The following is a 113,753-nucleotide window of genomic DNA, read 5'->3' on the forward strand; positions in this document are numbered from 1 at the left end:
CGCCATGGCCCAGGCGGCGGGAACGGCGATGATCAGACCGAGGATCGTCGAACCGAAGGAGATGATGACCGAGTTGGCGAAGTGGAGGAAATAGTTCGAGCGCGACTGCACCTCGAAATAATTCTCCAGCGTCCAGTGGAAGAAGAGGAACTGCGGCGGCGAGGCAATCGCATCGCCTTCCGACTTGAAGCTGGTGAGGATCGTCCAGAGAATCGGGAAGAAGATCAGGAGCGCGACGGCCCAAGCCGCCACCGATACGACCACCTTGCGCCGTGTAGAGACATTGCGTGCCATCTCAGGCCTCCAGGTTCTTGCCAACCGCGCGCATCACGAAGATGGCGACGATATTGGCGAGGATGACGGCGATGATGCCGCCCGCCGATGCGCCGCCGACATCCTGCGACAGAACGATCTGCGAATAGACGAGATAGGTAAGGTTGGTCGTCGCCGTGCCGGGACCGCCATTGGTGGTGACCAGGATCTCGGCGAAGGCGGAGAGCAGGAAGATCGTCTCGATGAGGATGACGACCGTGATCGCGCGGGCCAGGTGCGGCAGGGTGATGTAGATGAACTTCGACACCGCGCCGGCGCCGTCCATTTCGGCGGCTTCCTTCTGTTCCTCATCCAGAGACTGCAATGCCGTCAAAAGAATAAGCGTTGCGAAGGGCAGCCACTGCCAGGCGACGATGATGACGATCGAAAACAGCGGCACGGTCTCCAGCCAGGTCAGCGGATCGAGCCCGAAAAACTTGAACAGATGCGCCAGGAGCCCGTTCACCGGGTTCATGAACATGTGTTTCCAGATGAGGGCGGCGACCGTCGGCATGACGAAGAATGGCGCAAGCACCAGCATGCGGACGATGCCTTGGCCGAAGATCGGCTGATCGAGAAGGAGCGCGAGAGCGATGCCGCCGACCACGGTGATGATGAGCGCGCCGCCAACCAGCAGCAGCGTCACGATCAGGGAGTTCAGGAAGGCGGGGTCGGTGACGAAGTATTCGTAATTGAGCAGCCCGATGAAATCATGCGCGCCGGGCGACAGGAGATTGTAGTTCAGCGTCGAGAAGTAGATCGTCATCGCCAGCGGGACGATCATCCACGCGAAGAGCAGCAAAACCGACGGCGTCATCATGACGCGAGCGGCAGAACGGGTATGTAATGTTGCCATGATAGAAACGGTCTTTGCTGAAGCTAGCTACGGCTGTAGGAACACTGCGGAAAAAGAGGCCGCCGAAGCGGTTCGGCGGCCTAAGGGGGGTGGGTTTTGTTTGCGGGCCCACCCGTCTTGGGAGGTTGATTATTTCGGATAACCAGCCTTGGTCATTTCGCGTGTGGTCAGCTGTTGCGCGGCCTTGAGGGCGGCATCGACGGTGATCTGGCCGGCAAGGGCAGCGGAGAACTGCTGGCCGACGGCGGTGCCGATGCCCTGGAACTCAGGGATGGCCACGAACTGGACGCCGACATACGGGACCGGCTTGACGGTCGGGTGGGTCGGATCGGCCGAGTTGATCGAGTCGAGCGTCATCTTGGCGAAGGGAGCCGCCTTCTGGTAATCCGCATTCGCATAGAGCGAAGAACGGGTGCCGGGAGGTGCGTTCAGCCAGCCTTCCTTCTCGGCGACAAGGTTGGTGTAGTCCTTGCCGGTTGCCCAGGCGATGAACTTCTCGGCAGCTTCGGTCTTCTTCGAGGAAGCCGGGATGGCGAGGTTCCATGCCCAGAGCCAGTTGCCGCGCTTGCCGAGGCCGTTGTCCGGAGCCAGAGCGAAGCCGACCTTGTCGGCGACCTTCGATTCCTTCGGATCGGACACGAACGAGGCAGCAACCGTCGCGTCGATCCACATGCCGCACTTGCCGGTCTGGAACAGCGAGAGGTTCTCGTTGAAGCCGTTGGACGAAGCACCCGGAGGGCCGGCATCCTTCATCAGCTTGACGTAGAAGTCGAGCGTGCTCTTCCATTCCGGCTGATCGAACTGCGGCTTCCACTTCTCATCGAACCAGCGGGCGCCGAAGGAGTTCGCCGTCGCCGTCAGGAACGCCATGTTCTCGCCCCAGCCGGCCTTGCCACGAAGGCAGATGCCGTAGACTTCATGGCTCTTGTCGGTGATCTTGCGGGCAGCATCAGCAATAAAGGTCCAGGTCGGCGCGTCCGGCATCTTCAGGCCGGCCTTTTCGAACAGGTCCTTGCGGTACATCACCATCGAGCTTTCGCCATAGAACGGCGCGGCATAAAGCTTGCCATCGGTGGTCAGGCCGCTGCGGATGGCCGGGAGAAGATCGTCGACGTCGTAGGTCTTGTCGGCGGTGAGCTTGTCGAGCGGCGCCAGCCAGCCGAGCTTGCTCCAGATCGGCACTTCATAGGTGCCGATGGTCAGCACATCGTATTGGCCGCCCTTGGTGGCAATGTCGGTCGTGACCTTCTGGCGCAACACGTTTTCTTCGAGCGTAACCCACTGAAGGTCAATGTCAGGGTTCTTCGCTTTGAAAGCATCCGTAAGCTTCTGCATACGGATCATGTCGCCGTTGTTAACCGTCGCTATCGTCAGCGTTTCGGCGAGAGCCGTCGAGCTGATTGCAACGGAAATAAAGGCGCCGAGCGCGCCGGCCAAATAATGTCTCACTAGATCCTCCCAGGACAAGCCCAAACCGGAAATGCCTACCATTCCTCCAAGAGTGGGCGTGAGGCAAAGATAGATCTCCCTCAACAATGCGCTAGCGCGGGATTCACCAAAGACTGATACTATTATGCATTGCGGCATACATAAGTGGATCCTTTAGTTGGTGATAAATACCACTGATGGGATGCTGCGCTATGAGCGGTTCGTCACGTCTTCAAAGCACCCGCCCCAAGGCGCACATTATGTGAAGCAAGATAGTATTATAATTTAGCGTTCGGGGCTGTAGAGCCGCTGCCATGAGAGGCCTACCATATAGTAGGCAGCCAATGGGTTTGAGGAGAACTAGGCTGCTAGCCGCTTTGAAAGCCAATAGGATCGGCGGAATTCATCTCCTGCCTGCTATCTCGACCGCATACCCCAGAGAGAAAATGAGCAGAAAGGACTGGGAGCTTAAGGGCTTCATTCTAGAGGGGGACTGGACTTTCGTCACAATTAATTCGGTTGATTTCCGTGGTCCTCGATCAAATCCTGGCTCGTCTGGTGAATATGCCGGCGTTGTACTCCATGCAGGCCTGATCTGTTTCAACGTCCCGGATGGAATTCGTCGAGACGCGCAGCTTGAAATGCTCGACGCCGCAATCCAGCTCATAGAAGAGTACAGCGGCGAGATCATCAACATGCTCATCAAAATCACGCTTGAAGATGATTGTATCGAAGCACAAATCTTCTTCTTGCCCTCGCAGGAGTTGGACTGAGCGGTCGGATCACAGGCGCCCCGCGCATCGCGTTCAAGGCGTCGGTAAAAGAGCGCTTTTCAGCGAGCGAGCGGATCTACTTGGATGTGATCAAGGACACTCCCGGAGGGTAAGTCTTTTGGTCGAAAACGGACTTTCGTCCTTACGGAACGATTGTGGAGCATGTGATAGATGACACCCTTTGAGACCACCACTTCCAATCGCGAAAAGCCATTCCCGGATCTCACGTTTCGGGTGGCAACCTCGGTGGACTATTCAATGCTTGCGCAGATGAATCTTGAGCTGATTCAGGACGAAGGTCACCGGAGCAACCTCGGACTTCCAGAACTCGAGAAGCGCTTCGAGCATTTCCAGTCGAAAGAAGATTGGATTGTCGAGGTGGTTGAACTTTCAGGTGAATCGGTTGGCTTTGTCACATATCGCTTCGAGAGGGATGACACATTGTCTGCAGGCAGTCGTGCTTACCTCCGACAATTCTTCATTGCGCGCAAGAGCAGGGGGGCCGGGCTTGGCCGCGCTGCGATTGAACTGTTACTAGCTGAGCGTTTCAAGGAGCCGATGGTCGTTCGACTCGAAGTGCTGGATTCCAATCCGAGAGGGTTTGGGTTTTGGACGGCGGTTGGCTTCCAAGGATACTCGAGAAATCTGGAACGTACGTCAGGACCTGGCACGACGTGAGGCCGACGCGGCTATCTGGGAGGCGTGGAAGCCGATCCGGATGTCTACAACAGCAATTTCACGCGCTTCGTACGCTATTGGCTAATGTGCCCATCTTGACAATGCTTCGCGTAGTGCGCGCCGCCTCAACTTTCGCCTACACCACGACCGCTAAACGATCCGTGCACCAACGCTGTGGATGGTAGTCCCGATCCTCTCGATGGCAACGTTGTCACCGTCACCGACCAAGGCAAACGCTCGAAAAGCGCTTTCACCTTGGTCGCAATTGCCCGCGCCTACAGCGCGAAAACCAGCCTATCGTTCTTCTCAGAACTTGTAGCTGGCACCGAACAAAACTTTTTGCTGGGTGGCGCTGAAATCTCCAATATCCGAACCAAAATCCTTCTTACCGAAATCGGAATAACGATATTCGCCGCGGACGAGGATGTTGTCGGTGATGGCGTGTTCTACGCCGGCACCGGCTGTCCAACCGATCAGGATATCATCCTTCTTTCCAATTGCCGGAGCATCGACCTTACCGCCTGCTGCTGCAACACCGCCCGTTGCGAAGACTAGCGTTCGATCCAAGGCATAGCCGACGCGGGCGCGACCTGAAGCGTCCCATTGAAGATCAGCCTTGTCGCCCTTTTCGAAGTTGTAGTTGAAATCGTTCTCGATACCGTAGACGATATTTCCGGTTTGGAAGTTATAGCCGACATGCGCACCGGCTGAACCGCTATTGAGGCTCTGATCGGTGCCGAAATATTTTGCCTTGTTCCAGGAATACCCACCCTGGGCACCGAGATAAAAGCCCGACCAGTTGTAAGTCGAATAAGCTGACTGTTCCGGCTGCGGCGGCGACTGTTCCGTCGTCATGTCGGCGGCCTTCGCGGCCACCGCTGAGGAAAGAGCCAAGGCGGCAAGAACGAATACCTTGATATGCATAAGGAAACCCTATCTTTGTTTAAAGCGGAGAGGGCGCTGGCGAATTGCGACAGCCCGACTCGTGATGATGCACTATGGATCAGGCGCTTGTTGCGGTGTGTCATTTCACATTGAGTTATGTTGCGAAGGGCTCAGGCGCCTTGTCGGCAAACAGGCTCATCACGGAATTCATCCGGCCGGTCTGAACGCATAGCATTTTCTTGTCCTGTTGGGACGGGGAGGTCGGTAAGCCGCCTCCCGACATGGACAGATTGCACAACTACACCCGCGAGCGCTGAAACCTGGTCAGCGGGCGCGGGCGCGGCAATCCTCCTAGATGCCGTAATGGGCCGGCGCTCCGGAGAATGTAGCGAGCTTGGTGCCACATCTATTCTAAGGGTTCCTTCGACTGACCCCTTTGGAAAGAAATTACATAATAGAAATATGATGTTAGCACTGATGGAAATATCAGGGGTCGTCGGTTCGTACCCGTCAAGGCGACGGAATTAATTTAGCCTGCCTGCACACGGAAACAGGCTAAATACTCGGCCAATTCTCTAGCCGATGCGCTCAGAGTACGCTGACGTTTTCGGCTTTCGACTTTCCGGTCTTGCGATCCTGACCCAGCTCGTAGCTGACCTTCTCACCTTCTCTGAGCGAACCGCCCCGCTGCAGAGCGGAAACGTGCACGAACACATCCGTTCCACCATTCTCGGGAGTAATGAAGCCAAATCCCTTGTCTTCATTGAAAAATTTAACAGTACCAGTCGGCATGATATTTCCTCTTCAATTGTGCGGCGAGCTTGACTCGCTCATCGAACCTACAGCTCGAATCCATGGCTATCAATGGCCTGCCATTTTAGCGAACATTCCAATTCGCCGAAAATTTCGGCCGCTGAGCCAGATTGGCAAATCGTATGTTCGACCTCCTGTGAAGAGACTCGGTTCGACCTGTCCGAATGGACTGAATTGAGGGCCTTCGCCCTCGCGTCAAGAACTCGATCCACTTGCCGTTAGATTTCACAGTTTTATTTGCGTTGAAGCGGAAACGCTCAGGAACAGCGGTAACTTTCAGCCCTGAGTGGTTCCTTTCCCACCAGGACTGGCCGTTGCGGATAGATGCAGAGCGGAAATGTCCGCAAGTCGCCCGCCCTGTTGTTCGAAACTTTATATCGGCCCGGTGCTTGGCTTTTCTCAACCCAGCTTGTCAGAAGGGCATAAAGCTCATCATGCTGGGGAAGCGGTGGTGCGGCATCGGGATTGGCTGTCCCGTTAAGTATCGCGTGCGCCATGCCGGGAATGAGATAAAGCCGATAGAAGGACTGCACTGCATCCAGTCCTCCCATCTGCTCGACGACACGGTTATAGTAGTTCATGGAGCCCTGCGGCGGGATTAGGAAGTCTGATAGTCCGTGATACATCAGGATCTTGCCACCTCGCGCCCGAAACGCCGAAAGGTCGGCGCTGTCTGTATTAATGTTCGCGAAAGTATGCTGAAGTGCGACACCATCGTCTTGCGCCGTCTTGAGTCGGGCAAAGCTTATATCCTCCCATCTGTCTGAGCCATTGCCTCTGGCATTGATAAAGGCCGGGGTAGCCAAGGTCGGATCGCCCAGTTCCATGGCAACCAGATCGCTGGACACCGCGAATGGCGTTGGCCCTGCTAAGAGATTTAGATTGGTTCCGCGGGCTAGCCCGAACCATTGCTGTTGTCCGGACAGCTGGGAGCCGAAGCCGTTATCGAGTGCGGGAAGAGGAGCCGTGCCGTCCGGGGTCTGACCGTACCAGATCTTGTTGAACGCCATCGCTTCGGGCCGGGTCACGCATTTTCCCGGCACACCCTGGCCACCTTCCGACGCGCACAGGACCGATCGGTCCGTCGTGGGATCGTAGCGGCACTCTGCTGGGTCGAGGATATAGCCGAGATGTACCGAGCCAACTTTGTCGCACGATCTGATCGCCGCGATGGAGACGGCATCCAGTTCGGCCTTACTGAGCTTCGCTCCGCCGAGATCCCGCTGCATGATCACTTGAGGATTGAGGTCCGACGTGATGAAACGCGTCCAGTTGATTGCCGGCGCGCCAACGAGGATACCGTCGAAGTCCTGCGGGTTGATCTGCGCTTCCTTCAATCCCTGACGGCCGCCGGTCGAGAAGCCATCCCAATAGGAATAGCGCGCATCTTGTCCATAGAATGCGAGGGTAAGGGCCTTGGTCTTAATCGCCATCTCGTGGATGGCCCGCTCGGAAAAGTCGTGCCAAAGGACGGTATTAATGCGGCCGTCCGGCAGCATGCCGAATGATCCATTTCCACCCGTGGGGTTTTCCACGCCTTTCAGAGCGAAGGAATGCCCGGTATCGGTTGTGGCGGTCACTGCGCCCTCGACCCCCGCCGCCTCAGCCGGCGAACCTGGGACGCCCGCCGAATCCAGCGCCAGTTCGGTCAACGATGCCTGGGTCCGGCCGGCCCAACCACCTCCACCCATGACGTGAATGCGGCCATTCCAGTTGGTGCTGGTCGGAAGCCAGATTTCGATGCCGATCCCCGACGATGTGGAAGGGGCGCCTTGAGGTCCAGGATTGCCTGGCCCGATGTTCAATTTGACCAGGCACAGATCATTAGCAGCTTTGGGAGTCCTTTCGGCTGGAGAACCGGACAAGAGCAGAGGGTCGCCTTTGTAGAAAGCCTTCACCAGCAGAACGGTCGTCAGCGCATCGGGGCGAAAACTTGTTTTCAGACCGTCGTCACAAGCAAGGCCGTCAGTCGTGCGGGCAACAGCCAGCCGCGTTTCCGACCTGGCGGTTACGGTCCCGACAGTACTTGCTAGTCCGATGAGCAATATCCCAACGACCCATATTGGCAGGCGGTGATAGTTGGATTTGAAGAACATTTTCATCTCCGGATCAGGTATCTAGCTTCAGGATAATTGACGGCAAATGGATTGTATCCGCACACACACAGGCAGGTTGTTCGACCAGTACAAATCTCATCAGTGTCCGGACGGCAGGGGCATAAACGATGACATCGTCGCCTCGAAATTCCACGAAAAGGCGGCGAACTCCTCGCCCTGCACCATGTGGCCCAACTTGAGATTGGGCCCGCCTAGTTTCCGTCGTATCGTAACACTGCACACTCGAAACATTTTCGGCGAATTCGCTGAGTAGCTGACGTCGAGGTCTAAACCCGCATCGTGCAAACCACTCCAAACGCCGATGAGCGTCCAACTCCTTGATCCTGCCGCAGAGACAGAAGCTGTCCCCAGTGCTCTCGACAACGGGTTCTTCCCGGTCGACACTTCTCGTGCAAGCGCTTACGAGGTGCACAATCCCGTCACCAAGAGAAACGCGAGACTATGGGCGCTCGGTCGTTCGTGCGACCTCGCTCACCGGACGCAGCAAAAGCATGTGCCGATCCAATGGGTGGCATTTCTTTACCAGGGAAACCGACACTATCAGTGACATGGCTGCTCACTCGCAAACTATGTGCAACGCAGCTCGCCTCATTCGGCAGCACCGAAATCACTCTTGGTACGAAGGTACCGAACTCTGACACGTAGGCACGCAGAAACTCATCGGTCGATGCTATGCTAACTTTGCCATCATCGCTAATCAGGCCGGGTTTGAACTGGATATAAGCTTCAAGTACGTTCAACTGGGGTGAATTGCAGAAACTCAGCGCGCTGCGCAGGCCATGCTGGGCGATGGCGGTGCCGATCAAAGCGGACCGCTTGTGCGTGAAGGAATTGGTGCCCTGGGGCCGGCTCGCCCAGTCGATAGCGTTCTTCAACCCACCAGAGATCGATCGATTATACTCGGATGTGACGAATAATAGCGCGTCCACCGCCTTGATCGAATCCTTGAAGGTCCGCGCGAAGGGTGGAAAATCAGCGTCATAATCGTAGCTGTAGAGGGGGCAGGTCCCGGAAAGAAATCTCGGTGAAGCTGAGATTGCCCGGTGCGAGACGGATAAGTGCCCCGGCGAGTTTGTGGTTGATCGATTCGCGCTCAAGACTTCCGATGAAATAGCCGACCTTATATTGCTCCATGGCATTGCCCTTCGTTTTGCGAAAAAAGGGGAAACGGCGGCGAATCCGCAGAGGGATCGCGCGGCCGCTTGCCGGTGACCAGTCAGCGTTCACCTATCCCTCGACCGGCTGCGAAGCAGCCACACTGCGTACCTTTTCCTCTATACGGCGCCCGATATCGGCGTCGATGCTCTTCCAGTAATCGAACGCGCGGCTCAGCACCGGTTCACGAACACCGCCGATCAGGCTGCCTGCAACCTGGTCGGCTAGCTTCGCACGCTGATCGTCATTAAATACATCCCGCACCAAGGTCCCGGCCTGGCCGAAATCGCCGTCCTCGGCGTGGAGCGTATAGGCGCTACGCACCATCGAGCCATCGGCTTGCCAGCCATCCGCTGCCTGGCCAGTCTCGTCCGCCCAACTCCGCCCACCGCTATTGGGGACGTAGACGGGCGCATTGCCGCTATGCTCGAAAGCCATTTGTCCATCGAACATATAGGTGTTGACCGGTATCTTCGGGCGGTTGACGGGAAGCTGGTGGAAATTCGTACCGATGCGATTACGTTGCGCGTCGGCATAGGCGAACGCACGACCGAGCAGCATCCTGTCGGGCGATAGACCTATCCCTGGAACCGTGTTGCCAGGCGAGAAGGCGGCCTGCTCGATCTGCGCGAAGAAATTCTCCGGATTTCGGTTAAGTGTCATAGTGCCAAGCGGGATGAGCGGATAATCCGCGTGCGACCAGGTTTTGGTTAGGTCGAACGGGTTGAAGCGATAGTTCTTTGCGTCCGCATAGGGCATGATCTGAACGGAGAGTTTCCAACTCGGATACTCCCCGCGAGCGATAGCCTCGAACAGGTCGCGGCGATGATGGTCAGCATCGGCACCGGCCATCGCCGCGGCCTCCGCATTGTCGAAGAACCGCATGCCCTGAGCGGTGTGGAAGTGATATTTTACCCAGAATCTCTCGCCGGCGGCATTGATCCACATATAGGTGTGCGAGCCGTAGCCATTCATATGACGCCAGGATCGCGGCAGGCCGCGGTCACCCATCAGATAGGTCACCTGATGGGCGGTTTCCGGATTGCTGGTCCAGAAATCCCACTGCATATGGTTGTCACGCAGCCCCGAATCCGGCAACCGCTTCTGGCTCCGGATGAAGTGCGGGAACTTGATCGGGTCGCGCACAAAAAAGACCGGCGTGTTGTTGCCGACTAGATCATAATTGCCATTATCGGTGTAGAATTTGAGGGAGAAACCGCGAACGTCGCGCCAAGTATCGGGGCTCCCCGACTCACCGGCCACAGTCGAGAAGCGAGCCAGCATGTCGGTTTTCGCCCCCTTCTGAAACAGGGTGGCCTTCGTATAGGCCGATAGGTCCTCGCTGATCTCGAGGACACCAAACGCGCCTGACCCCTTGGCATGAGGCTGCCGTTCGGGCACTTTCTCACGATTGAAGTGCGCCATCTGTTCGAGGAAATGGACGTCGTGGAGGAGGATTGGCCCATCGGCCCCAATCGTCAGTGAATTCCGATCACTTGGCGCAGGAGCGCCCGAACCTGTAGTTGAACCCTTTATCTCAAAATCATTGTCTGCCATCAGCTTAATCCTTCCGACCATGGAGTAATAGCAAGAACATATAGCGCGGCCTGAACCTTCAGCCTGCGATCAGGCCTGCAAATCACATTTGGAAAGCCTTCGCCACGTCGGCGCATCGGGACGAAAGCTTGCTGTTAGACCGTCATCACAAGCGAGGCTATCCGTCGAACGGGCAATCGTCGGTCGCGTTTCGGTCTTGGCGACCACGGTCGCGACAATGTGCGTCAGTCCGATGAACAACATTTCAGCCGCATATAGTGTGAAGAGGCGATAGCTGGATTTGAAAAACATTTTCATCACCTGACTAAGCAACCGTATTAGTGGATGTGGGCTAAGCTTTGTTATGCTGAAGCATGGCGTTGGCGCCGACGATCACGATCTTGGGATGTTTGCCCCTGAGCGCAGTCATTTCTAGAGAGAACGGTTGGGCCTCAAGCACGGCTGACCTCGAACAGGAACCAGACGCGCTTCTCAGCGTCGTCGATCCAGTTCTCGATCAGGCTCGCGGTAGCCAGGTCGCCGTGCTCATCGCACAGGTCGTGGACCTGACGCAGGCGTTGGGTGAAGTCCTTGTTGTCATCGCGCAGCTCGGCCAGCATGTCTTGCGGCGAAACGAACTCGGCGTCATTGTCGGCGACACGCTGCAGGCGCGAGATGTGGCCGATGGAGCGAAGCGTGGTGCCGCCGATCTTACGCACGCGCTCGGCGATGTCGTCCGTGATAGCAAAGATCTGTTGAGCCTGCTCATCAAGCATCTCGTGGTAGTCGCGGAAGTGCGGTCCCGAGACGTGCCAGTGGAAGTTCTTGGTCTTCACATAGAGCGCGAATGTGTCGGCCAATAGGGCGTTGAGGGCTCCTGACAGGTCGCTGGTGGCGTTCGAACTCAGGTTGGTGGGCGTATCGAGCGCAGCTTTGCGCCGCGCCGGGGCTTCCTTCGCATTCATTGCAGGTTTTTCCTTCGATTTGATCGGATGGCGTGGGGAAATTCAGAATCTGGGCCACTCCGGCTTCCGGGCGAGCCTCTATCGTGACGTTGTGCAGCTCGATGTGCTTGATCACTGGGCAAAAGTTTCGTTGTCGGCCCAATGCAAGCAACGCCCGTCAATGAACGTTCTGCCCCGGAACCTGTCGAACAGGAGCCGGGAAAAGTGTGCCGGCAGGACATCCGCCCGATTTAGCTTAGCGCCACGCTGCGCGCCGCCTCGTCGATCAAGGCCGCGACATCGGTCGGCCGTGACGCGAGCGAGGCGTGGCTCGCGTCGAGCGTGACGATCTTTTTTGCTTTCATGCGTCCCGACATCATCTTCTGGTTTTCAGGATCGATCATGCGATCCTGGCTGGAGATTTGGTACCAGCTGGGCCTCTGCCTCCAAGCGGGTGCGGTGATCGTATCGCCGAAGGTTGTGCCGAGAGGCGCCTTTTGCGTGATCGCCATGACAAGTGCCTCCTCCTCCGTTAGATCCTGGCAGAAGCTGTTGCGATAGTCGCCAGGCTTGACCCAAAGATAGCCGTCGCTGTCGGGTACGACGTTAGCGATGGCCGCGGGTGGGTGTGCCTGGGTGATGCCACCAGGGCTCTCGCCAGCATCAGGCGCGAATGCTGCGATGTAAACGAGCCCCACCACATTCGGCATGTTTCCTGCCTCAGTGATCACGGCGCCACCATAGGAGTGACCAACCAGCAGCACATTGCCTTGTTGCTGCGCAATCATCTTCCTCAGTCGCTCCACGTCATCGGCTAGTGAGGTGAGTGGCATTTCGACCGCATGCAGGTCCGAATAGCCTTGCTTCGCCAGTTCCAGGATCACTTTGGTCCAATGCGCCGCGCCGCCCCAGAATCCGTGAACGAGAATAATTGCTGGCTTTGTCATGGAAATCGCTCCTCATGGGTATTTTCCTCACCCTACGCCTTCTGCTCGTTGACGATAATGGCCCGATGGGCAAATATTGATCGAATCAGGCCATTCTTTGGATCATCGACATGACCGTACCGAAAGAGGCAGAAACCTTTGTGGGTGGGCCGGACAAGCCAGTCACCATGGCAGTCGTGGCGTATGGCGGCGTTCGCCCCTTTCAGCTTTCGGTGCCGTGCGAGATCTTTGGCGAGAAGCATTGCGACGGAGTCGAGACCGAGCTTTGGGTCTGTGCTATCGAAGCCGGCCCGTTGCGCACCAGCGCCGGCTTCATCATCGATACCGCCCATGGGCTGGAGGATATTCCCAGTGCCAATGTAGTTTTCATTCCGAGCTGGCATTTTCCCTACAAACCTCCGCCCCGGGACCTTGTCGATGCTCTCATGGCGGCGCACGCTAACGGCGCAATCATTGTCGGTCTATGTCTCGGGGCGTACGTCCTCGCCGAGTTGGGATTGCTGGATGGCAAGCGCGCCACCACTCATTGGGCGTTTTCAGACGACTTTCGCCGACGCTTTCCTGCCGTTGAACTCGACGAGAAGGTTCTCTATGTGGATGAAGGCACAGTTCTGACCTCTGCCGGTGTCACAGCCGGTGTAGACTGCTGCCTGCATCTTGCGAGACGGCTGTTCGGGGCGCGTCGGGCCAACTGGATCGCGCGCAACGTCCTAGCGCTCCCACACAGAGCGGGCGGACAGATACAATTCATTGACCGACCACTGGCGGAGAACCTACGTGATATCCGGCTCAGGGACATGATCGAGGACATCGTCCAGCACCTCGGACGCAAATACACCATCGACTCGATGGCCGCCAGATTGGGCATGAGTCGCCGCAGCTTCACTAGGCACTTTCAGCAGACTATGGGGATGAGCTTCAGCGTATGGCTCGGTAATGAGCGGCTGACGTTGGCCCAACGTAACCTGGAGGCGACGGACGACTCCGTCGAACAGATCGCGCTCGACGCCGGGTTCGGCAGCCCTCTCACCTTCCGGGTGCAATTCCAGAAGCGGCTGGGCGTGAGCCCCAGGCAATGGAGACGGTCGTTCCGAGGTGCGGGCGAGCACGCGGCACGCCGTTCGGCAACGGAAGATAAGGCTCAATCTGGCGCATCTGCGCCTCCGATGGAAGCAGTGAGTACCATAGTTCTTCCGGTCGAGAGCGTGCGCCAGGAGCTGCTGAATCCGGTTCAGCCTTTAGGCTCTCGCCCGGTCAACATCTCCAGATAAAGCCGTAGGGCATTCTCAGCGGCGACCTCTGGCGATTGTGTGACGTGCCATTCCGGAAAGTGACCATCCGTCGCCATGCGGGCCAGGCCATAAGCGAACGCCCGCGCATTCAGGACGAAGTCTTCTGCAGGGACGTCGCGTCTGATGAGACCCTGCATCTGGGCTGCCGATACAAGCTCGAGCATCAGCAGACGGATGGCGTTGTTCTGCTGGACCAGCGCGTCCGATTCTTCGAAACGAATTAGGGTCCGCGAGCTGATGATTTGAAAGTGCGTCGGGTTGCCGAGCGCCCACTTCAGATACCCGCGCCCGATGGCCGTCAGTCTGGCTATCGGGTCAGGGCGACTGCATGTCGCCAGAGCATCCTGAACCGAGGCCGTTAAACGTGCCATCGATTGCTCCGCGACGGCTGTAAGAAGATCCGCCTTGGTTCGGAAATGCCGGAACGGTGCGCCGGGCGAGACACCGACGCGCTTCGCGACATCGCGGATTGACAGTTTCTCCAAGCCTTCGGCCTCGATAAGCTCAATGGCTGCAGCAAGGAGTGCCTCGACCAAATTGCCGTGATGGTACGGCTTCGCGCCGATAGGGCTGGCGATCTCCGCGAGGGTGATGGAACTGTTCGACATATGTGGACCATATCACGAATCATTGAAGTAATCAGTGATTATTTCATTTGATTTGTTCGCGCCTCGAATGTAATCATTGATTACAATTTACTCCGACCTCGCGAGGATCAGGACATGGATTCGCTGCAGCGCTCACTCAAGCCAAGCGGCCGTGCCTAGCTGCCCGTTGTGATCTTTCTCGTCATCTCCATGGTATGCGGTCTGGATTATTGGCATGGTGCCGGTCAGGTGGAAACGATCCGCTTCATCATAAGATTCACGGCAAGAACGTCGCTCTGTTTGTTTCTTTTGGCTTTCACCGCATCCTCGGCTGCCAGTTTGTTTCCCGGCCGTGGGACACGCTGGCTATTGGATAATAGCCGCAACTTCGGCATAAGTTTCATATTGTCCCATGCCGTCCACCTTGTTGCCGTCGCCGAATTTTATCGCCAAGCGCCGGATCTTTTTGCGTCAATAAGTCCAACTTTGCTTATTGTCCTTCGCGGCATCGGGGTCAGTTTCATCGTTTTCATGAGCCTGTCGTTCTTTAACGCAGATGTGCTCGAAGATCGCCGCCTGCGGTTTGTCGCCGTGTTGGGAGGCTACTACATCTGGGGAGCGTTCCTGACCGGTTTCGGGAAACGAATCCCGGAGAGCCCGATCTACTCCATTCTCGTAATCTTACTCATTGTGTCGTTGCTCATGCGGGCCGCTGCGATCTGGAAGGAGCGCAGGCCGTCGTCGAGCCATGGGGTACTATGACGATGCTGCAAAATTTGGAGTGGTTTGCGGGGCTCATTCGCCCGTCACTCAGGCATCAAACCAGGGTTCTGTCGCAAACTTTTGGAAAGGTTGCGGAAACAGCTATCGCTGAGCATAGTTATGCTGCGAGTGCGGAGAATTGCTGAAATCCGGATTGGCCACTTGTTGGAAATTGCCGCTTGCGGATCATATACGCCACTTCGATGCCATCCAGTGTCGCTGACGCAGACTGAAAGGATTTGAGGCCTTTCATCGGTCGGGTCAGCTTCTTAATAAACCGGTGGTCTTGCTCGATCATGTTGTTGAGGTACTTGACCTGCAGGATCTCGATCAGCCAGAACCATCCCTGCAACAGCGGCAGCTAGTTAATGTTTTGTAATCCTGCCAGGTTCGCACCGCTCTTGTCGACGACGACCTTTTCGGGCCAACCATTGTTCTCGATCGTGCGGGCGAAGAAGGCGCTGGCGGCAGCTTCATCGCGATGCTCAGACAACATGAAATCGAGGGTTTTGCCGAATTTATCAACAGCGCGGTAGTAATAGGCCCACTTGCCTTTGACCTGTATATAGGTCTCGTCCATTCGCCAGGAACTGCTGGTGGCGGATTTGCGGCACCGAGCCTTGCAAGCGATAAGCGGCGAATATTTCACGACCCATCTGTTCAGCGTCGCATGGTCAACGGCAACGCCGCGCTCGGCCATAATCTCTTCCAGATCGCGATAGGAGACCGCATATCTCACGTAGAAAAACACCGCGTATAAAATCACGTCTTTCGGGCAATGAGTGCCTTTGAAATCGACCATGATCGAGAACTCAACAATGCCTGCTCATCTTCGGCCCAGATCTACGGCATGACCATACAGGTTGCAAATCCGGTGAAAAGTTCGCGACAGAACCCGCGAATGTCACGCATGCCGCAGCAAGGTTGAAATCATTCAATCGGCGCTTTTCAAGGAAACTGGCAGCGAGGCCATAGAGGAATAGCGCCGATCGAAACCAGCCAGCCCGTCAACGTGACCTGGGTGAAGCCCGCGACTTGACGTGCCATCTCACGAATAAATATGGGTAATCTAAAGCCGCGCCGCCGCTGTCGATCACAAGCAGCGGCGCAGGGAAAACTGGTGTCCCTGAATGACCGTCGGAGGGCATGCGCGATGCCCTTCAAAATAGAGCCTTCACTTGCCAGAAAGCACCTTGTCGACGTTTTCGGACGTGACCGCGAGCCATGGAACATAATAATGTTGTTCTTTGCCGCCATTCCAAGCAAGCGTGCCGCCGTTTGCGTCCCAAACCGCTGCGCGGGGCTTGTAACCTTGGCCAACCAGCTTATTAAGCGCAAGATCAATGGCCCCTTGAGCCTGGCCTTTCGCATCCTGCAGAATTGACATGGCTTGGTCGCCACGCTTTACGGCGTCCAACGCGTCCTTGATGCCGTCAACGCCTGCGACAGGGATTTTCTTCGGGTCAAGTCCATGAGAACGAATTCCTTCGACTGCACCGACTGCCATTTCATCATTCTCGGCCAAGACGCCCTGAATAGCGTCTCCATGCGATGTGAGAAAGTTCTCCATCAACGTGATGGCCTCGGCTCGCGACCAATTGGCTGTGTTCTGTGCCAGCAGCATCACGCCCGGATTCGCTTTCAGAACATTCTGAATACCTTGCAGTCTTTGAACCTGGGCCGACTGGCCGAGCATACCTTCAAGTAGGACCAGTTTGGCGTCCTTTCCTGCCTTGTCGATCACAGCTTTGGCAAGAAGTTCTCCCGCTTCGACATCGTTGGAATTTATATAAGAGTCGTAGAGTTCGACCTGCGATACAACGGTGTTGGAGCCAAAGACAGGGATGCCCGCTTGCTTCGCACGTTGAATGGGATCGTTGCCGGCATCAATATCAACCGGAATAAAGATGATCGCGTCATACTTTTCGGTGATCGCGGTATCGAAAAGATTGGACTGCGTGAGAACATCTTGGCGGCCATCGAGGATGGTCAAGGTAGCTGTGCCATCCGCCAGGGCTGGGTGAGCCTTTGCCGCGTCAGCCCATAACACGTTATATTCTGTGTTCAGGCTTTGAACGATTGCCGCGATCTTTAGCGGTTTCGCGTTTGCAGGTCCCCCGAAGGCTAGCGACGCGATCATTGTAACGCTGGCAGCAGCTGCCATAAGCACTCGTCTGGTTAGTTTCATGCACCTTCCTCCACTAGACGATGGCGTCGTGCCATCGCTGAATTTTCAGTCAACCCTTGAACGCGACCGATCGATAAGAACTGCAAGTACAATGATCGAGCCCTTGATGATTTGCTGGTAGTAGGAAGAGACTCCCATCAGATCGAGGCCATTGCTGATCATGCCAATAATGAGGACACCCACCAGCGTGTATCCAATCCGGCCGACGCCGCCGGTAAGGCTGGTGCCACCGATGACAACCGCCGCGATTGCATCAAGCTCGTAGCCAAGGCCAGCCTGAGGCAACGCGGAAGTAGTGCGAGCCGTCAACATCACGCCTGCGATCCCCGCCAAAGCCCCCATGATCACATAGACGGAGAAAATGGTCGCACTGACGTCGATGCCGCTGGTCTTTGCGCTGCGGGGATTGCCACCAACCGCATAGATGCGTCGACCGTAAACGGCGTATCGGAGCACAACCGCCGCGACGGCGAAAACGATCGCAAAGATAATGACGGGCACGGGGATACCGACAACTGAGCCTTGGCCTAGCCAGCGAAAACCAGCACTAAGATTGGGGATTGGACGCCCGCCGGAATAGAGAAGGGTTGCGCCACGTGCGACGCTCAGCATGCCGAGCGTGGTGACAAACGCGGGCACCCTGAAATAGGCAATGAAAAAGCCATTAATTGCGCCACAGATTGAGCCTGCGAGTAGGCCAACGATAAAGGCGACGGCAGGGTTGAAAGCGTCTGGACCTGTAACAAAACTGGCGCTTGCAGCGCCCGCAAGTGCGAGGATTGAACCAATCGACAGGTCAATCCCGGCGGTCAGAATGACGAAGGTCATTCCAACCGCAAGAACACCGTTGATCGATACCTGCCGGAGAACATTGATAAGGTTGTTGGTCGACAGAAAATTTGGTGAAGCAACGGAAAGCACGACAAACAAAAGGACAAACGAGATGACGATACCGTAACGAGCAATGGTGCTCGCCATCGAGGTCTCGCCAACTTTCGAGGACAGGGCATTCATAGCAAAAATCTCCACAGACTTTGGGCGCGGCTAAGAGGCCAGATGGATCAGAGTTTCCTGATCAGCGTTTGGGCCTGACACTGTTCCGGCGATCTTGCCGCGACGAAACACAACGATTCTGTCCGCGTTGCCCAGGATTTCGGGTATCTCCGAAGAGACCATTAGAACCGCATTTCCGGCTGCAACGAACTCCGCCAGGAAAGCGTAAATCTCCCTCTTGGCCCCTTCATCGACCCCTCGGGTCGGCTCGTCACAAATGATGACGCGCGGATTGGTATCCACGCAGCGGGAAAACACGACCTTCTGTTGATTTCCGCCGCTTAACTTTTGAACTTCGAGGTCTGGAGACGCGGTCTTGATCGAAAACCGTTTGATACGCTCTCGAACACTACGACCTTCAGCAGCGGAATTCATGAACCCGACCGACGAATAGCTTGAGAGGTTCGCTATCGTTATGTTGTGAGCGACAGAGGCGGATAGTGAAAGCCCCGTTTGCTTTCGGTCCTCCGTCACAAGAGATATACCAGCTGCAATGGAATCGGCAGGTGTTTTCAGAGAAACCGGCGATCCGTCGATGAGAACTTCCCCGGTGTCCCTGGGTTCAATCCCGTAAAGCGCGTTAACGAATTCGCTGCGGCCCGAACCCAGCAGGCCATAGAGACCCACGATCTCACCCGCATGCAACGTGACGTCGATTCCTTCAAACTTGGTTCCCGACGAAAATCCACGTGCTTCCAGCAAAGGCTTTGCATTTTCGAAGGCCTTGCTTTCGCGGCGGTGCTCAAGCAAGTCACGGCCGACGATGGACCGAATTAGACCCTGCCGATCCGTATTGGTTATCGCGCCTGCTTCCACGAAGCGGCCGTCACGAAATACAGTGTAGTCGTCTGCAATCTCGAAAATTTCGGTCAACCGATGGGAAACGTAGACGATGCCCACGCCCTGCGAAGTCAGCGTCCTGATTGCATCAAAAAGCATAACGGTTTCGCGCTCACCAATGGCCGAAGTCGGCTCATCCATGATCAAAATTTCACTTCGGCGACTTATTGCCTTTGTAATCTCGACGAGCTGTGCTTGTGCGATAGAGAGGTCCCGAAGCCGCGCCCGGGGCGAGATCGGAAACTTCAAACGACCGAGGATTTCTTCCGCGTCCAGCTCCATTTGGCGATCATCAACAAAAAAACGGCCGCGACGCTGCTCGCGCCCAAGATAAAGATTTTCGGCCACGGTCATATCTAGGAAGGGACTGAGTTCCTGGGTAATGATCGCGATTCCCCCATCGAGCGCCGCAGACGGCGTTGAGAAACTAACTGCTTTTCCTTTTATTGAGATCGTGCCGCTATCGCGCTGCAACAGGCCCATCAATATTCCGAGGAAGGTTGACTTTCCCGCACCGTTTCCGCCGCACAGCGCATTGACGGTTCCAGAGCGCAACTGAATTCGACCATCAGTCAGCGCTGGAACTTTATTGAAGGTCTTGGCGACATCGGATGCCGACAGAAGTAGCGGTGATGCCGCTGCTTCCACACGTTGCGAATTCGTATCGTTGTTCATCTGCCTCCCCGTCTCCCTAAGAGCGAAGAGACCTTCCCTCTTGATCGCGTCTTAGCGGCAACACAGCATGCTGCCTCGCTTGTATAATTCGTATGTTGTCAAAACAAATTGAAAATTGCAATGCGAGTAACATGAATCCGAGAAAAATATTATTAAAAAACATATACTTAATTTAATGCGACGACGCAGCCGAATGCGTCCTGCAAACAACTCGTTGCAGCGATTTCGAACAGACAGTGTCGCTTTTTGAGCTAGCGCCTTACCAGCACGTGAAGCCGCCGTCCGCGTTTACTATCGCACCCGTCATAAGACTTGATGCGCGTGAAGCCAGAAAGAGCACGACGCTCGCGACCTCTTCCGGGGTCCCCATTCGACCCATTGGCGTATCTGCGAGCCATACCGGAATACGATCGCGGTTTGCCTCCACGGCAACAACCATCGGCGTCTCTATATAAGTTGGAGCAACGGAGTTCACCCTGATCCCGTGAGATGCCCATTCTGCCGCCATTGACCTGGTCATATGATGGACAGCTGCCTTGGACACATTGTACGGGGTTTGAGGTTGAGGTCGATTACAGATACTTCCGGACATTGAGCCGAGGTTGACGATAGTGCCTCGACCCATCTCTATCATGTGTCGACCGAATGAACGAGAGCACCAAAAGACGCCATTAACGTTGACATCCATCATTCTCAACCAGTCTGCGTCGGTGACACATTCGGAAGCTACTCCACTTTGCCCGATTCCCGCGTTGTTGACGAGGATCGTGGCTGGCCGCCCCTCCGCGGCCAGTTGATTGGTAATCTCATCAATGCGGCTTGAGTTCGCGACATCTCCGATGAAAAGGTCAATGTCGTATCCTTTCTGGCGCAGTGCGAGCGCTTCGGCAGCGTCGCTTTCGTTGCGTTCGATTATGGCGACCTTTGCACCAGCCTCAGCCAATGCTTCTACACAACACAGTCCGATTGCTCGACCGCCGCCTGTAACCACTGCCTGCTCGCCATCAAGACGAAATCGCTCCTGATATGTCATCTACCGATCCTCAGATGTCGAATGCGCTGGGCAGAATGACTACGTCCCGGATCGTCACTGTGCGGGGGCGGGTGAGCATGAAAATAACCGCTTCTGCGACATCTTTAGGTTCGATCAGTCCGCCGGACTCTTTCGCTTTGCGTAGATTTTCTTCCGGCCAGTCAGCGAGCAATGCACTGATGACTGGTCCAGGGGATACCGAGCCTACCCGGATGCCATTCTTCAACAACTGGCGACGCATCGTTTGAACGAACGAGGTCATCGCCCACTTTGACGCGGAATAGACGGGTTCCCACGGCACAGCGGTGTGGCCAGCAACGGAACTGGTGATTATGATATCGCCGGTGCCGCGTTCGATCATGTGGGGGATAACGGACCGGACGTTTTTCATCACCACGTTGATGTTGAGGCTCAGCATCCGGTCAATCGCATCGAGGTTTGCCTCCGCAAGATCGCCGCCAATGTATGTTCCTGCGTTGGCGTGGAGAATGTCCAATTGGCCTGCTTTGGTCAGCACCCCGTCCAACAGCGTCGCACAATGTTCCGGGTTCAAAAGGTCTATTACCAAGGGAAGGGCACGATCTCCGATACGCTCACAAACCGCCTGCAACGCGTTCACATCGCGATCAACGAAAACTACCGTGGCACCCGCAGCGACCATAGCCTCCGCTGAAGCCAGACCAATGCCCGATGCCGCGCCCGTGACAGCAGCTACTTTACCTTGAAGTTCGTTCATGTCTTCCTCCTCTTGGGTATTCGTTTGAAGCTAAACAGTTGGTGACCATTGCTGCAATCCGCAGGCATTCTGGTAGGCCGATAGGGTTCGGGTGACCCGCCAAATCAGAACGGCTTCCGGGTCGAGGGGTGTGTCAGCGAACTGTCCGGCAGAAGGCAGATGCTGCCAAAACAGGGGAAGCGGCAGACGCTGTCCTCTGAGCACGGCAAAAAGCCGCTCCACCGCAGTCTGTGCCTCGGGCGTGGACCAGTAATACCGAATGCGATCGGACAGGGAATAATGCCGAAGCACACGTAGTTCGTCATCATTGCCGTGATAGTGCCGGTTCCAATTCGCCGGTTGATCCGACATAAGAGCTTCCATGGCGGCAAACAGGGGTCTGTCGCCGTAGGTCACTGAGAAATCTGACGCGATCGCGTCTAGAGCGTAAAGCGCTTCGCGAAGTACAAACGTTAGCTCCGGTCCGACCTTGAGAATTGGGAAGCCGTCATTGACCAATTGGCTGAGCGCCGCAGTGCCCTGATAATCGGTGGAATGAGCCTCGAATACAAACTGCGGTTCACTGATCAAAATCTGAGAAAGTGATCCGACTTTGCTCGGGTCGTAGAATATTATGTTGCTGTTGCCAAACTCCACACCGGGTTGAACCACTAAGCCGATTGCCCGCGAAAAAGCATCGGACAGTCCAGCTTCTGCAAAGACCTTACGGTGAATATCGATGGTTTGTCGGGCTGCATCAGCACCGGTAGGCTCTATAGTCGTCAAGACATGGTCCGCTCCCCCGGGAGGCGGAACTTCTGTACCGATAACATATACCGGCAGTTGTCCACCCACCTTTCGCACGGCCGCTTCGGCAGCAGCCGCGAGACGTGCGGCACGGTGAGCCGTTGTGGTGTCGTCGAGCGCGGCTGGCTCATTCAAGCAACCCATCGATGCATCAAGATGTATTTTTCGGAACCCCGCTTCAACGTAGGCCGCGACCATGGTCTCGGCTTCCTCCATCGCTGCTTCCGGCGACATATGACGCCAAGGATTAGGGCCGAGATGATCTCCGCCCAAAGCCACTTGCTCATGAGAACATTTCTCTTCGTCTGCCAGTCGGTAAACCATCGCGGCGAAGTCCGCGGGCTTCATCCCGGTATAGCCACCTTGGTGATTGACCTGATTGCAAGTGGCTTCGATGAGAACTGTGGTTGATGTCGCCCTCCCGTATCTAAGTGCCGCCCGGAGGACCACCGGGTGCGCAGAACACACGGATGTAATACCCATCGGCGTTCCATTGCGCCTCAGCGAGCCCATCTCGCCCAAATTGATCTGCATCAGCCACGCCTCCCGATCGAAGAGATGAATAACTCGAGTTCCTCGCGCGAACCGGCACCTTCCATCGGACCGCGCATAGTCACATTTCGTGCGCCTGCCGCCGCGCCATATGTCAAAGCTTGCTCTGGAGGCATTCCAAGGCGTCGGCACGCAAGGTAGGCACCGCCGAAGCAGTCACCAGCTCCAGTCGGATCAACTTCTTGGACGTCGAACGCTGGGACATCGATCCGTTCACGCTCATGGCTGAAGTAGGATGCTCCGTCAGCGCCACGTTTCAGGACGATCTCCTTCACGCCAAGTTCGAAAAGTCGCCGAATTGCGGCCTCTTCGCCCTCAACGCCAGCTGCACGTTCCAACTCTTCGCCGGAAGGCAGGAGTAAGTCTGCCATCGAAATGAGGTTCGCGAACCGGCGTTCGGTCGCCCCGTCGAGCTTCAATTCTTTCCGGATATTTGGATCGACCGAGACGGTCCCACCGCGCGATTTGATGATGCCAACTGCCCGATCAATTACTTCAACAGCACTTGGCATCGAAAGTGCCGAACCCATGATGTGCAAATGGCCGCTGCGCTCTATCAATTTTTTGACGGCATCGGTCCAACTGATCCGGGCTGCCGCTGACTTTGCTATGTTGAAAACGAAGTCTCGTGAGCCATCTGGGCGATAGCGCACAAAGGCACTGCCGGTTGGGTATTCGGGGTCTATGGATATCGCCGATATATCAACGCCATCCCGCAGAAGGCGGTCAACATTTACACGGCCGAAATCATCGTTTCCTACCGCGCCGATCATCGCCGCGCTGCCGCCAATTCGCCCACACTGGTCGATGAAGATCGCCGGTGCTCCGCTGGGATAGGGACCAACTAGAGGCTGGGCGTCCAAAAATCCGGTTCCAACATCTGTTGCGACTATCTCGACCAAAATTTCACCGATGCAGACGGTCGGCCCATGGTTATCGGGTGCGAGGGGATTGGTTTCCATTCCGTTCAACTTCCGTCATGCCGAGGGAGGGTCTTCGCCGTCGGCTGTTCCTATCTGGGTTAAATCCTCACTGCTGAAAGCCTCGCTTCCAGGCGACATGAACTTTTGATGAAGGAGGCAGGCTGCGCCGAATGCGGAGCCAAACTCAGCTTCTTCATCAACCACAATCTTCGGAGCTGGGAACGCAATCTCTTGCCCTTCGGCCATATAAACCGCGACCCGCGCGGAGACCATTGGATAGAGTGCTGCGACAGACCCCCCCAGGACAATCCTCTCTGGGTCGAGCAAGCGGCACGCCTGCACGAGCGCGTAGGCTAGATGGCGCGACCAGTCTTCTGCGATCGTGACAGCGGAAGGCACTCGATCTCTTACGTCGCTCAGGAAATCTTCGAGATCGGCGTCTTTACGCTCTGTCGCCGCTCGGTAATGCGACACAAGCGCTTCTCGTCCTATCAGCTGTTCGAATTTTCGCCCGCCGCTGCCAGGAACCAAGGTGTGACCAATCTCGCCTGCCAGTCCGTGGGCCCCGCGAAACAGCTTCCCATCGATCAGAACTCCACCGCCAACGCCGGTCTCCATCAGCAGAAACAAGGTAACTCCGGACGAGCCATGTTTGTAGCTGTCACCAATTGCGAAAGCGTTCGCGTCGTTCTCGATGATGATCGGCGCGTCGAATGGAAGCGCCGCTTTGGCAATTTGCGCCAACGGCACGTTACGCCATCCGATAATCGGGGCTAGGCTAACGAAACCACGTGCGTCAACGTGGGCAGGCGCAGAGAGGCCGACCCCGCGACAACGCTTCAGCACGGAGTTATCCATACCTTCCAGACTGAGGCCAACGGCATGACTTACGGCTTCCTCAACGCTTTTGACCTGAGCATCAAAGGCCTGAGTCCGGAAAGATTGAACTTTTCCAGATAGGTCGATCATAACAGTGGTGATGTGTTCGACGCCTATCTCGATCCCGATGAAAAATGCCGCATCAGGAACTAGTTCGAGGAGGATTCCGGGGCGTCCCGCCCTCGATTGTTCGCGACGCCGTTCAGTTGATTCCTCTACCTCATGAACGAAGCCGCTTTCGGTCAATTCACCGACGATCTGTCCAGAAGAAGACCGATTCAATCCAAGGCTTCTGGCAAGATCAGCTCTGCTCATCTTTCCGAACGTGTATAGGCTTCGAAGCGCCGCGGCGACATTGTTTTGCCTGATACGGCGAGGCGAGCTTCCTGGTGAGATGATGTCGTTCACTTTTTCGGTCCATGAGATGTTGATCTGTCCCGATTTTATACTCTCAGGACAGATCGTCTAAAGGATTATGAGGACCGGGCGTTCGTGGCGCGGCGGCGCTTCGCTTCATCCATTTTCAGCTCGATGAAACGTTTTGCGTGCGCTGCCAACGGATCGCTGTCCGCCCAAGTGTCACGCCAAATCGCGCAGGCAAGCGACAGCCCTTCATCGACCACAGCTGTCGAGAAACTTTCGAATACGATGTCGCGCTGGTAATCGACGTCGAGCAAAGCATCGAAAATCAAATCAAAGTTTATCGTGCCGTCGCCGAGATAACCGCGATTGCTTTCCCCGATATGAAAATAGCCGATCTTATCGCCCGCAAGACGGATCGCTGCAGCCGGATTGGCCTCTTCCATATTCATGTGAAAGGTATCCAAGTGCAGGCGTACGTGATCAGACCCAGTTTCTTCGATGAACCGAAGTCCCTGGGCGGTCGTGTTCAGCAGGTTGGTCTCGAAACGGTTTACAAGTTCCAACACGAGATCAACGCCGGAATCTTTAGCGACCTCCGCAGTTGCAGCGATTGCTGCCACGCTGTTGTCCCAGCCACGCTTTGTTGGTTGGCGATTGTATTTGGTGTGCGCCGAGTAAAGGATTCCGCCCAGCTTATTTCCGCCGATATCACGCACTGCCCGGACCGCGTCCGCCAATACGGCCTTGCCGGCAGAAACCTCTTCCGCCTTCTCGCTCGAAACGTCTGTGCTGAAGTTCAGGCCCATCGTGACGCCGATTTCAACATCCAGAGACTGCGCCAATTTGGCGAGCTGATCGAGATTGAACTTCTCGGGTCGCAGATAAGCGAACTCGATGGCCCGATACCCGTGTTCGGCCGTCTTCCTGAGTGCCATCTCGAGACCTTCTTGAGTTTCGCCGCTTGTCCATACAAACGAGTGCATTCCTAAGCGTTTCATAGCTTTTACCTCCGATGTCTAACCGATTTCGTCACTTCTAAGATATCTTAGTATGGTAACGCAACTAAATATTTTTAGGAAAATGCGTTATTTTTCAGCGGAGTTTTCGCTATTTTGCACACGCGAGTAGCCTATGAGATAGATTTTGCTTGAAAATTCGGACCTGCGGACGATTGGGCGCCACTGCCTTGTGCGTTGCACAATCTATATTTGCACAGTTGAACAACAAATTATTGCGTTGTGGCGCTTTGCGGGCTATTAAGTCGCCAAAGCCAGGACTGAGATTTCGGAGGAGGAAGTCATTTGTCGATCGTTATCGATTCCAATTCGTATCGCGGTGAACGAGGCGATACCCAGAACTTGCTGTCCGCGAGAAGGGTTAAGAAAACCTACGGTCTTATTGCTGCCCTTACCGATGGCCGGCTTGACCTTCGTCCAGGGTCGGTACACGCCCTGTGTGGAGGAAACGGTGCTGGGAAGTCGACCTTTTTGAGTATCCTCATGGGCCTGACAAGACCCGACGAAGGTGAGGTAGAATTTAACGGCGTTCCCGTTCACTTCACGTCTCCGCGCGACGCGCTGGACGCTGGAATAGCAATCATTACGCAGGAATTAAGCCCGGTTGTCGAAGCAACTGTTGCTGAGAACATTTATCTTGGTCGGGAGCCCACCAGGTTCGGCATCGTTGACTATCCCGCTCTCTTCAAAACCGCGCAGGAGCTCCTAGATCGCCTGAAGTTCCCGATCAACGCCAAGACTCGCGTAGGCGACCTATCGATCGCAAAAATTCAGCTGGTTGAGATTGCCAAGGCAATTAGCCAAAACAGCAAAGTCCTCATCATGGACGAGCCGACCTCCGCAATTGGAGAAGCCGAGACCGACATCCTTTTTGAGGCAATTCGGTCGCTGACACAGCAAGGTGTTGGCATCATCTATGTCTCACATAGGTTGAGCGAGCTGTTCCGAATTGCTGAGGACTACACCGTTTTTCGGGATGGCGCGTTCGTTCAAACGGGAAAGCTGGCCGACATAGATCGGGAAGAGCTGGTGCGCCTCATAGTTGGGCGCGTCGTGAAACCGCTCTCTGCCGATCATAGGGAGCCGGGTTCGACCATCCTCGAGGTAAAGGACTACACCAAGGGGGACCAGTTTCAGAACATCAGCTTTCAGCTCAAGGAGCGAGAGATTCTCGGTATCTTTGGTCTCATGGGAGCGGGTCGTAGCGCGTTTCTGGACTCCTTGTTCGGCATTACGAAGCATGATGATGGCGAGCTTCAGATCGATGGAAAGCGGGTGGCGATTACCTCCCCGCGCGAGGCGATCACCAAACGGATAGCGTTGGCGACAGAGGATCGGAAAGAAACCGGTCTAATTCTCTGCAGGCCCATCAGGGAGAACATATCTCTTTCCGCGTTACCCGAATATTCGATATTCGGCTTCGTAAAACGTCGCCGAGAAAAGAAAGTCGTGGCCGAGATGGCCCAAGCTTTTTCCCTTCGTATGGGATCGGCGGAAGACGACGTCCAAAACCTCTCCGGTGGCAATCAGCAAAAAGTCGTACTCTCCCGGTGCCTCGTAACCGACCCGCGCATCTTGCTTTGCGATGAACCGACGCGAGGGATCGATGAAGGGGCCAAGCAGGCGATTTATGCCTTTTTGAGAAACTTCGTTGCTCAGGGCAAAACCGCTTTAGTCGTTTCGTCAGAGTTGGACGAAATCCTCCAAGTTGCTGACCGCATCCTCGTTTTTCGTCGCGGCAAGATTGTTGGCGAAGTCTCAGCCTCTGAAGCCACTCACGAACAACTTCTCCACCTTGCATCCTGAGGGACGATAATCATGTCCAAGATCAACCACGCGCACTTTATCGACCTGGCTTCCCGATTTGGGATCGCAGCCGGGTTTATCGCGCTCTGTATATTTTTGTCTTTCGCCAGCCCGTATTTCGCAAGTTGGGATAACATCGGAAACATCCTCGCGCAGGTGTCCATCAACGGCATAATGGCAGTCGGTTTGACTTTTGTAATTCTGGCTGCAGGTATCGATCTTTCCGTTGGATCGGTTTTGGCGTTGGCAGGCATCGTTTCTGCAAGCGTTGTGACAGCTTCGGGGCTTAATCTCGGAGTGACGGCCGCAGTGTTGATCGGCATCGCGGTCGGGGCTGCCACGGGCGCGGCGAATGGGGCGATAATCGCAGCGTCGAGAAGTATCCCTCCGTTTATCGTAACGCTGGGCATGCTCAGTGCCGCCCGCGGATTGACCCAGATATACAATCACGGTTCACAGATATCCGACCTTACTGATGACTTCATGATCATCGGAAACGGCCAGCTCTGGGGTATCCAAATCTCAGTTTACATTTTCGCGCTTGTCTCCGCGCTATCATTTCTGGTTCTGAAATACACTCGGTTTGGGCGCTACGTGTACGCTGTAGGTGGCAACGAGCGGGGAGCGCGAACTGCTGGTGTCAATATTGGATTTATCAAGTTCTCGGTTTACTTGATCAGCGGCGTATGTGCGGCCCTGTCCGGCGTCATCTTCACATCCCGCGCGACCTCCGCTTCCCTACAGGCTGGCCTGGGATATGAGCTCGATGCCATTGCCGCAGTAGTCATCGGCGGAACGAGTCTTGCAGGCGGGCGGGGTGGCGTCGTCGGCACGATCCTCGGCGCACTCTTGATTGGCGTCATAAACAACGGACTTGACTTGCTTTCCGTGGACTCTGGCAACAAGCAGATCATCAAGGGCGCAGTCATAGTCTTCGCCGTCTTCCTCGACACTGTTCGGGCCCGAGCGCGATAGCCGCCGCGCGCGACAACAATTTCTGTTCTGCTTTGAAGATACGGCCGGGAGGCATCGTCCTCTCAGCCCCAAGTTCGGGACATGTGCACCCGTGTCATTGCACATAGATGGAGGAAATAATGATCACTCGGCGAAATACACTCACTCTGATGGCGGCCGCGGGACTTCTGCCTCTTGCCGGCAAAGCAGCGTTAGCTGCCGGTTCGAAGCCGGTTAAGGTCGGTGCAGCTGTCTATGGTCTTAAAAATGAATACGCTCAGATTTGGGCTAGTGAGATCAAAAAACACCCCGCTTTCTCGAATGGAATTGCTGAGTTGACAGTGTTCGACGGCAATTATGATCAAGCAACGCAGGCATCGCAGTTCGATCTGATGGTGACCCAGAAGTATGATGTCGCCATCTACATCCCCATCGACAGCTATGCCGCGAAGGGCGTTATCCACAAGGCATTGACGCGCGGCTTACCGACGGTCGGTTCCAACGGTCCTGCCAAGAGCGATGAACTTGTCTCGTTCGTCGGGTCTGACGACGTTGCCGCCGGACAGTATGAAGCTGAGGTTCTCTTCAAAGCAATGGGTGGCAAGGGCAATATCGTGGTTCTCATTGGCCCAGAAGGCAACCTTGGGCAGGAGTTCCGCACGCAGGGCAACAAGAAGGCCCTCGATGCGAACAGCGATATCAAGGTATTGGAACGCAAGACCGCCAATTGGTCTCGTTCCGAAGCCATGGTTTTGATGCAAAACTGGCTCACCTCACACAAGGGTCAAATCCAGGGCGTTCTGGCTCAGAATGACGAGATGGGATTGGGCGCGATTGCGGCGATGAAAGCGGCGGGTATTGATCCCAAAACCATTCCCGTTGTCGGCATCGATGGCGTGACGGACGCGATCAGGGCTGTGAAAAACGGCGAAATGATCCTTTCGATCCGCCAGGACGCACACACTCAAGCACAAGGCGCGGTGGATGTCGCTCTCCGGAAGGTAATCGGCGACTCCTACAAGCCTCTATCGGATTGCTGGGCGGAATACCCGCAGATGCCGTGGGGCGACGGCACTACTAAGCTTTATCCGGTCCCGTGGACCTACGTCACAGCAGAAAATGCGGACAAGTTTTTGAACGCGAAGTAAGATCATCAGCGAGGTGCCTTGTGCTTGCCGCATTGGCACCTCTAACGGTTTTGTCGCCAGCTGGAAGCAGCATTGACGAGCGCGGTCGTCAAGACAGCGGATAACCGTGCGCGGGACTTATGATGGTCTGGCGGGCGTTGCTCGCGCGAGCTTTAATCTTGATCGACGAGGCAGTAAACCACGTCGCGCTGACGGGCCCTGATCGCCACAGCTGTCTCATCGATCCTGATTGGGACCGGGGACTTCTTGATAGAAGCTGGCGGCGTGCGGAACATAGGGGGCTTCGAGTGCTGACATCTCCTCATCGTCAAGCTGCAGGTCGAGCGCGCCCAGGGCATCGTCAAGATGAGTGAGCTTGCCTGCGCCGACGATCGGCGCCGTCACGCCTGGCTGCGCCAGCAGCCATGCGAGCGAAACCTGCGCTCGCGAAACGTCGCGCTTTTGAGCGATCTCACCCACCGCTTCGACGACGCGCCGGTCCGCTGCTGCGGTCTGGGCATAGAGCAGTTCTGCGGTGCGATCATGGCGCGTGCGGTCCGAGGTTGATTCCGCCGCCCAGGGCCGTGCGAGTCGCCCACGCGCCAAAGGGCTCCACGGAATGACACCGATGCCCTCGGATCGGCACATCGGCAGCATCTCACGCTCTTCCTCGCGGTTGAGAAGATTGTAGTGCGGCTGTACGGAAATGAAACGGCTAAAGCCGTTGGCCGCCGCAACGCTCTGGGCCTTGAGCAACTGCCAGGCGAACATTGAAGAGGCGCCGAGGTAGCGGACCTTTCCGGCGCGAACGACGTCGTTCAGCGCGTCCATTGTTTCCTCGATCGGGGTTTCCTCGTCCCAACGATGGATCTGGTATAGATCGACATAGTCGGTTCCGAGCCGCGTCAGGCTGGCGTCGATCGCGGTGAACACCGCTTTGCGTGACAGGCCGTGCCCGTTCGGGCCTGGGCGCACCGGATAGAAAAGCTTGGTCGCGATCACCACCTCGTCGCGTCGGGCGACATTGGCAAGAGTGCGGCCCAGCACGATCTCGCTCTCTCCGGCGCCATACATATCGGCGGTGTCGAAGAAGGTTATACCCTTCTCGAGCGCATGCTGGATGACGGGACGGCTTGCAGCAGCGTCGAGCCGCCAAGCCCTGGGCTCGACACCGAAACTCATGCAGCCCAACCCGATCCGGGAAATCTTGAGGCCTGAGCCGCCCAGATTCGCATATTTCATGGTGCTTCCTTCTTCGGTCGATGAACCGCCACGCCGGCGATGACGAGAGCGATGCCGACGAGTTCGGTAATCGCGGGCGTCTGGCGCAGCACCATAAAGCCGATCGCCGTCGCGGTGGCTGGCAGCAGCGACAACATCAGCGCGAATGTCCCGCGCGACAGCCGCGCCATTGCGAGTTGGTCGGTGACATAGGGAATGACCGATGACGATATGCCGACGCCGATCGCAGCCAGCAGCAGGGTCGGATTTCCGAACGCCGGGACGGCGTCGGCAAAGCCTATCGGGGCGGCCACGACCACTGCGACCAGCATCGCCGCGCTAAGTCGGTCAATCCCTTCACCGCCGCCCTCTTCCGCCAGGCGATGGCCGAGCATGATATAGAGCACGAACAGGCCGCAATTGGTGAAGGCGAACAGATAGCCGAGTTGCGCTCCCGAGAACCGGATTTCCGTCAGGAGGACAACGCCGCCAATCGCGAGCAACAGGGCAGCGATGTTGCGTGGGCCGCGTACCGCGATGGCGGCGAGCCCGATCGGCCCCAGAAATTCGATCGCACCGACCGTCGCGAGCGGCAGTCGCGAAATGGCCAGATAGAAGCTCGCGTTCATCGCACCCAGCACGATCCCTAGCGCGACGACGGTCCAGCGCGTGGATGAATCGAGTCGGGCGAACACCTTCCAGGGTCGCCGCCACGCGCCGAAGATCGTGGCCGCAGTCAGGATCCGCAGCCAGGCGATGCCGAGCGGCGGCACGGACGCAAAGAGCAGGACCGCGAAGGCCGGCCCGAGATAGTGAAAGACGGCGCTGACGATGAAGAAAAGATGCGGTGGCAGCCTCGCGGCGACGTCGACAACGCCGGCATGACCGTTCGGTTTGTGAGACAGGAGGCGGTTCGGCGACATTGTAACCTTATCGACTTTCACGACAACACCGTGAAGGTCAAGACGAAAGCAATTCGTTGACAATTCCTTCGAAATGACGGGATGTGTGCGAATGTTTCTACCGAAGGCATCAAAACTGCTGCGCGATCCGGTCAATCTGGAAATTCTCCAAGCGCTGGTCGAACAGCCACGTCTGTCCACGTCGGAGCTCTCACGGCGGGTCGGCATGTCCGCGCCCGCTGTCCGCGAGCGAGTGCAACGCCTTGAGGAGGCCAGCATCATCCGCGGATACCAGACCGAGCTCGATCCGCGCGCGCTCGGGTACGAAATCACCGTGTTCGTTCGCGTGAAGCCGATGCCGGGAAAAGTGCAGCAGATCGCCAAGCTTGCCCGCGAAATCCCCAACGTCGTTGAGTGCCATCGGATAACCGGCGACGATTGCTTCATTCTCAAGGCCCATCTGCCCAGCCTTGATGACCTCGACGGATTGCTCGATCGCTTCCTCGTGCATGGGCAGACGACGACATCGATCGCCCAATCGTCGCCTGTCCCGTTGCGCCAACTTCCGCTGCAAGGCGATTGGCTACCCGATCCAGATCGACTTCGAATATCCGACGGACTTAAGCACAATAGCGCCCACCGGCAACATCCGACGAAATAGCCTCGAAGGGCTTGACCGTATTGGGGTGCATCCAATTGCCCCAATGGTACATAGGGCGGAAATTGGCATCATGAGACCTATCATGACTGCACCGTTCGCCTATCCACGATCGAACTGACGCCTGCCGTACTTGAAGGCGCGACCATTTATGGCGCCGACGACCACAAGGTCGGCAAACTGGATCACATTCACGGCTCCGGCGCAAGCGGCACCGCGATCATCGACGTTGGCGGCTTCCTTGGTATGAGAGCGGCGATGAAGATTCGAAACTGATCCAACGTGAAGGCGTCCATCTTCATCGAATTACATGATGGTCTCTATCGAAACAATGCCAATTTTTTATCTGGTAATTGTCTGTCATCTAATTCGCATCGTTTAAGCCTCTGGAGACTTCGATGTCGAACTTCCGCGCACCAGATCTTTCTCAACCGACGCTTTCGGCGGGCAAGCCGCTGCGCATCGGCATCTGGCTGGCCCAAGTTGTCGCGGCCGCGCTGTTCTGCATGTCCGGGATAATGAAGCTCACCACGCCAATTCCGGAGCTTTCGGCCATGATGCCCTGGACGGGCGAACTGTCGCCCACCTTCGTGCGGTTGATCGGCCTCATCGATCTCGCAGGCGGTCTCGGTCTGATCCTGCCGTCGCTGACATGTATTTTGCCGCAACTGACTGTCCTGGCGGCTCTGTGCTGCGTCGTGCTTCAGGCTCTAGCAGCAGGTTTTCACAGCTTCCGCGGTGAATTTGAGATTCTCCCTTTGAATGCTTTGCTGCTTGGCCTTGCGATCTTCATCTTCTGGGGGCGTTCAAAGAAAGCCCCGATTGCGCCGTGCAGTTGAGCGCCATCCTCGTATCTTTGGAGCTTTCCATGATTTCGACCGAAAACTCGAAAATGTCCGAGCCGATACGCGATGATATCGCGGCATGTGCGCCAATCAGGATAGGCGGCGTCACCCTCGTGGTTCGCGATTTGGATCGCGCGACACGCTTTTATCGGGACGTCTTGGGTCTTCAGCCAATCAGTCAGGAGGGAGCCACGCTTCACCTAGGTGCCGACGGTTGTGTCCTCATCTCCCTACTTCACGACCCGGACGCATTGCCCAATTCGCCGCGTAGCGTCGGGCTTTACCATATCGCTTTCTTGCTCCCCTCCCGCAACGATCTCGGCGCTTGGGTCCAACACGCGACCAGTCTGGGAACGCGCTTTACCGGTGCGTCCGATCATTTTGTCAGCGAGGCAGTCTATCTTAAAGACCCCGAAGGGAACGGCATTGAGGTTTATGCCGACCGGCCGAGCTCGGCATGGACACGGATCCAGGAGGTCATCCAGATGGGCACCGGTCCTCTAGATCTGGGCGAGCTCTCACGATCGACGACGCTTTGCTGGATTGGGATGCCGGCGGGTAGCACTGTTGGCCATGTTCACCTGCAAGTCGGCGATGTCGACTCTGCGGATTCGTTCTACGGCACGCTGCTTGGCTTCAAGATCAACGCCGCGGCACCGACGGTCAGTTTCTACAGTACCGGTGGCTATCATCACCAGATTGCTGGCAACACCTGGCAGAGCGCCGGCGCCGGCGCGCGCCCTGCGGGTACGACGGGACTCGGAGAGGTGCAACTACTCCTGCGCGATTCAGAGACTCTGGCAGCAATCACCTCACGGCTGACGGTTGCCGGCAAGCCGCCGCGGGACGAGGAGGGGCGCCTGGTCATTGTCGATCCGTGGAACATCCAGTTGCGCCTGACTTTTTTGCCTGCGGCACGGGGAGCGCAATGAACGAGTGGGCTTCCTGGTGATGATTTCGCCCCTTCTGCCGTTCGTTCGGACGTTTGGCCGGCCTGACCCATGTGGATCTTCCTCAAAACGTACGGCCGCAGACTTCTGTCCCTCTTTCAATCTCACCAAAGGATAAAACCGATGAACATTCTTCACCTCGATTCCAGCATATTGGGCGCTTTCTCGGCCAGTCGCGACTTGTCCGCTGCGATCCTCGATCGTCTTGTCGCATTGAATCCCGACGCCAAGGTCACCTATCGCGATCTCGATGCGCAACCGCCACTGCATCTGTCGAGCGCTCATATAGCCGTCTTTCAAGGGGCGCCTGTGGACGATCCTGCACTTGGAGCCGATCTTGGCACGGGCGGTGCTTATATTGAGGAACTGTTTGCCGCCGACATCATCGTCATCGGCGCGCCAATGTACAACTTTACGATTTCGACCCAGCTCAAATCCTGGATTGACCGCGTCGTCGTTTCCGGCAAGACCTTCCAGTATGGCGCTAACGGTCCCGAAAGCCTGCTTCCGTCCGGCAAGAAGGTTTTTCTGGCGTCCACCCGTGGCGGAGCCTATGGTGAGGGTAGCCCCGCCGCCTCTCTAGAGCATCACGAGTCCTACCTCCGCGGCGTGCTCGGGTTTATTGGACTCACCGATGTCACCGTTGTGCGGGCTGAAGGGCTGGCGATGGGCGATGATGCCAAAGCAGCGTCGATCGCCCAAGCGAAAGATCAGATCGCGGTCCTCGCCTGACACAGGATCTGCCTTGTTCTCGCGCAAGATGCTCGGCAATGCGATCTCCAGAACTAAGCCGGTGTCGCTGGCGAGTGCTTGCCCTGGTTTGCTTTAATAAACGCTCCAACTTCCACTCGCGGCATGACTGCGATGACGGCCCTTGGATCGAGAAGGCGGCCCCATATTACCTACTGTCAAGCCGTCTACTCTGTTGTCTCGAACGACAGCCCATGCCCGTAGGGCGCCGCGATCAGCGTCACGAGCTCCGGTGTTCCAAGCTTTGCACGGGGGACGGTGCTGCTGATCGTGGTCGCTTCGATCCTGGTTCACGGCGTCGCCCTTACGCCGACAATGAAGTGGATCGACGACCAGCAAATGTCAACGAATCCTTCCGTCCGTTTATTGAGCGGAAGCCACAAGTCTAGCTGCCACGCAGGATGAATCCGCTCAATTCATCGGTAGAACTATCTCCGGCCCGATCTAAACTAATCAGATTGAACCTCAACAGTTGCAGTCTCGCCCGCCACCAGCGCCTCTTGGTGCGGTCCAAGTTCTATCCGAACCGGGATCCGCTGTGCGAGGCGTACCCAGGTAAAGGTTGGGTTGACATTGGCGAGCGCGCCTTTGGTATCGGAACGCTCACGATCCTCAATTCCCCCTGCGATACCTGAGACATGACCATGGAGTGGTTCAGATGATCCGACGAGAAAAACCTCAACCGAATCACCGAGGGCAATACGTTTCACCTTACCTTCCTCGAAGTAGCCCGTGACGTAATAGGAGTCTTGATCCACAAGCGCTGTGACGGTTGAACCCGCGTTGACGTAGTTGCCGGGCCTCAGCGAAAAATTGCTGAGCTTACCATTAACCGGCGCACGGACTGCTGTGCGATCCAGATCGAGCCGCGCCGTGTCACGCTTGACTAGCGCCTGCTTTAACAACGCCTGAGCCTGTGCCACCTCTGACCTGCTTTCCTGAATTTTCTGTTGTGTCGCCGCCCCGTCGCCCAGCTTTGCATAGAGGGCGAAGTTGTATTCAGCCTGATCTAATGTCGCCTGAGCTCCTTCGACCTCGGACTGTGCCTGCAGAACAGCCAGTTCGAAGCGCGCAGTATCGATCTTGAAGATTACATCGCCCTTGCTGACCACTTGGTTGTCCTTGACTTCGACCGAGCTGACGAGACCCGAGACATCGGGAGCCAAGTCGACAACGTCAGCATGCACTTTTCCATCCCGGGTCCATGGCTCTGTCATATAGTAGGACCATGTATGCCAGCCTAGAAAAACGGCGAGGGCCACGAACGTTGCCGTTACGCAGTAGCGGGTCAGGTTTGAGCTTAGAGCGGTCATGCGGGTACTCACTTGAAGGCAAGCGCCATGAGGCTGAATAGGCACACATACATGGCAGTGTCGAAGAGACTTCGGTTGGCGATGAAGCGGTAGACTCCCCCATGCACCAGCAGCTTGCGAACCAAGCTTCCGACGAAGAGTGCCGCGATCGCAACCGGAAGGTATGAAGGGACGTAAACCCCAAACACGTCGAGCTCATTCCTCATTCTGCTGCTTCCTTGAATACCGGTCCCGGTAACTTGGGTGACGGTCCGTCGGGAAACAGCGTGTAGCGGATCGATGCCAGTACCTCGCGTGTCTCTGCTTGCGTAGTTTCTGCCAGCTGGCTATCGATCACACGTAGTAGCTCGGCCCGCGCTTGACCGTCGTCACTGGACCCATTGTTATGGAGTTCCGCAATGACGCGCCTGAAGACCTCCTCCAGATTGAGGCCGGCCGCCCTCGCACGCAACACGACCACTCGGTAGTCGCGGAGTATATCGATCCCCTGCTGGTCCGGGGGAAGGGCATTCCAACGCGGCGACAGTGCGGAAAGACGATTAACGTTGCGGTGGAGCAGGTCATGGCTTGCTCGCAGGTTGACCACGCCCCTGCCTATATCCTCACGGGCTGTTCGAAGAATGCTGCTGGCCGCCGTGGCAGGGGTCATCGACCTGACTATACCGACCACGGCCGCTGCGGCGACGAGGCCCACCGTGGTCGCGATTGCAGAGTTCAAGAACGAGGCCAAATCAAGCGAAAGCCTGTCCTGCAGACCCAGCAGTGTCGGAATATTCACGCCGAAGCCAAGGCCGTAGGCGAAGGTTGCGGGCCTGGTCATCAGAAGCCCGGTCAATATCAGCACGGGAGCGATCACCATTACCAGAAGGACGTATCCGTCAATCGCGGGAAAGATGCCGAATTGGATAACGAAGGCGATGGCTGCCGAAAAGACGGTTGCCGATATGGTTTTTTTAATCAGCGGGACGGGGTCGTCGAAGGTAGAAAACAGGCAGCAGATCACGGCTCCCATCATGGCGGCGACATTGGTCTGTGGCCAGTGAGACGCGATCCCCACCACTTCGACGACTCCAATTGTTCCGAGCACGGATAGTCCCGAGAGAACGGCCTTTGCGACGTCTTTGTGCGCTCCACGTATCCTGGGACGAGATAATGGAAGTGGGCGCGCGCCGCGGTCTATCGCATTCAGTCTAGTGTTGCGGGCCCCCACCTCATCATGAAGGGTGACAAGGCTGCAGATACGGTCCGCCAAGATATGATTGATCTGACGGTTCCATGCGTCCGTTCCAGTTGTCCGAATCTCCTCCAAGCCTGAGGTTATCGTGGCGCGATCTGCGGCATCGAAGGGCTCCATTTGGGCGAGCCGTGCAGCGAGGAAGCGAAGAAAATCGGCTATTGAGGGGATGTTAGCCAAATATCCATCGCAATCCTGCCTCCGGATATCCGCGATTTCACCGGCGAGAGGGAGAAATTCCACGAGCTTGTCCAGCGCTGCATTCACAATGGGCGCACCTTCCCGAAGCTTGCTTGTGTCATAGCTCAGATGAACGGAAAGTGTTCGCATCTCCGCGATATCAGCGGCAAGCCGGCGGATAATGTCGTTTTCGTTACGGTGCTCATTTCTCAGAATGTTGGCAATAAGGCCCATCGCTTCCAAGAACCATTTATCCAGCCGCTTTCTGACTATTGGTGCAATGGGCCTGGGGCGTACAATTCGTGTAAGCACGACCACGCATAGCGCCCCGAGAAGGATTTCTTCGACGCGCGAAACCGAATTGGTAAAAGCGGTGGCCGGAGTGTCGAGGATGGGAAAACCGGTCAATGCGGCGGAGTAACCTCCTAGCATGAAGGCGTAGCTTCGGGGTGTACCATCCAATATGCTCCACCCGAGACAAATGGCGATCCAGAGGCCAAGCGCTGCTAAAAGCAGTTCCGGTTCATTCACAAGGTTAGGTACGATCACCACGGTAGCGATCCCACCGACAATCGTCCCAACCGTGCGATAAACGGCCTTTGAGGTTGCAGATCCGGCTAGTGGATTCGCCACGATGAAAACCGTGGCGACTGCCCAGTAGGGATTACTCAATCCCGCCGCAAGGGCGATATAAAGTGCGAGGGCCGCTGCTGCGAACGTCCGCATCGCAAACACTATATCGTCCTGGGTGTAGCCGAGCATCAGTCTGCCCGAGCGGTTGATGCTAGCTTTGTGCGCATCGCTTTGACTTCATCGGTAGAAATCGCCGGAGAAACATTGCCCCATGCATTGCGGATGTAATTCGCAAGGTCTGCCGCTTCGTGATCGTTGAGCTTCCAGGCGAATGAAGGCATAGCGAACCCGGTGGGATGCGTTGCTGTCTTTGCGCTATAGCCGCCTGACAGAATCATTCTCATGGTTGTACTGGCTCCGCCCGATCCGAGAATGGCTGTGTTGCCGCGCAGCGCTGGTCCCAAATCCTTTGCGCCGGTTCCTTCAGGGCTATGGCAGGTGGCGCACAAGCTGTCATAGGTGAGCTTTGTGGTATGGGATGGTGGCGACATCGTCGCCAAAGCTGGCATTGAGGTGGGCTCGCTTGTTTCGAGGCTTTTCAAGTACGTTGCGACCGCGTGAAGATCCGACATCTCCATATGCTGGGTCGAGTTCTGGATTGCCTCGGCCATAGGACCGCTCGCGATGGCATGCCGGTTGACCCCGGTTTTCAGGTACTCGGCAATATCTTCTTCCGACCAATCGGCAACTTGTGGCCACCCATTTCCATTGATGTTCGGTGCGTGCCAGTCCTGTAAGACTGCCCCAGAAAGGTAAGCACCATCTCCACCAAAAATGTTCTTAGGGGAATGGCATGTCGTACAGTGGCCGAGACCGTCAACAATGTATCTGCCGCGGTTCCATTCGGCAGATTTCGTCGCATCGTGTTCAAACTGGTCCGTATCAAGAAAAAGCATGTTCCACCCGATCATCAGAGGCCTGATGTTGAATGGAAACTTCATCTGGTTGGAATCGACAGCTTTGGTCACGGGAGACAGCGTGTCGAGATAGTATTTGATGTCGATGATGTCGTCGTCGGAGACGTGTGCGTACGTGTTGTACGGCATGGCAGGATAGAGGCGCTTACCGTCCTCGCCCTGGCCATGCCGCATTGCAAGGAAGAACTGCTTCATCGACCAACCACCTATGCCGGTATCTTTGTCTGGCGTGATGTTGCTCGAAAGAACGACACCAAACCCGGTGTCGAGCGGGAGTCCGCCTGAGAATGGCTTGCCGCCGGAAGCGGTGTGGCAAGCAACGCAGTCTCCGACACGCGCCAGATACTCGCCGTGCGCGATACGCTCGGATGTGGGAGCGGGAAGGTTTTCCATCTCCGAACTTGTCTGGAAATGGTAAATGACATTCGCCACACCATAGCCGGCGACAACACCTACGCAACCCAGCGCAACCACGGCCGCGACACCGCCTGCGAGCCACTTCATCTTCGTTTTCGGTAAGGAAGTCATTGATTGATCCTCATCAATGGTCGCCGACCGGGGGCGCGATCCCTCTAGCGAGGTAAGTAGCGATTGCATCGAGATCGGTGTCGTTGATTTCCGCCTTCCTGAAGAACGGCATCACAGAGGCCCCCGTCCTCACGTAATATTTTGTAAGGTTCGGCGGGATGTCCTTTCGGAGCAGCAAAGCCCCCGGCTTCTCGTCACCATATCGTTTATTCAGTGCGAGCGTCGCCGGGTGATCATGGCCTACGCCGTGGCAGGAGCTGCAGTAGTAGTCAAAAAGATGCTGCCCCTTTTCAAGCCTCGTTGTGGCGTGATCAATGTCATCGAGACTTGAGTAAGGGGCGATCTGGAATGGCCCCTCTGCCTTTGCCGCACTTTCCTGAGCTGGTGCGCTATTTGCAAAGGCAAGACCTGATAGCAAGGCTACCCCAACGATCTGGAGATGAATTCTAATGTTCATGGAAATCTCCGGGCGTCATGTCAACGACATGGAATTCTGCGCGGCCGCCGTGGGTCGCAGGACCCATGCGACGAGAGCTTGTCCGTCAGTGAGATGATGACGCGACTGCGCAAGCATGGATCGCTGGTTTCTTCCCATGAAGGCACTCTCGATAGCTGCTACGTCGTGTCTCGACGGGCTATTGAAATCGGTTCGCAAATCCAGGGTCATACGGTACCGAGAGACCAACTGCTCAAGGCAGAACAAGCTGGCTGGAGTGGTCACCCCGCCAATGAGGACTTTGCCCTTTGCGAGGGAGGTGCGTATGGAGCTGTTCCAGACGTCGGTGACATCACCTTGGATTGCTCGCGTTTCTCCGACCCGATCGGTCATGCGGGCCGCAAACAGCCGTGCCGCGGGAAATCGTGAGTCAAAAACAAGAAGTTTCGCGGAGCTGCCTGCAGTTGGACGGCCGGTCGCCTGGGATGCAATCCCATCGCCAGCCATTGCCACGGCGACACCTGTAAGAGCTGCGCGGATAAAGCCACGCCGATGCATAAGGGCAAACTTTTCCATGTAATTACGTCCTGTCACACGCGGCGCATGCCGCGAGGCCAAACGCCCCCACGACCCGGCGCAATGATGCCGTTCGGATCTGCTGCGTCCTTCAACAGCTCCTGGAAACGAAGAAGCGCGTTATCGTTGAACGAGTATGTGCGGGCAACCTGGTCCTGGAACGGTGGTGCCGTGCGATATTCGTTCCAACCGTGCTCGGCCGCGATGTCGATGAGTTTCCGAAAGGTCTCCACGACTTTCTTGTTGGCCTCCGGGTCGGTTCGGTAAACCGAAAAGCTCATGACAAAGACAAACGCCCGATAGATCCATGTGCGCGGCGTCGTGAATGGGCCAATAGGAGAGGGGATGCCCATCTTCTTAAACGCTTCGCCGAAGACTTGATGCGCATGAATGATACCTTCGCCAGATCGAGGAATGACCGGCGAAAACCAGATGTGTCCATCAGAGGGCTTTGGCATGAGGTCGGAGCGGGTGCCGAGTGCAAAGCGCTCCATCGTCGGGATTCCAAGTGAGACGACCCACTTGGCCTTTTCCTTGTCCTCGGCGCTCAGCGGAAATTGGAAGGATTCGGTGATTTTCAGCTTTGCGCCAGTGATCCTGGCAAACCGCTCTCTCGCGAATTCGAAGTTGGCTTCGACGCCTGCCTTCGAGCCATAGAAAAACATCGTGAGGTTCCAGTAGTCCAAACCACGATCGCTGACGTATTTCTGATAGTCACTGGCCTCCCCTCCGCCGGGCATTGCATGAAGGCGCAACAGTTCCGGGTCGATGCCATTGGGCTCCGGCTGCAGCGGGCTTCCGTATCTGGGGTGCCCGATAATGCCTAGATCTTCTAGATAGTTTGCCTCGTCAACGAGAGGGATGATGTCTTCGTATCGGGGTACGCTGACGATGGCCGAACCGAAATGCTGGGGTTGAGGCATCATCCAGAAGCCCATCTTCGTCACGATGCCAAAATTGCCCTGAGCGAAAAGGCCGTCGACAATAGGGCCGAATCCATACCGATACTCACCCCAGGTCTCTGTACCTTTGGCGGCGCCCATGCCGGTACGCATGATCTCCCCGTTCGGCAGAACCACTTCCATGAAACAGTGTGCGTTCCAATGGTCGCGATACGTCGGCATCATGTAGCCGACACCATGGTCAAGTGCATTGCCCACAACGCTGCCCCAACCAGGGTCGGGCACATCGACGATGACTTTCTTGTCGTTTGCCATTGTGTAGTTATAGAGGTCGAAATAGGTGACGCCTGGCTCGACGATACAATAGTTTCTCCTGTCATCGACCTCGATGACCTTGTTCATCCGCACCATGTCTATGATCACACTGCCGGATAGATTTGGTGCTGAGCCGCCATATCCCAGGTTTTTCCCAGTCGAGATAGGATAGAGTGGGATCTTGTGCTCGTTCGCCACGAGGACGATTGCCTGAACTTCTTCAACCGTGATGGGAGCAAGCGCCGCGGAGGCAACCAGTTCATCGGCCTCTCCCCACAGTGGCGAATACGCATCGCGATAAAGCGCCACATCTTCGTCGCTGACGTAGACGCGATCAGAACCAATGATATTGCGGAACTTGTGGATAGCGGACGAGAATTCAGCAGCGGAAACGTTTGGAGGCAGCTTCATGTGAATCGAACCTTGGCAGAAAGGCCGTCAACCCGATCGCCGCGACTCCTCAGACCTTGTGAGAATGTCAACGACTGTCCAAGTTCGGCAGCAGGATACAATAACGGGACCTGTGTCCCATAAATATTTTGATACGCCTGTACCGTAATTATGTCCAGCTAATTTTTGTCGGCCCCAATTGGATGAAATGGCGGGTGCGACGTTGGCCCACAGGTCCCAGTGATCTGTTGACCCGTGCGTTACGATCGACGAATAATCTGCCTATTGCTGAAAATCCCTAATCAGAATCGACGAATGACCACACAGAGAAGTGCAGGCAGACCCCGTAACGAAGAGGCTTCGGACCTGGCGCTGGCTGCAGCTCGGCGCCTGGTACATGAGCATGGCTACGATTCCGTCACGATGAGCATGATTGCCGATGCAGCCGGTATTGGTCGGCAGTCGGTGTATCGTCGATGGTCGACCAAAGCCGATCTGATAATGGACGCATTGATCAGTCATGTCGTGAAGATATCGGTTCCGACAGAGGGTGATGTAATCAGCATCCTCTCCTCATACCTGAGCAGGCTTTTCGAAGGGTTGGATGTCGATGGTTCGGCGATCAAGAGTCTGATCGCTGCCGCGCAAAAAGACCCGGAGTTCGAACATCATTTCAATGCTCGGTTTGTTCTTCCCCGAAATGAAGCCTTGATCGGCATACTTCGCAGAGCTGTTAATGCTGGCGAACTCTCGCCAGATGCAAATCCAAAGATTGGCGCGGAGCTCATCCACGGTGCATTCTGGTTTCGCCTCCTTCTTGGGCGGCCGCTTGATGCGCAATTCGCGCTGGAAATAGCGCAGACGGTGGTCGGCGGAATGAAGGCTACGGGCGCGACCGCCCGTAACGCAACTCGGTAACCGATAGGTCCTGCCGGTAGACTATTCCTTCAACTTGTAAGCAATGACGTAGTCGCCGCGGTCAGGCGAGTTACGCGCACCGCCCGCCGAAATCAGAATGAATTGTTCGCCGGTCACCGGAGATTTATAGCTGATCGGTGTCGACTGCGAACCAACCGGCAGCCGACCCTTCCACAAGAGCTTGCCGTTGGAACTGTCGAATGCTCTCAGGAAATAGTCCTGTGTCGCTGCGAAAAAGAGCAGTCCGCCCTGTGTGGCCATCGAGCCACCGATGGTGGGCAGGCCAACGGGGATCGGAAGCATCATTCGAACGCCCATGACGACAGAGTCCTGCACCCCACCCGCTGGTACCGTCCAGGCAACCTTGCCGCTATGCAGGTCAATCGCTGAAACTGTCCCGAACGGTGGCTCCTGGCACGGAATGCCAAGCGGCGAAAGGAAGCGGCTTTTCTCCTTGATGTAATACGGGGATCCCCCCATGGGCAGACTGACGCTTTTGGGAAGGGCCTCGTCAGGCGATGTCCTTCCTGCCAATTGCATGCGCAGACCAAGCCGGAGGTCGTTTACGAAGATCGTATTGCCTGTCGGGTCGACTGAAATACCGCCCCAATTGAAACCTCCAAGGGAGCCGGGGAATACCAGCTGCCGGTCGGTAGCGGGCGGCGAGTACATGCCCGAATTTCGCAGGCTCTTGAAATCGATCCTGCAAAGAAGCTGATCAAAGGGCGATGCTCCCCACATGTCGGCTTCCGTTAGTTTCTGGGCACCGATCTGCGGCATGTCGACTGAGAACGGCTGCGTCGGCGAATAGTGCTCGCCCATCAGCTCGCCAGCTGGCACCGGTCGTTCCTCGACTTTGGTCAGTGGCTGGCCGGTGTGCCGGTCCAACACGAATATCATGCCCTGTTTGTTGCCGAAAATGACCGCAGGTACCTGCTTGCCGTCCTTCGGGAACCAGGTCAGGGTCGGCTGCATGGGGACGTCGAAGTCCCACAGGTCATGGTGAACGGATTGAAAGCTCCACGCGACACTGCCATCCGAGGCATGGAGCGCTACAATGGAGGAGCTATACTTGTCACGGGCTGCGTCACGGTTGCCACCCCACACATCCGGCGAATTATTGCCCGTCGGCAAGAAAACCAGATCGGTTTCGGGATCGTAGGACATTGGAGCCCATACGTTTGGAGAGCTTCGCGAATACGGAACATCTGCTGTCGGTGCGCCCTTTACTGCAGGGTTACCGGAATCCCATGCCCAGCGAAGCTCACCTGTACGAACGTCAAATGCGCGAATGACGCCGGACGGCATATCGACATTGAGATTGTCATCAACGAAAGCGCCGATGACAACGACATCGCCCGCAAGCGTTGGCCCGGACGTCTGTTTGTAGCGCTGGTCGGGGATGACACCCATCCCTGCTTTGAGATCTACCCGCCCGACGGTCCCGAAATCCGAGCAGAATTCGCCAGTATCAGCGTCGATGGTGATGAGTTGTGTGTCTACCGTGTTGGTGAGAATGCGTCGTGGGCATGCACCAGGATTAGCTGCCGGGATATAATTCTCACGCTGCAGAACACCGGCCTGTGCGCGGTTCGGAGCTGCGCCCGTACCGTCAAAATAAGCGATACCTCTGCATCGTGCCCAGGTCTTGTTCTGGGAATCTATGATTGCCTTCCAAAGTTGTTTCCCGGTCGTGGCGTCCAGCGCGACGATATTGTTGTTTGGTGTGCAGAGATAAACGTGGTTGCCGATCTGAAGAGGCGTATTCAGGTCCTCACGACCCAGTCCGTTAGGGCTGTCCGGGATGTCTCCGTGGCGATAGGTCCACGCGACCTCAAGGTTCTGAACATTGGTTTTGTTGATCTGGTCGAGTGCCGCGAACCGTTCGCCTTGCGCGTTCGAGCCGTAATTGTCCCAATTCTTCTGCTCCGTTTGCGAGGTCACCGGGACCATGCCGGTTGGCGCCTTGGCAAGATACATCCCACGATCTTGGAACGTGCTGATGAACATACCGATGGCTACCAGACCCAATACTATCCCCACGACAGCATACTTGCGGGTCTCCGGGAGAGCTCCCGCATTGCGTCGAAGAGACGGAAGGGCGAAGGAAAGGATTGCGCCTGCCACGACGAAGATGAACATGCGTGCGAATAACGGCCAGAAATCCAAGCCGGATTCCCAGAAAGCCCACAGTAGCGTGGCGACGAAAATGACCGCGTATAACGGGCCGGCAAAGAGTTTGGAGCGGATCAAGCCCCAGGCAAGACCAAGGAGGCCTATCCCGCACAAAGTGTAGTACCAGCTACCTCCAAGGAATATCAGCTGCGTCCCCTCTATAAGAAAGAACGCACCAGAGACGCCGAAAAGGCCTCCTAGAATGTATAGGGCCCACCGTCCCAATTTTATGTTTTCAGCTTTCGACAATTTATCCTGCTCCTGTAAGCACCGCGAGGCGGACCACGATGCCGACGGGCGTTCTCAAAATGCACGCACGCAACCGAGAGCCGACGCGGCAAGCGCGCCTGACCTATCCAGTTGCGCGCAGACAGCCGGAGTGAGACAGAGATTGAGACTTCGTCGCACCAAGTCATGGGCATGTTCGTGCGCCATGGCCTTGCATTATGGTACGTGAGTCTCGTATATTGGGTTGCGGCAAATCGCGCAAGCGGGATTTCTTGCTGCCGGAGGTTTTGTGGCCAACGCACGCAGAGTGCGGACTAAACGAGTTTTTCGTCCCTCGCTGTTAGATCGGGGCGATAGTGCCCGCGGAAAGGGAGTGATCATGCCTTTGCTTCAGCCGACGAAAGGCCCCCGGTCATTCATCGTTTTGGGCTGGGTCGTGATCGCGTTGAGTGCTCTGCCGCTCAGTGATGGCGTGTTTCTAACTGCAACTCCGGTGGACAGTGAAGCGGCTTTTGGCTTCGGAGGAATAGCTCTGATAATTTTCGCGGCGCGGGCTTATGGTGACGAGTTGCCATATGGATGGTGCTTTGCGGCTGCATCGTTCGTTGCGATCTCGCTGCTCGTGCATTTTGATCGTGATCTCCTGTATACCTCGCTGACAGTCCCGCTTTTGGGATGCCTGTTGCTGTCATCTGCTCTGCGGATATCGATCGGCCTACAGTCTCAACCGATTGATGGAGCAGCGTGGCTGACAGCCTCTGGCATGTTCGGACTGCTCGATACAGCCGTGATCCTGTGGCTTAATAGCATGCAGTTGCCGATCTCTAACGTTTTCCTGATCGGCCTGGACATGGTTGTCTTTGGGATAGCCGTTATTCTTTTCGGCATTTCCACTGTCTCGAAAGGCCGCTTGTAGGTAATCGAAATCAAACGAGCTGGAGCGGGATAGTCGTCATAAAGGACCCGTTGGGTAGAGGCCGTTTTACCAGTCCCCACCCAGACGGTTCATTTCTTTTCAAAGCTCAAGCCAAAGCGGATCGGGTAAAGCGGATGGCGGGTATCGTGAGGCGTGTCGGAGGCCTGTTGCTTCACCTCGTCCATGGATGACGGCAGTTCGAAGGGCAGCTTGCCCTTAGGAGCTGTTTTCCCTTCCAGGACATCGAACAAGGCTTCATCGCTGATCCCGAAGTTTCCGAGTAGGGCGGCCGACTTTTGTGCCAAGTTTCCCAGGATAGCCGGCCTCGGGAGATAGATCGTGGCGATGGTCGGCACGGATCTGGAGGCTGCTTCGAATGCTTCGAGTTCAAGATTTCCTGGCTTGAAGTCGAGATCGCCTTCCTGCTGGCGCGATCCAAAGAAGTAGTTGGCGTGCGGTTGCTGGAATGGCGCATTCATTCGGATGACCGCTAGGTCGGCCTCAGCAGGCGTGGCCACGACCTTGAAACCACGAGACGTCGCGACTGCGGGATCGATCTGGTAGAGATAGAGCTTACTCACTTTCCTTGAGAGCGGAAGCGCCTGGTTCCGGTTTTCGAGAAGAACGGCCGACTTGGCCTGCGCCGCCGTTGCCTTTTCCACGAAATCCGGCTTGCCGACAGTTTCGCGCGCTTTTGCCGGATCGGAGTATGGATCCTCGAACAGTCCTTGCTGAAACTTCTGAAGCAGGATTCGCTTGGCAGAAGCGTCGATGCGATCTTCTGTGACCTTGCCCTCTTTAACTGCTTGGACAAGGAGATCTGACGTCGTAACACCGCCGAACTGGTCGACACCGGCATTCACGGCCTTCGCAAAACGGTCGACGCGAGGCATCGTTTCTACACCCCACGGCATACCGAAAGTCTCTTCGTTCAGTGTTGGCTTCACGCCGGGCTTTTCACCGTCAAGGCAGCTACCCTCGCAGTCGTTGGTGATCAGCCAATCGCTCAATACTACACCGTCGAATCCGAAGCGGCGGCGCAGGAGGTCCGTCAGCAGCTGCTTGTTGTATCCTGCCGCGACCGGTTCGACATCCTTGCCATCGATCTTGGCGTCATCGAGGATAGAGTATGTCGGCATCACGCCGCCAACCTTGGCTTTAAAGGCGCCTTCAAACGGAATGATGTGCTGCTCGAAGTTACCTCCTGAAAAGTCGGCATGGCGACCATAGGCACTGTGACTATCCAAACCATCCTTGGCAGCACCATAACCCACCCAATGTTTTGCGATGGCAATGACACTGTCGCGATTGATGCCGTCTTCGCCGTTCTGAAACCCAGCGACATAGGCCTCCGCCATCTCCTTTGACATCCGGGCGTCTTCGCCAAAGGTTCCGTTGGTGCGCGCCCATCGTGGCTCTGTCGCGAGGTCGATCTGCGGTGAAAGGGCTTCCTGAATCCCGACCGCACGGTATTCCTGCCGCGCAATATCGGCGAATTGGCGGGTTAGCTTTGCGTCGCCAATTGCCGCAAGACCGAGTGTTTCAGGCCATTTTGAAAATGCGCCGGCAGCGATGCTTGCCCCTTGCACGAACTGGAAGTGATTCCGCGGATCCGTGCTGATAGTCGCAGGAATACCAAGCCGTCCAGCTTCGGCAATCTCCTGAAGCTTGTTGTTTTGCGTCGCGAGCTCGCCGGGTTCACCCGAGAGGCGGGTGATGAAGGTCACCACCTTCAGGTCACTGATCATGCGCTTGGCGCGATCAAGATCGTACGTGGTGCCCACACCCATGCCAGCGCCTGCACCAATGGACGGCGCCGTGCCGTGCATCATCAGGCCTGCCTTCTCCTCAAGCGTCATCGATTTGAGAAGATCAGCCGCGCGCTCTGCACTGGAAATGCGCCAATCCTCGTACGCATCGAGCTTCCCATTTCGGTTGAGGTCCTTGAAGCGGAGCCCATCGATGGATAAGATTTTTACACTGTGTGTATTGAGGTTGGGCACATCCGCGGCCAGCGCAGTGGACGCGTACAAAAGAGCTACGGACCCGACGATTGCGGTCAGTTTCATAAGTTTCTCCTCCATCTTACCAAACTTGCGAGCGATGTAACTGCGCTACTTTCCGATGGTCCTCGTGTCGTCGGAAAGGCGGATCTTATGTCGCTGGGTTCAAATGGCAATCTCTTCGACCCAGCACAGACTATTAGAGCGTGACCAGTATCTTGCCGATAACCGAGCCTGCTGCCTGAGCCGCATGTGCCTCCGCGATCCTGTCGAGCGAAACGGTCAATCCCACAGCGGGCTGATACGCACCAGCCGCAACGCAAGCCGATACCTCCCTGACAGCCTGACGGAAAGCATCATCCGGAATCGAGTAGAAGAACACGAAGCGGAACGCATACCCACCGAACATCGTTTTCAGAAACGGCATGGACAGGCGAACCTGCGGGTCCTCGGTCGCATAGGCAGTGACGACGCCGCTTGGTGCAAGGCAGGCAATATCGGTATCAATGTTTGCTGCCATGTCGACATCGACGATACGGTCAACGCCACGTCCGTTCGTCCATTCCTTGATCCTGGCCGGAATGTCATCTGTCTTGCGATTGATGATCAGGTCTGCGCCCGCGGAGCTGGCGACCTTTGCCTGCTCGTCGCGGCTGATCGTCGCGGCCACTTCCGCACCTGCCCATTTTGCAAGAAGAATGGCGGCTGTTCCCACAGCTCCGCCGCCACCTTGTACGAGCACGCGGCGACCCCTGATATCGCCGTCCGCGAACAGGCAACGGTGCGCGGTGATCGCGGCAATACCGAGCGATGCGCCCACCTCGAAGGATGCTTTATCGCCAAGATGAACAGCATACTCTGATGGAAGGGTAACGTACTCGGCTGCCGTGCCAAAAGGCTGTCCGGTCTGCGCCTTGTAGAGCCAGACACGCTCGCCGATGCGATCCGGCGAAACGCCTGGACCGACCTTATCGATCGTTCCCGCGCCATCCTGATGCGGGACAATCTTCGGGAAGGGTATAGGAGCACCGGCGAAGCCACCGCGTGTTTTGAGGTCGGTCGGGTTTAGTCCAGAGATCGCGACCTTTACGCGGACCTGTCCGTGGCCAGGCTCTGGATCGGGAAGTTCGCCGATTGTTAAAACCTCGGGTCCGCCCTGCTTTTCGTAATAGGCTGCCTTCATTGAAATTCTCCTTTGCGTACCTTGATCACTACCTTTTCAAAGTTCCATGTTGCAACTAGGCAACATTTCTGCGCATAGGGGTAAAAAGTACACTGTTAGGATTTTCTATGGCCAAGGAATCATACAATTGCCCCGTAGAGGCGACAGTCGACGTCGCCGGTGGCAAATGGAAACCTGTCATCATCTACCATCTGCTGGATGGTCCCAAGCGGTTCGGAGAGCTTCGCCGTATGACAGGCGATCCAAGTCAACGCTCGATAACAATGCAACTGAGGCAGCTGGAGGAAGACGGCATCGTCAACAGGGAGGTATTTGCCGAGGTGCCGCCTCGGGTCGAATACTCGCTGACGGAGTTCGGAAAGACGCTGTGGCCGGTTCTGCGTGCCATGAAGGAGTGGGGCGATTCCTTCATGGCAAGATCCGGGTTGCACCAACCGTAAGGCGCGACCCGAAAACTCAGTTCCGGGCGACGCAGTCCGCTTCGGTCACCTTGTCGCCGCGGATGACGCGGGCGTAGAGGTCGGCACTTAGTTTCGGCGTGCGCTTCTGCGTATCCCAATCGACATAGATCATGCCGAACCGGCTGGCATATCCGCTGAGCCACTCAAGATTGTCGTGGCTCGACCAGACGTGGTAGCCCCTGACATCCGCGCCTTCGGACATCGCTGACTTCATGGCGGCAATATGGGTGACGAGATAGCGGCATCGCTGGACGTCATCGACCTTGCCGTTCTTCATCACGTCTTCTCCGGCAAATCCGGCGCCGTTCTCGGTGATGTAGACCGGCGGATTGCCGTATTCGCTTTTCATGCGACCGAGCAGCGCCTTGAACTGGTCCGGGCGTACGGCGCCGTTGAACGCTGAATATACCGTCTTTGGCAGATACTGCTCCGCGGAAAAGGCATCGACCGGCGTCGCACCATGCCGCACATACATTGGCGAATAGAAGTTGATGCCAAGGAAATCGAAGTGGGCTTCCCCGATCGTCTTTGCGTCTTCCGGCTGGATACCCGTGTCCAAGCCGCGCGCCGATGCCATGTCGAGCACGTCCTGCGGGTAGGTGCCCTTGTACATGGCATCAAGGAACCATCGGTTCAGCACGCCATCCGCCAAGACAGCGGACTTCTTGTCCGCGTCGCTGGCACCATCCTCGTTGATCGTCGGGAATAGAGGCAGCGCAAGGCCAAGCTGTCCTTTGTAGCCGTGCACCTCGAAGCTTTTCTTTGCCGCAGCTCCGGCAAGCAGGATGTGATTATAGGTCTTCAGCGAAACCGCCATATGGTCGGCATCTGGCAGGATCTTGAAGTCACCCTTGGCATTATCGCGGATATCTTCAGCGAGCGTCTTGGTTGCCCTTTCGACCGAGGGCTCGTTCAGCAGAACGAACAGATCCACCTGGTCGTGAAAGTTAGCAAAGATGGCGTCGGCATAGCGCTCGAACCACTTCACCGAGTCACGATTTTCCCATCCCCCGGCAGCAGCGAGTGATGAGGGCATGTCCCAGTGGTAGAGGGTCAGCATCGGCTTGATGCCGGCCGCCTTCAGGTCGGATATGAACTGCCGGTAATGTGCGATAGCGGCAGGGTTCACTGGTCCGAGCCCGTCCGGGATAATCCGGGGCCAGGAAACAGAGAAACGATAACTGGTCAGGCCGAGCTTCTTGAACAGTGCAATGTCTTTCAGGTACTGGTCTCGATTGTAGAAATCGATGGCGACAGCGCCGGAAATCCCAGGACCTGCAAGGTGGAGCCGGTCGAGATAGTCGTCCCAGACAGATGGTCCTTTTCCGTCTGCGGTGGTCGATCCTTCGACCTGGTAGGCGGCCGAAGCCGCCCCCCAGAGGAATTTATCCGTCGCGGCGGACGGCGACACAGCCATTGTCGTGGCGACAGCTATGACGCCTGCCGAAGCAGCAATCTTGCTCGTCATTCTCATGCCTTCACGCCTCGCTAAACTGCGCAAACAAGGCAGGAAGAATACCGGCCAGGTGATTGAACTCGATCATGTCGTGAACGGCAAGCTCGTAGGCAGTCATCTCTGCCAGCTGGTCGTTCCAGCCGACATGCGCCATCATCGCAGCGGCCTTCTCGGCGCCGGCGAAACGCCGCATCTCCGGGTGCGAGCCTATCCAGTACCGGCTCACCAGTTCCATGCCACCTTCGACATCTCGGGCGATGTGGATCATCATCGAGTTGATGACGTCGGGCGCCTGTGCCGGACCGACAATGCCGCTCGCATTCGCGGTAAAGCCGGCGCGCTTGAAGGCTGCAGCGTCAAAGCCGAGCTTTGCAGGGTCGGTGAAGCGGATCAAAAGCTCCATGGCCTGAGGACCGACAAGCTCCTTGACGTAGTTCGGATTGTCGTAGAGCCGATCCTCATAGCTGAGGCTCTTGTTAGCGAGGCGGGCAGGGTCTTTTACGCTGTTTTCGATATGGGCGTACGGGAACCAGAGCATGTAGCGCTCTTTTTCAATCGGGTGCCACGTGAACCACCAACGAAGCATCTCGGCAGTGGCGCGGGGAAAGAACAGGCTGTTCTGCACGTAAACGGTCGAACCGTCGAGAACCGCATAGCCCTGCTTGGGCGTCTTGTAGGACGGATCGATCAAGCGATTCAGATCGGCGACGCTCGGGGTCAGGCAATCTGCCTTGTCCAAAGGTCCAATTTGCAGAGCGAGTGCGTCCTGCGTCGGTACAACCAACTGCGGATTAAAGAATGTTTCGTAGGCCTTGCCCTTGAGCAACTGAGAATTTGTAATCAGCTGCTTTTGGGCAGCGACCGGCAGATAGGTGACAGCGCTGCTTTCAGGAGCGGGTATCGTATCCGCGGCTTCGGTTGGGGATGCTTTTAACATGGTTGCTCCTGCTGCTCCTGCTGCTAGGGCCGGAATCCCCTTGAGAAGGTTACGGCGTCCGAAAGAAGTCATCGAGTGTCTCCTGGTTGATTTGCGATGATTGAAATTTACTCTCCAACAGATTATCAGTCCAACAAATGAGACCAATTTGCGAAATCGATGTGACTGATGAAGGACGTTGACCTCAACCTTCTGAACAGCCTGCAAAAGCTCCTAGCTCTCGGAAGTGTCACAAAGGCGGCTGAAGAGCTGGGCATCAGCCAGTCTGCCATGAGCTACAACCTTGCCCGCTTGCGGAAAGCCATGGGGGACGAGCTCTTCACGCGGGATGCCGGCGGTCTCGTCATGACACCTTACGCGCGCACACTCGTCGAGCCGGTCTCGAAGGTCATGACGGAGATCGATCGGCTGGTCAGCCGGTCCGCAGCCTTTGACCCTATCTCCGCCGAGCGGACCTTTACAATCGCACTTCCAGATGCCGCAGAAGTTCTGATCATTCCCGAAATACTGCGCCGGGTGGATCGGGACGCGCCGGGCATTCGCCTGCAGCTTCGCAGTATCGATGAAGTGGACGCCCTGCGTGAACTCGACACGGGTATGATCGACATGGCGGTAGGCGTGTTCTCGGAAGGGCAGATCCACCACAAGCGCAAACTTCTTCATACCGATGACTACCTTTGCCTCTATAATGAGGCTTTGCTGAAATTCGGCAATCCAATCAGATTGGACGAATATTTATCAGCGCGCCATGTTGGGCTGTCTGGGAAAGTATCTAGCCGCGACGCGGTCGGTGACCAGCTTGCCATGATGGACGAACCGCGACGCATTTCCATGACGACAAGGCACCTGCTGTCGATCCCATTCATCGTTCTGGCCACGCCCGTCGTGGCAACCGTTCACGGTAGCCTGGCGCGTTATTTCGAGCGGCAACTTGGGCTGAGGACATCTCGCCCACCCTTTGAAATGCCTTCAGTGCCGATCTCGCTCTTGTGGCACAGCTCCAACGATGCCGATCCAGCGCACCGCTGGATGCGGGATGTGATCCAGACGTCACTTCGTGTTGCTCGGGAGTCAGGAAGCGCCGCTGAAAGCTGAGGCGCGACCGAGTCAGGTTCATGCACGACTATTTCGGGCGCTCTTCTCGACACGGGTCCTGGTCGCAAAGACACACAGCGTCAAGAAGGCGACCAATGCCGCGACAAAGAAAAATCCGGCGCGGGAGATGGGCAACATTTCGATGAAGGCAGACAGAAACTGCCCCATGAATATTGCGACTGACAAGTAACCCAGCAGCCTTCCTCTCAGTGCTGTGGGGCTGCGCTCGATGGTGAGATGATTGACGAGGGGTATCGAAAATCCAAAGCCGCAACCTACGAGGACACCGCCAACGATAGTCAGTAAAAGCGATCCTGCCGAAAAGAAGATCAGATGTCCTGCTGCATATGCAGCAAAGGCAATCATCGACGTTTTGGCGGCTCCCAATGGTCCTATGAGGTATGGAATTGCGAACGCGGCGCCTACTGCCACCAATGATATGAAGGACAGGAAGTAACCGATTTCAACTTCGCCTAGTCCCATTTCGGCCAGCTTCTGCGGGAGCAGGATCACTGCCGCGAAGAAGACGATCATGGAGCAGGTCGCCGCCAAATATACGTCCCACATCGGTGGAGCAGAAATCGAAATATTGGCTTCGGCAGAACGTGGTGACTCGTGAGTACGCGGCACGAAGGCGATCACCATCGCGGCGAATATCCAAGAGACCAAATAGAGGAGAAACGGATGTTGCCAGCTGATCCCTGCCAATATTCCGCCAATTGCTAGGAAAACGACACCGCCGAGTTCAATCGCCATTCCTTGACGAGCAATCATCTTGAGCCGAGTGTCTCCGTCGAAGAATTCTGAGATCAACGTCGTGCCAGCTGACATGACAATCGCTGTGGCCCCGCCCAAGAGGAAGCGATCGAGGAGAACGGCGACGTATCCGTGCATCCACACAGCGGCATAACCGAGGAGACCGTAAAGTCCTAACCCTGCTAAGAGGGCCCGACGGCTCCCTATGCGCTCGATAAGTCGACCGACCGCGAGACCGAATATCGCCACGCCCAGTGAAGGCAGTGTTACCAGCCAGCTAGATGCAGATGGTACGCCAAGTGCACTCGCGATCCCCGGCAGGCCGGGAACAATGACACAGCCAACCATGATAGTGAGGCAGGCGACACAAAGGAGCGTCAAGGCTCCTAAGGGCTTGAGTTGCTGCAATGTCTTCTCCATTAGAGATGATACGTCGCTGATTGCTGATAATTACGAGACTAAAGTCTCTATATATGCGAGACTGCATTCTCGCAATAGGAGAAGGTATGGAAACCGATAAAGTCCAACCCGCTAGGTCAGCGGGGCGGCCCCGTGATGAAGAGGCCACGCCGGCTTTGCTTGAAGTTACGAGGAAGCTTGTAAGCGAGAAAGGCTATGCAGATGTCACAATTGCATCGATCGCGTCGGCGGCGGGGGTGGGGCGTCAGACCATCTATCGTCGCTGGTCGAGCAAGGCGGAGCTTGTGCTTGACGCTTTTCTTGATAGTGCGTCGCAGGATGAGGTGATTGATAGCGGCCCGGTCCAGGCAACGCTTGAGCGTTTCCTTGCAAATCTTTTCCGAATTATCGGCAAAGACGGGCCTGCTATTCGCAATCTGATCGCGTCGGCCCAGACCGATGAGGCGTTTCTGAAAGTTTTCCGGGAGCGCTTTGTATTGCCGCGTGCAGAGATCGCTGCAACGATCATCAAAAGTGGCATTTCGCGGGGGGAGCTCAGCGATAGTCTTGATTTGGAACTTTCAGTTGATGCGTTACACGGTGTATTCTGGTATCGCCTCCTTCAAGGCAGGCCACTCGACGATTCCCTGGCCGTACGGCTCTCGACGTTCCTGACGAAGACGTAGTCTAAAGGCTCATGCCGCCATCAATTACGATGTTGGAACCGGTCATGAACGTGGCCTCTTCCGAAGCCATCAGCACGGCGATCGCGGCGATCTCCCCCGCTGTCCCTAGGCGTCCCATGAGTTGTCGGGATACGAACTTCTTGCGAGCCTCTTCGGCGTCGCCGGTCGCTTCCATGCGTGCGTGAAGAGAGGGTGTTTCGACCGTGCCTGGGCTGATGGCGTTGCAGCGCACGCCAAGCGCGGCAAAATCGCGGGCGACCGACATGGTCAGTCCGACGACGGCGGCTTTGCTCGTCGCGTAAGCGAAACGTTCCGGCGCGGCCATGATCGAGGACACGACGGATGCGATATTGATGATGCTCCCCGCCCTTCGCTGCGCCATGTTCGGGAGGAACGCCGAGATCGTATTGAACATCGACTTGACGTTGACTTCCAGGCTCAGATCAAGCTGCTTCGACGAGCATTCCAGGATGGTCCCGGTTGCGACGTAGCCAGCGCAATTGACCAGGACGGATATGTCAGGGAAACGTATGGCTGTGGCCTGGACCGCGTCGGGATCGGTGACGTCGAGCTCGATTGTCGTCACGCCATCGATATCGGCAAGAGCTTTTAACCCGTCTCCGTTGATATCAGAGGCAATGACCACCGCGCCCTCTCGCAAGAAAGCGTCCAATACTTCGCGACCGATCCCCTGTGCCGCGCCTGTTAGAAAGCAGGTCTTTCCATTCAATCGCCCCATTACGTCCTCCTTGTTAGGGCATCTGCCGGTGGCAGCGCCGAGTGGTAATGCGATCGTGCGTGCGCCCGATCGCTAGCAGGTGAGTGGATCAGGCGGCGGCAACGCTTTGGCGCTGGACCCCGAGTCCCCCGATGGAGACTTCCATCGTATCGCCGGCCTTGAGGTACCTTGGCGGCTTAAAACCCATGCCCACGCCGGGTGGCGTGCCGGTGGTGATGACGTCACCAAGCAGAAGCCTCATGAACTGGGAGATGTAGGAGACGATGAAGGGAACCCGGAAAATCATTGTCTTGGTCGATCCGTTCTGGACCAGCTCCCCGTTGACTTTCAGCGCCATGGACAAATTGTCCACATCGACCTCGTCCGTGGTCACAAGCCAGGGGCCAAGGGGACCGAAAGTCGGGCACCCTTTGCCTTTCGTCCAAGTGCCACCCCGTTCCAGCTGGTAAGAGCGCTCCGACACGTCGTTGCAGATACAATAGCCAGCAACATGCTCGAGAGCGGCATCTTCCGACACGTAGGAGGCCGTTTTGCCGATCACGATCGCAAGCTCGACTTCCCAGTCGGTCTTTTCAGATCCTGGCGGTATCAGCACCGTATCGTTAGGCCCGACGATACAGGAGGGTGCCTTGTTGAAGAGGATCGGCTCCTCCGGGATCGGCATTCCGCTTTCCGCGGCGTGGTCGGCATAGTTCAGGCCGACCGCGATGAAGTTTCCAACGCGCGTAATGCACGATCCGAGACGCACCGTGTTCTCGACGATGGGAAGAGCTTGCGGCTCGAGTTCGCCGATGGCCCGAAGGGTTTCCGGACCGATCGAGGCGCCGTCGATATCCGCGATATGCATGGACAGATCGCGGATCCGTCCCTCTCGATCCAGCAGACCGGGTTTCTCCGCGCCGGGGTGACCAAAACGAACGAGTTTCAAGGCATGCTCCTGTCAATTGATAGCGTGAGGGGTGTTGCTGGATACCGGCATGTTCCTCCAGCGCAGTAGCTTGGACGTGGAACCGATGCCAGGATTGAAGCAGTTGCAGGGATCGAGTTCATGATAATGGGAAACGACCGCACGCTCTGCCTTATAGAGATGGCCGACATTGTGCTCGGCCGGATACTTCGCGCCTCGTTGGTGCAGGATTGCTAACATCTGGTGTTCGACCTGCTGCCAGTCGGCGTTCTTCCCAATGATGTAATCCTGGTGAAACACGTGGCAGAAGAAGTGGCCGTAATAGAGCTTCTTGCGAATGTCCCGCTCGATTGAGGCGGGCAACGTTTCCACCCATTGCGTCGTGTTGCGCGGTAGTGCGATATCCAGGGCTACGATGTCACTGACCTCGCGGGCGTGCACGATCCGATACCTGACGGCTGCCCCGGCGACGGCAAACCTGTGCAGAAACGCCGCAGACGCCTCCGTCGGATCGCATTCGAAGAACGCAGCGTGCGCTGCCGAGCAAAACCGCTTCTGCAGATAATCCCGCGTTTCGCCGATGCAATCGCCGCCCGCCTTGATCAGCAGATGGTGCTCGAACCTGTTGCGGTAATCGCCCATTGTCTTCGGCAGATGGCTCGGGAGGATATGGCTGACCGCTTGAAGCAAGCGGTCGCTGAGATTGGCAGGAAGAAATCGCAGGCGGCCGGCGAGATCGTCGATGCGGCTCTTGGCCGCAAACAGCGACGGCAGTCGACTGGTCCCCAGCCATTTGATCAGCAGGAACGTGTCTTTCCCGTATCGTTCTGCGATATCGTAGGCGTCCCGATGGATATACTCGGCCGCGATTGGGAGGGTACGGAACGAAGAAAGCATCGTCCGGCGCAAATCGGTGAGATCCTCCGGATCGTTTGTCCCTATGTAAAAGACGCGGGTGTTCTTCTCGGCTTCGAAGGTGTCGAGGCGTACGGCAAAAATCAGGATCCGTCCTGATGACCCGGACGCTTCGTAGAGCCGTCTCGGGTCGCCATTGAAGCGGGCGGGAGTCGATGCCTCGATATCGCGGATATGGACGGCATAATCCCGGTCGGAGGCAGCCCTGTCATCAGCGCTGATATCGACATCCCCGAACTCGCCCCGGTCGAGACGTCTCAGAATCTCCTCAGGCGATGCGCCGAGTTCGATGCCGAGGTGATTGACAAGACCGAGAGCGCCCTGTTCGTCAACCTTCGCAAATAGCGCCAGTTCGGTATAGGCCGGGCCGCGATGGATCAGCGATCCTCCGGAATTGTTGGCGATACCGCCATGAACCGATGCACCGAGGCAGGATGACCCTATCACCGAATGGGGTTCGCGTCCGTGGGGCTTCAGCGCTTTCTCGAGTTCATCCAGCGTGACGCCCGGTAGGCAGACGACCTGTTTCCCATGATCGATGAGGTGGAGCGTCTTGATACGCATCGTGTTGATGACGACAACGTCGCGGTCATAATCATTGCCGAAGGGCGTGGACCCTCCGGTCAGCCCGGTATTCGCCGCCTGGGGAATGACGATTTTTCCTGCGCGTATGCAGGTTTCGAGGACCCGCCACATCTGCATCAGGCTTTTGGGCCGGACAACCGCAAGGGCCTTCCCTTGGCCGTAGCGATATCCGCTTGTGTAGCGGCGCGACGCGGAAACCGTGGTGAGCACATGCTTCGTGCCGACAATCCCTCGCAACTCCTCCAGGAAGACGCTGTCTGCTGCGGGTAAGGGCCCCGTTCCCGGGATTTTCGAGGTGACGAACTCAGACATGACTATGCTACTTGAGCCACTCAGCATAGTCTGGAACCAGAAGACGGTATGGCTGCTCGTCCTCCTCTATGCCGGAAAAGCGCGTGACTCGGTTATCCTGGAAAATGTTGTCTGCAGCGTCGTCGTTGACGGTCGATACCTCCGCCACAAAGACGTCGGACCCTTCGGCCCAGAACGAGTGCCAATCCCCCGGCATCAGTGTCACGCTTTCACCCGGCTGCAAGTGAAGCCTCCCTCCGGGTGGCAAAGTTCTGGCGATGCCGTCGCAGAGAATTGTCGTCCCTAAATGGGGATCGCAGACGCCGTCGCGACCACCGAACAGCTCAACTATGAGCGTACCACCGCCTCGGTTGATGATGTCCTCGGTCTTGAGGATGTGGGTATGGTTGGGCGTAACCTGATTTTGACGAGAAATCATAGCTTTTTCGGCATAGAGCATGCCGACACCACGTTTCAGGTCGGACAGTCGACCGTTTCGGGCCGTAAATAAAAGTAGGCCGTTTTTCTCGAAGTCCCCCATGCCGAAATCGGTAATATCCCACCCGAGCCCGGCCGCAATGATGTTGCCGATGTCACCCCCGCGCCTGGTCATCTCCTCAGGGCCCCAGTTCGCAAACGGGGGCAAAACATAGCCGAACGAAGCCATGAAGGCTTCCGCTTCACGGATGGTCCGGTTGATCTCGCTGCGTGTCAGCTTCTGTGTCATGGCTATTCCTCATACAATGCTCAGCGCACGCCGATGCCGGCCGTCAGGCCCCCGTCAATGCGATGATCGGATCCCGTGATAAATGCCGCCTTGCTGGATGCAAGGAAAGCTATGAGATCGGCGACCTCCTCCGGCTCGCCAATGCGGCCGAGAGGGTGCGCTGCTCCGAAGCGATCGAATACGGCATTGATGTCGGCGTCTTCGCCTTCAAAGGTTCGAGCGGCCAGCTCCAGAATGGGCGTGCGAACGGAGCCGGGGCTGACTGAGACGACCCGGATGCGGTCCCGGGCAAAATCGAGCGCCATGGCGCGGGTCATCGCGTGGATCGCGCCTTTTGAGGCGACATAGGCGGAAACGCCGTTCTGACAGGCAAACCCCTGTACGCTTGAGAGATTGATGATCACACCACCGCCGCGTTTGCGCATATGCGGAACGCCGAACTGTGCCGACAGATGGATCGAGCCGACGTTGACGGCCATGCAGCGCATGAAGACGTCGAACGGCGTGCCGATGGCATCCCCGTACGGATGGATCGCGGCGGAATTGACGATGATGTCGATCCCGCCGGACCCGGCCGCTGCTTGGTCAAATGCTGCCTTCACCGCATCCGCATCAGTCATGTCGGCAGTGATGACGTCGATCCTGAGAGCCTCGCCGGCTGCCAGTGCCGTAAGCTGATCGTTTGCCGCGGTGTCGATCCCGACTGCAACAACGCTTGCACCGTCTCGCGCCAGCTTGAGCGCCGCCGCAAGGCCTATCCCGGTGGTGCCGGTTACAACTGCGACCTTCCCCGAGAATTCTCTCATATCCCACTCCTCCCTCAGATTGATTTTTGTGGAGCGGCACCATCCGGAATGAAAACCAATCCAGCGCTCAAATGCCGATCCATATGGTAAGCAAAGGCAATCCTGTCCTTATTACGAAGCGCTTCGATGATGGATTGGTGCTCATTGAAGACGCTCTTCAAAGTCGATCGCTGCGACTTGCCTGCCATCATAACCCGCTGGATGACCGGCTTAAGCATGGCGTAGGTTTCCGTGAGTGTGCGATTGCCGGCGGCTGCGACCAGCAACATATGAAATTTGAAGTCGAGTTCGGATGCATCTTCGGCCGTTGCGGCGTTCAGGATAGCTGCGTTTACGTCCTCAACTTCGCGTAGGTGATCCTGCGAAAGGTTCACCACCAGAAGCTCGAAGAGATTCATCTCCGTCAGACGCCGATAACCCTGGATGTCCTCAAACGCGTCAGCCGATATCTCCATGGCAAAGGCGAATAGATCCTGCATCGCGTTGCGATGCTGATCGGTCAGAACAAGGCCGAGCTTCTGCCGTGACTCCGCAATGCCATAGGCTTTCAGCGTGCGAAATGCTTCGCGCACCGTGTTGCGACTTGAGGCGAACTTTTCCGCAAGCTCAACCTCGCTTGGCAGTACATCACCCACGCCCAGACCGCGATCGCGGATAAGCGTGCGTATCTGCCCGACGATCTCGTCGACTGCCGACGCTTTGTGCTCTCCCTCTAACGCCTTCACTGATGCGCTCCTGTTCGATGGTCGATAAGCACATAATATGTTGGTCATATTTTGGCAAATAGATTCTTTCATTGCAATTTACGCGTTTTTATGCGGATAATGTCCAACAATAAATTTGGAGGACAGAATGCTCGAAAGCTGGCGTTGGTTCGGCAATGATGATCCGGTGACCTTGTCACACGCGCGGCAAGCCGGCGCTCATGGGATCGTCACGGCCTTGCATCACAAGTATGACGGTCGTGCGTGGAGTTTGGATGATATCCTTTCCCACAAGGCTCAGATCGAAGGCGCCGGTATGGTCTGGTCAGTCTGTGAATCCATTCCGGTGCATTCGGCAATCAAACTGCGTAACAACGAGCAACGCCGCTATGTAGACAGCTGGAAGGAAAGCCTTGCCAATATTGGCCGTGCCGGAGTGCCGGTCGTTTGTTACAATTTCATGCCGGTTGTCGACTGGACACGCACAAGTCTCCGGTATCCGACAGAGACGGGCGGCCTCGCGCTTCGGTTCGACATGGCCGATTTCGCCGCTTACGACGTTTTCGTTTTGAAGCGCCCCAGGGCCGAAAAAAACTACGAACCAGACCTTCTGGAGACGGCGCAGCATCGGTTCGAGGCGATGTCCGGGTCCGATGTGGCGACGCTGGAAACAAACATCATAGCTGGGCTTCCAGGGAAGGAAGATACCCATACACGTGAGACCATCCGTGGCCATATCGCGTCCTTTGACGAACTGTCCTCGCAGGACATGCGCGCCAACCTCATCGAGTTTCTTAAGGAGGTCGTGCCGGTCGCAGTGGAACACGGGGTCAAGCTCGCCATCCATCCGGACGATCCGCCATTTTCGCTGTTTGGCCTGCCGCGGATCGTATCTCAGCCGGATGACATCCAGCTCATCCTAGACGCGGTCGACCATGAGACGAACGGGATTACGCTCTGCGCCGGCTCATACGGATCGCGCGTGGGTAATGATTTGACCGAGATGGCCAAGCGGTTTGCGCCGCGGGTTCATTTCGCCCATCTTCGGAATGTGAAAAAGGAAGCGGACGGATCCTTTATCGAGTCGGACCACCTCGATGGAGACGTCAACATGGTTTCCTTGGTGCTGGCTTTGCGCAACGAGGAGCGGCGGCGAGAAGGCGTTGGGCGTCAGGATGCCGTCATCCCGTTCAGGCCAGACCATGGCCATCTGCTGATCGACGATCAAAACAAATCCGTCAATCCGGGGTATTCATGTATCGGTCGTCTAAAGGGTCTGGCAGAGCTCCGAGGCGTGATCGCGGCCGTGGATCAACTTGGTCTTTGATCCACCGATGATAAAAGCCAAAGGCTGCCTCATCGACAAGCGCCGCGGGCGAGAGCCGCGACGCAATTGGCGTGCTTCCTAAACGGGCTGTGCGATTGTCAGCTCATCTGTCCGCCATCGACATAGCACTGAGAAACGACGTGAATCGCCGAGCAAGGAACACAGCCATTCAAGTCAGGTCCTCGGCGGTTCCCATTCGGCCGTAGGGGACCGCTTCCCCGACTTCCTTCTCCTTTTGGCATGGCGCCTTGTTCTCATCTCCCATTTCGTCAGCGCACCATCCCGGGAAAACGCCTAGTAAACCGCCTCCATTTTACGTCCGGTCAACGTTGCGTCGTGAGCCGTTCCGAAACGGGTTGACAAAAAATGATACAGATGTACCGTATAAAGGTACAGGCGCTCTGGGAGGAGTCAGCCAAAATCTGGATCGAACGCTACGCCGCGCATCGCGAGGCGAGGAGGATTTCTGTATGTCAATTACTGTCCGTGGGATCGAATTTCAGGATAACCTCGATAACCCGATGGGGATCGAGTTCTACAATCTATCGCACCGCTTCGGGTATCAGTGCCCAAACTGGCCCTACTTCAGGGACGTGCGTATCGAGCGCATGCACTACATGGCCAAGTCCGGCGTGCTGTCGCAGACCATCACTACAACGATGCACGTAACCACCCATATCGACGCACCTGCGCACGTTGTGCAGGGTACACCCTTCATCGATGAAGTGCCCCTCCCACACTTCTTCGGTACGGGCATCGTTGTCTCCATACCAAAGAAGAAATGGGAGCCGATCACGGGCGAGGACCTCGAAAAAGCTTGCGGCCATGCGATCCGCAAAGGCGACGTTCTGATCATCAACACCGGCTGGCATAAGCAGTATGAGGACGGTGACTATTTCGCTTATTGCCCAGGTTTGGTGCCGTCGGCAGCCGACTGGATGATCGAAAAGGGCATCAAGGTCGTCGGCCACGATACGCAGGCAAACGACCATCCGCTCGCAACCGCTATTGGTCCACAGCGCAACGGGCCACTCCTGCCGCACCTAGCCGACGAGTACAAAGAGTGGTCGGGCGGACGCGACTGGAAGGACGATTTCCCGGAATGGGAACCTGTCCACCAAAAGATTTTCAAGGCTGGCATCCTCGGTATCGAAAACGTGGGCGGCGATCTCGATGCGGTCACAGGCAAGCGCTGCACGTTCGCATTTTTCCCGATCAACTGGGATCGCGGCGACGGTTGCATCATCCGGCTCGTGGCCATGATGGACAAGGGCCAGGAATACCGCATCGAGAAGGGTGACAACTTCTGAAGACGAGCCGCTGCCAACGGTAACGGCAGCCGAGATGGAGTGACGCCGCAAGAGGAGATGGCGTCACTGCTGATCAACGGATGACGAGTCCGAAAAGCCAAAGTGAACGGGAGGAGACATGTTCACAAAGCGGTTCCAGGAAGCCAAGCCATATGAGGCGCCCAACCACCATGGGTGCTCTGGATTGCGGCTGCAGGGTTTCGAAGAAGGCGGGCCAAAAAACCAGTGGGTTGGGTTCTCGCAGTTTCTTCCAGGCGGACGAGCAGGTCCCGATTCAACACCGTTTGAAAAAGTCTACGTCGTTCTCGAAGGGGAAATGACGGTCATTGTTGGAGGCAATGAAACGGTCTTGAAAGCCTTGGATAGCTGCACCATTGCACCCGGCGAGGTTCGCGAGATCGTCAACCGATCCAACCACGTCTGCAAGATGATCGTCGTAATTCCATACCCTACGGGAGCGGTCCAATGATTGCGGAAGAAACACTGCGCAAGCCCCTCAATATGTTCGATATCACAGGCAAAGTGGCCATTGTGACGGGTGCCTCAGGAGCATTCGGAGCGCTTGCTGCACGCATTCTTGCAGGAGCAGGCACAAAGCTTGCGATTGTTGCAGGCAATGAGAATGCGCTCCGTGAGACTGAAGAGGCGTGTGTTCATCTCGATGCTGAAGTTCTCTCGATCAATCGACGTCCGGCGACCGAGGCAGACTGCGAGGCTATTGTCGCCGAGACGGTCGCTCGCTTCGGCCGCGTAGATATCCTAGTCGTCGCGTCCGGGAAGAACGACGTTGCCAAGATCGTCGACATGTCTCCTGAGCGCTTTCTTGATGTCATGGACGCGAACGTGACGCAAAGCTGGCTGATGGCCCGAGCCGTCGGCAAGCGCATGTTGGAACAGGGGGATGGCGGCAAAGTCGTCTTCATGTCCTCCGCACGTGGCCTCTTGGGACACCCGGCGGGATATTCCGCCTACTGCGCATCGAAGTCCGCAGTTGACGGATTAACCCGTGCGCTCGGCTGCGAGTGGGGTCCGACGGGCATCACGGTGAATGCGATAGCGCCAACGGTATTTCGTTCCCCGCTGACCGCTTGGATGTTCGACGAAACCGAGAAGGCACAGGAGGTCCGCAAGGGATTTCTTGCCCGTGTTCCGAAAGGGCGGTTGGGCGAGCCAGATGATCTGGCGGGCCCGTTGCTCTTCCTGGCGTCGCGAGCATCAGACTTCTACACGGGGCACATACTTTACGCCGATGGCGGATACACGGCGGGCTGATGATGTCAGATACCAAAAAGAAGATTGCGGTGATCGGGGCAGGGCTCATGGGCCATGGTATAGCCCAGGTTTTTGCCGTCGCAGGTCACAGCGTAGCGGTGTTCGATGCCCATCAACCGGCTCTCGACACTCTCCGCTCTCGGATTGCGAAGAACCTTTTCGACCTTGGCTTGCCGGATGGAGCGCAGGACCTTGTCACGGGTCATGCTATGCTGGCACGCGCGGTGATCGATGCTGACGTAGTCGTCGAGGCTGCGCCCGAGAAGCTGGAGCTGAAGCGCTCAATATTCGCTGATCTTGTGCGCCTGTCGCCCAAGCATACCACTCTCGCCTCAAACACATCGGTCATTCCAATCACCGACATCGCAGCCGGATTGGAAACGGGCGAGCGCATACTCGGAACGCATTGGTGGAACCCGCCATTTCTCGTACCGCTCGTCGAAGTGGTGGGTACGGCAAACACCGACCCTCACACCGTCGCCGAGATGATTGATCTTTTGGCATCGGTCGGCAAGACGCCGGTCCACGTTAAAAAGGATGTTCCAGGCTTCGTGGGGAACCGGTTGCAGCACGCACTGTGGCGGGAAGCGATAGCCATTGTAGCCGAGGGCATCGCTGACGCCGAGACGGTCGACATTGTTGTCAAATCAAGCTTTGGACGGCGGTTGGCAGTACTGGGGCCATTGGAAAACGCCGATCTCGTTGGAACTGATCTGACACTCGACATCCATAACGTCGTGCTCGAACACCTCAATCGCGACCCCGGTCCATCGCCTTACCTTCAAAAGCTGGTTGAGGACGGGCGGCTTGGGATGAAATCTGGAGAAGGGTTCCGAGCTTGGACAGAGGACGATGCCGCCGCGCTTAGAACACGCGTGTCGCAATATCTCAGGAACTTCAAACCGGTCGAATAAGAAGCCAGCGATACACCAAGCCTTTGGGAGGAGGCCGACTATGAAAATCATGGGGTTTAATCGAAGACGGTTTTTAAAGGCTACTGCACTCGCGGTCGCCGCACCCGCACTGATAAAGGGACCTGCATTTGCCGCAGGGGAACCCATACGCGTAGGCTTTGTCACGCCGCAAACCGGTCCGTTGGCGTTTTTTGGTGAACCAGATCGTTTTCTCCTTCAGCGCTTCAAATCCGCGCTGGAGCAAGGCGCGAATGGTCGCCCGATCGAAATCCTTATCAAGGACAGTCAGTCAAACCCGAGCCGAGCGTCGGAACTCGCCAATCAACTGGCCCTGAAGGACGAAGTCAGCCTGCTGATCACCGCTGGTGGTCCAGACACCGTCGTTCCGGTTGCAGATCAAGCCGAGCTGAACGGAATACCGATGATAGGGACAGCTTGCCCGTGGCAGCCCTTCGTCTTCGGCCGCAATAGCACGCCGGACAAGGGTTTCAACTGGGGCTACCTCTTTGCCTTCGGTTTGGAGGACGTCATCGCTGCCTACATCGGGCTGTGGGGGACCATCGAAACCAACAAGAAGGTCGGCTTGCTTTTCCCCAATGATGCGGATGGCAATGCCTGGGGAGACGCTAAATTTGGCTTCCCGCCCGCACTGACACAAGGAGGGTACACAGTCGTCGACACTGGGCGCTATACGCCCATGGCTGAAGACTTCACGGCCCAGATCACCAAGATGAAGTCCGAAGGGGTAGATATCGTCGCTGCGACGATGATCCCTCCGGAGTTCTTCACATTTTGGAGCCAGGCCAAACAGCAAGGCTTCCAGCCGAAAATTGCGACGATTGGAAAGGCTCTGCTGCTGCCAACCACGCTGGAGGCGATCGGTCCGACTGCTGACGGATTGTCGACGGAGGTGGCCTGGCATCCAAGCTATCCTTCTCGGTCGGCTACGACGGGCGACACGTCGTCATCGGTGGCGGCGGAATGGCAAAAGGCGACCGGCAGGCAATGGACACAGGCAGTTGGTCTCAAGCACGCGCTTCTGGACGTCGCTATAGACGTGCTGAAGCGGGCCAGTGACCCGCGTGACGCAGGCTCGGTGATAGAGGCGATCAAAGCAACCAGGGCAGATACCTTGCTAGGTACCGTTGATTGGTCGGTATCCGGCATCAAAAACGTCGCGAAAGTCCCAATTGTCGGCGGTCAATGGCGTCAGGCGGACGGGAAGTTCGACATTGCCATCTGCGCCAATCCGACGGGGGCTGCGATACCCGTCGCCGATAAGCTCCGTCCGGTAGCCTGAGGAGAAGATTATGCGGTTTGAAAACGCTAACGACCTACTGAATAAAGGCTATCTGAAGATTGAGTCCGGCGTCGTCGACTACGAGAACGGGTTCAAAACGGTGTGCGCTTACACCCGCATGCCGCGCTGCAAGGCGAAGATGGTGGACTGGTGGTTCGGTTGGCTCGGGGGTACCGATCAGTACAAGCTGTGGCATCCGCGCGATCACGTCTTCAGCGACTGGGAGGAACGCCAGTTTGGAAGCTACATTGGCTCCAGTCATCTGGTTCACGAATATCTCGGCGGTGATGACGGCCCCTTGTTCAAGCTGAGGATCAACTTCCGCGATCCCACCGAATTCTTCGATAAGGCTCGGTACGCAGCCTTCGACGGAACGGCCGTGTGCGCACGCATCGGGAGCCTTGAGAAGCCTGTAAACCTCGGTCGGATGACGCACTTCGTTCGCAACACCGATTACGGCTGCGAAATGCGCTCTCGGTTCTTTCTTGGCCATGTCGAGAGCCGCGATCCGGACCATCCGTTCTCGGAGGAGCAGAAGGCGGGAATACGGCGCGAGCTGGTCACCGACGATCTGGCGCGAGGCCTGCATCAGCACGCCACGGAGGAGATGGGATATCTCGGCGAGCTGCTGCCAATTCTCTACCGGCAGGTCACACAGGACGTCACGCTCTAACTTCAATCGAACTTTTCTGGGAGGATATTATGGGTTCGAATGACACCACCGGAACAAAAAGTATCACACGCCGGATAGTGCTGCAGTCCAGTCTGGGACTAATTGCGGCACCTGCAATCTTGCGCTTCACGCGGGCCTACGCAGACACGCCGACAATCAAAGTCGGTCACGTCAGCCCCGTCACCGGGCCTTTGGCCGGATTTGCCGAGGCAAATGACTACATTCTCAATGGGATCAAGAAGTCCCTTTCCAGCGTCGACAACAATGGGAAGTCCTGGGCTATCGAAGTTATTTCGAAAGACAGCCAGTCGAACCCGAACCGTGCTGCGGAAGTGGCAGCCGATCTTATCTTAAAAGACGAGGTGGACATTATCGTCGCCGCCTCGACGCCGGATACCGTCAATCCAGTCTCTGACCAAGCAGAGGCCAACGGCACACCTTGCATCACGACTGACTGCCCGTGGCAGCCCTACTTCTTTGGCCGCAATGGTGTTCCGAACAAAGGCTTCGAGTCCACCTACCATTTCTTCTGGGGGCTGGAAGACGTCATTGGCGCGTTCCTTTCTCTCTGGGACAATCCCAATGTTGCGAAAAAAGTCGGGGGATTATTCCCGAACGATGCCGACGGCAACGCATGGGGCGACCCGGAACGCGGCTTCCCCAAGCCGCTTAAGGAAGCTGGATATGCGTTGACCGATCCGGGCCGATATCAGCCAATGTCGGACGACTTCTCGGCGCAAATTTCCGCGTTCAAGGCGGCTGGTGTAGAGATCGTCACCGGAAACATGATCCCGCCCGACTTCGCGACGTTCTGGAGCCAGGCCGGTCAGCAAGGCCTCAAGCCCAAGATCGTCACCATCGGCAAGGCGTTACTGTTCCCTTCAGTGATTGCCTCTCTCGGAGAACGCGGGATCGGACTTTCGTCGGAAATCTGGTGGTCGCCCAATCATCCGTTCTCTTCCAGTCTCACGGATGAAAGCTCAAAGGACCTTGCAGAAGGGTTTGTAAAAGCCACCAACCGCCCGTGGACGCAGCCCATCGGCTTCAAGCACGCTCTCTTCGAAGTAGTCACAGATGTAGTCAAGAGAACCGCCGATCTTGAGGACCCTGCGGCCATCATTGATGCGATCAAGACAACAAACTTGAAGACGATTGTTGGCCCGGTGGATTGGTCCAAGGGCCCAGTCAAAAACGTGACGAAAACTCCTCTCGTCGCTGGCCAATGGCAGAATGTGAACGGGAAGGCGGAGCTGGTGATCACGACCAACAAGACGGCACCAGAAATCCCGGTCGGCGGAGAACTCAAACTCCTCTGAGCTTGCTTGCAGGGCTGCTCGGCGGCGGGCAGCCCCTAATCGAGAGAACACGATGCCAATCATAGAACTGGACACGGTCAGCAAGCGGTATGGCGCCCTCCAAGTCACCGACAAGGTTTCATTGTCAGTCGATGCGGGCGAGGCCGTGGGAATTATTGGTCCCAACGGCGCGGGTAAGACGACGCTCTTCAATCTCATCGCGGGCACGACGTTGCCCGACAGCGGGACAATACACTTTGACGGCTCCGACGTAACGCGAGTACCGGCGCGCAGCCGGTGTCATCGCGGTATCGGGCGCTCTTTCCAGATACCCCACCCATTTGTCGGCATGACAACCTACGAGAATGTACTGGTGGGGGCCACTTTCGGAGGCCGCGCGACCGAGGCGGCTGGAGCTGCAAAGGCGGTGGAGGTTCTCGAACTGACGGGCCTGGCAAAAAAGGCAAATACGCTTGCCGGCAAACTGACACTTCTGGAACGCAAGCGGCTGGAAATGGCCAGGGCGCTTGCAAGTTCGCCCAAGCTCATTCTGCTGGACGAGATCGCTGGTGGTCTGACAGAACCAGAATGCGTTGAACTCGTCGCGGCCATCAAGAGCGTCCGCAAGGAAGGCGTCTCTATAATCTGGATAGAACACGTGGTTCACGCTCTGCTGGCCGTGGTCGACCGGATCGCAGTCATCGATTTCGGCCGCAAGATTGCAGACGGTGATCCAGCCGCCACGATGGCAAACCCTCAGGTTGCAGCGATCTACATGGGGATCGAAGGGGAGGTTGCTCATGTCTGACGTCCTTCTGTCTACCCACTCATTGCGGGCCGGATATGGCGACTTCCAGGCATTGTTCGGTGTCGACCTGACCCTGTCTCGTGGAGAAGTGCTGGCACTCATCGGCGCAAACGGCGCAGGCAAGAGCACGCTCTTGAAGGCAATCACAGGCCTCGTGCCCTGCCGCAGTGAAATGGTTCGTCTGCACGGCAAAGAGATTGGTGGCCAGCGGCCCGATAAGATTGCCCGTGGGGGAATTGCCCTCGTGCCGGAGGGTCGACGCCTGTTCCGATCGCTGACCGTTGAGGAAAATCTCGTGATCGGTGGCGAACGGGCACAAAAAGGAAAGTGGTCCCTGGACCGCATCTATTCTCTATTTCCAATCCTCGCGGAGCGACGGAAAAATCCTGGTACGGCTTTGTCCGGAGGTCAGCAGCAGATGGTGGCCATTGGGAGAGCCTTGATGGCCAACCCTGAGGTCATCCTCTTTGACGAGATTTCGCTCGGTCTCGCTCCGGTGGTTATCAAAGACATCTACGCGGTGCTTCCAGCCATCGTGGAAAGTGGCGTATCGGCGATCCTGGTCGAGCAGGATGTTTCCCGAGCACTCTCCGTCGCTCATCGCTTCGTCTGCATGCAAGAGGGAAAAGTTTCTCTTGCGGGTGAACCGTCTCAATTCAGCAGAGCCGAAGTCACGGCTGCCTACTTCGGGACCTGATCGCCATGGATTGGATCAACGCAATTGTTCAAGGAATTTTGCTGGGCGGCCTTTACGCTTTGTTCGCTGCGGGTCTTTCGCTGATCTTCGGCGTCATGCGGCTGGTCAACATCGCGCACGGCGACCTCATCGTATTGGCCGCTTACGTTGCCTTGGTCATCGTTCAGGCGACGGGGCTACATCCTTTGGCTTCGGCCATGCTTGTTGTCCCCATCATGGCCCTGATCGGATATTTCCTGCAGCGGTTCCTGCTCAATCCCACGATTGGCAAAGACCTTCTCTCGCCCCTGCTGGTGACGTTCGGCATATCAGTGCTCTTGCAGAACGGGTTGCTGCTCGGTTTCACGGCGGATAGTCGGCGGTTGCCAGCCGGTCCATTGGAAACAGCGAGCTTCGAGGTGTTCTCCGGGCTTACAATCGGCCTGCTTCCGCTGCTGATGTTCGTCGTCGCGATCTTGGTCATCTTCGGTCTCGACCGGGTGTTCTTCCACACCTCACTTGGCCGCGCGTTCCGTGCGACATCCGACGACGGCGAAGTGGCACAGCTGATGATGATTGACCGTCGCCACATCTTCGGAATGGCCATGGCTCTCTCATTGGGCGTCGTCGCTATCGCTGGCATCTTCCTCGCCATCCGCACAAATTTCGACCCTTCGTCTGGTCCAACAAGGCTGATTTTTGGCTTCGAGGCCGTCATCATCGGTGGGCTCGGAAACCTCTGGGGGACGCTTGCCGGAGGGATAGTGCTCGGTGTTGCCCAAGCCATCGGCGCTCAGATCTCGCCGGGCTGGCAAATCCTCGCAGGTCACATCGTCTTCTTTGTTGTGTTGGCCTTCAGCCCGCGCGGCCTTTTCCCCAGAATGGATTGACGGACATGAGCTTCCGAATTGAACGCTTTACCCCTGCCAGTCGCGCAACCTCGATTGTCGCATGCCTCATGTTGATTGCGTTGGTCGCCGCGCCGTGGCTCACGGGCCGCGCCAACATCCGCCTTCTTGGGGAGATGTTCTCATTCCTGGCACTTGCCAGCCTTTGGAACCTGCTTGCCGGGTACTGTGGACTGGTATCCGTCGGCCAGCAGGCATTCGTCGGGTTTGGCGGTTACATGCTCTTCGCCTTGGCGATCTTCCTTGGAATGGACCCTCTGCTGGCAATCCCCGTTGCGGGCGTGCTTGGCGCAATCATCGCCGCTCCGATTGGGACGCTGCTCTTCCGCCTTCATGGTGCGTATTTTGCCATTGGCAGCTGGGTCTTTGCCGAAGTGCTGCGGCTTTCGTTCGCGCAGATATCCTCGCTCGGCGGTGGATCGGGTTCAAGCCTGCCCACCTCGATCATCACGGGGATCGCGAGTAGCAGAGAGTGGCGGGAAATCTTTATCTACTGGACCGGTCTGGCACTTGCCGTGGTCGCACTGCTCTTCGTTGTCCTGTTGCTCCGATCAAAGATGGGCCTGGCGCTCACGGGACTGAGGGATAGCGAGATCGCTTCGGAAAGCCTGGGCATCAATGCCTGGCTAACGAAAATGACGGTCTATGTCAGCGTAGCTGGTCTCACGACCATGGTTGGTTCGTTCATCTTCCTGCAGAAATTGCGCATCTCTCCTGATGCCGCGTTCAGCGTGAATGACTGGACAGCTTACGTGATCTTCATCGCGGTTATCGGCGGCATTGGGACTATAGAAGGGCCGATCATCGGCACCGTTGTTTTCTTCCTGCTGCGCGAAACGCTTGCCGACCTGGGTACGACTTATTTGATGATCCTGGGGGCATTGGCAATCGTGATCATGCTGAAGGCACCCCGAGGAATCTGGGGGATCATAAGCGAACGAGCCGGGATCTCTCTCGTGCCAATTCGCCGCCGCGTCGTCTTTCAATAGCAATTTTTAGGCCATGGAACGGGAGGTCTTCGCCTTGAGAAATACGAATGAACAAGTCGATACGATTGGTGCATCGAGCAGGTGGCACGTCATGGCGGCATCCTTTGCCAGCTACGCCTTCGATGCGATGGATTTCATGCTGTTGGCACTCGCACTGCCGCTCATCATCAAGGAGTGGAACCTGACGCTTGCGGACGCCGGTCTCTTGGGGACAGCTGGGATGATCGGCGTCGGTCTCAGCAGCGTCGTCATCGGGTGGTACTCAGACAACTACGGACGCAGAAAGGCGCTTATCTTCAGTCTTCTTGTTTTCGGCCTGTTTACGGCCGCTGCTGCGCTAGCGCGTGGTTGGACGGATATGCTGATCTTGCGCTTCGTCGCCGGGCTCGGGCTCGGTGGTGTGTGGGGTGTTGCCGCAGCATTCATCAATGAGACGTGGCCGAAGCACCTACGTGGGCGCGTGATCTCGTTCGTGTTGAGCGCTTGGCCGATCGGCTTTGGAATTGCAGCGGTGCTTGCTCATGCGATCATGCCGAACTGGGGATGGCGCGTCCTCTTCTTATGTGGCGGCGGAGCAATCATAACCGTCATTTACATTCTCTTCTTCGTTCCAGAGTCGCAGGTTTGGGCTGAGGAGAAGAAGAAGGCCGCCCGCGCTACGACCAAACAACGTGCCTCCGTCGCGGAAATCTTCTCTGGAGAGCTTCGGCGAAAAACGATCCTTGGTACGATCGCGGCGAGCTGCGCCCTCGTTGGCTACTGGGGAACTAACACCTGGCTGCCGACCTACCTGGTGCAGGAGCGTGGGTTGGATGCCAGCCACATGACGACCTTCATCATCATGCTCAACGTAGGAATGTTCATCGGGTACCAGATTTTCGGGTTCCTTGCGGACAAGATTGGCCGTCGGACGGCTCTTCTTGTCTGCTTCACTGGCGCAACGATCATGCTGCCGATCTACGCCTCCATCCACGACAACAACATCCTGTTCTGGATGGGCCCGGTGCTTGCGATCTTCTTCGCCTACGCCGGCCCATTCGGTTCATATTTTCCTGAGCTTTACCCCGCGCGGGTTCGCGGAACAGGAGCTGGGTTTTGTTTCAACGTTGGCCGAGGAATTTCGGCTTTCGCCCCGTTCGTCCTTGGTCAGATCGGCAGCCGCTATGGCTTGGCGACGGGAATAGGTCTTTGCGCGATAGGTTTTCTGGGAGCGGGCATCACGATGCTCTTCCTACCAGAAACCAAAACTGCTGGCGAAACTGTGTCGAATAGCGTCGGCGGCAAGGAAGCTCTCCAGCAGTCATAGCGCAAACAAGGCGTGGGGCGGGGCCTTCCGCCCTACGCCGAATTGAAGGTCACGATGCTGAGCGGCGTCAGAAAGGAATTACAATGGCGGACTTATCCAAGAAAATTATCATTACGTGTGCGGTGACAGGCGGAATCCACACGCCGACGATGTCAGATGCACTACCATTCACCCCTGACGATATCGCCCGGCAGTCCATTGAAGCAGCAGAGGCGGGCGCTTCCATTCTTCACTTGCATGCGCGAGATCCGAAGGACGGACGCCCCACACCCGATCCGGCCGTGTTCATGCAGTTTCTGCCACGCATCAAGCAGGCGACGGATGCTGTGATCAACATCACGACCGGTGGCGGTCTTAATATGACGGTCGAGGATCGACTGGCTGCTCCTTTAAAAGCGAAGCCGGAAATGTGTTCGTTGAACATGGGGTCCATGAACTTCGGCATCTATCCGCTTGCAGACCGCTACTGCAGCTGGAAATATGAGTGGGAAGAGCCTTATCTTCGTGGCACTGATGATTTCATCTTTCGCAACACCTTCAGAGACATCGAACGCATCCTAAAGATGTTAGGTGAGGAGCACGGAACGAAGTTCGAGCATGAGTGCTATGATGTTGGCCACCTGTACAATCTCGCGCACTTCGTTGATCGCGGGCTCGTCAAGGGACCGTTCTTTATCCAGATGATTTTCGGCATTCTTGGTGGCATCGGTCCTGATTTGGAAAACCTGATGTTTATGAAGCGGACTGCTGACAAGCTTTTTGGCGACCAGTACCGCTGGTCAGTGTTGGCTGCTGGGCGGTTCCAGATGCCCTTCGCGACCCAATCGGCGATGTTGGGCGGTTCTGTCCGTGTCGGACTAGAAGACTCGCTCTATATCGGACGCGGCAAGCTCGCGAATTCCAACGCTGAGCAGGTTGGCAAGATCAAGACAATCCTGCAAGAACTCGGACATGAGATCGCAACACCAGCCGAGGCGCGGCAGATCCTGGGCCTTAAGGGTGGTGATCAGGTAGGGTTCTGACAGGTGCAGAGCAACGGCATTCGAGGAAGTTCATGACCGACGCATTTAAGAGCAACGATGATAGCCGTTCAGGCATCCAGGTAATCGCACGCGCGGCGGCCATCCTGCGAAGCCTGAAAAATGAAAGCGACGGCTTAAGTCTCGGTCAGATCGCAGAACGCGTCGGTCTGCCGCGCTCGACCGTACAGCGTATCGTTGGCGCTCTCCAAGCCGAGCAATTTGTCATTGCGGCAAGCCCCGAGCGAGGTATTCGCCTGGGGCCCGAAATTGGTGCTCTTGCTGAATCGGCTCGCATCGACGTCCTCGAAATGCTGCGGCCCTACCTGGTCGACCTTGCTCGCCGAACCAAGGAGACGGTCGACCTGGCTGTGTTCAGATCAAAGCGACTTGTTTTCGTCGACCAGATTCCAGGGACACACCGACTGCGAACCGTTTCCTTCGTAGGAGAGAGCTTCCCGCTTTGCGATTCGGCGAACGGCAAGGCCTGCTTGGCCAAACTCAGTGACAAGCAGATCCTTGCCAGGTTGGCCGAGGAGCAGCCCTCAGTTGCAGAAGACCCTGTATTACTCCAAGCCTATCAGGCTGAGGTCGAGGTGATAAGGGAGACGGGGATTGCCTTCGACCGAGACCAACACACTGTCGGCATCTCCGCCGTTGGCGCCGCATTCTACGACCTGCAAGGTGACCTCTACGCGATCTCTGTACCCACACCGAGTTCGCGTTTCCAATCCCATGAAAAACAACTCACCGATGAACTGAGCCGAACGCTCGCGCAGATAGTCGCGCTGGAGATTTTCCGGGCAAGCTAACCGGATCTCCAGAGGAGGAAATTGATGAAAGACACATTGCCTTTATGGACGCCTTCGGACGAGTTTCGGCGGTCAACACCGATGTTTGCCTTCATGCAGGAAGCGAATGGTCGGTTTTTGCAGAAGATGGAAGGCTTTTCCGACTTGCATGCCTGGTCCATCGAGAACCGGGCGGACTTCTGGACTGCTGTCTGGGACTTCTGTGGCATCAAGGGCGATCGCGGCCAGCGAGCGTTGATTAATGCGGATAAAATGCTTGAAGCGTCGTTCTTTCCGGATGCATCCGTGAATTTTGCTGAGAATCTCCTCACTACGACCGGCAACGGTGACGCCATCGTTTTCCGGGGTGAGGATAAGGTCTCCTGCCGCTGGTCCTGGGATCAGCTGCACGCTATGGTCTCGAAACTACAGCAGGCCTTCAAGGCGCTTGGTGTGGGGCAGGGTGACCGCATCGCTGCAATGATGCCGAACCTTCCCGAGACTGTTGCCTGCATGCTCGCAGCATCGTCGATGGGGGCGATCTGGTCTTCATGCTCGCCGGACTTCGGGGAACAGGGCGTACTTGATCGCTTCGGTCAGATAGAGCCCAAGCTCTTCATCGCTTGCAGTGGTTACTGGTACAATGGCAAGCTCCAGAACATCTCGGCCAAGGTTGGCGCAATTTCCGCACGGCTGAAAGCTCCGACGATAATTGTACCATATGCTTGTGGTGTCACTTCTGTCCTGGAGGCGACGCCGGGCGCACTTTTGCTAGAGGACATAACCCAGTCGTACGAGGCAAAGGCGGTAGAGTTCACACGGTTGTCTTTCTCGCATCCACTCTTCATTCTCTTCTCTTCCGGCACGACTGGCGTTCCGAAATGCATTGTCCATTCGGCTGGCGGCTCGCTGCTGCAGCTCATAAAGGAGCACAGACTGCATTGCGGGATCGTTCCTGGCGATAAGGTCTTCTATTTCACCACCTGCGGCTGGATGATGTGGAACTGGCTGGTTGTCGGCCTGGCGGCGGGGGCCACCCTCTGCCTCTACGACGGGTCACCTTTTGCGCCCGATGGAAATGTCCTGTTCGACTACGCCCAGGCGGAACGCTTCGCGGTTTTCGGAACGTCGGCTAAGTACATCGACGCAGTCAGAAAGAGTGGGCTGACGCCAATTAGCTCGCATGACCTGTCGGACTTACGACTGATGACATCGACAGGGTCGCCTCTCTCGCCGGAGGGGTTCTCGTTCGTCTACGAGGGGATCAAGAACGATGTCCAACTGGCCTCGATTTCTGGCGGCACGGACATCGTTTCATGCTTCGTGCTTGGCAACCCACTGTCGCCTGTCTGGAGGGGCGAAATCCAGGGGCCGGGACTCGGCCTCGCAATGGATGTTTGGAACGACCAGGGCGATCCAGTTCGCGAGGAGAAGGGTGAGCTTGTCTGCACGAAGGCTTTTCCATCGATGCCGGTCATGTTCTGGAACGATCCGGACAAATCAAAGTACAGGGCGGCCTACTTTGAGCGATTCGACAACGTATGGTGTCACGGCGATTTTGCGGAGTGGACCGAGCACGACGGCCTGATTATTCACGGCCGCTCGGATGCAACCCTCAATCCCGGTGGGGTCCGGATCGGAACCGCTGAAATCTACAATCAGGTTGAGCAGCTTCCGGAAGTGGAAGAGGCTCTGTGCATTGGACAAGACTGGGACGACGATGTCCGCGTTGTTCTCTTCGTTCGGCTTGCTCCCGGCGTAGACCTCGACGAGAGCCTCTCAAAAGCGATCCGTGACAAGATTCGGATCGGTGCATCTCCTCGGCACGTTCCCGCGAAAATCGTCGCGGTCCCAGAGATACCACGAACAAAGTCAGGAAAGATCGTTGAACTCGCCGTGCGCGAGATTGTTCACGGACGGCCGGTCAAGAACATGGAAGCTCTCGCAAACCCTGAAGCGCTCGCTCATTTCGGAAACAGATCAGAGCTTCGGGCCTAACTCACATAAATCTTGGAGCATACGATGGCTCAACCATCAATCGTTATCGCAAGTGCCGCCCGAACAGCAGTCGGTTCATTCAATGGTGCTTTTGCGAATGTTCCAGCGCATGAGCTAGGCGGCGCAGTGGTCAAAGCTGTCCTGGAGCGCAGCAGCGTCGATGCCAGCGAAGTGAACGAAGTCATCCTTGGCCAGGTTCTGCAGGCGGGTGAGGGGCAGAACCCCGCACGCCAGGCTGCCATGAAGGCGGGTGTTCCACAGGAGGCGACCGCATGGGGAGTAAACCAGGTATGTGGCTCTGGTCTGCGGGCAATCGCCCTTGGGATGCAACAGATCGCCTTGGGTGATGCGAAGATCGTTGTCGCTGGTGGCCAGGAGTCCATGTCCTTGTCTCCGCACGTCGCGCACTTGCGAGCAGGTACCAAGATGGGCGACCTCAAGATGGTCGACATCATGATCAAGGACGGACTGACCGATGCGTTCTACGGCTACCATATGGGAATTACCGCTGAGAACGTCGCACGACAGTGGCAGCTCTCCCGTGAGATTCAGGATCAGTTCGCCGTCGCGTCACAAAATAAAGCCGAAGCTGCCCAGACAGCTGGTCGTTTCAAAGACGAGATCGTTCCTTTCGTTATTAACGGGCGGAAGGGCGAAATCACCGTTGAGGCTGACGAGTACATACGTCATGGCGCGACACTTGAGAGCGTCGCCAAACTGAAGCCTGCCTTCGACAAGGAGGGTTCGGTGACGGCGGCAAATGCGTCGGGGATCAACGACGGTGCAGCAGCGGTCCTGCTGATGACTGAGGAAGAGGCAGCTCGACGCGGTTTCACACCGCTAGCCCGTATCGTGTCTTGGGCAACGGCTGGCGTCGACCCACGCTTAATGGGTACGGGCCCGATACCGGCTTCCCGCAAGGCTTTGGAGAGGGCAGGTTGGTCGGTATCCGACCTTGATCTGGTGGAAGCGAACGAGGCTTTTGCGGCTCAAGCCTGTGCCGTCAACAGTGATCTCGGCTGGGATCCAGCCATCGTCAACGTCAACGGCGGCGCGATCGCGATCGGCCATCCGATTGGGGCATCCGGAGCACGGATCGCAAATACGCTTCTCTTCGAAATGAAGCGCCGCAAAGCTCGCAAGGGTCTCGCAACGCTTTGCATCGGCGGTGGAATGGGTGTGGCGATGTGCTTCGAAAACATAGGGTAAATTGGGGGTCGCGAAAATGAACCAGTTCTGGGAGCGACTTCGGGAATGGATTGCGGAATCAGGAGCGGTGCTCAGCGGTTTTGGAACGGACTATCTTCTGGACGAAAAAGAGCAGGGGCGGAATATGCCGGAAGCTTGGTCGCCCGAGGATGCCATCGTCAACTTGTTTCTGAGCTCGAAAGCCGGACGCCAAAAAGACGCCCGACCTAGCTCTGAATGATCTCCATCACTCAACCTTGGTGTGGCCGCTCCCAGAGGTTTAGCGATTCCCCGATGCCCTTACCGATGGCGTTCTGGTAGAGCTGGTAGCCCCAGCTTATATCGAACACGGCCATTCCGCATGCAATGAAGATGATGCGATCATCCGGTGTCTCGCGACCCGACTTTTGACCGTTGATCACGTCGCCCATGCCGATGGAATCCGGCAGCGCCGGCAGCTTGCCAGCGTCGATTAGGCGGTAGAACGGGCCGCCGATGACGCCACTGTAATAGGCGTCCTTGTCGCCGGAAGCGAGCGCATCCTCGACATAGGCCTCATGGAGGGCGGTGTGATCGTAGACGATTTTGCAGCCTGTGAGGAGGCTATTCGCGGCACTTGCAAGCAGATCAACCAGGGGGAGCAGGTGATGGCGCCACGTTCAATTTCGCCGATTGTAAAGATGCCGATCGAGGTTCAGGCGACCGACGCATTGCGAGACGCCATCGTCAATGGCGTCATCGCGCCTGGGGAGCGAATCACCGAACTGCAGCTGTCTGACGAGATGGGATTGTCCAGGGCCACTCTGCGTAGCGCATTGCACCAGCTTGCCAAGGAGGGCCTGATCACGCTCATACCCTATACGGGTTGGAGCGTTATCAGCATGACGTCGAACGATGTCTGGGAGCTGTATACGCTGCGTTCGGCGGTTGAACGTCTGGCAGCTCAATTGCTGGCAAAAAGCATCGATAATGTTGGTTCGGACATCTTGCGCGCCTCGCTGTCCAAGCTGGTTGAGGCCTGCGAGGCATCGCAGGGCCCTGCGATCGCCGCCGCCGATTTCGCGCTTCACAAGGCGATCATCGAACTGACGGGGCATGGTCGAATGATTGCTCAATACGGTCTCATCGAGCAGCAGATTCGTATGTCGATCCGCTCCAGCGACGCGTTGATCACCAATGGACATGAGATCATTGAACAGCACAAACCGATCGTCGACGCGATTATCGACGGCGACGCCGAACGCGCAGGAACTCTTTCCGAGCAGCACAATCTCACCGAAGGTCGGAAACTGTCCGACTACCTGAGAGCGAGAGAGGACGAGGCGGCGCCTCCCACGAGATCTCGGAAGAAGACGCCACGCGCCTCCTGAGCATCGCTTGTTTTCACTATCATCCAAGGAACGTCACGTGAACTTCGAGGATCCCATACTGCAACATGCGTCGCGCATTGTGGCGCATGACGAGACAAACGCTTTCGATGCGGTGGTCCCACCCATCGTACAGACCTCGCTTTTTACGTTTTCAACCTACGAGGAAATGGTTGCCACTTATCGCGGAGAAATCAGCCGCCCGGTCTATACGAGAGGGCTCAATCCAACGGTGCGTGCATTCGAAGAAATGCTGGCCAAACTTGAGGGCGGCGAGGATGCACTCGGTTTTGCCAGCGGCATGGCGGCGATCTCGTCGACCGTCCTTTCCTTCGTCAAGCCAGGTGACCGGATCGTTGCGGTTCGGCATATCTACCCGGATGCCTTTCGCCTTTTCGGCACCTTGCTTGCGCGCATGAATGTCGACGTCGTCTACGTTGACGGCTGCGACGAAGACGCGGTCCGCAAGGCTCTGCCGGGGGCTAAGTTGTTCTATATGGAAAGCCCGACCAGTTGGGTCATGGAGGCGCACGATATCGGCGCGCTTGCTGCACTTGCCCGCCAGTACGGGGTTATTTCCGTCATAGACAATAGCTGGGCGACCCCCATCTTCCAGAAACCACTATCGCTTGGCGTAGACCTCGTTCTTCATTCGGCATCGAAATACCTAGGTGGGCACAGCGATGTCGTTGCAGGGGTTCTTGCAGGCTCGAAGGACCTCGTAGGGCGAGTTCGCGCCGAGGCGTACCCCTATCTCGGGGGAAAGCTGTCGCCCTTCGATGCCTGGCTTCTCTTGCGGGGCATGCGCACCCTCCCGGTCCGCATGAAGGCGCATGAGGCGTCAGCCTTCGAGATCGCTAAACGGTTGCAAAACCATGTGCAGGTCGAGCAGGTCTGCCATCCGGCGATTTGTGACACGTTACCTGCGGGGCTGGCCGGAACATCCGGGCTGTTTTCCTTCATCTTCAAGGAAGGCGTCGATGTCAGCGCCTTCTGCAACGCCCTTCAATATTTCAAGCTCGGCGTCAGCTGGGGTGGACACGAAAGCCTTGTGGTCCCGGCGGAGGTCGTCTTGCAACAGAAGGCCCAGCCGAATTCGGCGCAGACCTTCGGCATCAGCCCGCGATCGGTTCGCCTGCATGTTGGGCTGGAAGGCACCGAGGCGCTATGGGGCGACCTTGAAAGCGCGATTCGAGCTGCGAAGAACTGAACCAAAGGCGATGCCGGGCCGCGACGGGCCGGGCAAGCGGCAGTAGAACAGAACCCGAGGCTTTGCGGCCGCAACCGATGGAAAACCTAAATGGCACATTCGCTGAATCCCACGGCACTGTCGGTCAACGCCGGTCCGAACCAGCCGAATCTCGAAACCGAAGAAATCTGGCAAGCGCGTGTCGACCTTGCAGCGTGTTTTCGCATGGCGGCGCGTTATGGCATGGAGGAGGGGATCTGCAACCACTTCTCCGCCATCGTGCCAGGCTACGACGACCTGTTCATCGTCAACCCCTACGGTTACGCCTTTAGTGAGTTGACAGCGTCCATGCTGTTGGTCTGCGACTTCCACGGCAACGTTGTGTCTGGCACTGGCATGCCGGAAGCCACTGCATTTTACATCCACGCACGGATTCACAAAAACGTCCCTCGTGCAAAGGCTGCTTTTCACACCCACATGCCCTACGCAACAGCGCTTTCGATGACCGAGGGCGATCCGTTGATTTTTGCAGGGCAGACAGCTTTAAAGTTCTACGGTCGAACAGTGGTCGACAGGGACTATAACGGCCTTGCACTAGATGAGCGCGAAGGCGATCGCATCGCGAAGGCGATAGGCGATGCAGACATTGTCTTCATGAAACATCATGGCGTCATGGTTTGCGCGCCCAATATCGCAGAAGCGTGGGATGATCTCTATTATCTCGAACGCGCATGTGAGGTGCAGACACTGGCACTTTCGACCGGCCGGAAGGTTGAGCCGGTCGCAGCGGATATTGCTGAGGCGGCCTATCTGCAGATACGAGAAGGCGATCCGGAGTCAGCCAGATTGCATCTCGATTCGATCAAGCGGACTCTGACCCGCGAGGAACCGCAATTCAAGGAATGACGTGGGGTGGTTCGTCTGCCCGTCAATGGTATGAGACCATCGAGGCGGCTGAAAGTGTCTCGGATGCACGCGCGACGGGAGTGATTGTGTCGGGCTCATCCATCTTCATCGAATTATATGATGGTCTCTATCAAAATAATGCTGATTTTTTATCTGACTATTCTCTGTATCTAGTGGGCATCGATCCAAAACCGTGGAGAAACCTTCGACTCCAGAGTACTGGCCTCATTGGAGAGGGAGAGTCTGCTATCACGGGCCTAGCTGGCGAGCCTCCGCTGGGATCAGATTGTCAAGGTTTCGAAACTCGGCGCCGCCGCCGCGACAGTCACCGTGTCCGCGCCGGCGTGAAAACAAGGCGTGAAGTTCCATAATTCAGCTTACCTATTTGGATCCTCGCAAATCGCTGATGTCGCTTCTTTAATTAGCGTTGATATTGAAATTTCAATCGCGGGATCACCGGTTCGACTCCCATCAAAGGAAGCAATGGGCAATGGTGGAGTCTCTCAGGTGCGTGCAAATTCTAGGAGCGGCGCAGTATCATGGTTGTCAGCTGCGCGAAGGGCCGCGACGTAGCGAGTGCGCAATTCACCAACGTCGGCGAGCGTACCACCGCCCCAACTGAAACGCTCGCCGCCAAGACGTTCGATCAGAAGGTCAGCTGCCAAGCGAGCGTGACGACCATTTCCGTTTGGAAAGGGGTGGATCGCAACCAGGCGATGGTGAAACCTGATGGCAATTTCATCCGGCGAAAATGTCTCATGCATAATCCAATATCGGACGTCGCTTAACAGGCTCGCGAGCTCCATTCCAATGCGGTAGGCTTGGACGCCGATGTTGCGCTCCGTCGTTCGGAAGGTGCCGGCCCATTCCCATACGTCGCCAAGCATCCGCTTGTGCAAGGTTCGCATGAAGTCTTCGCTGAGCATTCGCTCAATCGAAGCGCGTCGGCGCCCGCGCGCCCAGGCTGCGCCCGAGACGATGTTTTCCTGCTCGGCCTCGTTGAGATCGCGGCGGTGCGTTATCCAAGTCTGAAGCAGACCCTCTCGCTCTTGCGGTTCGAGGGGTGTTGCGTCCTCTGGCTCCTGAAACAGGTCGGTCATGTCTCCTTCCAAAGGTCACGCTCGGAGAGCCTGTCGCGAATGTATGCTTGGACCCGGGCCTCGAAGTCCACATCATCCGTGCCCTGAGCTTCGAGCCGCATCGTGTGCGAGACGCGGTGAAGCTCGCGCGTTGCGATCTTCCTTGCGCGCGCTTCGATAACAGCTTCGAGTGAGCTGTTGGGAACAAGTGCGTAGACGAGTGTGCAATCCAGCGCCTCAGCTGCGCGACGCAAGGTGTTAAGTTGGATCGTCCCTGCGGCTTCCGATTTCTCGATGGCTTCGACCGTTTGCGGCCGCACGCCAAGGCGCGTGCCAAGCTGGGCGCCCGTCATCCCGAGCGCATCGCGTAGCGCGCGCACCCATCCTTTCGGCGGCGCCTTGAATCGGTCAGTCGGGTGGAGTGCCCGAAGCCTTTCATCAAGGCGCAGGCGGCCCCTTCTTCGGCTATCGCTTTTCATTTCGTTCTCTCAGGCCATAGGCTGATAATTAGCTATTTCATATCAGGATACAGGCTGAACATCAACGTGATAAAATCAGGCTATAATATGATAGTATGAATGGTAAAATCAGAGTATAATCTGTGATCAAAGTAGAACAAGTCAGGCCTTGGTCGGTCTGGCGCCGCTTGCAAGCTCGACAAGGGATATCAGGTGATATCGGCTGCTCGCACCGTATGACCGCGTTGAAAGCGCTCGATAGGCTGCAAGCCGACGTTGACGCCGATCGGCTAAAGAGCAGTGAAACTTCGACCACTGCCAATTTCAATGCTCGACAGCGGAGTTCAGGCTTGTTGAAAGCGCATGTCCCAAGGCGTCGGGTTCGGAAAGATCTCCGCCAGAAAGCCGACAAACGCCTTGACGTTTGGATTGCCACGCCGGCTTTCAGGCCAATATGAATAGCCCCGAGTTTCGTAGACACCCTCGGGTTAGATTTTCTGCTGCTTCTCGAACTCGACGGGCGACAGCATCCCGTTCCTGACGTGTTTGCGTTTTGGATTGTAGAACATCTCGATGTAATCGAATACGTCCTGGCGGGCCTCATCGCGTGAACGGTAAACCTTGCGGCGTATCCTTTCGCGCTTCAGAAGATTGAAGAAGCTCTCGGCCACGGCGTTATCATGGCAGTTGCCACGTCGGCTCATCGAATGAACCAGATTGTGGTGCTTGAGGAACGAAGCCCAATCCATGCTGGTGAACTGCGAGCCCTGGTCCGAATGGATCAGCACCTTGTCCTTCGGCTTGTGCCGCCACACGGCCATGAGCAGAGCCTGCAGCACGACATCCGTGGTTTGGCGACCCTGCAATGCCCAGCCGATGACCCGGCGAGAATAGAGATCGATGACGACAGCAAGGTAAGAGAAGCCCTCGCAGGTCCGGATATAAGTGATGTCCGTGACCCACACCTTGTCCGGAGCCGCCACGTCAAACTGCCGGTCGAGCGTGTTGCCGATAGCGACAGAAGGCCTGCCGCCATAGATGCCGGGGCGGCGCTTGTAGCCGATCTGCGCCTTGATCCCGGCAAGACGGGTCAGACGTGCAACCCGGTTCGGGCAGCACATCTCGCCCTGATCGAGAAGATCGTCGTGCAGCTTTCGATAGCCGTAGACCTTGCCGCTCTCTTCCCATGCTTTTTGGAGAAGATCAGTCTGCCGTTTGTCTTCGCTGGTTCGTCTGCTCAGCGGGTTCTTCAACCAGGCGTAAAATCCACTCGGATGAACCCGCAAAAGGCGGCACATCGTCCGCACCGAGAATTGTAAACGATGCAAGGCAATGAACGCATACTTCACTTTGCATCCCTGGCGAAATACGCGGCCGCTTTCCTAAGAAACACATTCCTTAGCACATACCATCGGCGTCAGCTCGTAGCCCATAGACCGGGCGCGACGCTGGAGGTTTGCGATGACGCGGCCACGATGCCGTTCATCGTATGCAGCAGCACCTGGATCGCGATAGACCATTCCAAATCGCAGCGCATTGTAGAAAAGGACAGCAATCTTACGTGCCGTCGCAGTCACTGCCTTCTGCTTACCGATGCGCCCTGCAAGCCGTCGGTAAAACGCACCGAGGGCAGTGTCACTTCGCCCAATGGTGGTTGCTGCCAATCGCAACAGTGCTGCCGCTCGACTGGATGAACGACGAGTTCTCGATGATAGCACTTTGCCTCCCGAGATCTTGTTGCCGGGTGCCAGGCAGAGCCACGATGTAAAGTGCTTGGCGGTCGGCCATGCCCGTAGATCCGTTCCACACTCTCCGATGAGCTTGAGCGCGAGTGAGGAGCCGAGGCCGTGAATCTGGGTCAAGTCTGTCCCCGTAAGGCCGTATAATGCGGCGCGGACATCAAAGGACGGCGCATTCGTCTGTTTGGTCTTGGTCCGGATCTTTGGCAGTGGTGCAAGCGTAGCCTCAAGCTCGGTAGTCATGGAAGCAATTGCAGCCTCAAGCTTGCGGTCGCACTCGAGCATCTTCACTTGGTAGAAGTCGTAAAGCTCCAGCGATTGGGAAAGAGCAAACACGTGCTCATCACGATTGTTGCCGATCAGAGACGCCCTGATTGTTTCGACAGTGGAGTGGCAGCGAACATCACGCAACGATGCCAAGACGTCGGGATCGCGCTGGCCGGACACAATTGCGCGGATGATCTTCATGCCGGTCACGCCGGTGATGTCGGAGACGACATGATGAAGCTGCAGGTTCATCTCCATCAAGGCCTTCTGCATGTGCTGGATATGAGCAGCCGCATATTCGACCAGTCGTTCTCGCTGACGCAGATAAGCACGCAGCGTTGCGACCTGTGCGTTTGGTCGAAAGCTCCCGCGCAACAGACCATAAGAGTGCAACTGGCGAAGCCATGCTGCATCGTTGACGTCGGTCTTCCGACCGGGGACGTTCTTTGCGTAACGCGCATTCACGAGGATTACCTCAAAGCCGTGCTGCTCCAGGATCTCGAATGCTGGTATCCAATAGACGCCCGTAGACTCCATCGCCACGCTCGTGACGCCACAGCAACGGAACCAGGCGGCGAGATCATGCAGGTCATGGGTGAAGGTGCCGAAAGCGCGGATTGGCGTGCCGTTACTCTCCGGATTTACGGCCGCCATATGCATGGTGGATCCAATGTCGATGGCAGCTGCGCCGGGGTTCATGCGGGTGAGGTTCTCGGATGCTGTTGTCTTGGGCATGGCTTCTCCTCCTTCGATTTGGGAGGGTTGGGCCGCGCAAGTTCGTCATTTTCCTAACCGGGATCGCCGCAGATGCCGCGTCACCACTCTCAAGTACGCAACAGCCCATGTGCCACGTTTTTTAACGGGATCGATCGCCTCCAATAAGCAGGCGGCAACTCCCCTCCGGCCGGTAGCGTAGCACACCTGTTTCTACCGCGCACAGGCGGACCGAAGCCCGTGACCGTTTTTTAGGATGTCTCGCTCCTCGGTAACGCGAGCCAGTTCATGCTTCAGCCGCTTGATCTCTTCGACCTCGCCGCTGCCCTTGGCGTTCGACGCGGCAAACTTCTTCTTCCACTCGTAAAGCGAATGCTGGCTGACCCCGAGCCGCTGCGAAACCTCCGCGACCGGATAGCCTCGCTCGGTGATCTGACGCACGGCGTCGCGTTTAAAATCTTCACTGAAATTCGACTTACTCATAATGCTCTTCTTGCCTCAATTTAGGAAAGAAGGTGTCTACAAATCTCGGGGCTATTCACGCGTCAGGCATTTTTGCGAAGAAAATGATCTACAACGGAATTAAATCTGGCGTGATCCATGTTCAGACTATTGGTATAGACCGCCACAGGCGTCGATATGGATTTCTGATTGGCCACCATCCTTTTGTATAGTGGATGTTGTTTGTGCGCGGATAAGTAGCCTTCCGGATCTTTTAGGATAATTTTGTACCCAGTCAGATGCGAGGACGTAAAATCCTCATAATGCTCCAAAGCAGCTATATCGTTCCATTTCACCAGCAATGAACCATTTAAGTCGATGCCCTCATGATTGACCGTCAAACCTTTTGCACCCAAGATGAGCCGATAGAGACCTCCAACGGAGAGCGCTAGAAGAAGCACAAGCCCAAATCCGAATATAGGATAAAATATATAGCCTTCCCTGAGCACGATCCGCAGGCTGCTTTGGTCCGGCCCTCTGTGGAGATAATAAAACGCAATTGCAGAGATCGTAATGAGAAATATTGTAGAGAGCAGTAATTTTACCTTATTTTGTTTCGCTACAAAGAACTCTTGATTCATAAAATCCCCCTATGTTGGACGTATCCTGGATCAACGAAACTTAAGAAGCCCTAACATTAGCCGGACGGGCTCGCCTTAAGGTGATCGTTTCCGCGGCAGAGCCCCTTTTTAGAAACTCGACCTCTGTCCGACAAGGGCGCTGGTGCACGGATCGTTAGCGGTGGTGCTGTAGTGGAACGGCGATAGAAATAGTCGGCTGTTCATTTTCATGCCTTTCAAACATAACGCTGCCCGCCGCCATCGCATCGGCAAGATGAAGCTCAAGGTGACCAATTGGCGGGAATATGAGGCACGCCTTCGCCGACGCGGCAGCCTGACGCTGTGGGTGGCTGGGGAAGCGTTGTCGTCTTGGCAAGCGCCGAAGCGGGTGACCCGAGGTGGCCAGCCGTGCTATTCCGATCTGGCGATCGAGACCGCTCTGACGCTGGGCTTGGTGTTTGGCCTGCGACTGCGCCAAACCGAGGGCTTGCTGGCATCGGTGCTGCAGCTGATGGAGCTGGATCTCGCGGTACCCGATCACACGACACTGAGCCGCCGGGCAAGCATGTGGCGCTTGGCTGATCGCCGACAAGGCCGTTCCATTTCAGCAGAAGGACCTGTGCACGTCCTTATCGACAGCACAGGGCTTGAAGTCTACGGTGCTGGCCAGTGGTCGGAGGAAAAGCACGGCGCCAGATCGCGGCGGAGCTGGCGAAAACTGCATCTGGCGCTGGATGCCGATAGCGGTGAGATCATTGCGCACGCCCTGACTGACCGGGAGACCGGCGATGCCTCGCAGGTGGAGGTGCTGCTCGATCAGATCGACACCTCAATCAGCCAGTTCACAGCCGATGGTGCGTATGACGGCAAGCCGACTTATGCCGCCGTCAACAAACACAGCGCCGGTGCTGTCGTGATCATTCCGCCGCGCGCCAACGCGGTCGAGCGAGCCGATACGGAACCTCCCAGCCAGCGGGACCGGCATATCGCGACAGTCAACAATGACGGTCGGATGAATTGGCAGGCCGCCACCGGTTACGGCAAGCGGTCCCTCGTTGAGACCGCTATCGGTAGATACAAGTCGATCATTGGAAGGCGGCTGAGGGCACGATCATTCGCAGCGCAACAGACAGAGGTTGGTCTGGGCTGCGCGGCTCTCAATCGCATGTTGGCGTGCGCACGCCCGAAATCTGTCCGCTACTGCGCCGCCACAGCATAGCCAACAACATCGAAGATCGGAATCCGTCCACGCCGCGATCGATGCACCAAGGCTATGTCGATGCGGTCTAGTTTCATTCCCTTGCCCTTCCGGGTTGTCGGGGAGGTGCCGCCGATGGCCGGCGACACCCTTTCGTCACTTTGCTGACAGTTCCGGAGTGAGGTAATAATTGTTCAACGGGTGCGGCCGAAAGCCCTGGATACGATCGCTGATTGCATCGAATGTGTTGACGTGGACGATATCGACAACCGCGGCGTCATTCTGCAGCTTCTGGGCGATCTTGCTGTAGAGCGCGTAACGCTGCTCATCGTTGTCGTTGGCGCGTGCTTCCTTGATCAGGTCATCAACTTCGGGCGAGCAGTAGTGCGCCAGATTGTATCCGCCTTCGCAGGAGAAGTCAGAAGACAGGAATCCCGCCGGATCCAGGACGTCGGTCAGATAGTTGCGCGACAGGAAAGCGAGATCGAAATTGCCGCTGAGAAGATCTGGCTCGATAGCGTTATACTGCGCGGCCTTGATCGTGCTCTGGATGCCGACGTCCGCCAGCATCTGCTGAACGGCGGCGGCGATATCCTTGAATTCGGCTCTCTCGACATAGGCGATGATCTCTACCTTGAGGCTGCCGGGAGCGATACCGGCTTCGGCAAGCAGCGATTTGGCAAGATCGGGATTGTAGCTCGGCTTCTGATCCTTAGGCGCCCAGGCGTCTGTCGGGCGGAACACATCGTTGGCCGGTGGCATCAGTCCCTCGAACAGAGCCTCGGAGATCGCCTGATTGTCGATTGCCGCCTGAATGGCCTTTCGCACGCGCACGTCGTCGAAGGGTTTCTTCTTGTTGTTGATGACGAGCATGGTCGTGCGCGGCGTGGCGGCCTCCGATATCTTGGCAACGCCGGAATCGTTGACCTGTTTGACGCTGGTAGCCGGCACGAGGCGTGAGATGTCCGCTTCGCCCGAACGAGCCTGGACTGCGCGGGTATTGGCGTCGAGGACGAAGCGCACTTCACCTTCATCGACCGCGGGCTTCTTGCCCCAATAGGTCGGGTTCGCCTTCACCTTGAGGCCCTGGGCCTGATCGACGGCGACGATCGTGTATGGCCCTGTGCAATGGCTGATTGGGTCGATGGCACCGTTCGGTTTATAGGCGGCCTTGGAAAGGATGCTGGTGGCCGGCGCGGCCAGATAGGCAGGTAGCATGGCAAGCGGCTGGGCGGTCGTTATGCGCACCTTGTCCTTTCCGACGGCTTCCACGGACTTGAAGATCTTCGGCGGAAAGGCGCGGGCCGCGACTTCTCCATGTAAGAGACTGGTGAGCGAGAAGGCGACGGCATCGGCGTCGAACTGCGTGCCGTCCTGGAAAGTGACGCCCTGTCTCAACATGATCTCCCAGACATTCGGCTCCACATGGCTGAAGGACGTGGCGAGCCACGGCTCCAGCTTACCGTCGTAGTTCACGCGGGCCAGGCCTTCGTAGCAGCCGGCCACCGTGCCGACATAAACGTCGTCGGAATTCATTGCCCAATTGTTCCTGATACTCCAGAAATCGGCGACGACAACCGGTTGGGCTTGGGCCGCCGTTGCCGCAAAGAACAGCGACAATGCGGAAATCCTATTGAAAAGCTTCATGCTTACGTTCCCCTTTTTTGTTTTGGAATAAAGAGTAAAGCGGCTCAGCTTAGCCGGCCTCCATCGCCGGAGCGTTAGCGTTCTGTGCGCCGCGAGGTGCCGCGATCCGTTCGAAATGGTGGCAGCGCACGAAGTGTCGCGTGCCTTCGTCTTCCACGATGCTGCGCAGCATGGGTTCCGCCTGAGCGCATCGGTTGTCGGCATGGGCGCATCGCGTGCGCAAGCGGCATCCGCTCGGCGGATTGAGCGGGCTCGGTGGCTCGCCTTGCAAAGTGTCGATCGTCTCCTCCAGCCCGTGCTCGTCGAGCAGAGAGGAGGAGATCAAGGCCCGTGTATAGGGATGCTGCGGATTGGCGAAGAGGTCCGCCGCGGGCGCTATCTCGACGATCTGGCCGAGATACATCACTGCGATGCGATCGCAGAAGCGCGACACGAGTCGCAAATCATGCGTGATCATCAATATTGTGAGGCGCAGCCGAATCCTTAGTTCCGACAGGAGGTTTAGGATCTGCGTGCGCATGGAGGAGTCCAATGCCGAGGTCGGCTCGTCGCAAACCAGAAATTCCGGACGCAGAAGCAGCGCTCGCCCGATACCGACGCGTTGCAACTGCCCGCCGGAGCATTGATGGGGATAGCGGTCGTAGAACGCATCCGTAAGACCAACCTCGCGCAGCATGTCCAGGACCTTGGCCTTGCAATCCCCAGGCATATGGAGAGCATGCTGCATCAGCGGCGCGATCATGCTCTGGCCGATCGTCATGGATGGGTCGAGCGCCGAATAGGGATCCTGGAAGACAAGCTGCATGGTGCGGCGCATCTTGCGGAGTTCTTCGCCTTGTAATGCCAGGACGTCACGCCCATCGACCTTCACCCGTCCGGACGTTGGTGGTGTCAGGCGCATGAGCAAGCGGGCAATCGTGCTCTTGCCACAGCCAGATTCTCCGACAAGACCAAGGACCTCGCCATGGCGGATCGAGAAGCTGACACTATCGACGGAGCGGACCAGCCGCCTGCCGGACAAGAGATAGTGCTTCGTTAATCCTTCGACGATGACAAAGTCGGAGTCAGCGACACGCGGCTTCATACTGGAACCCCTTCGCAGACATCGTGGTGCTCGCTGCTGGTTGCCCAGCAACGGGCCTTGCAGCCGCAGTCGGTGCCGGTTTCGCAAAGATGTGGCTCCTCGATGACGCAATGATCGAGACAGCCGTGTGCCTGTGCCACAGGGCAACGGGGATGGAAGCGGCAGCCCGCCGTGAGATCCCGCGCATGGACGGCACCATGGGGGAGGGAGAAAAGCTTTCCCTGCGCGTCGGTCTGAAAAAGAGAGCAGCGGATGAGCGCCTGCGTATAGGGATGGGACGGTTGCTTCAGGACTCGTGCTGCCGGTCCTTCCTCAACGATGCGCCCGGCATACATGACGATAATACGATCTGCCACCGCTGACACGACAGAAAGATCGTGGGTGATCAGCAGCACGGCAAGTCGCCGCCGCCGCCGCTCGGCATCGAGAAGCCGCAGGATCTGCGCTTGAACGGTGACATCGAGGGCGGTCGTCGGTTCGTCGGCAATCAAGAGTTCGGGACTGGCACTGAGCGCCGCTGCCATCATCACCCTCTGGGCCATGCCGCCGGAGAGTTCGAAGGAATAGCAATCGGCTCGTGCCGACGGATCGGGAATTCCGACTTCAGCGAGCAGTTCCACGACCTGGCGGCGGTTCTCGCGTCCGTGGATGCCATTGTGGTAGTGGAGCGGCTCTCCAACCTGCACGCCCACCCTGGATGTGGGATCGAGCATGGCTTGAGGTTGCTGGAACAGCATGGACAGGCGCCCGCCTCTGAGATGATCGAACTCACTGGCCGACAGGTTTAGCAAGTCCTGTCCGGAGAAATCGATGGCAGTCGCACTGACCGTCGCGCCTGGAGGCAACAGCCGCATGATGGAGAGCGCTGTCACGCTCTTACCGGAACCCGATTCTCCGACGAGCGCGACTACCTCTCCCTTGCCGACATCGAAACTGACACGATCCAGGATCGGTTGGTCAACGCCGGCGAACCGCACCGTCAGATCGCGCACAGAAAGAATGGGATGTCTCTCGCCCATCGCAGGAGCATTGTTGTCGCAGGTCTGGCATGTCATGCAATTTTCCCCTTTTTATGATTGAGAACTGCGGACTTATGCGGCTGAAGCGACGTCCTTCCTTGCCTGAATTGCCTTGCGCATCGTTTCGACGGGGTTCCCGAAGTGCCGGCGCAACTCGGCAAGCGCCGCCTCGAGCGTACCGGAGAGCATGAGGTCGGCCAGCAACTGATGCTCCCGGACAAGCGCGTCGTTGCCGCTGTAGCCGCCCATCAGCTTGTGCAGGCAGAGCTTCGTTTCGGCCTGCACGGTGGCATAGACGCGCGATAGCCGAGGGCTCTCTGCAGCCTCCACCAACGTGCGATGAAACTGCATGTCGAGTTCCGCGATGAGCGGCCAGTTCCGGCTCATGCGGGCGCGCTCCATGCGGTTGGCAATTGCGCTGAGCTCCTTGTGCAGCGGCATTCGCCGTTCTTGTCTTGCCATGACTTTTTCCATGGCGGTGAGCTCCAGCGGCTGGCGCACCAGATAGATGTCGATGACATCGCTCTCCGTCAGGTCCGGCACGAAGACACCACGATGTGGAAGGCTGTTGGCGAGGCCTTCCTGCACCAGGCGCGCAAGAGCCTCGCGAACGGGTCCGCGACTGACGCCGAAGCGCTCGGCAAGGTCTGCCTCGTTCAACTGCGATCCCAATGGAAACGTCCCATCGAGGACGCCATTGCGAACCTGTTCAGCGACTTGGGCTGCCAGGCTGTAACGAGGCAACTTGACGTCACTACTTTTTGATTTCGCCATATGAGGCTCCTTGGATTTCGTCATGATTTCTTGTGCCTTTCCAAGCCCTGACCAATCCATGTGACGGAAAGAGCGGTCAGAAAAATTGCAAGCCCTGGGGCGATAACGAGAAGAGGCACTCGGTCGAAATAGTTCTGGGCAGACGCCATCATCAGTGCCCAGTCGGCATGAGGTGGTTGGACGCCAAGACCCAGATAGGACAGTCCGCCGACCGTAATCAGCTTGTGGCCGAAGCGCAGAAAGGTGATTGCGGCGATCGGCCGGAAGACGTTCGGAAGGACATGCCGAACCAGGATGAAACTCGGCCGGCAGCCGAGCACTTCCGCTGCGGCGATATAATCACGGGTATTGATGACCAGGGATAGACTGCGGGCGAGGCGGGCAAACGGAGCCCATCCAATGACCGTGAGCGAGATGATCAGCGTCGTATAACCGGCTCCGAAAATCGCCACCATAAACATGGCAATGATGACATCCGGGAAGGACAGGAGCAGATCGACGATCCGCATGAGAAGCTCGTCCAGCCACCCTCCAACCCTGGCGCTGATCATGCCCACCGTCATACCAATCGTCACACATAGGAAAAGCGTTACCGCCGAGATCGCGACGGCAAATTGACCGCCGGTGAGAATCCGACTGAGGAGATCTCGTCCAAGTTCGTCGGTGCCGAGCCAATAGGTTGTGCTCGGTGGCTTCAGTCGTTTCAAAAGGCTCTGTGTTGCTGGATCGTGGGGCGCGATCCATGGCCCCAGAACAAGAAGCGTCGCGATCACGCAGAACATTGTGGTTCCCGCGACCAGTGTCCAATGACGGCCCCGTAGAAAGCGAAGCGCTGTCAGCCTGGGTCTTATCCGGCTTTCCGACCACCGAAACATGAGCGCGGGACTAAAGCTAGTGGGCATGACCGACCCTCACGGCGGGGTTGATGAACATATGGATGACGTCGGTGACCGTGGTGATGACAATGGACAGTACGACGATGCAGACGAAGCCGCCTTGCAACATCGGAATGTCCTTGTTGATCACCGCCTCGTAAAGCAGACGACCCATGCCGGGGATGGAGAAGATCACCTCCACCACCACGGAGCCACCAAGGAGTCCGGCCAGCCACATCGCGAAGAGGGTGAGCACCGGCATGATGCCGTTTCGCGCGCCGTGATGGACGACCGTCTGGCGCATATTGAGCCCGCGCGACAATGCAGCCGTGATGTAGGGCGCGCCGAGCACGTCGATCATGGCAGCGCGGGTAACCCGCGTGAAATAGGCCATGGGGCGGAGGGACAGCACGACTGCCGGCATGATCACGCACGACCATCCGCGCCACCCGGCCGAGGGAAGGAGCCCGAGATGAAGGGAACACAGCAGGATCGCCATCGGTGCCATCCAATATTCTGGGACGGCAACGAAGGTCTGGGTGACAAAGGTTGCGACAGTATCGAAACGCCCGCCCGGCCGCATGGCGCTGAGCGTGCCAAGAGGAAAGGCCACGAACAGCGCGAAGGCCAGCGAAACGGCCGCCAACGTGGCGGAGACGCCAAGTGCGCGGGCAACCTCGTTTGCCACCGGCATCTTGTTGGCAAAGGAGACGCCAAGGTCGCCATGCACGGCATCGGCCAACCAAATTCCGTATTGTTCGTAGAGAGGCCTGTCCAGGCCAAGCCTGATGCGCAATGCCGCGACGGCGTCCTGATCGACTGCGAGATCGCCGACCCGCGATTGCAGGATGGTACGAACGGGATCTCCGCCGCTCATATACGGAACGAGAAAAGCAAGAATGGAGACCGCGAGTGAGGTGGCGCAGAGGAAAGCAAGACGCTGAAGCAGGGTTTTCGTCATCTTCCTTATCTCGCCTCCAATTATCTTAACGGGTCACGCGATGGGCGATCCGCATGGAGGCGGATCAAGGCTTGTCCCCATGACCTCAGATCGCCGGGCATCGGACCGGCGGTATCGGGCGAGAAATGAGTGAGGCCTGTTGCGGAGTTTTCCATCTAAGCAGCCTTCTTATGCTATCCCCCTGGATGGCATATCATCATGGATTCACCTTCGTATGATTGTCAACAATAGAAATGTTGGCGTGAAGCAGAAAATGACTTGATCCTATCCCCCTAGAGAGGATATAGGATGCTAGGAACGACAGCGTATTCGCCCTTCCATCTCTCATGGGTACTGAAATGACTGACGCGACTGATCTTGAATTCTCACCTGATTTCCGTCTCTCTCTTCTCGCTGGCTCCGGAGGCAAGGGTGCCCAAGCGCGGCAATTCTGCCTTGATGTTATCAAGGAGTTCTATGGGTTCGACTATCGCCCGGATTGGCATGGCGATCTCGATTCCCTTCTCCTGCCGCCTGCCGGCAATCATTTCAGCAGCCTTCATCGCGGTGCTTTCTGGATCGTCGAGAACCGGAATGGCGAGATCGTCGCAACGACCGGTATCCGGCACCTGGGCTGGAAGCCCAATTGCGCCATGCTGTTTTCCGATCTTTATGGGGATGGCACCGGCATCGCCTCGCTCTGGCGGCAGTATGTGCGAAAGGACATGCGGGGCCGCGGGCTGGGAAAGAAGCTCGCCGCCCTTTGCGAGAATGAGGCGCTGAGCAGGGGCTATGAGCGTATGTATCTGCACGCCAGCTCCCATGCTTCGGCCACCGTCGGCTTCTGGAAATCCAGAGGCTACGTCGCCATCGCCGACGACGGTGAAACCATCCATTTCGACAAGCCTCTGACCCACCATCTGCTGCAGGCGACAACCGCCTAGCGCTTCACAATCATTCATCGACGAAATTCGAACCAAAGACTGGAGAAGCTTATGGAATCCTTTAGTTCATTGATCGCCCAGGGCGGCGGAGCCGCCTGGCTCTTTATCCCAAGCGCCATCCTGCTCGGTGCTCTTCATGGGCTGGAGCCGGGTCATTCCAAGACGATGATGGCTGCCTTCATCGTTGCCGTGCGCGGCACCGTCGCCCAGTCGGTTATGTTGGGCCTGGCTGCGACCTTCTCCCATACCATGGTCGTCTGGGCGATCGCGCTCGGTGGCATGTACCTTTTCTCCGGTCTCGATGCCGAAACGGCCGAGCCATATTTCCAGCTCGTTTCGGCTGTGATTATTATCGGCGTTGCTGCCTGGATGTTTCGTCAGACATTGCGGGAACAGCGTTCCGCCAAACAATATGAGCGCGATGTCGCCGAATGGGAGAAGACCCGTGACAAGGCGATCCCGGCGCAGTGCGTTGATACCGGCCATGGCTTCATGTCGATGGAGATCACGCCCGACAAGCCAGCCTTCTGGCGCTTGAAGGTCGTAAGCGGCGACAACTGGACTGCCGAGTACGTCACTCTTTCGACTGAACGGCCGGATGGCACGAAGCAGAAATTTACCTTCATAGATCGCGACGGTTACATCGAATCCGTCGAGACCATCGCCGAACCTTACGATTTCATGGCCCGTCTCAGCCTCGATCATGGCGACCATGAGCACGACTACGACGTCTCGTTCCTTCAGGGAGCAGAGACTACCAAGACGCAGGGCGGTGGCATCAATCTTGCGACCGAGGGCTATCAGGACGCGCATGCACTCTCGCATGCCAACGACATCCGCAAGCGCTTCGCCAATCGTCAGGTGACGACGGGGCAGATTATCCTCTTCGGTCTGACCGGCGGACTTATCCCATGCCCGGCGGCCATCACCGTCCTGCTTCTGTGCCTGCAACTGAAAGAGATTTCGCTTGGGGCCGTCCTTGTGCTCTGCTTCTCGATCGGTCTTGCCATTACACTGGTCGTGGTAGGAGCCGCCGCAGCAATCGGTGTGCGCAAGGCGACACAGAAGTTCTCCTGGCTTTCGACTGCTGCCGCGCGAGCGCCCTATTTTTCGAGCGCCGTTATCATACTTGTCGGTCTCTACATGGGCTACCACGGCGTCAACGGCATCATGAACCCGCATCATGAGCCGGCAGAGAACGCCGCCGGGCTTGTGGACATCGAGGGTAAGGTCGTGGCCGCTGTTCGGTGACGAGCAGGGCTTTGTGGCGCGGTTCAGGCTGGGTTCGCGACAATGATAAAAATAGGAGAAACACTCATGACTGCCGCGCTTGCATCGATAAAGAGCTTGAACTCGCCGCTTGACCAAACATCGGACCATGGACTACGAAAAGACATGACCGAATCCGACGATGGCCACACCATCCATCATCATCATGAAGCAATCGCCAAGCGATTGAAGCGTGCCGAGGGCCACCTTCGGAGCGTCGTGCAGATGATTGAAAACGGCCGGGATTGCGTCGATATCGCGCAGCAGCTTTCCGCGGTCGAGAAGGCCATTACGCAGGCCAAAAAGACGCTGATTCAGGATCATCTCGATCACTGCCTGGAAGATGTCGTCAGTTCTCTTTCACGCAAAGAGCGCAAGTCGATCGACGAATTCAAGTCGATCACCAAATACCTTTAGTCTCCTATTTGCATTTTTGAGTGAGCGATGACGTGTGGACGCTGCGCCGATCATTCTTGATTTTCAAATATGCATGATCATCCTATCCGTGGGGATAGGTTTTATTCCGGCCTATCGCCGATCCCATTGAACCGCCGCCCGTCGGCATAACCTTGAAAGGAAAGCATACGATGTCTGAACAGCCTTCCATCCATATGGGCCACGGCCAAATGGTCGATATAGTTGGCAAGACCTCCGACAAGTGGGAGATCACGTTCAGTGAGGCGGGTGTAGCCGACTACCAAGCGCCGCCGCTGAACGAGATCGAGGCGGATGCCATCGACGTTTCCGGCAAGATCCATCCACTTGCGATCGCGGCTGGCCCGAGTGGATCCACGGTCGTCGCAAGCGGTCAGGTCGATGGTGCCTATCGCGTCCGCGTCCGTGTCTGGCATGGAACCCATTTCCATACCCGCGAAGCATTCCTGCCTGGCGCGGCTCCGATCGAAGCCGTCATGGGGCCGAACGGCGGATCTCTAGCAGCTTTCGACGGGAGCCTGCAGGTGGAGATCAAGCCTGTCGATGCCACCACATGGGAACTCCTCTTCCTCAAGGACGCGACGCCGATCGAACCGCTCGCCGTCGAAGCTGTCGTCGTGCAGGCCATCGGTCCAAAGGCTGAGGATTATCAGATCCGCAACCTCAAGACTGAAGATCCTGGCAACGGGAAAACCTTGATCGTCGAAGGTAAGATCAAGGATGCGGTCTATGCCCGTATTTCCATCGCGAAGGATGGCGGCGAAGTCGTTCGCAGTATCCCGATTTTCCTGGCGAATTGAAGAATCGATCGGGCGTCAATTTGATGTCCATCGTTCCGTAGCAAGGCCGGGATCGCGATCCGAGTGATCGCAATCCCGGTTCCTCTGGCTGGCGCGATCCTGCTACGGCCTCAGATCGATGCGAGGTAGTGTGCGACGATAGGAGCCACCCTGTCGGCAAATTCCTCGTGCATGGATAGCTTGCCGAACTGCAGCCGCTCTGTCTGGACGTTCGGCAGATGCCGATCTTTACAGAGCGGGCGTCGGGTCGAATAAGGAGGCGTTTCAGAGATATGAAAGCAACGATCTATGACTCCCTAATAGGGAGGAGATCCGTGGCCTCAAGATTCGCTCTAGTCGGTACGGAAAGTGACGATGCCAACCTCACAAGGTCGGCCTGGCGCTTGCAGCCCGCTTTTTCAAAAACGCGAAGAAGATGTGTTTTGATCGTGCTGACGGCGAGCCCCAGTTTTTTGGCAATGTCACTTTGAGTTCCACCCGCCACGATCATTTCGAAGACGCGTGTTTCGGCTGGAGTGAGGCCGTAGAGCAAGGCAAGTGCATCGGCCGGAAGCTGCGGTGGCGTAGCGGCATCGGCAATAAATAGCGCCGCGGCCGCGCGTGGAACAAGGTCAAAACGGCTTTCGCGGCGGCGCAGAGGAAATACGTGCACAATACATGGTGCTCCGTCTCGCCGAGGCGCAGGAATGCCAACCCCTCCTCGCTTTCCAAGCTCCGTCTCGTTGCGTGCAGCTTGCATAACAGCAGATTTGAGAGTTGCGGCGGCGGCGGCGGCCGGTATGCCAATCCTGCCAGCGCGCACGAAGATTGGATCGCTTGCCTCTAGCATCGCCTGAGCGGCCGCATTTGTGTGGATGACAGTTGCATCCTCGTCAACGATCACGACACCGACCGAAAATGCCTCCAATGTCGCAGTGAATTGGGATGCCTTTATCGTTTGAATTTCCAGCGCTTGACTGATCGCCAACGCCCTTCGAATATGCGGAGCGATCAGCCGTAGGCCTGCAAGTTCAATATCCGTCACTGCGCCTGCTTGGTCATGCCTGCCAAATGACAGGGTGGAGACCATGCGGGAGTTGCGCTCCAGACCAATCGCCACAGCATCCATAACGCCCTGAGGCCGGACCCATTCTGTAAAGAAGCGACTGGCCCGCAAAGCAACGTCTGTTACGGCCTGAGATTGAACGATGGGCTCCTCAAGCGGAAATTGACTTATGCGCTCATCTCCGCCCCAGGTTTCCACAATGTCGTCGCCGTATGCCGGAAGCCGAACCAGCCAGGCAGGATCGATACCTGAGGCAACACCCAGCAGAACACTTCCCGTTGGCAAGGGATAAACGCCTAAAATGGCGTAGCAAAAGTTCAGCTCCGTTCGGATCGCATCGATGGTGGCCTGCCATTTGTCGGGCTCGAGCACACAGTCATAGACTGCTCCAATGAGGTCGGAGATCCGCTCGGCCGAGGAAGGAAGGGTGCCATTTTTCGCTTTTACCATAACTTCCCTCGCGCTGATCAGCTATATGGGTTGCATGCCGTAAGATGATTCCGAGCCTTCCATTCAGCTCTTTGCGACGATCGACCCGCGTACCCCGGTGAACGTCCGTAACACTGCCTCCGGCAACGCCGAGATTGGCCGCTAGCGTGTGGGACGGCGCGGCTCGGCCAGTCCGCGAACCCTGAGGTTGGGATTTTCAATACACACATGCCGCTGCCCTTCGGAGTATGCGCCACTGAATGCCTTCGGCGTGTGATAAGCTACACGGAATACTGCTCTACCGTGTAGTTCTCGTCTTCTCTTTCTCGGTCGGGATTTCTTATTCCGCGCCACATCACGAATTTGTGATCACCCGCGCGCATGCGATCAGAACCACTCTTTGTTACGCTGGGTTGAATTGGGGCGCAGAGCCACATGTCAACCGCATCAGCAAGTCAAACGAGCATGATGACCTGGTCGACAGACGATGTCGCACCAGCAGAACGGTTTGATTATTGGCGGGACTCGATTTGCGCTGCTTTCGACCCGATGTCGCCTGAACTGCAACGCAATAGACGTGCGACATTCAAGGGACAGATCAGCGCCTGGCAACTCGGCGAGTCCGCTCTTATGGAGATAAAGGCCGAGCACCACGACACGGGCCGCTCGCGCAAGGATATCGCTCAAGGCAGCCGGGATTACGTCTTTATTTATCGGCAACAGGCTGAGGCGTGGTTCGACTTCGACTACCAGCCAGGGTTCATCAGCGGGTTCGGATCATTGGCGCTAGGCGATGCCGATCGCGCTTTCACCACCGGTCCAACCCGTGCCAGGCCATTTCACCACTACGTACTGAAAGTGCCGCGGGAGCTACTGCGCCCGGCACTCGCCAATGCGGATGATATCGCAACAACGGTCGTGTCTGCCCCCAGAGGTATAGGCGCTTTGCTGCTCGCCTACTTCGATGCGTTCGTGACTGAGGTGCCCTATCTCGCGCCGGAGGAGCAGACGGCGTCGCTCAATGCCCTGGCGAGCCTCGCTGCCGTGGCACACGGTCGGGTCGCACGGGACTACGATCCGCGGCAGGCACTGCAGACGGCCCAACTCCGCCTTGCCAAGGAGTTTATTGCGCGCAATGCCGTTGATCCACGCCTTTCGCCGATGCTAGTAGCAAGGGCACTTGGCATCTCCATTCGCCATCTTCATCGTCTCTTCGAAGTGACCGGTGATACCGTTTCGAGGCATATCCTCCGTTGTCGTCTCGAGGTGGCGCGGTCGCGGTTACGCTCTCCCGGTTTCAGCCACGTCACTATTCTGGAGCTTGCACTTGAGTGCGGCTTTACGAACCTAGCAACATTTTATCGGGCGTACCGAATTGCCTATGGGTTACCCCCTGCGGAATATCGAAGAGTGGTAGCCGCGCTGCCACACGGCTAAGTCTGGATCTTGGCGGCGGGCAATGATCCGAGGCCCTGTTTCCGGTTCAAATCGGCAACGGGACCGGCGCGCCGGTCGTGAGCGAAAGTGAAAACCTCACAGACATTCCTCACAATTCCTCTTGCTCCCATGATTGGCGCGCTGGCCTCGTTTGTCGAGAAAAGGTCAATACATTTTGGATGCTCCGACGTTGAGGTTGCCTCCTCCTCCGGCACCTCTGCGTAACTCGACACGCCTGGAGATCCGAAAGTCGTGAAGCCTCCACCAAATGGCGGACGCCAACCCCGAAGAAATTTGAAAGGTTGAAAGCGTTGGGAATAAAATGCACGGCTAGGGTGAATATTCTCCCGTATGGCCGAAGCAACCGGGGCGGGTGGATATGGCGGATCTTGCGAATGTGATGCGTGCCACGGCTTGGCGAGCGGCTCCGATTTTGCGAAATCCTCGATTTCAAAGGATGCGGGCTAGCAAGGGGCTCGCATCACGGTCGGGCGCGCCGTTTTCTGAAGGTATCGGCGTGCAACCGTGCTGCCAGCCTGGCATGAGGGCTGCCAGGCTGGCAAACACGATCACGCTAGGCCCAGGTGTTGCAAACCGTTGCATGGAATGGATATGGCATCATGCTTGACGGTTTCGAAAGTCCCGCGGGCCATCTGATTTCCTTCGGCCTGTCCTATCTTTTGCTGGCCATTTCCCCCGGACCGAATTTCATGATCGTTTCTGCCGCCGGGCTGCGCTCGCAGCGCATGAATGCGATTGCAGCGGCGCTTGGCGTCGCGTTCGGCGCATGTCTTCTTTATCTCGCAGTAACGCTCAGTACTGGTCTTCTGCCCGTAAGCGATACAACAAAACGGCTAGGCGCGGTATTCTTCGGCACTTATCTCGTTTATCTTTCTGTCAAATCCTTGAGCCGTACGCGCGTGGTGAAGCAGTGGACGCATTCAACGACCGCAGAACCCACATCGGGTTATTTCAGGATGGCTTTCTTCACGGCGATGGCCAATCCCGTCACCGCAATGTTCTTCGCGTCTTCCCACATTGTCGCATCCTCCTCCTTCTTGACCTTTGTTTGCGCCGGTGTGATTTTCACAATTGCGGCAAGCTGGTTTACCATCATCGCTGTGATGGCATCAAATGGCAGGCTGCGATCACTTTCGGGACGTCACCTCGATCGGTTCGATCTATTCTTTGCAGCCATGTTTTTATTTCTCGGTATAACGACACTACTATCTTCTCTTCCGAAAGTGTTCCCGCCCAAGTTCTGAGCCGGTAGGGTGCGACTTGATCCTTTGCTGTTGAATTCGACATAGCCTCAGGGGCGGGAAAAGGTCCATACGATCAGGGTGAAGGCGCGGGATTTTGGATAGCCGACGAGCGAATGGTCGCCGGTTCGACTCCCATCAAGACCTCCATTTGCGGCTTTTGTCGAAAAGGTCATAGGTTCAACGGAATGACCAGGTCGGAAGTTTGCATCTCTTCAAGGCGAGCGAGTGAAACTCACCTCCGCCAATCTTCCAACGTAGATGTTGAACGGTGTGCTCCGAAACGGCGAGCTGTCCATTGGGCTCTTATTGACTCCGCCTGCTACTCAGCCGAAAAGAACTCTTGGCTGCACAGGGGAGATAACTCATGGCTGACGAAAACAATACGGGTTCCATTGCCCAGGCTGTAGAGACGGATGCACCGGCAAAGACGCCGACTGCGAAGAAGCAGCGCGCACCGCGGCGTCAAAAGGCAGTTGCCGAGACGACGGTCGCCGCCTCAACGACTGAGGCTGTGAAGGCGCCGAGGGGTCGCCGGAAGCGTGGCGAACAAGCCGCTGAAACGACAGCGGCACCGGTTGAAACGCCAGTCGCCAAACAGCGCAAGACGAGGGGCCCCAACAAAGGCCCCAGAAAAACTAAGGTCGCTGCGACGCCTGTCCCAGCAATCGACGAGTTCGCGGATCTTCTTCAGCTTGAAGAAGAGAATAAGCGGCTTCGCAAAACCCTGGCAGAGAAGCTGCGTGCGGAAAATGCCGACCTGCGCAAGCGGCTCGGGCTTGCCTGATCACCAAGCAGCAATGGGCCGGTTGCGGCCGCTAAATTCTTGGTAGGAGAGACATTCCCGGGCTCGTCTCGCGAGCCCAGATCCAGAGCTGCGGCAACGTCGTGGTGCAGTTTGCTCGAGGTTGAAGCACGATGAAATCACCATGGAAATTTCTTGTTGAACTGACGTCGCGGGGACGAGCGGTAGAAATGCCAGCGGCCTCGATTGAGGATGATGCCAAGACCACGGCAATCGAAAGCGAAGCACAGCAAGTTTCGGTGCTTCCGTTAAACTCGACGGAAGCAACTGACAGACCTGACCACGACGACCCCCCACCTGTTGATTTCGTGGCGACGACGTCAAACGAAACGGCAGGCGATCTTGATGCAGCGCCGGCAATCTCGCTGCCGGGCGATGTCGAAGAGATCCAGGTACCGGTGCGCGAGAAGGCCAGCCAGTCGAGCGCTGAGGCACCTGCATCGGTGCCGCAAAATGAAAGAAGCAGACGGTCTCCACCAACACTACAGACGAAGCGGCCAGCACGCGCCAGGAAAGCCCGCACCAACGTGAACGCGGAGAGCGCTCGTTCCACAAATAAGGATCAAACTACGCAATCCCCGTCGCCCCGGGAAACCTTATTGGATGAGGCCATTAGCCTTGACGAGGAAATCAGGCAATTGAGACGGCAATTGGCCCAAAAGCTGCATTTGCAGAATGCTCAGCTTAAGACGCTGCTTCAGCGCTTCGACGTATCGTAAGCTTGCCTGACAATTGCAAAGATCGGACACATATGAAAACACAGCAGCGAACCTTCGTCGTCGAATTCAAATCGACGCGCAGGCGGTCAACTATGAAGCAAGATGCAATTTGGGGCAGCACTGATCTCAAGGCTCTTGCGCGTGAGGCGGAAGCAGAAGCGCCGCATCTGTTCGAGCCCAACATGGTTTCACCGACTGAGGGCCAAGATCGCGTGATGTCATCGGATTCAGAACCGACAACTCATCGCGACGACAGGATCGAGACCGTCAACGACAAAAGGATTTCGGCTTCATTGGCCGAGACGGAACAAAGCTATCCGCCGCAGCAAAACGATGTTGCAGCGTTCAGTCCGGTTTCGGAATCGAAAGAGAACCTTCCCGAGCTGGGACACCCGAGAACATCGCGGCGCCGTCGCGAAGCGGGTGTCGTTCATCGTGCCAGCGGTGTGAAAAGTGCCGCCCTCGTGCGATCAGCCGCCACTCATGGCGAAATACCTTCCGATGAGTTAGTCGCACTCGAGGAGGAGAATCGACGGCTGCAGGGCTTGCTGGCAGAACATCTGCGTCAACAGAACGTTCAGCTTCGAAAGATGCTTGAGCGGTTTGGCGGCATTTGAGATCTCTTCCAAATTGGTCGTCCGACTTACATATTGACGGTTCGAATCCCAACACATCAGGATTTTTGTCAATGGTCATTCAAGTGGCATCGAATTTCTCCTTTGTCGGCGGATCCACGGTCTGAGCCCATAGCAATTACGGGCCCGTTCGCGGGCCTGTACAACCTCACATTCGGTCGCCGTGCATAGCGGGTGCGCCATTTCCCGCTTTCGACAGGCACGGGCTCAGGAGAACGGGGCCAAACTGAAGATCGGCGTCTAAAGCCAACGGGATTCCCGGTCCGTTCACCTGGATCCGTCAGGGCTGATCACGCCCTGAGGATGAGCAGTATTCCGTGTTCGATGGTTGCTTCTATGATTCAGGCTGTGAACCGGCTCTGAACAATGACCCCGTTGAGATTCTCTGCAACAATTTGAAATTGATAGAAAAATCGGAAAATCAATGGGATCATGGGCGACGCCTGTATGGTCGCCATTTTCTAAAAAACGAATATATTTCAATGGCCTAAGCCTCATCTCAGTGGGGTCATCCTTGGATGCTTTTCACATGCAAGCATACTAGCTACTACCGAAGTTGGTGGGCGATTGTGAAGTCACCTGGTAGCTCATTGAGAATTGTTGGTCGCGGCTCCACGCCAGACACCGAAGAGCCGGCGGGACCGCTCCAGAACCATTCCAGCATCGATGTGATTGCAGTCGAAGAGCCGACAATCAGGGCAGTTACCGATCCATCTGGCTCGTTCCTTACCCAACCCGTCAAGCCAAGCTGCAGCGCTTGGCTTCGTGTCTAGGCGCGATAGCCGACACCTTGAACCTTACCAGTGATCTTTACGAGGAAAGCACATTGTGTTGCGTTCATGGGAACCCCTGTCTGATACTCAGACAATGATGTAGCCTGTAACGCCCAATGCAAGGACTCATACGGAGGAACTGCCCGTGGCGATCGAGGAGACAATCATCATTGGGGCAGGCCCGGCGGGGCTGGCATGTGCCTCGGCACTCCGAGCAAAAGGCTGTCCTTCCGTCGTCCTCGAAGCTACGGACAAGCTCGCAGCTTCATGGCGAAGGCATTACGATCGGCTCCATCTACATACGGACAAAAGGTGCTCGGCACTTCCAGGAAGGCCGATGCCGGCAGGTTTTCCAAAATATCCGTCGCGACTGCAGATCATCGACTACCTTGAGGACTACGCACGCGCGAATGACCTTCAAGTGATTGCTGGCAAGACTGTCGGCTCTGTTCGCAAGAAAGCGAATTGGGTCGTCGAGACCGCCGACGGCGACGTATTCGAACCAAGAACCGTGATAATCGCTACCGGATTGTCAAACTCTCCAGTCCGACCACGCTGGACTGGTCAGGACACGTTTGAGGGAGATATCATCCACTCCTGTGAATACCGGAACGCCTTTGACCTCAAGGCGCGCCGAATTCTAGTGGTCGGCTTCGGAAATTCAGCGGGAGAGATAGCGCTCGAATGCGCCGAAGCAGGTCTTGAGGTCGCGATGTCGGTTCGAGGCCCGGTCAATATCGTTCCGAGGGAGATGTTCGGCGTGCCGACCGCGACCATCGCCATTGCTCAACAACACCTGCCATATAGACTGGTTGATGCATTCAATGCGCCTCTTCTGTATTTGCGCTACCGCGATATCGAGACAATGGGGCTCACGCGCTCGAAGCACGGACCTCTGACCACGATGATTGAGCGAGGCCGAACACCTTTGATCGACATCGGCACGATTGCAAAGATGAGAGACGGCAGGATCAAGGTGTTCCCCGGCATCGAGATGTTGGACGGTTCGAACGTGCTTTTCACGAACGGCCAATCTGCAGAGTTCGATGCGATCGTGCAGGCGACTGGCTACAAGCCGTCTCTCGGCACACTATTGCCCGATCTGGCTGAGCGACTTCCAGATGCCGGAAAACCGGCAAGGAACGAGCTTCATCCGGCAAAGGATGGCTTGTATTTCTGTGGTTTCAATGCAGCCACAACGGGCCTCCTGCGCCAGATCAGCATCGAGGCGCGGCTAATCGCGAGCTCGATCGCTAAGACAAGGTCCGCAAGTATTTGATTGCGACACACGGCGTTGCAGAGCGTACCATACCCGATGATCTGGTGTGGCTCCAGGCGGCCGGCGAATGCTGCTAGACCTTACGGATTGGCCCCCAAAAATGTCAGTCGTGTAAGGACCGTGTAGTGCGATTCCGACACCATCAAAGTGGCAAAGACAAGCACGAGGACTGGAGGAAGTAGAATGGCGTAGATCAACGCCAGCCGTTCCCAGGCCATGTGCATAAAAATAGCAACGATCAGCCCCGCCTTCAGGATCATGAAGAGGAGGATCAGAGACCATCTGAGATAGCTCTGGATGCCGAGATAGTCGACCAAGTAAGAGAAGGTGCTGAGGACGAAAAGCAGTCCCCAAGCTACCATGTAAAGTCTTATCGGATGCTGTTGTCCGGAATGCGCCTGCTCTTGTGCCATGATGCCATCCTCACCACAGATAGAAGAATGCAAAGATGAATACCCAGACCAGATCGACGAAGTGCCAATAAAGTCCCGTTATTTCGATGATCTCGTAGTGACCCTTCCGGCTGGTGAAAAACCCCCGTCTTTCCAGGTCGAAGTCTCCTCGCCACACCTTGCGTGCCATGATCAGAAGAAACAGGACCCCGATCGAAACGTGGGTGCCGTGAAAGCCCGTGATCATGAAGAAGGACGAACCGAATTGCGCCGCGCCCCAAGGGTTCTCCCAGGGACGGACTCCTTCGCGGATCAGTTTGGTCCATTCGAATGCCTGCATTCCGACGAACGTCGCGCCAAGGACCGCCGTCGCCAACATCAGTGCGGCGGTCTTTCTGCGATCGTGGCGGTATCCGAAGTTGACGGCCATGGCCATCGTGCCGCTGCTGCTGATAAGGACGAAAGTCATGATGGCGATCAGGATCAGCGGGATTTCCTTGCCTCCGATCGTCAGGGCGAAAACCTCGCTGGGATTGGGCCAGGCGACGGTGGTCGACATGCGCGCCGTCATATAGGCCAGCAGAAAACAGCCGAAAATGAAAGTGTCGCTCAGGAGGAAGATCCACATCATCGCCTTGCCCCAGGAGACGTTCTTGAACGCCCGCTGGTCCGATGACAGATCAGCGGCAACGCCGCGCAGTCCCACGGGCCGCAGATGCGGATCACTTACCGGTCTTTCCACGGATTCGGTCATCATTGAACCTCCTCAGGTGATCAATTGACGGCAGAGATCGACGAAACTGTTCGCCCAGCCTGCGAAGAGCGCAAAAAGGATCAGCCAGACAATGAGCATGAAATGCCAATATATGGCGCACAGATCCACGCTCAGGCGGATTCTCGTCAGCACAGAGCTGGTCCGCGCGCGGATTGTCGTCCGTCCAAGCACGAAAAGCCCGCCTAGAATGTGCAGGCCATGCAAACCGGTGATCATATAGAAGAAGCTGTTTGATGGGTTGTCGGCGAGCAGATAGCCTGCCGACACCAGTTGCCGCCACGCCAAAACCTGCCCAGTGAGAAAGAGAACGGCCAATACGAACGCCATTGCAAGTGCCGTGTTCATCATCTCGCGGTGGTTAAGAGGGGCATCAACTTTCGCCCATTGCAGCGCAACGCTGCTGGCGGCAAGGGCAGCCGTATTCACCCAAAGCAGCCGTGGGATCGGAATACTCCACCAGTCGGTGCCGCTGAGGCGCGTAAGATAGGCGCTGATGAAAAGCGTGAACAAGGCGCCGACCACGGCGAGAAAGATGCCGAGACCCACTTTCGCCGTTGTCGCCGATGATCCCTGCACCTCCGGTGCATCGCCTGCCAGCCCTGCTTCCAGCCAGGGCTTCGAGGTCAGTCGCTGCTTTGCCATCCACCAGACGATAATGCCGGCGACCCCCGCCATGAAGATGAGAATGGCGCTCATGACGACGCCCTTTCGGATGGCTCGCCCGAAGCCGGCTGATTTTGCGGCAGGAAGTCCTGATCTGCTCCGGGGACACTGTAATCATACGGCCACCGGTAGACGATCGGCAGCTCCTTGCCCCAATTTCCGTGAACTGGCGGCGTTTGTGGCGTTTGCCATTCCAATGTCGTTGCCCGCCATGGGTTGCCGCCCGCTTGCTTGCCCCAGCGAAGGCTCCAGGCGAGGTTGAACAGGAACAGAATTTGAGCGGCGCCGACAATCAGCGCGGCGACAGTGATGAACATGTTCAGCGTATGCGCCGACGGCGGAATGAAAGCAGTTTCACCCAGCTCGTAATAGCGGCGCGGCACGCCCATCAGGCCGAGATAGTGCATCGGGAAGAAGATCGCATAGGCGCCAAGAAAGGTGATCCAGAAGTGAATATGACCCATCACAACGTTCAGCATGCGACCCGTGACTTTCGGATACCAATGGTGGATTGCGCCGAAGATCACCAGGATCGGTGCGACCCCCATCACCATGTGGAAATGGGCAACGACGAACATGGTGTCGGACAGCGGCACATCGACAACGACATTACCGAGAAAGAGGCCAGTCAGCCCGCCGTTGATGAATGTGACGATGAAGGCCAGGGCAAACAGCATCGGCAATGTCAGATGGATATCGCCGCGCCAGAGCGTCAGCACCCAATTATAGACCTTGATGGCCGTCGGGATGGCGATGATCAACGTCGTGGTCGCGAAAAAGAACCCGAAGTTCGGGTTCATCCCGCTGACATACATATGATGCGCCCATACGACGAAACTCAACGCCGCGATGATGACGATCGCCCAGACCATCATCCTGTAGCCGAAGATGTTCTTGCGTGTATGGGTGCTGATCAGATCCGAGACGATGCCAAAGGCAGGAAGTGCGACGATATAGACTTCCGGGTGGCCGAAGAACCAGAACAGATGCTGGAACAGGATAGGGCTGCCGCCCCCTTGCTTCAGTTGCTCGCCCATCTCGACGATGGAGGGCATGAAGAAACTCGTGCCGAGCAACCGATCAAACAACATCATGACGGCGGCGACGAAGAGTGCCGGGAAGGCAAGCAGCGCCATGACGGTCGCGGTGAATATGCCCCATACAGTCAAGGGCATTCGCATCAGCGTCATGCCACGGGTGCGTCCTTGCAGCACGGTGACGACATAGTTCAGCCCACCCATGGTGAAGCCGATGATGAACAGGATCAGCGATGACAGCATCAGGATGATGCCCCAATCACGCCCTCCCGGCGTCCCCGATAGAAGAGCCTGGGGCGGATATAGCGTCCAGCCGGCGCCCGTCGGCCCGCCGGGCGCGAAAAAGCCGCCGACCAGGACGATGACTGCGAGCAAATAGAGCCAATAACTCAGCATGTTCGCATAGGGGAAGACCATATCGCGGGCGCCGAGCATTAACGGGATCAGATAGTTGCCGAAACCGCCGAGGAACAGCGCCGTCAGCAGGTAGATCACCATGATCATGCCGTGCATGGTGATGAACTGATAATAATGTTCCGCGTCGATGAAGGAAAAATAGCCCGGAAATCCGAGCTGTAGGCGCATCAGCCAGGATAGCACCAGCGCTACCATGCCGATCGAGATGGCGGTTAGCGCGTACTGAATGGCGATGATCTTGGCGTCCTGGCTGAAGACATATTTCGTCCACCAGCTTTTCGGATGATAAAGCTCTACATCCTCGACTTCAGCGGGCTGGATGACCTGCTCGGTGCCGGATCCAATATCGACCATACTACATCCTCCCTGTTCCCTCCGATGCGGCTTTCCCCTCAAGTACGCATGGCATTTATTTGGCGGCCGACTTTTCCGCCGACGCCAACGATTGCGAGAAAGTCGGCTGTTGCTGCAGCCAGGCTTGATAGGCGGTCTCAGTATCGACGATGACCGTCCCGCGCATCTGCGGATGACCGACGCCGCACAATTCCGCGCAGAGAACCTCGAATGTTCCTGTCCGCGTTGGCGTGAACCAATAGTAGGTGACGGTGCCGGGGATCATGTCCATCTTGGCGCGGAATTCCGGTACGTAGAAATCGTGCAGGACGTCGATCGAGCGCAGAAGCATTTTGACCGGCTTGCCGGCGGGCAAATGCAGCTCGCCACCTTGGACGATGACGTCGTCCATTCCGGAGGGATCATTCTTGTTCAAACCGAGCGGGTTGTCCGGAGTGACATCGCGCGTATCCGCCCGACCGAGCCGCCCGTCCGCTCCCGGCAGCCGGAAACTCCATTGCCATTGCTGCCCGACGACTTCGACCTGACTGGCATCGGTCGGGACCGTGACGAACTGTTTCCACACGAAGAGGCCCGGCGCGAGCATTGCAGCCACCCCGATCGCAGTCCCCCCCGCGAGCCACCATTCCAACCGCTTGTTTTCGGGCTGGTATGCCGCCTGGTTTCCGGCGCGGTGCCTGAAGCGAAGGACGCAATAGGCCATGAACAACACGACCGCCGCGAAAACGAAGCCGGTGATCCAGAACGTGATGACAATCGTGTTGTCTATGTAGCTCCAGTTCGACGCAATCGGCGTCCACCACCATGGGCTAAGCAGATGGAACGCGATCGATCCCACCACCAGCAGAACGAGAATCACTGCGACAGCCATCGTCTCCTCCCTGACCCGGCCGCGAACATTTCGACAATCCCATCGCGAAACGTTTTAGTATTATCTCATGAAGAACTCAGACGAGCAATTGCGGCAACAGCAGCGGTTCCGGCAAGACACGGGGCATATCGACGCCGCGGGAACGGATCGGCGGCGTCATGCTTGCTGAGCCGAACCTCGCCGATCCAACCGGCGACGCAGGGAAAAGCTCGTCCACACTTGGCATTTCGCTATTTGGAGTACTGCTTCAAATAGGCGATCAGATTGGTAATCTCGGTATCGTCCTTCAGCCCGATGAAGGTCATTTTCGTGCCTTTCACCTTCGCCTTGGGATCATGTAAATAGTCGCGAAGTGTCGCCTCGTCCCATATGAGGCCACCCTTGCCCGCCGTCTGCATTGCCGGCGAATAGGCAAAATTAGGGTGTGTTCCGGCTGTTCTGCCGAACAGACCGTTCAGCGAGGGGCCAATCTTGTTCTGGTCCGTTTCAGCTATGTGGCAAATGGCGCATTTCTTGAAAACGGTGGCTCCTGCCGTAACGTCACCTTCCTGCGCAAGGGCGGCAAGCGGTGAAGCAAAGGTGAGAAGCAGACAGATTGGAAGAAGACGATAAGACATGGCAACCTCATTCTCTCCATCGCTATTCCAATCCAAGCGAATGTCGTCGGGCAGGTCGCAGCAGCTTGGAGCTGTTCCTGCAGTAGGTTTCCTTTGCAAATTCAAGGCCTGCGGTTCGGATCGAGGGGGGCAATCAATTTGCGATATAGGTGCCAGGTCGAATGCCCAAGGATGGGCATGATGACCGCAAGGCCGGCAAAAATCGGGATCGTACCGACGACAAGCAGCGCCGCGACGATGAGTCCCCAAAGCGCAACCGGCCCTGGATTGGCAAGTGTGGCGCGTATACTCGTGTCCACGGCAGAAACCGCGCCGACATCCCGGTCCAGTAGCAGTGGGAATGCCACCACCGTCGTCGCCAGCACAATTATTGCGAAAATGAAACCGGCCAGGTTTCCCCAAAGCATAAGGGAGAGGCCCTGTGGGGTCGTCAGCACGTCTGACAGGAAGGTCGAGATCGAGGTCAGACCGGCCCCATCGAAGGTCATGGTGTAGATGCGTTGTGCGACAATCAGCCAGGCGATGAAAAGCGCGAACAGCATGAGGCCTACCGCAATGATCGACGGCAACGCCGGAGAATGACGGACCTCCAGCGCGTGATGCCATGAGCTATCGAATCCCTGTTCACGGCGTCGGCTGATTTCGTAAAGGCCAATGGCCGCGATCGGACCAACCAGCGCAAAGCCCGACATCAAGGGATAAAGCAGTGGCAGCAGATCAGCGCCATCGCTCCACATGACCAGGAAGATGCCCGCGATCGGATACATAAGACAGAGAAAAACATAATGGGATGGCTTCTCTCTAAAGTCATCAAGTCCCAACCGCAGCGCATCGATAAGATCCATGACGCCGATCTTGCGGACTTCCGGGCGCGTAAGTTCGCCGCTCGCACCGGCCATAACATGAAATGCTGCCATAGCATCTCTCCTCCTCGCCACAATCCGGCTAGTGGTATAAAGACGCGCGGCAAATTTTTACCGACACGTCAAACCGCAACCGGTGTTCATAGATTTATCAAATTTTGTTGCCTTTGTCGCCTATTCCTTAAACT

107 protein-coding genes and 7 pseudogenes are annotated in these 113,753 nt (G+C 56.8%); 49 read left to right on the top strand and 65 right to left on the bottom strand.

The genetic code is table 11. From position 1 onward, the window contains the following. The 3 genes and pseudogenes from RRH01S_RS29760 to RRH01S_RS29770 form a co-directional block, all read right to left on the bottom strand. Positions 1 to 294, bottom strand: a pseudogene (locus RRH01S_RS29760) (carbohydrate ABC transporter permease); the annotation flags it as partial. A 1-nt stretch (position 295) separates the two neighbouring features. Then, on the bottom strand, positions 296 to 1,168 hold the full coding sequence (locus RRH01S_RS29765; protein ID WP_042476552.1) for a carbohydrate ABC transporter permease: 873 nt from the start codon (positions 1,166 to 1,168) through the stop codon (positions 296 to 298). Between the two features lie 129 nt (positions 1,169 to 1,297). Next, a complete protein-coding gene (locus RRH01S_RS29770) occupies positions 1,298 to 2,659 on the bottom strand; it encodes an ABC transporter substrate-binding protein (protein WP_042476558.1) in 1,362 nt (453 codons plus the stop codon). Between the two features lie 383 nt (positions 2,660 to 3,042). On the opposite strand from RRH01S_RS29770, the gene RRH01S_RS29775 reads away from it, so the two are divergent. Next, on the top strand, positions 3,043 to 3,369 hold the full coding sequence (locus RRH01S_RS29775) for a hypothetical protein (RefSeq protein ID WP_131597906.1): 327 nt from the start codon (positions 3,043 to 3,045) through the stop codon (positions 3,367 to 3,369). A 171-nt stretch (positions 3,370 to 3,540) separates the two neighbouring features. Then, a complete protein-coding gene (locus RRH01S_RS29780; RefSeq protein WP_042476560.1) occupies positions 3,541 to 4,047 on the top strand; it encodes a GNAT family N-acetyltransferase in 507 nt (168 codons plus the stop codon). Positions 4,048 to 4,353: 306 nt separating this feature from the next. On the opposite strand, the gene RRH01S_RS29785 is transcribed toward RRH01S_RS29780, so the two are convergent. The 8 genes and pseudogenes from RRH01S_RS29785 to RRH01S_RS29825 form a co-directional block, all read right to left on the bottom strand. Continuing rightward, complete coding sequence (locus RRH01S_RS29785) at positions 4,354 to 4,971, bottom strand: outer membrane protein (protein WP_042476563.1); 618 nt, start codon at positions 4,969 to 4,971, stop codon at positions 4,354 to 4,356. Positions 4,972 to 5,520: 549 nt separating this feature from the next. After that, a complete protein-coding gene (locus RRH01S_RS29790; protein ID WP_007693942.1) occupies positions 5,521 to 5,724 on the bottom strand; it encodes a cold-shock protein in 204 nt (67 codons plus the stop codon). 278 nt (positions 5,725 to 6,002) lie between these two features. Then, complete coding sequence (locus RRH01S_RS29795) at positions 6,003 to 7,841, bottom strand: tannase/feruloyl esterase family alpha/beta hydrolase (protein WP_042476567.1); 1,839 nt, start codon at positions 7,839 to 7,841, stop codon at positions 6,003 to 6,005. Between the two features lie 605 nt (positions 7,842 to 8,446). After that, a pseudogene (locus RRH01S_RS29805) lies at positions 8,447 to 8,996 on the bottom strand (NADPH-dependent FMN reductase); the annotation flags it as partial. A 93-nt stretch (positions 8,997 to 9,089) separates the two neighbouring features. Next, positions 9,090 to 10,574: a catalase gene (locus tag RRH01S_RS29810; RefSeq protein ID WP_042476575.1), complete on the bottom strand. Its 1,485-nt coding sequence runs from the start codon at positions 10,572 to 10,574 to the stop codon at positions 9,090 to 9,092. Between the two features lie 69 nt (positions 10,575 to 10,643). After that, positions 10,644 to 10,865 carry a hypothetical protein gene (locus tag RRH01S_RS29815; protein ID WP_042476576.1) on the bottom strand — a complete coding sequence of 74 codons (222 nt, stop codon included), beginning with the start codon at positions 10,863 to 10,865 and terminating at the stop codon, positions 10,644 to 10,646. A gap of 140 nt (positions 10,866 to 11,005) precedes the next feature. Next, a complete protein-coding gene (locus RRH01S_RS29820; RefSeq protein WP_042476578.1) occupies positions 11,006 to 11,518 on the bottom strand; it encodes a Dps family protein in 513 nt (170 codons plus the stop codon). A gap of 230 nt (positions 11,519 to 11,748) precedes the next feature. Then, entirely contained in the window at positions 11,749 to 12,444 is a 696-nt protein-coding gene (locus RRH01S_RS29825) for an alpha/beta hydrolase (protein ID WP_042476581.1), read from the bottom strand. A 110-nt stretch (positions 12,445 to 12,554) separates the two neighbouring features. Between RRH01S_RS29825 and RRH01S_RS29830 the strand changes: the two genes are divergently transcribed. Next, a complete protein-coding gene (locus tag RRH01S_RS29830) occupies positions 12,555 to 13,715 on the top strand; it encodes a GlxA family transcriptional regulator (RefSeq protein WP_202034064.1) in 1,161 nt (386 codons plus the stop codon). On the opposite strand, the gene RRH01S_RS29835 is transcribed toward RRH01S_RS29830, so the two are convergent. Further along, positions 13,676 to 14,344 (bottom strand): TetR/AcrR family transcriptional regulator, encoded by a 669-nt coding sequence (locus RRH01S_RS29835; protein ID WP_042476583.1) that lies wholly within the window; start codon positions 14,342 to 14,344, stop codon positions 13,676 to 13,678. The genes RRH01S_RS29830 and RRH01S_RS29835 overlap by 40 nt on opposite strands. A gap of 168 nt (positions 14,345 to 14,512) precedes the next feature. Here RRH01S_RS29835 and RRH01S_RS34250 point away from each other — a divergent pair, with 168 nt between their 5' ends. Further along, the gene (locus RRH01S_RS34250) at positions 14,513 to 15,085 is read left to right on the top strand and encodes a hypothetical protein (RefSeq protein ID WP_131597908.1); all 573 of its coding nucleotides are present in this window, start codon (positions 14,513 to 14,515) and stop codon (positions 15,083 to 15,085) included. A 118-nt stretch (positions 15,086 to 15,203) separates the two neighbouring features. On the opposite strand, the pseudogene RRH01S_RS29845 reads toward RRH01S_RS34250, so the two are convergent. From RRH01S_RS29845 to RRH01S_RS29890, 10 genes and pseudogenes are all read right to left on the bottom strand, one after another. Continuing rightward, a pseudogene (locus RRH01S_RS29845) lies at positions 15,204 to 15,887 on the bottom strand (IS6 family transposase). Positions 15,888 to 16,259: 372 nt separating this feature from the next. Beyond that, positions 16,260 to 17,273: a substrate-binding domain-containing protein gene (locus RRH01S_RS29850; protein WP_042476585.1), complete on the bottom strand. Its 1,014-nt coding sequence runs from the start codon at positions 17,271 to 17,273 to the stop codon at positions 16,260 to 16,262. 45 nt (positions 17,274 to 17,318) lie between these two features. Further along, a complete protein-coding gene (locus RRH01S_RS29855) occupies positions 17,319 to 18,287 on the bottom strand; it encodes an ABC transporter permease (RefSeq protein WP_042476589.1) in 969 nt (322 codons plus the stop codon). 30 nt (positions 18,288 to 18,317) lie between these two features. Next, a complete protein-coding gene (locus RRH01S_RS29860) occupies positions 18,318 to 19,841 on the bottom strand; it encodes a sugar ABC transporter ATP-binding protein (protein WP_042476592.1) in 1,524 nt (507 codons plus the stop codon). Positions 19,842 to 20,100: 259 nt separating this feature from the next. Next, the gene (locus RRH01S_RS29865) at positions 20,101 to 20,874 is read right to left on the bottom strand and encodes an SDR family NAD(P)-dependent oxidoreductase (protein WP_042476595.1); all 774 of its coding nucleotides are present in this window, start codon (positions 20,872 to 20,874) and stop codon (positions 20,101 to 20,103) included. Positions 20,875 to 20,884: 10 nt separating this feature from the next. Continuing rightward, complete coding sequence (locus RRH01S_RS29870) at positions 20,885 to 21,610, bottom strand: SDR family oxidoreductase (RefSeq protein WP_042476598.1); 726 nt, start codon at positions 21,608 to 21,610, stop codon at positions 20,885 to 20,887. Positions 21,611 to 21,640: 30 nt separating this feature from the next. Beyond that, positions 21,641 to 22,930 (bottom strand): D-tagatose-bisphosphate aldolase, class II, non-catalytic subunit, encoded by a 1,290-nt coding sequence (locus RRH01S_RS29875; RefSeq protein WP_042476601.1) that lies wholly within the window; start codon positions 22,928 to 22,930, stop codon positions 21,641 to 21,643. Next, the gene (locus tag RRH01S_RS29880) at positions 22,930 to 23,910 is read right to left on the bottom strand and encodes a tagatose kinase (protein ID WP_042476603.1); all 981 of its coding nucleotides are present in this window, start codon (positions 23,908 to 23,910) and stop codon (positions 22,930 to 22,932) included. Before RRH01S_RS29880 ends, RRH01S_RS29875 begins: the two co-directional genes overlap by 1 nt. A gap of 15 nt (positions 23,911 to 23,925) precedes the next feature. After that, complete coding sequence (locus RRH01S_RS29885) at positions 23,926 to 25,158, bottom strand: ROK family transcriptional regulator (RefSeq protein ID WP_042476606.1); 1,233 nt, start codon at positions 25,156 to 25,158, stop codon at positions 23,926 to 23,928. 65 nt (positions 25,159 to 25,223) lie between these two features. Then, entirely contained in the window at positions 25,224 to 26,111 is an 888-nt protein-coding gene (locus RRH01S_RS29890; RefSeq protein WP_042476607.1) for a sugar phosphate isomerase/epimerase family protein, read from the bottom strand. A gap of 303 nt (positions 26,112 to 26,414) precedes the next feature. Between RRH01S_RS29890 and RRH01S_RS29895 the strand changes: the two genes are divergently transcribed. From RRH01S_RS29895 to RRH01S_RS29905, 3 genes are all read left to right on the top strand, one after another. Further along, positions 26,415 to 27,935 carry a sugar ABC transporter ATP-binding protein gene (locus RRH01S_RS29895; protein WP_042476608.1) on the top strand — a complete coding sequence of 507 codons (1,521 nt, stop codon included), beginning with the start codon at positions 26,415 to 26,417 and terminating at the stop codon, positions 27,933 to 27,935. A gap of 12 nt (positions 27,936 to 27,947) precedes the next feature. After that, a complete protein-coding gene (locus RRH01S_RS29900; RefSeq protein WP_042476611.1) occupies positions 27,948 to 28,910 on the top strand; it encodes an ABC transporter permease in 963 nt (320 codons plus the stop codon). Between the two features lie 119 nt (positions 28,911 to 29,029). After that, entirely contained in the window at positions 29,030 to 30,037 is a 1,008-nt protein-coding gene (locus RRH01S_RS29905) for a substrate-binding domain-containing protein (RefSeq protein WP_042476613.1), read from the top strand. Positions 30,038 to 30,253: 216 nt separating this feature from the next. Here RRH01S_RS29905 and RRH01S_RS29910 read toward each other — a convergent pair whose 3' ends face one another. Next, on the bottom strand, positions 30,254 to 31,258 hold the full coding sequence (locus tag RRH01S_RS29910) for an aldo/keto reductase (protein WP_042476617.1): 1,005 nt from the start codon (positions 31,256 to 31,258) through the stop codon (positions 30,254 to 30,256). Then, entirely contained in the window at positions 31,255 to 32,160 is a 906-nt protein-coding gene (locus RRH01S_RS29915; RefSeq protein WP_080705504.1) for an EamA family transporter, read from the bottom strand. The genes RRH01S_RS29910 and RRH01S_RS29915 overlap by 4 nt, the downstream gene beginning before the upstream one ends. A gap of 91 nt (positions 32,161 to 32,251) precedes the next feature. On the opposite strand from RRH01S_RS29915, the gene RRH01S_RS29920 reads away from it, so the two are divergent. From RRH01S_RS29920 to RRH01S_RS29935, 5 genes and pseudogenes are all read left to right on the top strand, one after another. After that, positions 32,252 to 32,800 carry an Lrp/AsnC family transcriptional regulator gene (locus RRH01S_RS29920; RefSeq protein ID WP_080705505.1) on the top strand — a complete coding sequence of 183 codons (549 nt, stop codon included), beginning with the start codon at positions 32,252 to 32,254 and terminating at the stop codon, positions 32,798 to 32,800. Positions 32,801 to 32,908: 108 nt separating this feature from the next. Beyond that, positions 32,909 to 33,052 (top strand): annotated as a pseudogene (locus tag RRH01S_RS34985) (PRC-barrel domain containing protein); the annotation flags it as partial. Positions 33,053 to 33,195: 143 nt separating this feature from the next. Beyond that, a complete protein-coding gene (locus tag RRH01S_RS29925) occupies positions 33,196 to 33,636 on the top strand; it encodes a DoxX family protein (protein ID WP_042476620.1) in 441 nt (146 codons plus the stop codon). Between the two features lie 29 nt (positions 33,637 to 33,665). Further along, positions 33,666 to 34,574 carry a VOC family protein gene (locus RRH01S_RS29930; RefSeq protein ID WP_234711784.1) on the top strand — a complete coding sequence of 303 codons (909 nt, stop codon included), beginning with the start codon at positions 33,666 to 33,668 and terminating at the stop codon, positions 34,572 to 34,574. A gap of 141 nt (positions 34,575 to 34,715) precedes the next feature. Beyond that, the gene (locus RRH01S_RS29935) at positions 34,716 to 35,324 is read left to right on the top strand and encodes an FMN-dependent NADH-azoreductase (protein ID WP_042476621.1); all 609 of its coding nucleotides are present in this window, start codon (positions 34,716 to 34,718) and stop codon (positions 35,322 to 35,324) included. A 467-nt stretch (positions 35,325 to 35,791) separates the two neighbouring features. Here the strand turns inward: RRH01S_RS29935 and RRH01S_RS29940 are convergent, their stop codons facing one another. From RRH01S_RS29940 to RRH01S_RS29970, 7 genes are read right to left on the bottom strand one after another with little or no spacing between them, the layout of a single operon-like run. After that, positions 35,792 to 36,655, bottom strand: a complete 864-nt coding sequence (locus tag RRH01S_RS29940; RefSeq protein ID WP_042476624.1) for an efflux RND transporter periplasmic adaptor subunit — start codon at positions 36,653 to 36,655, stop codon at positions 35,792 to 35,794. A gap of 8 nt (positions 36,656 to 36,663) precedes the next feature. After that, positions 36,664 to 36,861 carry a DUF1656 domain-containing protein gene (locus RRH01S_RS29945; protein WP_042476629.1) on the bottom strand — a complete coding sequence of 66 codons (198 nt, stop codon included), beginning with the start codon at positions 36,859 to 36,861 and terminating at the stop codon, positions 36,664 to 36,666. Next, positions 36,858 to 38,831, bottom strand: coding sequence for an FUSC family protein (locus tag RRH01S_RS29950; protein WP_052365362.1), 1,974 nt, complete (start codon positions 38,829 to 38,831; stop codon positions 36,858 to 36,860). Before RRH01S_RS29950 ends, RRH01S_RS29945 begins: the two co-directional genes overlap by 4 nt. Then, positions 38,831 to 40,147 (bottom strand): c-type cytochrome, encoded by a 1,317-nt coding sequence (locus tag RRH01S_RS29955; protein ID WP_161600017.1) that lies wholly within the window; start codon positions 40,145 to 40,147, stop codon positions 38,831 to 38,833. The genes RRH01S_RS29950 and RRH01S_RS29955 overlap by 1 nt, the downstream gene beginning before the upstream one ends. Before the next feature lie 13 nt (positions 40,148 to 40,160). Further along, entirely contained in the window at positions 40,161 to 40,604 is a 444-nt protein-coding gene (locus tag RRH01S_RS29960; protein WP_052365363.1) for a c-type cytochrome, read from the bottom strand. A gap of 15 nt (positions 40,605 to 40,619) precedes the next feature. Continuing rightward, positions 40,620 to 41,159, bottom strand: coding sequence for a hypothetical protein (locus RRH01S_RS29965; protein WP_131597910.1), 540 nt, complete (start codon positions 41,157 to 41,159; stop codon positions 40,620 to 40,622). A 14-nt stretch (positions 41,160 to 41,173) separates the two neighbouring features. Next, positions 41,174 to 42,787: an FAD-binding oxidoreductase gene (locus RRH01S_RS29970; RefSeq protein WP_042476637.1), complete on the bottom strand. Its 1,614-nt coding sequence runs from the start codon at positions 42,785 to 42,787 to the stop codon at positions 41,174 to 41,176. 294 nt (positions 42,788 to 43,081) lie between these two features. On the opposite strand from RRH01S_RS29970, the gene RRH01S_RS29975 reads away from it, so the two are divergent. After that, the gene (locus RRH01S_RS29975) at positions 43,082 to 43,684 is read left to right on the top strand and encodes a TetR/AcrR family transcriptional regulator (protein WP_042476640.1); all 603 of its coding nucleotides are present in this window, start codon (positions 43,082 to 43,084) and stop codon (positions 43,682 to 43,684) included. 21 nt (positions 43,685 to 43,705) lie between these two features. Here RRH01S_RS29975 and RRH01S_RS29980 read toward each other — a convergent pair whose 3' ends face one another. Next, entirely contained in the window at positions 43,706 to 46,108 is a 2,403-nt protein-coding gene (locus RRH01S_RS29980; protein WP_174011690.1) for a membrane-bound PQQ-dependent dehydrogenase, glucose/quinate/shikimate family, read from the bottom strand. 358 nt (positions 46,109 to 46,466) lie between these two features. On the opposite strand from RRH01S_RS29980, the gene RRH01S_RS29985 reads away from it, so the two are divergent. Continuing rightward, positions 46,467 to 47,003 carry a hypothetical protein gene (locus tag RRH01S_RS29985; protein ID WP_042476642.1) on the top strand — a complete coding sequence of 179 codons (537 nt, stop codon included), beginning with the start codon at positions 46,467 to 46,469 and terminating at the stop codon, positions 47,001 to 47,003. 89 nt (positions 47,004 to 47,092) lie between these two features. Here RRH01S_RS29985 and RRH01S_RS29990 read toward each other — a convergent pair whose 3' ends face one another. Then, on the bottom strand, positions 47,093 to 49,072 hold the full coding sequence (locus RRH01S_RS29990) for a glycoside hydrolase family 3 protein (protein ID WP_202034063.1): 1,980 nt from the start codon (positions 49,070 to 49,072) through the stop codon (positions 47,093 to 47,095). A gap of 133 nt (positions 49,073 to 49,205) precedes the next feature. Next, positions 49,206 to 50,189 carry an NADPH:quinone reductase gene (locus RRH01S_RS29995; RefSeq protein ID WP_042476646.1) on the bottom strand — a complete coding sequence of 328 codons (984 nt, stop codon included), beginning with the start codon at positions 50,187 to 50,189 and terminating at the stop codon, positions 49,206 to 49,208. Between the two features lie 107 nt (positions 50,190 to 50,296). Here RRH01S_RS29995 and RRH01S_RS30000 point away from each other — a divergent pair, with 107 nt between their 5' ends. Then, the gene (locus RRH01S_RS30000; protein WP_042476649.1) at positions 50,297 to 50,629 is read left to right on the top strand and encodes a winged helix-turn-helix transcriptional regulator; all 333 of its coding nucleotides are present in this window, start codon (positions 50,297 to 50,299) and stop codon (positions 50,627 to 50,629) included. A gap of 16 nt (positions 50,630 to 50,645) precedes the next feature. On the opposite strand, the gene RRH01S_RS30005 is transcribed toward RRH01S_RS30000, so the two are convergent. Continuing rightward, a complete protein-coding gene (locus RRH01S_RS30005; RefSeq protein WP_042476653.1) occupies positions 50,646 to 52,118 on the bottom strand; it encodes a glycoside hydrolase family 1 protein in 1,473 nt (490 codons plus the stop codon). A gap of 10 nt (positions 52,119 to 52,128) precedes the next feature. Beyond that, positions 52,129 to 53,115, bottom strand: coding sequence for a DAPG hydrolase family protein (locus RRH01S_RS30010; protein ID WP_052365366.1), 987 nt, complete (start codon positions 53,113 to 53,115; stop codon positions 52,129 to 52,131). A 96-nt stretch (positions 53,116 to 53,211) separates the two neighbouring features. On the opposite strand from RRH01S_RS30010, the gene RRH01S_RS30015 reads away from it, so the two are divergent. Further along, positions 53,212 to 54,138 carry a LysR family transcriptional regulator gene (locus tag RRH01S_RS30015; RefSeq protein WP_042476656.1) on the top strand — a complete coding sequence of 309 codons (927 nt, stop codon included), beginning with the start codon at positions 53,212 to 53,214 and terminating at the stop codon, positions 54,136 to 54,138. Positions 54,139 to 54,156: 18 nt separating this feature from the next. On the opposite strand, the gene RRH01S_RS30020 is transcribed toward RRH01S_RS30015, so the two are convergent. Continuing rightward, a complete protein-coding gene (locus RRH01S_RS30020) occupies positions 54,157 to 55,302 on the bottom strand; it encodes an MFS transporter (RefSeq protein WP_042476659.1) in 1,146 nt (381 codons plus the stop codon). Between the two features lie 98 nt (positions 55,303 to 55,400). On the opposite strand from RRH01S_RS30020, the gene RRH01S_RS30025 reads away from it, so the two are divergent. Next, positions 55,401 to 55,979, top strand: coding sequence for a TetR/AcrR family transcriptional regulator (locus RRH01S_RS30025; RefSeq protein WP_042476660.1), 579 nt, complete (start codon positions 55,401 to 55,403; stop codon positions 55,977 to 55,979). 1 nt (position 55,980) lies between these two features. Here the strand turns inward: RRH01S_RS30025 and RRH01S_RS30030 are convergent, their stop codons facing one another. From RRH01S_RS30030 to RRH01S_RS30055, 6 genes are all read right to left on the bottom strand, one after another. Then, positions 55,981 to 56,718 carry an SDR family oxidoreductase gene (locus RRH01S_RS30030; RefSeq protein WP_042476663.1) on the bottom strand — a complete coding sequence of 246 codons (738 nt, stop codon included), beginning with the start codon at positions 56,716 to 56,718 and terminating at the stop codon, positions 55,981 to 55,983. Between the two features lie 88 nt (positions 56,719 to 56,806). After that, entirely contained in the window at positions 56,807 to 57,646 is an 840-nt protein-coding gene (locus RRH01S_RS30035; protein ID WP_042476667.1) for a fumarylacetoacetate hydrolase family protein, read from the bottom strand. Between the two features lie 12 nt (positions 57,647 to 57,658). After that, on the bottom strand, positions 57,659 to 59,437 hold the full coding sequence (dld, locus tag RRH01S_RS30040) for a D-lactate dehydrogenase (RefSeq protein WP_042476670.1): 1,779 nt from the start codon (positions 59,435 to 59,437) through the stop codon (positions 57,659 to 57,661). Positions 59,438 to 59,444: 7 nt separating this feature from the next. Beyond that, complete coding sequence (locus tag RRH01S_RS30045; protein ID WP_042476797.1) at positions 59,445 to 60,131, bottom strand: D-lyxose/D-mannose family sugar isomerase; 687 nt, start codon at positions 60,129 to 60,131, stop codon at positions 59,445 to 59,447. 32 nt (positions 60,132 to 60,163) lie between these two features. Continuing rightward, entirely contained in the window at positions 60,164 to 60,949 is a 786-nt protein-coding gene (locus RRH01S_RS30050) for an SDR family NAD(P)-dependent oxidoreductase (protein WP_042476673.1), read from the bottom strand. 14 nt (positions 60,950 to 60,963) lie between these two features. Beyond that, positions 60,964 to 61,674, bottom strand: coding sequence for a FadR/GntR family transcriptional regulator (locus RRH01S_RS30055; protein WP_042476676.1), 711 nt, complete (start codon positions 61,672 to 61,674; stop codon positions 60,964 to 60,966). Positions 61,675 to 61,801: 127 nt separating this feature from the next. Here RRH01S_RS30055 and uxuA point away from each other — a divergent pair, with 127 nt between their 5' ends. The 18 genes from uxuA (at position 61,802) to RRH01S_RS30145 (ending at position 79,668) form a co-directional block, all read left to right on the top strand. Continuing rightward, positions 61,802 to 62,980, top strand: coding sequence for a mannonate dehydratase (uxuA, locus tag RRH01S_RS30060; RefSeq protein WP_042476679.1), 1,179 nt, complete (start codon positions 61,802 to 61,804; stop codon positions 62,978 to 62,980). Between the two features lie 470 nt (positions 62,981 to 63,450). Further along, positions 63,451 to 64,290, top strand: coding sequence for a cyclase family protein (locus tag RRH01S_RS30065; RefSeq protein ID WP_042476680.1), 840 nt, complete (start codon positions 63,451 to 63,453; stop codon positions 64,288 to 64,290). 118 nt (positions 64,291 to 64,408) lie between these two features. Next, complete coding sequence (locus RRH01S_RS30070) at positions 64,409 to 64,759, top strand: cupin domain-containing protein (RefSeq protein WP_042476683.1); 351 nt, start codon at positions 64,409 to 64,411, stop codon at positions 64,757 to 64,759. Beyond that, positions 64,756 to 65,562, top strand: a complete 807-nt coding sequence (locus RRH01S_RS30075) for an SDR family NAD(P)-dependent oxidoreductase (RefSeq protein ID WP_042476687.1) — start codon at positions 64,756 to 64,758, stop codon at positions 65,560 to 65,562. Before RRH01S_RS30070 ends, RRH01S_RS30075 begins: the two co-directional genes overlap by 4 nt. Before the next feature lie 2 nt (positions 65,563 to 65,564). Next, entirely contained in the window at positions 65,565 to 66,476 is a 912-nt protein-coding gene (locus RRH01S_RS30080) for a 3-hydroxyacyl-CoA dehydrogenase family protein (protein WP_202034062.1), read from the top strand. A 40-nt stretch (positions 66,477 to 66,516) separates the two neighbouring features. Continuing rightward, positions 66,517 to 67,776 (top strand): ABC transporter substrate-binding protein, encoded by a 1,260-nt coding sequence (locus RRH01S_RS30085; protein WP_052365370.1) that lies wholly within the window; start codon positions 66,517 to 66,519, stop codon positions 67,774 to 67,776. 10 nt (positions 67,777 to 67,786) lie between these two features. Then, a complete protein-coding gene (locus tag RRH01S_RS30090) occupies positions 67,787 to 68,449 on the top strand; it encodes a DAPG hydrolase family protein (RefSeq protein ID WP_052365371.1) in 663 nt (220 codons plus the stop codon). Positions 68,450 to 68,478: 29 nt separating this feature from the next. Next, positions 68,479 to 69,765 (top strand): ABC transporter substrate-binding protein, encoded by a 1,287-nt coding sequence (locus tag RRH01S_RS30095; protein WP_042476692.1) that lies wholly within the window; start codon positions 68,479 to 68,481, stop codon positions 69,763 to 69,765. Positions 69,766 to 69,817: 52 nt separating this feature from the next. Then, on the top strand, positions 69,818 to 70,552 hold the full coding sequence (locus RRH01S_RS30100) for an ABC transporter ATP-binding protein (RefSeq protein WP_042476695.1): 735 nt from the start codon (positions 69,818 to 69,820) through the stop codon (positions 70,550 to 70,552). Further along, positions 70,545 to 71,249: an ABC transporter ATP-binding protein gene (locus tag RRH01S_RS30105; RefSeq protein WP_042476697.1), complete on the top strand. Its 705-nt coding sequence runs from the start codon at positions 70,545 to 70,547 to the stop codon at positions 71,247 to 71,249. Before RRH01S_RS30100 ends, RRH01S_RS30105 begins: the two co-directional genes overlap by 8 nt. A 5-nt stretch (positions 71,250 to 71,254) precedes the next feature. Further along, positions 71,255 to 72,118: a branched-chain amino acid ABC transporter permease gene (locus RRH01S_RS30110; protein WP_042476699.1), complete on the top strand. Its 864-nt coding sequence runs from the start codon at positions 71,255 to 71,257 to the stop codon at positions 72,116 to 72,118. Between the two features lie 5 nt (positions 72,119 to 72,123). Then, on the top strand, positions 72,124 to 73,125 hold the full coding sequence (locus tag RRH01S_RS30115; RefSeq protein WP_042476702.1) for a branched-chain amino acid ABC transporter permease: 1,002 nt from the start codon (positions 72,124 to 72,126) through the stop codon (positions 73,123 to 73,125). Positions 73,126 to 73,159: 34 nt separating this feature from the next. Next, positions 73,160 to 74,431: an MFS transporter gene (locus tag RRH01S_RS30120; protein ID WP_202034061.1), complete on the top strand. Its 1,272-nt coding sequence runs from the start codon at positions 73,160 to 73,162 to the stop codon at positions 74,429 to 74,431. A gap of 83 nt (positions 74,432 to 74,514) precedes the next feature. Then, positions 74,515 to 75,453 carry a 3,5-dioxohexanoate:acetyl-CoA acetone transferase gene (gene kce, locus RRH01S_RS30125; RefSeq protein WP_042476706.1) on the top strand — a complete coding sequence of 313 codons (939 nt, stop codon included), beginning with the start codon at positions 74,515 to 74,517 and terminating at the stop codon, positions 75,451 to 75,453. A 32-nt stretch (positions 75,454 to 75,485) separates the two neighbouring features. Continuing rightward, a complete protein-coding gene (locus tag RRH01S_RS30130) occupies positions 75,486 to 76,262 on the top strand; it encodes an IclR family transcriptional regulator (protein ID WP_042476709.1) in 777 nt (258 codons plus the stop codon). A gap of 24 nt (positions 76,263 to 76,286) precedes the next feature. Next, complete coding sequence (locus tag RRH01S_RS30135) at positions 76,287 to 78,239, top strand: acetoacetate--CoA ligase (protein ID WP_042476712.1); 1,953 nt, start codon at positions 76,287 to 76,289, stop codon at positions 78,237 to 78,239. A 24-nt stretch (positions 78,240 to 78,263) separates the two neighbouring features. Next, positions 78,264 to 79,448 carry an acetyl-CoA C-acetyltransferase gene (locus tag RRH01S_RS30140; protein ID WP_042476715.1) on the top strand — a complete coding sequence of 395 codons (1,185 nt, stop codon included), beginning with the start codon at positions 78,264 to 78,266 and terminating at the stop codon, positions 79,446 to 79,448. A gap of 16 nt (positions 79,449 to 79,464) precedes the next feature. Next, a complete protein-coding gene (locus tag RRH01S_RS30145) occupies positions 79,465 to 79,668 on the top strand; it encodes a hypothetical protein (RefSeq protein WP_131597911.1) in 204 nt (67 codons plus the stop codon). Between the two features lie 10 nt (positions 79,669 to 79,678). Here RRH01S_RS30145 and RRH01S_RS35290 read toward each other — a convergent pair whose 3' ends face one another. Beyond that, positions 79,679 to 79,858, bottom strand: coding sequence for a hypothetical protein (locus tag RRH01S_RS35290; RefSeq protein ID WP_042476721.1), 180 nt, complete (start codon positions 79,856 to 79,858; stop codon positions 79,679 to 79,681). A gap of 138 nt (positions 79,859 to 79,996) precedes the next feature. On the opposite strand from RRH01S_RS35290, the gene RRH01S_RS30155 reads away from it, so the two are divergent. The 3 genes from RRH01S_RS30155 to RRH01S_RS30165 all read left to right on the top strand — a co-directional run bounded on the left by RRH01S_RS30155 (position 79,997) and on the right by RRH01S_RS30165 (position 82,889). Then, positions 79,997 to 80,797: a GntR family transcriptional regulator gene (locus RRH01S_RS30155; protein WP_234711785.1), complete on the top strand. Its 801-nt coding sequence runs from the start codon at positions 79,997 to 79,999 to the stop codon at positions 80,795 to 80,797. 37 nt (positions 80,798 to 80,834) lie between these two features. Further along, the gene (locus RRH01S_RS30160) at positions 80,835 to 82,004 is read left to right on the top strand and encodes a PLP-dependent transferase (protein ID WP_042476723.1); all 1,170 of its coding nucleotides are present in this window, start codon (positions 80,835 to 80,837) and stop codon (positions 82,002 to 82,004) included. A gap of 90 nt (positions 82,005 to 82,094) precedes the next feature. Then, positions 82,095 to 82,889: an aldolase gene (locus RRH01S_RS30165; RefSeq protein WP_042476727.1), complete on the top strand. Its 795-nt coding sequence runs from the start codon at positions 82,095 to 82,097 to the stop codon at positions 82,887 to 82,889. A 503-nt stretch (positions 82,890 to 83,392) separates the two neighbouring features. Here RRH01S_RS30165 and RRH01S_RS30170 read toward each other — a convergent pair. The 6 genes and pseudogenes from RRH01S_RS30170 to RRH01S_RS30195 form a co-directional block, all read right to left on the bottom strand. Further along, positions 83,393 to 83,989 carry a mobile mystery protein B gene (locus RRH01S_RS30170; RefSeq protein WP_012649615.1) on the bottom strand — a complete coding sequence of 199 codons (597 nt, stop codon included), beginning with the start codon at positions 83,987 to 83,989 and terminating at the stop codon, positions 83,393 to 83,395. Next, positions 83,986 to 84,447: a mobile mystery protein A gene (locus RRH01S_RS30175; RefSeq protein ID WP_012649616.1), complete on the bottom strand. Its 462-nt coding sequence runs from the start codon at positions 84,445 to 84,447 to the stop codon at positions 83,986 to 83,988. Before RRH01S_RS30175 ends, RRH01S_RS30170 begins: the two co-directional genes overlap by 4 nt. Positions 84,448 to 84,914: 467 nt before the next feature. Then, positions 84,915 to 85,799: pseudogene (locus RRH01S_RS30180) on the bottom strand (IS3 family transposase); the annotation flags it as partial. A gap of 9 nt (positions 85,800 to 85,808) precedes the next feature. Next, entirely contained in the window at positions 85,809 to 87,167 is a 1,359-nt protein-coding gene (locus RRH01S_RS30185; RefSeq protein WP_015918134.1) for an IS110 family RNA-guided transposase, read from the bottom strand. Between the two features lie 201 nt (positions 87,168 to 87,368). After that, a pseudogene (locus tag RRH01S_RS34095) lies at positions 87,369 to 87,629 on the bottom strand (transposase); the annotation flags it as partial. Positions 87,630 to 87,691: 62 nt separating this feature from the next. Next, positions 87,692 to 88,228 carry an STM3941 family protein gene (locus RRH01S_RS30195; RefSeq protein WP_042476732.1) on the bottom strand — a complete coding sequence of 179 codons (537 nt, stop codon included), beginning with the start codon at positions 88,226 to 88,228 and terminating at the stop codon, positions 87,692 to 87,694. A gap of 208 nt (positions 88,229 to 88,436) precedes the next feature. On the opposite strand from RRH01S_RS30195, the gene RRH01S_RS30200 reads away from it, so the two are divergent. Continuing rightward, positions 88,437 to 89,426 (top strand): IS5 family transposase, encoded by a 990-nt coding sequence (locus RRH01S_RS30200; RefSeq protein ID WP_015918131.1) that lies wholly within the window; start codon positions 88,437 to 88,439, stop codon positions 89,424 to 89,426. 135 nt (positions 89,427 to 89,561) lie between these two features. On the opposite strand, the gene RRH01S_RS30205 is transcribed toward RRH01S_RS30200, so the two are convergent. From RRH01S_RS30205 to RRH01S_RS30230, 6 genes are read right to left on the bottom strand one after another with little or no spacing between them, the layout of a single operon-like run. Next, positions 89,562 to 91,052, bottom strand: coding sequence for an ABC transporter substrate-binding protein (locus RRH01S_RS30205; protein ID WP_042476735.1), 1,491 nt, complete (start codon positions 91,050 to 91,052; stop codon positions 89,562 to 89,564). Positions 91,053 to 91,101: 49 nt separating this feature from the next. Further along, positions 91,102 to 92,136 carry an ABC transporter ATP-binding protein gene (locus tag RRH01S_RS30210; RefSeq protein ID WP_015918129.1) on the bottom strand — a complete coding sequence of 345 codons (1,035 nt, stop codon included), beginning with the start codon at positions 92,134 to 92,136 and terminating at the stop codon, positions 91,102 to 91,104. Further along, a complete protein-coding gene (locus RRH01S_RS30215) occupies positions 92,133 to 93,191 on the bottom strand; it encodes an ABC transporter ATP-binding protein (RefSeq protein WP_015918128.1) in 1,059 nt (352 codons plus the stop codon). The genes RRH01S_RS30210 and RRH01S_RS30215 overlap by 4 nt, the downstream gene beginning before the upstream one ends. Positions 93,192 to 93,227: 36 nt before the next feature. Next, positions 93,228 to 93,929: a GntR family transcriptional regulator gene (locus RRH01S_RS30220; protein WP_034521481.1), complete on the bottom strand. Its 702-nt coding sequence runs from the start codon at positions 93,927 to 93,929 to the stop codon at positions 93,228 to 93,230. A 20-nt stretch (positions 93,930 to 93,949) separates the two neighbouring features. After that, positions 93,950 to 94,804: an ABC transporter permease gene (locus tag RRH01S_RS30225; RefSeq protein ID WP_165586824.1), complete on the bottom strand. Its 855-nt coding sequence runs from the start codon at positions 94,802 to 94,804 to the stop codon at positions 93,950 to 93,952. A gap of 16 nt (positions 94,805 to 94,820) precedes the next feature. Then, complete coding sequence (locus tag RRH01S_RS30230; protein ID WP_042476742.1) at positions 94,821 to 95,765, bottom strand: ABC transporter permease; 945 nt, start codon at positions 95,763 to 95,765, stop codon at positions 94,821 to 94,823. A 338-nt stretch (positions 95,766 to 96,103) separates the two neighbouring features. On the opposite strand from RRH01S_RS30230, the gene RRH01S_RS30235 reads away from it, so the two are divergent. The 4 genes from RRH01S_RS30235 to RRH01S_RS30250 all read left to right on the top strand — a co-directional run bounded on the left by RRH01S_RS30235 (position 96,104) and on the right by RRH01S_RS30250 (position 99,192). Continuing rightward, positions 96,104 to 96,688, top strand: coding sequence for a GNAT family N-acetyltransferase (locus RRH01S_RS30235; protein WP_158008425.1), 585 nt, complete (start codon positions 96,104 to 96,106; stop codon positions 96,686 to 96,688). A gap of 51 nt (positions 96,689 to 96,739) precedes the next feature. Continuing rightward, the gene (locus tag RRH01S_RS30240) at positions 96,740 to 97,939 is read left to right on the top strand and encodes a nickel/cobalt efflux transporter (RefSeq protein ID WP_042476744.1); all 1,200 of its coding nucleotides are present in this window, start codon (positions 96,740 to 96,742) and stop codon (positions 97,937 to 97,939) included. A gap of 144 nt (positions 97,940 to 98,083) precedes the next feature. Then, the gene (locus RRH01S_RS30245) at positions 98,084 to 98,374 is read left to right on the top strand and encodes a metal-sensing transcriptional repressor (RefSeq protein WP_015918122.1); all 291 of its coding nucleotides are present in this window, start codon (positions 98,084 to 98,086) and stop codon (positions 98,372 to 98,374) included. Between the two features lie 170 nt (positions 98,375 to 98,544). After that, a complete protein-coding gene (locus RRH01S_RS30250; RefSeq protein ID WP_015918121.1) occupies positions 98,545 to 99,192 on the top strand; it encodes a hypothetical protein in 648 nt (215 codons plus the stop codon). Positions 99,193 to 99,478: 286 nt separating this feature from the next. Here RRH01S_RS30250 and RRH01S_RS30255 read toward each other — a convergent pair whose 3' ends face one another. Then, on the bottom strand, positions 99,479 to 100,687 hold the full coding sequence (locus RRH01S_RS30255; protein WP_042476747.1) for a helix-turn-helix transcriptional regulator: 1,209 nt from the start codon (positions 100,685 to 100,687) through the stop codon (positions 99,479 to 99,481). Between the two features lie 444 nt (positions 100,688 to 101,131). On the opposite strand from RRH01S_RS30255, the gene RRH01S_RS30260 reads away from it, so the two are divergent. The 5 genes from RRH01S_RS30260 to RRH01S_RS30280 all read left to right on the top strand — a co-directional run bounded on the left by RRH01S_RS30260 (position 101,132) and on the right by RRH01S_RS30280 (position 105,506). Then, a complete protein-coding gene (locus RRH01S_RS30260) occupies positions 101,132 to 102,103 on the top strand; it encodes a helix-turn-helix domain-containing protein (RefSeq protein WP_161600018.1) in 972 nt (323 codons plus the stop codon). A 620-nt stretch (positions 102,104 to 102,723) separates the two neighbouring features. Continuing rightward, positions 102,724 to 103,368, top strand: a complete 645-nt coding sequence (locus RRH01S_RS30265) for a LysE family translocator (RefSeq protein ID WP_042476753.1) — start codon at positions 102,724 to 102,726, stop codon at positions 103,366 to 103,368. 364 nt (positions 103,369 to 103,732) lie between these two features. Next, positions 103,733 to 104,152, top strand: a complete 420-nt coding sequence (locus RRH01S_RS30270; RefSeq protein ID WP_034521462.1) for a SyrB-like regulator — start codon at positions 103,733 to 103,735, stop codon at positions 104,150 to 104,152. Between the two features lie 131 nt (positions 104,153 to 104,283). Next, positions 104,284 to 104,889 (top strand): hypothetical protein, encoded by a 606-nt coding sequence (locus tag RRH01S_RS30275; protein ID WP_034521460.1) that lies wholly within the window; start codon positions 104,284 to 104,286, stop codon positions 104,887 to 104,889. A 32-nt stretch (positions 104,890 to 104,921) separates the two neighbouring features. Next, a complete protein-coding gene (locus tag RRH01S_RS30280; protein WP_034521458.1) occupies positions 104,922 to 105,506 on the top strand; it encodes a hypothetical protein in 585 nt (194 codons plus the stop codon). A 565-nt stretch (positions 105,507 to 106,071) separates the two neighbouring features. Here the strand turns inward: RRH01S_RS30280 and RRH01S_RS33770 are convergent. Continuing rightward, positions 106,072 to 106,365: pseudogene (locus tag RRH01S_RS33770) on the bottom strand (acylphosphatase). A gap of 77 nt (positions 106,366 to 106,442) precedes the next feature. Between RRH01S_RS33770 and RRH01S_RS30285 the strand changes: the two are divergent. Further along, on the top strand, positions 106,443 to 107,576 hold the full coding sequence (locus RRH01S_RS30285; protein ID WP_034521455.1) for a flavin-containing monooxygenase: 1,134 nt from the start codon (positions 106,443 to 106,445) through the stop codon (positions 107,574 to 107,576). Positions 107,577 to 107,656: 80 nt separating this feature from the next. Here the strand turns inward: RRH01S_RS30285 and RRH01S_RS30290 are convergent, their stop codons facing one another. The 7 genes from RRH01S_RS30290 to RRH01S_RS30320 form a co-directional block, all read right to left on the bottom strand. Then, positions 107,657 to 107,989 (bottom strand): cytochrome C oxidase subunit IV family protein, encoded by a 333-nt coding sequence (locus RRH01S_RS30290; RefSeq protein WP_015918111.1) that lies wholly within the window; start codon positions 107,987 to 107,989, stop codon positions 107,657 to 107,659. Positions 107,990 to 107,999: 10 nt separating this feature from the next. Continuing rightward, complete coding sequence (locus tag RRH01S_RS30295; RefSeq protein ID WP_034521474.1) at positions 108,000 to 108,722, bottom strand: heme-copper oxidase subunit III family protein; 723 nt, start codon at positions 108,720 to 108,722, stop codon at positions 108,000 to 108,002. A 12-nt stretch (positions 108,723 to 108,734) separates the two neighbouring features. Continuing rightward, on the bottom strand, positions 108,735 to 109,439 hold the full coding sequence (locus tag RRH01S_RS30300) for a cytochrome c oxidase subunit 3 (protein WP_042476756.1): 705 nt from the start codon (positions 109,437 to 109,439) through the stop codon (positions 108,735 to 108,737). After that, positions 109,436 to 111,214, bottom strand: a complete 1,779-nt coding sequence (locus RRH01S_RS30305) for a cytochrome c oxidase subunit I (protein ID WP_042476758.1) — start codon at positions 111,212 to 111,214, stop codon at positions 109,436 to 109,438. The genes RRH01S_RS30300 and RRH01S_RS30305 overlap by 4 nt, the downstream gene beginning before the upstream one ends. Before the next feature lie 55 nt (positions 111,215 to 111,269). Beyond that, positions 111,270 to 112,085, bottom strand: coding sequence for a cytochrome c oxidase subunit II (locus RRH01S_RS30310; protein ID WP_015918107.1), 816 nt, complete (start codon positions 112,083 to 112,085; stop codon positions 111,270 to 111,272). Positions 112,086 to 112,315: 230 nt separating this feature from the next. Further along, entirely contained in the window at positions 112,316 to 112,702 is a 387-nt protein-coding gene (locus tag RRH01S_RS30315) for a c-type cytochrome (RefSeq protein ID WP_034521448.1), read from the bottom strand. A gap of 101 nt (positions 112,703 to 112,803) precedes the next feature. Then, the gene (locus tag RRH01S_RS30320) at positions 112,804 to 113,619 is read right to left on the bottom strand and encodes a DUF2189 domain-containing protein (RefSeq protein WP_034521446.1); all 816 of its coding nucleotides are present in this window, start codon (positions 113,617 to 113,619) and stop codon (positions 112,804 to 112,806) included. Between the last annotated feature and the right edge of the window lie 134 nt (positions 113,620 to 113,753).

The organism is Rhizobium rhizogenes NBRC 13257, from assembly GCF_000696095.1.
GTDB classification, from domain to species: domain Bacteria; phylum Pseudomonadota; class Alphaproteobacteria; order Rhizobiales; family Rhizobiaceae; genus Rhizobium; species Rhizobium rhizogenes.

Excerpts from the sequence above, each read along its gene's own strand:
- RRH01S_RS29765 (WP_042476552.1), bottom strand. The coding sequence starts at position 1,168 with ATGGCAACATTACATACCCGTTCTGCCGCTCGCGTCATGATGACGCCG.
- RRH01S_RS29770 (WP_042476558.1), bottom strand. The coding sequence starts at position 2,659 with ATGGTAGGCATTTCCGGTTTGGGCTTGTCCTGGGAGGATCTAGTGAGA.
- RRH01S_RS29775 (WP_131597906.1), top strand. The coding sequence starts at position 3,043 with ATGAGCAGAAAGGACTGGGAGCTTAAGGGCTTCATTCTAGAGGGGGAC.
- RRH01S_RS29780 (WP_042476560.1), top strand. The coding sequence starts at position 3,541 with ATGACACCCTTTGAGACCACCACTTCCAATCGCGAAAAGCCATTCCCG.
- RRH01S_RS29785 (WP_042476563.1), bottom strand. The coding sequence starts at position 4,971 with ATGCATATCAAGGTATTCGTTCTTGCCGCCTTGGCTCTTTCCTCAGCG.
- RRH01S_RS29790 (WP_007693942.1), bottom strand. The coding sequence starts at position 5,724 with ATGCCGACTGGTACTGTTAAATTTTTCAATGAAGACAAGGGATTTGGC.
- RRH01S_RS29795 (WP_042476567.1), bottom strand. The coding sequence starts at position 7,841 with ATGTTCTTCAAATCCAACTATCACCGCCTGCCAATATGGGTCGTTGGG.
- RRH01S_RS29810 (WP_042476575.1), bottom strand. The coding sequence starts at position 10,574 with ATGGCAGACAATGATTTTGAGATAAAGGGTTCAACTACAGGTTCGGGC.
- RRH01S_RS29815 (WP_042476576.1), bottom strand. The coding sequence starts at position 10,865 with ATGTTTTTCAAATCCAGCTATCGCCTCTTCACACTATATGCGGCTGAA.
- RRH01S_RS29820 (WP_042476578.1), bottom strand. The coding sequence starts at position 11,518 with ATGAATGCGAAGGAAGCCCCGGCGCGGCGCAAAGCTGCGCTCGATACG.
- RRH01S_RS29825 (WP_042476581.1), bottom strand. The coding sequence starts at position 12,444 with ATGACAAAGCCAGCAATTATTCTCGTTCACGGATTCTGGGGCGGCGCG.
- RRH01S_RS29830 (WP_202034064.1), top strand. The coding sequence starts at position 12,555 with ATGACCGTACCGAAAGAGGCAGAAACCTTTGTGGGTGGGCCGGACAAG.
- RRH01S_RS29835 (WP_042476583.1), bottom strand. The coding sequence starts at position 14,344 with ATGTCGAACAGTTCCATCACCCTCGCGGAGATCGCCAGCCCTATCGGC.
- RRH01S_RS29850 (WP_042476585.1), bottom strand. The coding sequence starts at position 17,273 with ATGAAACTAACCAGACGAGTGCTTATGGCAGCTGCTGCCAGCGTTACA.
- RRH01S_RS29855 (WP_042476589.1), bottom strand. The coding sequence starts at position 18,287 with ATGAATGCCCTGTCCTCGAAAGTTGGCGAGACCTCGATGGCGAGCACC.
- RRH01S_RS29860 (WP_042476592.1), bottom strand. The coding sequence starts at position 19,841 with ATGAACAACGATACGAATTCGCAACGTGTGGAAGCAGCGGCATCACCG.
- RRH01S_RS29865 (WP_042476595.1), bottom strand. The coding sequence starts at position 20,874 with ATGACATATCAGGAGCGATTTCGTCTTGATGGCGAGCAGGCAGTGGTT.
- RRH01S_RS29870 (WP_042476598.1), bottom strand. The coding sequence starts at position 21,610 with ATGAACGAACTTCAAGGTAAAGTAGCTGCTGTCACGGGCGCGGCATCG.
- RRH01S_RS29875 (WP_042476601.1), bottom strand. The coding sequence starts at position 22,930 with ATGCAGATCAATTTGGGCGAGATGGGCTCGCTGAGGCGCAATGGAACG.
- RRH01S_RS29880 (WP_042476603.1), bottom strand. The coding sequence starts at position 23,910 with ATGGAAACCAATCCCCTCGCACCCGATAACCATGGGCCGACCGTCTGC.
- RRH01S_RS29890 (WP_042476607.1), bottom strand. The coding sequence starts at position 26,111 with ATGAAACGCTTAGGAATGCACTCGTTTGTATGGACAAGCGGCGAAACT.
- RRH01S_RS29900 (WP_042476611.1), top strand. The coding sequence starts at position 27,948 with ATGTCCAAGATCAACCACGCGCACTTTATCGACCTGGCTTCCCGATTT.
- RRH01S_RS29905 (WP_042476613.1), top strand. The coding sequence starts at position 29,030 with ATGATCACTCGGCGAAATACACTCACTCTGATGGCGGCCGCGGGACTT.
- RRH01S_RS29910 (WP_042476617.1), bottom strand. The coding sequence starts at position 31,258 with ATGAAATATGCGAATCTGGGCGGCTCAGGCCTCAAGATTTCCCGGATC.
- RRH01S_RS29915 (WP_080705504.1), bottom strand. The coding sequence starts at position 32,160 with ATGTCGCCGAACCGCCTCCTGTCTCACAAACCGAACGGTCATGCCGGC.
- RRH01S_RS29920 (WP_080705505.1), top strand. The coding sequence starts at position 32,252 with ATGTTTCTACCGAAGGCATCAAAACTGCTGCGCGATCCGGTCAATCTG.
- RRH01S_RS29925 (WP_042476620.1), top strand. The coding sequence starts at position 33,196 with ATGTCGAACTTCCGCGCACCAGATCTTTCTCAACCGACGCTTTCGGCG.
- RRH01S_RS29930 (WP_234711784.1), top strand. The coding sequence starts at position 33,666 with ATGATTTCGACCGAAAACTCGAAAATGTCCGAGCCGATACGCGATGAT.
- RRH01S_RS29935 (WP_042476621.1), top strand. The coding sequence starts at position 34,716 with ATGAACATTCTTCACCTCGATTCCAGCATATTGGGCGCTTTCTCGGCC.
- RRH01S_RS29940 (WP_042476624.1), bottom strand. The coding sequence starts at position 36,655 with ATGACCGCTCTAAGCTCAAACCTGACCCGCTACTGCGTAACGGCAACG.
- RRH01S_RS29945 (WP_042476629.1), bottom strand. The coding sequence starts at position 36,861 with ATGAGGAATGAGCTCGACGTGTTTGGGGTTTACGTCCCTTCATACCTT.
- RRH01S_RS29950 (WP_052365362.1), bottom strand. The coding sequence starts at position 38,831 with ATGCTCGGCTACACCCAGGACGATATAGTGTTTGCGATGCGGACGTTC.
- RRH01S_RS29955 (WP_161600017.1), bottom strand. The coding sequence starts at position 40,147 with ATGACTTCCTTACCGAAAACGAAGATGAAGTGGCTCGCAGGCGGTGTC.
- RRH01S_RS29960 (WP_052365363.1), bottom strand. The coding sequence starts at position 40,604 with ATGAACATTAGAATTCATCTCCAGATCGTTGGGGTAGCCTTGCTATCA.
- RRH01S_RS29965 (WP_131597910.1), bottom strand. The coding sequence starts at position 41,159 with ATGGAAAAGTTTGCCCTTATGCATCGGCGTGGCTTTATCCGCGCAGCT.
- RRH01S_RS29970 (WP_042476637.1), bottom strand. The coding sequence starts at position 42,787 with ATGAAGCTGCCTCCAAACGTTTCCGCTGCTGAATTCTCGTCCGCTATC.
- RRH01S_RS29975 (WP_042476640.1), top strand. The coding sequence starts at position 43,082 with ATGACCACACAGAGAAGTGCAGGCAGACCCCGTAACGAAGAGGCTTCG.
- RRH01S_RS29985 (WP_042476642.1), top strand. The coding sequence starts at position 46,467 with ATGCCTTTGCTTCAGCCGACGAAAGGCCCCCGGTCATTCATCGTTTTG.
- RRH01S_RS29990 (WP_202034063.1), bottom strand. The coding sequence starts at position 49,072 with ATGAAACTGACCGCAATCGTCGGGTCCGTAGCTCTTTTGTACGCGTCC.
- RRH01S_RS29995 (WP_042476646.1), bottom strand. The coding sequence starts at position 50,189 with ATGAAGGCAGCCTATTACGAAAAGCAGGGCGGACCCGAGGTTTTAACA.
- RRH01S_RS30000 (WP_042476649.1), top strand. The coding sequence starts at position 50,297 with ATGGCCAAGGAATCATACAATTGCCCCGTAGAGGCGACAGTCGACGTC.
- RRH01S_RS30005 (WP_042476653.1), bottom strand. The coding sequence starts at position 52,118 with ATGACGAGCAAGATTGCTGCTTCGGCAGGCGTCATAGCTGTCGCCACG.
- RRH01S_RS30010 (WP_052365366.1), bottom strand. The coding sequence starts at position 53,115 with ATGACTTCTTTCGGACGCCGTAACCTTCTCAAGGGGATTCCGGCCCTA.
- RRH01S_RS30015 (WP_042476656.1), top strand. The coding sequence starts at position 53,212 with ATGAAGGACGTTGACCTCAACCTTCTGAACAGCCTGCAAAAGCTCCTA.
- RRH01S_RS30025 (WP_042476660.1), top strand. The coding sequence starts at position 55,401 with ATGGAAACCGATAAAGTCCAACCCGCTAGGTCAGCGGGGCGGCCCCGT.
- RRH01S_RS30030 (WP_042476663.1), bottom strand. The coding sequence starts at position 56,718 with ATGGGGCGATTGAATGGAAAGACCTGCTTTCTAACAGGCGCGGCACAG.
- dld (WP_042476670.1), bottom strand. The coding sequence starts at position 59,437 with ATGTCTGAGTTCGTCACCTCGAAAATCCCGGGAACGGGGCCCTTACCC.
- RRH01S_RS30050 (WP_042476673.1), bottom strand. The coding sequence starts at position 60,949 with ATGAGAGAATTCTCGGGGAAGGTCGCAGTTGTAACCGGCACCACCGGG.
- uxuA (WP_042476679.1), top strand. The coding sequence starts at position 61,802 with ATGCTCGAAAGCTGGCGTTGGTTCGGCAATGATGATCCGGTGACCTTG.
- RRH01S_RS30065 (WP_042476680.1), top strand. The coding sequence starts at position 63,451 with ATGTCAATTACTGTCCGTGGGATCGAATTTCAGGATAACCTCGATAAC.
- RRH01S_RS30070 (WP_042476683.1), top strand. The coding sequence starts at position 64,409 with ATGTTCACAAAGCGGTTCCAGGAAGCCAAGCCATATGAGGCGCCCAAC.
- RRH01S_RS30075 (WP_042476687.1), top strand. The coding sequence starts at position 64,756 with ATGATTGCGGAAGAAACACTGCGCAAGCCCCTCAATATGTTCGATATC.
- RRH01S_RS30080 (WP_202034062.1), top strand. The coding sequence starts at position 65,565 with ATGTCAGATACCAAAAAGAAGATTGCGGTGATCGGGGCAGGGCTCATG.
- RRH01S_RS30085 (WP_052365370.1), top strand. The coding sequence starts at position 66,517 with ATGAAAATCATGGGGTTTAATCGAAGACGGTTTTTAAAGGCTACTGCA.
- RRH01S_RS30090 (WP_052365371.1), top strand. The coding sequence starts at position 67,787 with ATGCGGTTTGAAAACGCTAACGACCTACTGAATAAAGGCTATCTGAAG.
- RRH01S_RS30095 (WP_042476692.1), top strand. The coding sequence starts at position 68,479 with ATGGGTTCGAATGACACCACCGGAACAAAAAGTATCACACGCCGGATA.
- RRH01S_RS30100 (WP_042476695.1), top strand. The coding sequence starts at position 69,818 with ATGCCAATCATAGAACTGGACACGGTCAGCAAGCGGTATGGCGCCCTC.
- RRH01S_RS30105 (WP_042476697.1), top strand. The coding sequence starts at position 70,545 with ATGTCTGACGTCCTTCTGTCTACCCACTCATTGCGGGCCGGATATGGC.
- RRH01S_RS30110 (WP_042476699.1), top strand. The coding sequence starts at position 71,255 with ATGGATTGGATCAACGCAATTGTTCAAGGAATTTTGCTGGGCGGCCTT.
- RRH01S_RS30115 (WP_042476702.1), top strand. The coding sequence starts at position 72,124 with ATGAGCTTCCGAATTGAACGCTTTACCCCTGCCAGTCGCGCAACCTCG.
- kce (WP_042476706.1), top strand. The coding sequence starts at position 74,515 with ATGGCGGACTTATCCAAGAAAATTATCATTACGTGTGCGGTGACAGGC.
- RRH01S_RS30130 (WP_042476709.1), top strand. The coding sequence starts at position 75,486 with ATGACCGACGCATTTAAGAGCAACGATGATAGCCGTTCAGGCATCCAG.
- RRH01S_RS30135 (WP_042476712.1), top strand. The coding sequence starts at position 76,287 with ATGAAAGACACATTGCCTTTATGGACGCCTTCGGACGAGTTTCGGCGG.
- RRH01S_RS30140 (WP_042476715.1), top strand. The coding sequence starts at position 78,264 with ATGGCTCAACCATCAATCGTTATCGCAAGTGCCGCCCGAACAGCAGTC.
- RRH01S_RS30145 (WP_131597911.1), top strand. The coding sequence starts at position 79,465 with ATGAACCAGTTCTGGGAGCGACTTCGGGAATGGATTGCGGAATCAGGA.
- RRH01S_RS35290 (WP_042476721.1), bottom strand. The coding sequence starts at position 79,858 with ATGGGCGACGTGATCAACGGTCAAAAGTCGGGTCGCGAGACACCGGAT.
- RRH01S_RS30165 (WP_042476727.1), top strand. The coding sequence starts at position 82,095 with ATGGCACATTCGCTGAATCCCACGGCACTGTCGGTCAACGCCGGTCCG.
- RRH01S_RS30170 (WP_012649615.1), bottom strand. The coding sequence starts at position 83,989 with ATGACCGACCTGTTTCAGGAGCCAGAGGACGCAACACCCCTCGAACCG.
- RRH01S_RS30175 (WP_012649616.1), bottom strand. The coding sequence starts at position 84,447 with ATGAAAAGCGATAGCCGAAGAAGGGGCCGCCTGCGCCTTGATGAAAGG.
- RRH01S_RS30185 (WP_015918134.1), bottom strand. The coding sequence starts at position 87,167 with ATGCCCAAGACAACAGCATCCGAGAACCTCACCCGCATGAACCCCGGC.
- RRH01S_RS30195 (WP_042476732.1), bottom strand. The coding sequence starts at position 88,228 with ATGAATCAAGAGTTCTTTGTAGCGAAACAAAATAAGGTAAAATTACTG.
- RRH01S_RS30200 (WP_015918131.1), top strand. The coding sequence starts at position 88,437 with ATGCCTTTCAAACATAACGCTGCCCGCCGCCATCGCATCGGCAAGATG.
- RRH01S_RS30205 (WP_042476735.1), bottom strand. The coding sequence starts at position 91,052 with ATGAAGCTTTTCAATAGGATTTCCGCATTGTCGCTGTTCTTTGCGGCA.
- RRH01S_RS30210 (WP_015918129.1), bottom strand. The coding sequence starts at position 92,136 with ATGAAGCCGCGTGTCGCTGACTCCGACTTTGTCATCGTCGAAGGATTA.
- RRH01S_RS30215 (WP_015918128.1), bottom strand. The coding sequence starts at position 93,191 with ATGACATGCCAGACCTGCGACAACAATGCTCCTGCGATGGGCGAGAGA.
- RRH01S_RS30220 (WP_034521481.1), bottom strand. The coding sequence starts at position 93,929 with ATGGCGAAATCAAAAAGTAGTGACGTCAAGTTGCCTCGTTACAGCCTG.
- RRH01S_RS30225 (WP_165586824.1), bottom strand. The coding sequence starts at position 94,804 with ATGTTTCGGTGGTCGGAAAGCCGGATAAGACCCAGGCTGACAGCGCTT.
- RRH01S_RS30230 (WP_042476742.1), bottom strand. The coding sequence starts at position 95,765 with ATGACGAAAACCCTGCTTCAGCGTCTTGCTTTCCTCTGCGCCACCTCA.
- RRH01S_RS30235 (WP_158008425.1), top strand. The coding sequence starts at position 96,104 with ATGACTGACGCGACTGATCTTGAATTCTCACCTGATTTCCGTCTCTCT.
- RRH01S_RS30240 (WP_042476744.1), top strand. The coding sequence starts at position 96,740 with ATGGAATCCTTTAGTTCATTGATCGCCCAGGGCGGCGGAGCCGCCTGG.
- RRH01S_RS30245 (WP_015918122.1), top strand. The coding sequence starts at position 98,084 with ATGACCGAATCCGACGATGGCCACACCATCCATCATCATCATGAAGCA.
- RRH01S_RS30250 (WP_015918121.1), top strand. The coding sequence starts at position 98,545 with ATGTCTGAACAGCCTTCCATCCATATGGGCCACGGCCAAATGGTCGAT.
- RRH01S_RS30255 (WP_042476747.1), bottom strand. The coding sequence starts at position 100,687 with ATGGTAAAAGCGAAAAATGGCACCCTTCCTTCCTCGGCCGAGCGGATC.
- RRH01S_RS30260 (WP_161600018.1), top strand. The coding sequence starts at position 101,132 with ATGATGACCTGGTCGACAGACGATGTCGCACCAGCAGAACGGTTTGAT.
- RRH01S_RS30265 (WP_042476753.1), top strand. The coding sequence starts at position 102,724 with ATGCTTGACGGTTTCGAAAGTCCCGCGGGCCATCTGATTTCCTTCGGC.
- RRH01S_RS30270 (WP_034521462.1), top strand. The coding sequence starts at position 103,733 with ATGGCTGACGAAAACAATACGGGTTCCATTGCCCAGGCTGTAGAGACG.
- RRH01S_RS30275 (WP_034521460.1), top strand. The coding sequence starts at position 104,284 with ATGAAATCACCATGGAAATTTCTTGTTGAACTGACGTCGCGGGGACGA.
- RRH01S_RS30280 (WP_034521458.1), top strand. The coding sequence starts at position 104,922 with ATGAAAACACAGCAGCGAACCTTCGTCGTCGAATTCAAATCGACGCGC.
- RRH01S_RS30290 (WP_015918111.1), bottom strand. The coding sequence starts at position 107,989 with ATGGCACAAGAGCAGGCGCATTCCGGACAACAGCATCCGATAAGACTT.
- RRH01S_RS30295 (WP_034521474.1), bottom strand. The coding sequence starts at position 108,722 with ATGACCGAATCCGTGGAAAGACCGGTAAGTGATCCGCATCTGCGGCCC.
- RRH01S_RS30300 (WP_042476756.1), bottom strand. The coding sequence starts at position 109,439 with ATGAGCGCCATTCTCATCTTCATGGCGGGGGTCGCCGGCATTATCGTC.
- RRH01S_RS30305 (WP_042476758.1), bottom strand. The coding sequence starts at position 111,214 with ATGGTCGATATTGGATCCGGCACCGAGCAGGTCATCCAGCCCGCTGAA.
- RRH01S_RS30310 (WP_015918107.1), bottom strand. The coding sequence starts at position 112,085 with ATGGCTGTCGCAGTGATTCTCGTTCTGCTGGTGGTGGGATCGATCGCG.
- RRH01S_RS30315 (WP_034521448.1), bottom strand. The coding sequence starts at position 112,702 with ATGTCTTATCGTCTTCTTCCAATCTGTCTGCTTCTCACCTTTGCTTCA.
- RRH01S_RS30320 (WP_034521446.1), bottom strand. The coding sequence starts at position 113,619 with ATGGCAGCATTTCATGTTATGGCCGGTGCGAGCGGCGAACTTACGCGC.